Raw genomic sequence first — 112872 nt, forward strand, 5'->3', positions numbered from 1 at the left:
GCACCATCAACCATCTGGCGGTCAGCCTGCGCTATCGCAGCCAGGGCGTCGGCCAGCGGCTGGTGGAAGCGGCGTCGTCTGACATGAAACGGGTCGGTGTATTACGGATGTTTCTGTTCGTCGACGATGCTAACCTCGCGGGCAAGCGATTCTGGACTGCCCAGGGTTTTTGCGAACCCCACGGCGAGCGGACATTTGAGAGGGATCTATGAATGAAACGTCCGGCAGTGCGCCGCTGATGGCCGCCCATCAGCCATCGCGCACGTTCGCCGAAGCCAGCCCGGTGGTGGCCGGTTATTTCACGGTGTCATTCGTGTTCGGGCTGATGGCGGTCAACGCCGGGCTGCCCATGTGGCTGCCAGTGGCGATGTGCTTGTTCGTCTACGCCGGCGCTTCGCAATTCGCCGCGCTGGCGCTGATCTCAAGTGGCGCTTCGCTGACCACCATCGTACTGACCACGTTCCTGATCAACGCGCGGCACATGCTGATGTCGGTGTACATGGCCAAGGCCCTGCGCGCACTGGGGCTCAGCCGCATGGAGCGCTGGGCTTACGCCGGTGGACTGACCGACGAATCCTTTGCATTTCACAGCGTGAAATTGGGCACCGGTGCACCGGTCAACATTCGTTACCTGATCGGCTTCAACCTGTTCTGCCACACCTCATGGGTGCTGGGCGGGTTGCTGGGCGCTGTCTGTGCGCAATACGCTTCGCACCTGATCAAATATCAGCTCGACTACGCCTTGACCGCGATGATGCTCTACGTGCTGGTGTCGCTGTGCAACACCCGCAACAAGCTCATCGCGGCTGCCGCCGCCGTCGCCTGCATGGGTGCGCTGAGCCTGGTTGGCACCTCGCCATTCAACGTATTCATCGCCACGTTTGTGGGCTGCGGAGTGGGTGTATGCCTGACCAAACGTTCCTGATCCTGGTGGTCGCGCTGATGATGGCCGTGACCTTTCTGCCACGCGCACTGCCACTGCAAGTCAACACCGAGCACTGGCCGCCGTTTATCGCGCGGGCGCTGGAATACCTGCCGGTGGCGATCGTCGCTGCGATCAGCCTGACACCCTTGTTGATCAAGGATCAGCACATACAGCTCGATCGCCCGGAATTCTATGCAGCGATTCCGACGTTGTTATGTGCGTATTTCAGCAAAAACCTCTTTCTCAGTGTGGCGGTTGGGACGGCTGCGTACATTGCGCTCGGTTCGTTCATGTAGCGGCAGATCGACCACATCGTTCAAGGCCTGGCCCGACAGGTTCGGGTTGTTCACCGCCAGACGCACTTCGAGGAAATCCTCGAAACCGGGGAAAATCGTCAGGCCGTTCTTTTGCGCGGCCTCACGCGACACCATGCCGACCGCATCCATCTGGGTGATCAACGACAGCGTCAGGGTCTCGCTGCAGGAATAGACCATGCGCTGACCGTTCTCGTGATTGCCCAGACCGGCGTCGAGAAAACGCAGAAAGCTGTGGGAATACGGACAATCTTCCGCAGGACGCACCTGAAACTTGTTGCCCAGCAACGTCAGCGGATCGTTTTCCTGCCCGCAATGCGCGCCGACCACCTGCACCTGCACATCCGGCAGGACGATACTCGGCAGACCCGGACGTTGCGGCCCGATCAGCACCGCGAGGTCAAAGTCCTCATTCTTCAGCTTGCTGAGGTTTTCCATCGACTCGGCGTAGCTGAATTCCATCTGATAATCAGGAAACACCTCGATCAGGCGTCCGATCATTCGTCGGTTGAAGTCAGACGACAACGTGTTGTTCAACGCAACCTTCAATGTGCGCTGGCCCGGCACCTTGAGCGCCTCGACCTTTTCTTCCATCTGTCGCGTGGCAATCAGCACTTTGTCCATGTAGGGCGTCAGCTCAGTGCCTTGCGGCGTCAACGTCAGCCCTTTGTTGGAACGTCGAAACAAGCGGAAACCGAACTGCTCTTCGACCTTGTTCAACTGCGCGGCCAAGGCCTGCACAGTCAGGCACGAATGCTCGGCTGCGGCCGACAACGAGCCGGTCTGCACGATGCGCATGAGGTTGCGTAAGGTTCTGCTATCCATGGGTAATGCCCTCTGAAGTGGGCTGGGTATTGTTGTTTACGAGACTGCCGATCCGGCGTCATATGCCGGCTATATTCCAGCACCTGAGCATAGTTGTCGCGGATTTAGTAGCGAATTGATGCCCCTGCCGATGGCTGGAAGCTGACACAGGATCGGGATTTTTGATGACGTGGGGGTGATGAAGGTCAAAAAATACTGACTTGGAATAACAATTCTTGGCTTTTCCCGGGATGTGATCAAAGGAACGAATTGATTCATTTACGGATTAAAAGAAAACAAACATCCGTATCTGTACTAGGCTTGAAGGCATGTCACTCAGCAATGGAGGCGGCCGTGCCTACCTCATCCCCAGCCCTTACCCCGCGTGAACAACTCGACGTCCCCGAAGCCGGGCGCGTCGCGCTGAAGTTCTTCTTCAACCTCATGGAGCGCTGGGGCTGCAACGCCGAGCAGCAGCGAACGCTGTTGGGCGGCGTCGGCAACACCACGTTCTACAAGTACAAACACCTGCCGTCGAACATACGCTTGCCGCATGACACGCTGGAGCGCATCTCGTACCTGATGGGCATTCACAAGGCGTTGAGCATCATCTTCAGCAACAGCCGCGAGCGCGCCTACACATGGGTCAGCAGCCCCAACACGGCTGCGCCATTCAATGGCCGAACAGCGCTGGATTACATGCTGGCGGGGAGGGTGGTCGACATCGCTGATGTGCGTCGCTACCTCGACGGGGTGCGCGGTTGAAGGCTCTACCGTTGGTCGAGCCGCAATGGCCCAAGGCCTATCGGATCGTCAACAGCAGCTTCCCGCCGATTGCGCTGTTTGAAGACGTGCTCGACCCCGAAGACCTGGAAATCGCCTACGCGCTGGAAGCGCTGACCAACGATCGCCTGATCGAGCAGGCCGGCGTCCTCGCCCGCGTGCGTCCCGAAGACCGACTCTCCGGCCCCGGTTCAACGCCGGTGATGGCGGCGTTTACCCACATCGGCAAAAGCAGCCGCTTCACCGATGGCACCTTCGGCGTCTATTACGCCGCCAGCAGCCAGGCCGCCGCCATCGCCGAAACCTGCTATCACCAGGAACGTTTCCTCGCGGCCACCAACGAAGCGGATCTTGAGCTGACCATGCGTACTTACGTCAATCGCGTGGTTAAACCGCTGCACGACGTTCGTCATGACTTTCCCGATTTACATCAACCCGATCCAGACGCCTATGGCCCGTCACAGGCGTTTGCCCGACAACTGCGCGAGTCTGAATCCTGGGGCCTGCTCTACAACAGCGTCCGCCTGCCGGGCCATGAATGTGTCGCCGCGTTTCGGCCGCCGGCGGTGTCGATTCCGAAACAGGGCAAGCACCTGCGTTATGTGTGGAGTGCGAGCCAGCGCAGGATTTCGTTTGTGTTTGAGATCAATCAGGTTTGAAACGCAAAAAGCCCTCGCAATAGCGAGGGCCTTACACCAGTGTTTACATCAACGGCTTGTCCGGCGGCGCATCCATTACTTTCACGACATCATCGATCAGCGCCTTGCTTAACTCCTGCAAATACTGTGAGGCATAAGCGTGAAGATCAGGATCGCGCGAGACTGTGGAATCTGCGGTCAGTAGCTTGGAGATGTGAAGCAAATGTGAGGCGTGCGAGAGAGCGGCGATTACTGGAACGCCACGATTGGTGAGGAACAGCGCTTGATTGGCCTGGAAGGAAAAGTGCGTGAGGCCTGGGGTTTTCAATTCGAGGTAGTCGGTCATTTCGCTTCACCTGCCGTAAGGAAGTGTCGTGAGGTGACCGTTTCTGCAGCTCTGTGAATTGCTGATGGATCAATGGCATTCATTTGTGAACTCCCTGTATCAAATGAGAGCCGCCATTTTCGTTCTCAGGCGAAAGGGTGGCAGCTATGCGCAGGCTGAGAAACCGGAGATACAGGAACCCGGCAGACCCGAAGGTCTCCCACGCACAGCCGCCATTACACTTTGATGCGGGCACAAAAAAGCGCCGGCAATCGTGATTTGGGGCGCTGGTGCGCCTGCATCTTACGCGGGTTCTCAGGCCCGGTCGCTGAATTGGCAGCAACGGGTTTGACGGTAGCTTGCGGAGGACGGATGCGCAATCGTGGCCAGGTGGTGGCTGTTGGTGTTTTTTTATGGTGCAACACTTATGTTGCATGCGTAGCAAATATGTTGCACATTCGCTTTACCGAAACGGCGAGTGATGCACATGAAGTACAGCGAGTTTCGGCGATGGTTGAAAGCCCAAGGCGTTGAGTTTCAAACCGGCAAGGGCAGCCACTTCAAGGTTTCCTTGAATGGCAAATCAACTGTGTTTCCCGACCATGGAGCCAAGGAAATGGGCGAAGGGTTGAGAAAATCGATAATCAAACAGCTGGGCCTCAAGGATTGAGGCTCAGCTGTACCCCATGAGAGGAATCGTGATGTTCGAATATGCGTTGGAAGTTCACGAAGAGCCGGACAGTGTCTGGTTGTCCTGCGCAGAAATTCCTGAGATGCACGCCGTTGGCGACACCCTCGAGCAAGCGTTGGACACCGCCATTGATGCAATCGAGACGGCGCTCTCGATATACGTTGATGATCGCCGGTTGATTCCGACCGGTCAGGCAGGAGAACAGAAGAGTGACGTCGTACTGCGTTTACCTGCGCTGACTGCTGCGAAGGTTGCGCTGTGGAATACGCTTCTGGAGTCTGGTGTGAGCAAGGCAGAGCTGGCACGGCGTCTCGGCGTGCAACGGCCTCAGGTAGATCGCCTGGTTGATTTCCTGCATCACTCCAAGATCGAGAACGTTGAGCGTGCGTTGCAACAGCTTGGACGGCGGATTTCGCTTTCGGTGGAAGCTGCATAAGTTCAGCAAGCGAGCGTTGGAGAAAGTAGCTGAAGGCGAAGAAAGGCATAGCAGATGAACTAGAGCGATTTCAGACGGACTTGCTGGAATCTGTACGTCATATGAAGGCTGGAAAGGCCGCGCGCGTAACGCAAGTGCCGCTCTCGGCGGCTACTGAAGAACAAAGGAAGGCCGGTGTTTCTCAACGCGTTTCGCCTACGTAAGCTCCGTAGAAACACGAGAAAAATAGGGTGGTGGAAAAATAGGGCCAGACCACTGATTCAGTTGAAAACGTGGTCTGGCCCTTATTTCCCATAGATCACGGTCGCGTATCGCTCACCCATTCTGGTCGAATTACGGCTAGCGGAGGATTTTGGGCAAGCACTTCAAAGATGAATTGTTGATCTTGTTTATGAGTGTCGTCGACGGACTTTGAATGCAATCGGAACCGGACTTCGATCCTGTTCAAGCGATACCGGCCCTCGCGCACAGCGCTTATGCCGTTCTGATTAATGTGGCCGACTGGGAAAGTGTAAGCCGCACCGCTTTGTCCAATTAGCGACCACCCTTTGTGGCTTGGTGTCTCGTAAACCTCGTCACCGATCTGAAGCTGGACTGCAGTCATCATCACAAAGCATGGGTGTGGTCCCACGTTGAAAGGGCGGACAGAAACTACATAGACTATCTCACCTTCGCCGCGATCAAGCGGTTCGACGTTTACCACTGGAACAACGTATGGCCGATATTTCGCTCGGTACTCACGCCGAAGGTAATAAAGGGTGACTGCGGTGATTACGAGTGCGATTAGCGCTATAGCCGCAGTAACTGCGTTGGCATAGTCAGTGGAGAATGTTTTGAGCCATTCCATAGCGTGCCTCCAAGGCGAACCGCACGTCGTTATTACGTCGCTTATTACGTCTTACGCAAACAACAAAGCCCCTGCATTTCTGCAGGGGCTTTGTTTTGTATGGTGCCGGCACCAGGAGTCGAACCCGGGACCTACTGATTACAAGTCAGTTGCTCTACCAACTGAGCTATACCGGCGTGTGGGCGACGATTATAGCGATTGGGTTGGTTCTGTAAACCCCTGAATTCAGACTATTTTTACGCAAGCGCTGGATCAGGCGTGGTGTGGGCTGTGTCGTTGGGGTTTCAGCCGCAGAATTGGGCTTCCTGGCGGTCAATCCAGCCTGAGAGTGATGGCAGGATTTCGGCACCGGTCAAGCACCCATTTTCCTCGTTTATGTCCTTTTGATTGGAAGCTTATGCACAACGGATCGGCGCGATGTTGGTGTTGCAGGGGATTTTGTGGACACGTTCTCATTTTGTGCGCAAAGCCCTGTTTTACAGGTTTTTTATCCATGTGAACAAAAAATGACCAATGCTGTTTCTGTCACGTAAAGGCCGTGGATATTGGATCCACGGGAAAACCATCAACAGAGTTATCCACAGGCTGTAAAGGTTTTAGCTGCGTTCGGCCAGCAGCAGAAAATTACGCGGGGTCAGCGGGGTGTCGCAGAAGGTGCCGAGGCGTACGCGGTATCCCTGTTCGCTGAGGAAAATGGCTCGATCAAGGTTCAGCCAAAGCTCCAGCGGTCGTCGGAAAAGTCCGCGCAGCAATTCCAGGTTGCGAACTTCGGCCAACCGCTGCCAACCGGCCGCTTCCAGCGTTCGCCAATCTGGCGTGCCGATTGTGGATAACTCTTTCAATGTAGCCAGATCCCTGCAGTAATCGGCGAAGGATTTGTCCAGCCAAGCGCTGGGCAGCGACGGGGTTGGCAGGTATTCGTCGACGCCGCGCGCTTGCCGTTGCAGCAGGTCGAAGGCCAGGCGTCGGGCCATGGAGGTGTCGCGCTGACGTCGGACGCGTGCACCGGCGGTGACGGTTTCGCTCATGGGCAGTGCCAGATCTTCGAGTGAGAGCTGTAGGGCCGATCGCAAGCCCGCGCAGGACAATGCCTGGTACTCGCTGCGATTGATCCGGTTGTAGCAGCACGGGGCAATGGCCATCTGCTGACATCCGGCAGCGCTCGCCAGTTGCATCAGTCGCACGTGCAGATCACCGCAGGCGTGCAGGGCGACGGGGGTGTGCTGAGCGCTCAAAACGGTTGCTGCGTCTGCTGCCAGCACATCTTGTTCGACATGCAGCGCGTGCAAATGGTGACGCTGACTTAGCGCCTCACCGCTGGCGACCAACGCCGGATCGTATTCAACGCAAGTCAGCTGTTGACCGGCGCCCAGCAGGCGCCGGCCCAAATGCCCCTTGCCGGAACACCAGTCCAGCCAATGCGTCGGCTGAGAGGCGAAAGACAAACGGCTGGCGAACGCTTCGATCTGCTGCCACTTGCGCCCCGGCACATCGACATTCAAGCGATGGCCTGCAGCATCCAGCGCATGCCCCGGCAACTCACCGACCGCGCTTAGCTCAGCCGACAACGCCGCCAATGAAGCGAACGGCTCCGGGGCATCGATGAGATCGGCGGGATGGTTATGTGCACGCTCTGCATCTTCCAGCGTTCGTCCGCGTAGCCACGAAGACAACTCGGGGTAGGCGGTTTCCCACGGTAGCGAAAGATGGGTGAACGGACGAGGTTTCCACAGCGCCTGATGCTCAATCAAAAAAGCATCCAGCGCGGTGAAGCGGGCGAGTAGGTCCTCGCCCGTCAGCACGTGGGAAGCATCAACGCCCTTGGCAGGCATCGACGCGCAGCCAGCGCTCCAGCAGCTTGAAGCCGCGCACCAGCACGTAGGACATCAGCAGATAGAACACGCCGGCGGCAAAGAAGATTTCCACCGGCAGGTAGGTGCGCGCGATGATCGTGCGGGCCATGCCGGTCAGTTCCAGCAGGGTCACGGTGCTCGCCAGCGCACTGGCCTTGAGCATCAGGATCACTTCGTTGCTGTACGCCGGCAGGCCGATACGCGCCGCACGCGGCAGCATGATGTAGAACATGGCCTTGGGTTTGGACATGCCCAGCGCCCGCGCTGCTTCGATCTCGCCGGGCGGAATCGCCTGGATTGCGCCGCGCAGGATCTCGGCGATGTACGCCGCGGTGTGCAGGGTCATGGTCGCGGTGGTGCACCAGAACGGATCGCGCAGGTACGGCCACAGCGCGCTGCTACGCACGGCATCGAACTGCGCCAGGCCGTAATAGACGAGGAACAGTTGCACCAGCAACGGCGTACCACGGAAAAAGAAGATGTAGGCGTAGGGCAAGGCGCGCACGTACCACAGCTTCGAAGAGCGGGCGATGCCCAGTGGAATCGCCAGTAGCAGACCGGCAATCACGGCAATCGCCACCAACTCCAGGGTCAGGGTCGCGCCCTGTGCCAGTTTCGGCAGCCACTTGATGATCACTTCCCAGTTCATGAAGCGCTCCTCGCGAAGCCGCGAGCGGCGCGTTTTTCCAGGAAGTGCATGCCGGTCATCGCCAGCACCGTGAGGCCCAGATACATGACCGCCGCCACCAGATAGAAGGTGAACGGCTGTTTCGAGACGGTCACGCCGATCTGCGCGTGACGCATGATTTCTTCCAGGCCGATCACCGAGACCAGCGCGGTATCCTTCATCAGGATCATGAACAGGTTGCCCAGGCCAGGCAGGGCGATGCGCCACATCTGCGGCATGATCAGTTTGGTGAAGATCCGCCATTTCGACAGGCCCAACGCCACACCAGCTTCACGGTGGCCCTTGGGAATGGCGAGGATCGCGCCGCGGAACACTTCCGTGGCATAGGCGCCGAAGCACAGACCCAGCGCAATGACGCCGGCGGCGAAGGCGCTGAGTTGCAGGTCGGGGTTGCCGAAGAACTCGCCTAGGCTGCGCATCAGGTTGACCGTACCGAAGTAGATCAACAGCACCCAGAGCAATTCCGGGACGCCACGCACCAGGGTCGAATAAGTGCCGCCAAGCCATTGCAGCGGCTTGTACGGGGAAGTCTTGGCCAAGGCGCCGAGCAGACCGAGCACCAGTCCCAGGCACAGGGCCGTCAGCGCCAGTTTGACGGTCATCAGCGCACCGGCAGCGAGGGCCGGGCCGAATCCGTAGAGGTCGATAATCATGGATTTCTTTTCAAATCGCGGCAGGCAAGGCCGGGAGCCGGCACCGTCAAATCCCGGCGCCGGTCCCGCAGGTCAGATCAATAGATGCTGAACGGGAAGTACTTGTCGTTGATCTTCTTGTAGGTACCGTCGGCGACGATTTCCTTTAGGGCGGCGTTCAACTTCTCACGCAGTGGGTCGCCTTTGCGCACAGCGATGCCGATCTTGTCGCTTTCCACAACCGGGTCGCCTTTGAACTCGTAGGCTTTGCCCGCGTCGGTTTTCAACCAATCGTAGTTGGCGTACTTGTCGGCGAGGATGGCGTCGACACGACCGGAAGTCAGGTCCAGGTAGGCGTTTTCCTGGGTGTCATAGAGTTTGACCTCGATATCGCTACCGTAGGTGTCCTCAAGCCAGGTACCGGCGAGCGTGGCGCGCTGCGTACCGATGATCTTGCCTTTGAGCGAATCCTTGTCGGTTTTGAAATCGACATTTTTCGGTGCGATGAACTGCAGCTTGTTCGAGTAGTACGGGTCGGTGAAGTCCACCGCGCCCTTGCGCTCTTCGGTGATCGACAGCGAGGACACCAGGAAGTCGAACTTCTTGGCATTCAGCGCAGGGATGATGCCGTCCCAGTCGGAAGTGACCACGGAGCATTCGACTTTCATCTTGGCGCACAGGGCGTCGCCGATGTCTTTGTCGAAGCCGACCACGTTGCCGCTGGCGTCTTTATTGTTGAACGGCGGGTAAGCCGCTTCGATGCCCATCTTCAGGGTCTCGGCCATGGCACCGGCGCTGAACGCGAGGGTGACGGCGGCGGCCAGGAAGACCTTTTTAAAATTCTGCATGCATGTTGCTCCGTTAGCGGTTGCTGGACATGAATTGTTTGCAGCGCGCCGAAAGCGGGTTTTCGAACACCTGCTGAGGCGATCCTTGCTCTTCCACCAGGCCTTGGTGAAGGAACACCACTTCGCTGGAGACCTGACGGGCGAAGCCCATTTCGTGGGTCACCAAAAGCATGGTGCGGCCTTCTTCGGCCAGTGCGCGGATGACACTAAGTACTTCCTGAACCATTTCCGGGTCAAGCGCGGAGGTGGGTTCGTCGAACAGAATCACCTTCGGCTGCATCGCCAACGTGCGGGCGATGGCCGCGCGTTGCTGCTGGCCGCCGGACAGCTGCGACGGATACGCGTGGCGCTTGTCAGCGATGCCGACCTTGGCCAGCAGTGCTTCAGCGACTTCGATCGCTTCGGCTTTGCTCTGGCCGAGTACGCGGCGGGGGGCTTCGATGATGTTGTCGAGCACGCTCATGTGCGGCCACAGGTTAAAGTTTTGAAACACAAAACCAATCTCGGAGCGCAGGCGATTGATCTGCTTGCCGTCGGCGGCAACCAGCTCGCCATTCTTGGCGGGCTTGAGCTTGAGTTCTTCACCGGCCACCAGAATCTGGCCCTGGTGCGGGTTTTCCAACAGGTTGATGCAACGCAGGAACGTGGACTTGCCGGAACCGGAGGAACCGAGGATCGAGATCACATCGCCGTCGCGGGCGGTCAGCGAGATGCCTTTGAGCACCTCAAGCTGTCCGTAGCGTTTGTGCAAGTTGCGGATTTCAAGCGCGGGCGTGGCCTCAGCCATGTGCGTTCCTCATATATGTTGCGCTCCTGCTGTTGGCTGGCCTTCCTGGCGAGGCGGCCAAGCTAGCATAGCGTTTCAATGGCAGCCAACAGCGCTACGAGCGGTAAGCGGATGGCGTGTGGCAGGTTGTCGCATCGGCACAGCAGACTGTCGCCCCATCAACAACCGAACGGGTGTTTGATCGTGCAAACCCGTAGGCGTCGCGTAAAAAAAGGCGCGATGGTGCCAGCTTTGGCGGGGTGTTGGAAGCGCTATCCGGCCGAACGTTCCCGAATCGCCCTTTTATTGTGCGTCCCGTACTTTTTCAGTGTGTTTCTGGTGCGCACATTCGTTTGAAAAGTGAGTCGCAGGGTAACGCTCTGGCGAATTGCCATTAATTCCAAGGACTTGCGATGTCTGTCCGGTCGCGCGCAAAACCGCAGCCCAGAAGAGTTTGAAACATTTTGGCGCATTTATTGCGTGCAGAATCTGGAACGCCCTGTTGGTTTCTTTTTACGAAAAGGAAATTCAGACGGGACGGACGCAATCGCTTTCCTCGCAAAGGTAGTTCCGATGAGCAGTACCCCAAGCTCCAATGGCCTCGAACAGGGGCTCAAACCGCGTCACGTGACCATGTTGTCGATCGCCGGTGTGATCGGCGCCGGTCTGTTCGTTGGCTCCGGCCACGCTATCGCTGCCGCCGGCCCTGCCGTGCTGTTGGCTTACGCCGCCGCCGGTACCCTGGTGGTGCTGGTGATGCGCATGCTCGGTGAGATGGCTGTCGCTTCGCCAGACACCGGCTCGTTCTCGACTTACGCCGACCGTGCCATCGGGCACTGGGCCGGTTTTACCATCGGCTGGCTGTACTGGTGGTTCTGGGTGCTGGTCATTCCACTGGAAGCCAACGCCGCCGCAACCATCCTCCATGCGTGGTTCCCGGGCGTAGATATCTGGGCGTTCGCTTTGGTCATCACTATGCTGCTCACCGTGACCAACCTGTTCAGCGTGAAAAACTACGGTGAATTCGAATTCTGGTTTGCCCTGATCAAAGTGCTGGCGATCATCGGCTTCATCATCCTCGGTCTGGCGGCCATCTTCGGCTTCCTGCCGAACAGCCAGGTCAGCGGCGTTTCGCACCTGTTCGACTCCGGTGGCTTCCTGCCCAACGGCATGGGTGCAGTCCTGGGCGCGATCCTGACCACCATGTTCTCGTTCATGGGTACCGAAATCGTGACTATCGCGGCCGCGGAATCGAAGAACCCGGGCAAGCAGATCTCCAAGGCCACCAACTCCGTTATCTGGCGGATCGGCCTGTTTTATCTCGTCTCGATCTTCATCGTCGTGGCCCTGGTGCCGTGGAACGATCCTACGCTGGCCAACCTGGGTTCCTACCAGACTGTGCTGGAGCGCATGGGCATCCCGAACGCCAAGATGATCGTCGACATCGTGGTGCTGGTTGCCGTAACCAGCTGCCTGAACTCGGCGCTGTACACCTCGTCGCGCATGCTGTTCTCTCTGGGCAAGCGCGGTGATGCACCGGCCATGTCGACCCGCACCAACAAAAGCGGCACGCCTTACTGGGCAGTGATGCTGTCCACCGGTGCGGCGTTCCTCTGCACATTCGCCAACTATGTGGCCCCGGCCGCCGTGTTCGAGTTCCTGCTGGCCAGCTCTGGTGCCATCGCGCTGCTGGTGTACCTGGTGATCGCGTTCTCGCAACTGCGCATGCGCAAACAGCGCATGGCCCGTGGCGAGAAAATCGTCTTCAGCATGTGGCTGTTCCCGGGCCTGACCTACGCGGTGATCATCTTCATCGTCGCGGCCCTGACCATCATGCTGTTCCAGGAAGCGCACCGCGTGGAAATCCTCGCGACCGGCCTGCTGAGCCTGCTGGTGGTCGCTGCCGGCCTGCTGGTAGCACGTCGTCGCAAGCTGGAAAAGCGTGGTGCGGTGGTCTTGAACTGATCCGCAACGCGTAATGCAAAACGGCCGCTGTCAGTGATGACGAGCGGCCGTTTTGTTTGTGGGCGGTAGATTAGTCAGGGTGCACCCAATCTTCTATGCGCAATCCGGGAACACGTTCAAATTCCCGCACATTGTTCGTCACCACAATAAGTCCTTGTGAGCGCGCATGACCTGCGATCATTTGGTCATAGGGGCCAATAGGCGTTCCTGCTTTCGCCAGTTCAGATCGAATCATTCCGGCTTGTGCTGCTGCATCACCGTCAAAAGGTAATACTTCCAGTCGTGCGACGAATCCTTCGACAACTGAAAGATTTTTTTCGGGAACTGCCGACTTTTCAGCGCCGTAGATAAGCTCCATGAGCGTGATAGCGCTGATGCACAACTGTCCGGAATGGCGATTGAACGCTTCGCGACAAATCTGTGGTTTGTTTTTGATTGTGAAAATGCAGATGTTGGTATCCAGCATGTATTTGATCATCAGAACGACTCACGCTCCTGATCATTCGGTTGCTCACGGTCAACCATGAAATCAGCGGAAACGTCATCGCCATCGAACCAGCTATCCCAGCTTTCTCCAGCCGGTGTGATCACGCGTGTTCTACCGATAGCGATCACTTCTACTCGTTTGACATCTCCGGGCATTGCGACTGCCTTTGGCAATCGGACGGCCTGGCTCCTATTGCTCATGAAAATTGTGGTTTGCTCCATATTCGGCCTCCAAGGTCTGCGCCTGCAATGAACCAAGAATAGGTTGTGGCTTGGATATGTCAATGGGATATACGTTGCTCTCGGACAAAGAGTTTTCAGGTCACCCAATCAAAAACGGCCGCTGTCAGTGATGACGAGCGGCCGTTTTTGTTGGTGGGCGGGGTTTATTCGCTCTTTTCTTCCGGCGTATCCACCGACTTGCCGTAAGCATCCAGCGCAACCCCGAAATCGGTGATGAACTGCGGCTCGCTCAGCCAGGCCTGGGCGGTTTCGATGTCCATGCCGTCGGCCCACATGCGGTAGTCGATCAACATGTCGGCGGCCAGGTGGGTGGCGGCCATGCCTTCGTTCTCGGCGTTTTCCATGTCCAGCAGCTCTGGATGATCAACGATGATGAACGCCAGTTCGCGCAGCAGCGTCAGCAGCATCTCGTTGCGGCTGACGGCTTCGGCGTCGCGCATTTTGCTGAACATCGCCAGGGTGTATTCCGGGATCGGCTCGGCCAGATGGCCGAGGTCATCGTCCTGTTCGAGCGGCTTACGGCCGACCATGCGGATGTGCTTGGCTTTGGCCTTGGCGCGTTTGGCGCGTTTCTGTTGCTTGTTCAGGGATGCCATGGGAACTCAGTTCTTCTGTTGGGATTGTGCGGCGATCGCGTCGGACGCCGCTACATAGTCGGCTTGAAAGGCCGGGGATTCGATCCATGCCAGCGCGCCGGCTTCGTCGGTTTCTTTCGACCACTGACGGTACTCGATCAGCGCGGCGAGGATGAAATCCATCGCGCCTTCTTCGCCTTCCTGGTCAAAGACCAACTCCAGCAGCGGGTCTTCGAGGAACGCGGTGCACATGGCTTGCTGGCTGATCTTCTCGGCGTCGATCATTTTCTTGAACAGCTCGGTCAGGTCCACCGACTCGAAATCGATGCGGTCATCGTTCGGGTCCAGCTCGACTGGCGCCTCGGCGCGTTTGGTGCGGTTCTGCTTGGCCTTGGTCTTGGCCCGGGCGGCGCGTTTTTGCTGCTTGTTGGCGGAGGCCATGGTGTGTTCCGTCGTGCGTTGATAGGGCTCAGCTGCGTGGCACTGTCCGCCCGGGTGAATCGGGGGCCAGTTCGCCGGTTTGCAGCCAGGTCAGAGCGATGGGCCATAGTGTGGCTTGGTATGCGCTGCGAAAAAAGGCGAAATGTCCCACTTGTTGCTCGCCGATGTCCTGCGGCTCGATGCGCAGGTGGGTTTTGCGCGCATGGCTGAAGTAGTCGAGCAAGCGTTCGATGGCCGCAACGGTGCCATAGGGGTCGTCGCTGATGCTGATCGCCAGGGTCTGGGCGCGGACGTTGGTGAAGGGCATTCGACCGGCAGCCTTCAGCAGTCTGCGGCCGCTCGGGCGCTGCTCGTAACGTCCGGTGGGCGTGCTCCAGTCACGTACGACGCCGGCGGGCGTGTCCTCCAGCCAGCCGAGGCGCTTGCCGGGGAAGTAGCCACAGAACCGCGTCAGCAGCGGCATCAGCAGATGCCATTTGCCGAACATGCGCCAGCGCTGTTCCGGCGCATAGTCGCGCCAGTAAGCGAACTGCGCGCCCACCGTCACCAGCCGACGAATGACCTGTCCGGACGCACCGAGCCCTGCCGCGCAACCGCCGAAACTGTGGCCGACCACATCGATTGGCTGACCGGGGAATTCCCGTTGCGCGCGTTTGAGCATCGCTTCGAAATCCATCGCGCCCCAATCGGTCCATGAGGCCTTAAGGTCTTTCATGATTGCCGGGCGTGATTCGCCGATGCCTCGGTAATCGTAAGTGATCACGTCGAAGCCGTTGGCGAACAGATAATCAGCGAAGCGCGCGTAATGTCGGCAGCGTACCGAGGTGGCGGCGTTGATGATGACTACCGGGCGCTGGATGTCGGGCAGGGCGTGTCGCCAGGTGAAACCGCCGAGCACAAAACCATCGGCGGCGACTTCCTTGAAGCCCTCACTTTGTTTCTCAGTCAAAAGCGGTGACTTTGACTGCATGTCTTCCATTGCTGGCGTACCCTGACAGCTCATCGCGCTTAACCTTTTCGGGGAGCTGTCAACGATAGTCTTCGCGCCACCCGGGAACAACAATCGGCAGTTTCTATTCAGTGGATTGAAGGCGCTGGCGTTCTTCGATCAAGGCCTGTTCCCGATTGAGTTCGGCGCGCAGTTCTTCCTCGCTCGGCAATATCGTCTTGTAACTGCTGGCGAACAATTGCTCATTGCCCTTGAGCATTGAATAGCGTGCCACCGAGTCGTTGCTCTCTGCGCACAGAATGATTCCGACTGTCGGCTTGTCGCCCTCGCTGCGCTTGAGCTCGTCGTACATGCGCACGTACATGTCCATTTGCCCGACGTCGCGGGCGCTGAGCCGGCCGCGTTTGAGATCAATGATCACGAAGCATTTGAGCAGGTAGTTGTAGAACACCAGATCGATGTACAGATCCACATCATGGGTGCTGATACGTTGTTGCCGAGCGACAAAGGAAAAGCCTTTGCCCAGTTCAAGAAGAAAACCCTGCAGGTGGTCGATGAGCGCCTGTTCAAGACAACTCTCCCTGACCTTGCCGGCTGACGGTAGCCCGAGAAATTCGAGCATGACAGGGTCGCGAATGAACTCGCGCGGATGGGATTTCATGGCTGCAATGTTGGTGGTGGCTTCTTCAATCACATCGGCTTTATCTCGACTCATCAGCAGTCGCTCGTAGTAAAGCGTATTGATCTGGCGATCAAGGGCGCGGCTGGACCAGTTCAGATTGGCAGATTCTTCCATGTACCAATGGCGAGCCTTGTCACTGGTGACGCCCAAAAGCCGCCGATAGTGGGTCCAACTCAATTCGGAACGCACTGCGTTCCAAATCGGAAACAACTGATAAAAACTCCGCATATACCGCAGATTTCGATCATCAAACCCCTTCCCGAACTGCGCCGTCAGATCCTTCGCCAACAAGGCTAGCAACTGCTTGCCATACCCCGCACGTTGGGCGCCTTTCTGTTCAAACTCGACAATATGCCGGCCAATCTGCCAGCAGGTCTGCACCTGAATCGTATCAACCGCACGCAGCACTTTTTGCCGCGCCTGGCGAATCACTTCGCCCTGCTCCCCCAGCAACGAGTCGATTTTCGGATCTTGCACATCAGTCGGTTTTATCTGGCTCATCGAGTCATTCGCATCAGTGGAAACAGGCGCAAAAGCATGCCAAGAGTCGCCGCTTGGCGATGTCGGGCGAGCCTGCTTAGGTGGCAGGAAGAGGGGATGGGTGTTGCAGGACGTTGCCGACAAAAGGTGTGTCAGTGAGTAATGGTCTGTAGTCCATTTCGTACACAGCCCAAGTTCCAATCAATCTAAAACCCGGCCCCCTGCACAAAATCTAAAAGGAGTAACGGTTGGGCTCTACAGGAGCCCGGGAGTCGTCATCATGAAACGCGTTTTTTCATTCATGCTGCCAATCGCGGCGGTTGCTGCATTGGTTTTTCCGGTGATGCCGCAGGCCGCCAACCTGGAACCGGTCGACAGCGCCGGTGTGCAAGTCCAGCAACAACAGCAAAACGGCATCAACTACCTGTCCGGCGGGATTGGCGTTGATGAAGCAAAAGCCATTCAGCAGACTACCGGTTACAACCTGCACATGACGTTCGCAGTGGGGGCGCAAGACGAGTACACCGCTGATGTCGATGTGATGATTCAAAAGTCGCCAGGGCAAACCGTGCTGACCCTCACCCAAGCGGGCCCGCTGGTGTACGTACAATTGCCACCCGGTAAGTACACGGTGGTCGCCACTCGCAATGGCGAAACACGGCACGACGTGACAGACATTGGCAGTGGCACAGCACGCAATCTGGTTTTCCACTGGAATGACGCTGGATAAGGTTGGGTGTAATTGAGCGTCGAGGCGCGGGTACAATCCCGCGCCTTATAGTTTGTGGCGAAGGAAGTACTGGTTTGAAAGGGATTTTGCGTATTGGCTCAGCAGTGAGCCTGGCTTTGCTGTTGGCCGGTTGTGGAACGATGATGGGGCGTATGAACGGTGATTCAGAAGAGCCGTACTACAAGGGCGTCGATGGCAACCTGCACTTGCTTGGCGTGAGAGGGGGAGACGGCATGCCATCCGCCGTCATCTGTTACATGATGATCGTTTGCCCGCTGATTACCGTCGTATCTCTACCGGTCGACGCTGCGCTCGACACGGTTTTGTTGCCAGTCGACTACGTCAACACCCTCTGAGGGCAACCTCCATTTACCGCTGCGTGCGCTTGGCCTTTGCCTTGTCGGTGGGCTCGTGCGCCACGCGGTAAAGCCATAATCCGATCCAGCCGACGGCCACCAGGAATACGGTGCCAATGCACTGCGACACGATTTCGAACCAATACATTCGGGGTTGTAGCGCAAGGGTGTAGGTATGACGTGGGCCAGATCGGTTCCCTGTAGTGATGGAGCCGCTGATCAAGCTGTGGACGATCAGATAAATCGAGGCGCCGATGACGAAGGCGGTCAGTACGCCGACGAGAACCGTCAGCCAGAATGAAGCTCTGCTCTGGCGATAGGGTGGCGGATGGGGCAGGGGTACGCGGGTTCTTTTCTGGTTCATCGAGTGGATGACCCTCTTCCTTAAGGTGCGGCCAAAGTAGCGTGGATCGTCGTTGGCCGAAACCCGTCGACGTTGAAAACTCATCGCGCAATGATTGATATGCGTTGAGAACTGGTCGATGACCTACTGACCATCTGAAACGACAAAACCCGCGACGCCAGTAAAGGGGTCGCGGGTTTTTTCTGGGCTGCGCAAAAGGCTGGATTGAGCCGCCATCAAATCGCAGGCATAAAAAAACCCTGAATCTTGCGATTCAGGGTTTTCGGTATTTGGTGCCCAGAGACGGAATCGAACCGCCGACACGGGGATTTTCAATCCCCTGCTCTACCGACTGAGCTATCTGGGCAACGGGGCGCATTAAAAGGGTTTTTCGGATTTACGTCAACGACTTTTTTAAAATTTCTTAAATTAATTCCGTCGCTTACGATCCACCCCCCGAATTTCGGGGTTTACTCGGCAGGTGGAACGTAGCCTTCAGCTTTGGCGTAATCCTCGCCGGAGAAGAACTTGTCCATTTCACCCTGAAGATATTTGCGATCTTCAGCGTTCATCATGTTCAGACGCTTTTCGTTGATCAGCAGGGTCTGGTGTTTCTGCCAGTCAGCCCAGGCCTTGGCCGAGACGTGGTCATAAATGTCCTGCCCTTTGGCACCCGGGTACGGTGGGCGCTCCAGGCCTTCGAGTTGTTCTTTGTACTTACGGCACATGATGGTGCGGGTCATGGTGACTCTCCTGCATTCAATACGGCGGCCGCGCGTTCGAGCAAGGTTTTGACCGGGGCTGCAAGGCCCAGGCGCGGCGGGGTGGCGAGGTTATACCAGAGCCAGTCGGCCTCGGCCACGTGATGGCTGGCCTCCTGCACCTGAACCAGCCAGGGTTCGATGGACAGCTGGAAATGGCTGAAGGTGTGGACGAGGTCTGGCAGCGCCTGCTGCTCGCCCATCGTCAGCGAGTGCTGATCGGCCAGATGTTGCAGGTCGTCGAGGTCGTCGAGCTCCGGCAGGCTCCACAAGCCGCCCCACAGACCGCTGGACGGGCGGCGATAGAGCAGAATCGCGCCGTCGCCATTGGCCAGCATCGGCATCAGCGTACGTTTTTGCGGGATCGCCTTGCGCGGCTTGGGGATCGGGTAGCGTGTCTCCAGGCCGAGCATGTGCGCCTCGCAGCCCTTTTCCAGCGGACACAGCAGGCAGCTCGGTTTGCTGCGGGTGCACAGCGTGGCGCCGAGATCCATCATCGCCTGGGTGTAGGCGTTGACCCGATCGTGCGGCGTGAAACGCTCTGCGTTGGCCCACAGTTGCTTGGCGACCTTCGGTTCGCCCGGGTAACCCTCTTGCGCGGTAAAACGCGCCAGAACGCGTTTTACGTTGCCGTCGAGAATCGGCGCACGCAGGCCCATGCTGATGCTGGCGATGGCCCCGGCGGTGGACAGGCCGATGCCCGGCAGATCCGTAAGCTTTTCCACATCCCGCGGAAACTCGCCGCCGTACTGGCTGACGACGATCTTCGCGGTCTTCTGCAAATTGCGCGCGCGGGTGTAGTAACCCAGCCCGGTCCACAGGTGCAGCACTTCGTCCTCCGGCGCTTCGGCCAGCGCTTGAACCGTCGGTAGCGCGGCCATGAAGCGGTCGAAGTAATTGAGCACGGTGCTGACCTGGGTCTGCTGCAACATGATCTCCGACACCCACACCCGATACGGGTTGATGTCCTGCTGCCAAGGCAAATCGTGGCGGCCGTGGCGGTCGAACCATTCCAGCACCGCCGTGGAAAACTGCTCCGCTCTCATCGCTTGAACAGCCCCTTCAATGCGTTTTTCAGTTCCGGGCTGACTTTGTCGCCCAGTTTTTCGTCGATCTTCTCGCTGAGCTTGTCGCCGGCCATTTTGGTCGCGACCTGGCCCAGACGTTCGTTGTCCAGGCGGCAGGCCTTGGCGCCCAGTTCCAGCGGGCCACGGCAGCGCAGCGGCCACTGGATACCGACAAATTTTTCGCCAACCTGACAGGCCGGGTCCGGCATGGCGCTGGTGTCACCTTCGACGATGATGCCGACGCGATAATCCATGCCCAGCACCCGCAGGTCGATGTCGCCGTCACCGTTGACGGTCATGCCGGGGATGCGCACTTTCAGGTCCGGGTTGCTGGCGACGCCGTTGCGCAAGGTCAGGTTGCCCTTGAGTTCCTGGAACGGCGTGTCCTTGCCCCGTGGCTCGCCGCTGAGGGTTTTGCGGTTGAGGGTGGCGATACCCTTGCACAGTTGCTGTTCCAGGTTGGCGTTGAGCAGCACGCCGTCGTTGATCACGAAACTGGCGTTGCCGTTGAGGGTTTCGATCAGCGCCTGCTGGCTGTTGCCGCTGCCGGTGACGTTACTGGTCAGCGTGACCAGACCTTTGACCGGCGGATTCTTGCCCTGGCTTTCGAGGATTTTCTCTACCGGAACGCGGTTGATCCGGGTCTGCAGATTCAACACTGGTGCACTCGGGCGCACGTCGAGGGTGCCTTTGGCTTCGAAGTCGCCGTTGTACAGGCCGCCGCGCAGGTTCTCCAGAGTCAGCAGGCCGCCCTGGCCCGTGGCTTTGAGTGCGGCGTTCTGGATCGGCAGTTTGTCGAGGGTCAGTTGGCCGAAGCTCAGGTCGGCATCGACATCGAGTTTGGCCAGGCGCTCGACCGGCAGCAGGCGCTCGGTGCTCCAGGCGCTTTTGCTTGGTTTGTCCGGCAGCGGTGTGCTGCCGGCACCGGCCATGGCATCGGCTTCGGTGCTGGCGACTTCAGCCTGGCGCACTTGCGTGGCAGTCTTGGCCTTGTCCGATTTCGGCGGCAGGTAACGGTCGACGTCGAAGGTGTCAGCCTTGAGGATCGCCCGCAGCGACTGTTTGGCGAAATCTTCCACGGCAATGCGCCCGCTGAAGCTGCTGTCGTCGAGTTTCAGGTTGATGTTGTCGAGGGCGACGCTGGTTGGTGTGGCGGCCACGCGGCTGACCAGTTCGACCTTGCTCAGACTGCCGGGCGCCATCGCCGGCAGCGTCTGGCCGATGCTGTCGACGAATTTCGCCAGATCGAACTGGGCGATCGAGATGCCGCCAGTGATCTGCGGGGTCTTGTCGAGGTCGTTGGCTTTCAGCTCACCGAGCGCGCGCAACTGGTTGGCAGAGATCTTGATCCCGGTCCATTCGGCGACGTTCGCGGCTTTGTCCAGCAGCATCTGGCCTTGGGCGGAGAAGGTCATGGTCTTGCCTTGCAGCGGATCGCCAGTCAGTTCGCCGGACAGCTTCATGTCTTCGAACTTGTAGCGTTGCAGGGCGCGCTCGATGCGCAGCTCGCCGTTGAGCTCGGTACGCACCCGCAGCACCGGCTGATTGGTGCTGAGGAACGCCGTGGCTTTCAGCGGAATATTGGTCGAGTCGTGTACCGCGCCGGTGCTCAGCTGGATGCTTTCGGCGCTGTACTGCTTGCCGGTCTGCTCGTCGTTGTACTCAACGCGGGCGTTGTTGACGGTCAGGCTGTCGATGTCGAGCCGGATCGGCTGCGGCGGTTTTTCCGGCTGGGCGGGGGCCTCTGCAGCAGATGTGCTGGCAGGCGTCGGGCTGCCGGCAGGTGCGGCGGGTGTCGGCAACTTGCCGATGTCTTCCCAGTTGCCGTGGCCGTTCTTGTCGCGTTTCAGGCGCAGGTTCAGGCCCTCGACACGCACATCGCTCATCTGCACTTCGCGGCGCAACAGCGGCAGCACGCGCACGGACAGGCCGAGCATCTGCAGATCGGCATACGGTTCGGTTGGATTGATCAGGGTGGCGACGCTGGCCTCGTGCAGTTCCAGGCCGAGCCACGGGAACAGGCTCCAGCCGATATCGCCATTGAGCATCAGCTCGATGTGGGCCTTGTCGCGGGCTATCTGGCGGATCTCGTCTTTATAGTCGTTGGGATCAAAGAGGTGGGTCAGGGCGAAGCCCGCCGCCACAATGATCAGCAACAGCCCGAGAAGTACCAGACCCAGGATTTTGCCGAACGCTTTCATGGGCGAGTCCTTGTAGTTAGTCGAATTCGTAATTTAGCCGGGGAGTATAGCGCTGCATCCGCCCGGTTCGGGGCGCCGTCATGTAGCGATTGTTTCCAGCGGCACTTGCAGTTTGGCGGCCAGCGCCTGCGCTTCAAGGTGTCCGGCAGGCGCCAGCAGACGCAACTGCGCACCCGCTTGCGACGCCAATTTCTGCGCTTGGTTCACCAGCCGCTCGGCCACCCCACGGCGTCGGGTAACTTTTCGCACACATAAATGGGACAAGTACCAAACCGTGTCGTGCCTTGTCAGACGCGCCGCACCGAGCAGGCGATCATTGAAACGTCCTGCAATCAAAGTCCCGTCAGCCAGGCAGTTTTCGATCAGTTGAGCGTCATCGGAATACGGTGCGAACAGCCATTGCGGGGCATCACGATAAATCTTCTGCAGATCCTGCTGATCCTGGTAACTGGCGTCTTCAAGCGTTTGAACGATGACAGGCATTGATGCTCCTCAAGAGTGTCTCCCTGTAGGAGCTGCCGCAGGCTGCGATCTTTTGAGTTTCGCCTTTCAGAACAAGGTCAAAAGATCGCAGCGTTGCGCAGCGCCTACAGGAGATGAGATCAGGTGACACGAAAAAGGTGATATCAGTTTGGTTTTTCTGTCACGTGCTAATGGTAACCTTCGCCAGTTCGTCCGTCCTTCTGCGACTTAACGTCGCGCCTTCAAGGAGCTTCACCTAAAAAACGGTCATGCCTGCGTGCATCAAGGCCGAGGGTGAACAGTGGCTGGCGAACCATACTAATAATTGGGGGATACACAATGAGCACGAGCATCACGGCGGACGGCCTTCGCGCCGACCAGCCTGCGTTCCTGTCCAAGGAACGCATCATCGCCAAGCCCGGTTTCAACCGTTGGCTGGTTCCACCGGCCGCTCTGGCCATCCACCTGTGCATCGGCATGGCCTACGGTTTCTCGGTGTTCTGGTTGCCGCTGTCCAAGGCGCTGGGCATCACCGCTCCGGTGGCTTGCGCGCCGGACATGAGCTTCATCGCCCAGGTGTTCTCTTCGCAATGCGACTGGCCGATTTCGATGCTCGGCTGGATCTACACCCTGTTCTTCATTTTCCTCGGTTGCTCCGCAGCGATCTGGGGTGGCTGGCTGGAACACGCAGGGCCACGCAAGGCCGGTGTGGTATCGGCACTGTGCTGGTGCGGCGGTCTGCTGATTTCGGCGCTGGGTATCTATACCCACCAGATCTGGCTGATGTGGATCGGCTCCGGGGTGATCGGTGGTATCGGTCTGGGCCTGGGCTACATCTCGCCGGTATCGACCTTGATCAAATGGTTTCCGGACAAGCGCGGCATGGCGACCGGCATGGCGATCATGGGTTTTGGTGGCGGCGCGATGGTCGGTGCACCGTTGGCGACTGCGCTGATGAGCCACTTCGCTTCGCCGGCCGGTGTTGGCGTCTGGCAGAGCTTCGTGGCCATGGCTGCAATCTATTTCGTGTTCATGATCGGTGGCGCTCTGGCCTACCGCGTGCCGCCAACCGGCTGGAAGCCTGAAGGTTGGACCGCCCCGGCGAAAAAAGCCTCGAACTCGATGATCACCCACCGTCACGTACACGTGAATGTGGCGTGGAAAACCCCGCAATTCCGTCTGGTGTGGCTGGTGCTGTGCCTGAACGTGTCCGCCGGCATCGGCATTCTGGGCATGGCCTCGCCACTGTTGCAGGAAGTGTTCGGCGGCAAGCTGCTGGGTGTTGACGTGCCGTTCGGTCAACTGGATGCCGGGCAACTGGCGTCGATTGCCGCAATCGCTGCCGGTTTTACCGGTCTGCTGAGCCTGTTCAACATCGGTGGCCGGTTCTTCTGGGCTTCGTTCTCGGACTACCTGGGTCGCAAAAACACCTACTTCGTGTTCTTTGCCCTCGGTTTTGCCCTGTACGCGTTGATCCCGAACATGGGTCACCTGGGCAACGTTGCGCTGTTCGTGGCGGCGTTCTGCATCATCCTGTCGATGTACGGCGGTGGTTTTGCGACCGTTCCGGCGTATCTGGCCGACCTGTTCGGTACGCAAATGGTTGGCGCGATCCACGGTCGTCTGCTGACTGCCTGGGCGGCGGCTGGCGTGCTCGGTCCGGTGCTGGTCAACTACCTGCGTGAGTATCAGTTGAGTATCGGCGTTGAACGCGCTGCCGCTTACGACATCACCCTGTACATCCTCGCGGGCCTGCTGGTGCTGGGTTTCCTGTGCAACCTGCTGGTGCGTCCGGTGGCTGACAAGTACTTCATGACCGACGCCGAACTGGCTGCCGAACAGGCGCTGGGTCATGACAAAGGTGCCGACAGTAGCACTGTGCTGGAGTGGAAAGCCGCGCCGGGCACCAAGCCGCTGGCGATCGCCGCGTGGCTGGTGGTGGGTATTCCGTTGGCGTGGGGTGTGTGGGTGACCCTGCAGAAGACGGCGGTACTGTTTCACTAAGTAAAACGTAGTACCCCTGTAGGAGTGAGCCTGCTTGCGGTAGCGGTCTGACAGTCGACAGAAATGTTGAATGTGAGGGCCCTATCGCGAGCAGGCTCCCTCCTACAGTTGTTTTGGGGTGCCTGTAATGGCTTGTATGGACATGTCTACCCGCGACAGCCGGGGCTTCTGTCCGTCAGGCATATCACGTCTCGTGTTTCTGTTTCGGCCCCGCGTGCCTATAATGGCTGCCTTTTTCGCCCAATGATTTTGCGGAGCTGGTGATGGCCGAACGTAAGGCGTCTGTCGAGCGCGACACTCTGGAAACCCAGATCAAAGCCTCGATCAACCTTGATGGCACCGGAAAGGCCCGATTCGATATCGGTGTTCCTTTTCTTGAGCACATGCTGGATCAGATCGCCCGTCACGGGTTGATCGACCTGGATATTGAATGCAAGGGCGATCTGCATATCGACGACCACCATACCGTGGAAGACGTCGGTATCACCCTCGGCCAGGCGTTCGCCAAAGCCATTGGCGACAAGAAAGGCATCCGTCGCTACGGCCACGCCTATGTGCCGCTCGATGAAGCGCTGTCACGCGTGGTGATCGACTTCTCCGGTCGCCCAGGCCTGCAGATGCACGTGCCGTACACCCGCGCCACCGTGGGCGGTTTCGACGTTGATCTGTTCCAGGAATTCTTCCAGGGTTTCGTCAACCACGCGCTGGTCAGCCTGCACATCGACAACCTGCGTGGCACCAATACCCACCACCAGATCGAAACCGTGTTCAAGGCTTTCGGCCGCGCCCTGCGCATGGCCGTCGAGCTGGATGAGCGCATGGCCGGGCAAATGCCATCGACCAAAGGCGTTCTGTAATGCAGACGGTTGCAGTTATCGACTACGGCATGGGCAACCTGCACTCGGTGGCCAAGGCCCTCGAGCACGTCGGTGCCGGCAAGGTGCTGATCACCAGCGACGCGGACGTGATCCGCGAAGCCGATCGCGTGGTATTCCCCGGTGTTGGCGCGATTCGCGACTGCATGGCGGAGATCCGTCGTCTCGGTTTCGACTCGCTGGTGCGTGAAGTCAGCCAGGACCGTCCGTTTCTCGGCATCTGCGTGGGCATGCAGGCCCTGCTCGACACCAGCGAAGAGAACGACGGCGTCGATTGCATCGGCCTGTTCCCGGGCGCAGTGAAGTTCTTCGGCAAAGACCTGCACGAAGACGGCGAGCATCTGAAAGTCCCGCACATGGGCTGGAACGAGGTGAAGCAGAAGGTCAGCCACCCGCTGTGGCACGACATTCCGGACCTGGCGCGTTTCTACTTCGTGCACAGCTACTACATCGCCGCCGCCAACGCGCGGCAGGTGGTCGGCAGCGGTCATTACGGGGTCGATTTCGCCGCAGCGCTGGCCGATGGCTCGCGTTTCGCCGTGCAGTTCCATCCGGAGAAGAGCCATACCCATGGCCTGCAATTGCTGCAGAACTTCGCGGCGTGGGACGGTCGCTGGTAAATGGCTGCCAAGAAGTCCAAGCCGCCGATCCTGACCCTCGCTCCCGAACAGGAGAGCGAGGCCTATCGCAAGATCCAGCGGTTCATGGAAGACCGTTTCGAACTGGACCTGGGTTCGTTCGAAGCGGCGGAAATTCTTGAGCTGTTTACCCGCGAAATTGCTCCGCACTTTTACAACAGGGCGATTTTCGATGTGCAGACCCACCTCAAAGAGCGGTTTGAAAGCATCGAAAGCGACCTGTGGGCGCTCGAAAAAAACTGATTTCCGAGCCAAGCTGAACATTCAAATTTGAAGGTTTGCCAGATGCTGATTATCCCCGCTATCGATCTTAAAGACGGTGCCTGCGTACGTCTGCGCCAGGGCCGCATGGAAGATTCCACAGTGTTCTCCGATGACCCGGTGAGCATGGCTGCCAAGTGGGTGGAGGGCGGTTGCCGCCGTCTGCATCTAGTCGATCTGAACGGCGCGTTCGAAGGCCAGCCGGTCAACGGCGAAGTGGTCACCGCGATCGCCAAGCGCTACCCGAACCTGCCGATCCAGATCGGCGGTGGCATCCGTTCGCTGGAAACCATCGAGCACTACGTCAAAGCGGGCGTGAGCTACGTGATCATCGGCACCAAAGCGGTGAAAGAGCCAGCGTTCGTCGCTGAAGCTTGCCGCGCGTTCCCGGGCAAAGTGATCGTTGGTCTCGACGCCAAGGACGGTTTCGTCGCCACCGACGGCTGGGCTGAAATCAGCAAGGTCCAGGTCATTGATCTGGCCAAGCAGTTCGAAGCCGACGGCGTGTCCGCCATCGTTTACACCGACATCGCCAAAGACGGCATGATGCAGGGCTGCAACGTACCGTTCACCGCTGCGCTGGCTGCGGCGACGAAGATTCCGGTAATCGCTTCCGGCGGTATCCACAATCTGGGTGACATCAAGTCGCTGCTCGACGCCAAGGCCCCGGGCATCATCGGCGCAATCACCGGCCGGGCGATCTACGAAGGCACCCTCGACGTCGCCGAAGCGCAAGCTTTCTGCGACTCGTACAAAGGCTGAGGACTGACCATGGCGCTGGCCAAACGCATCATCCCTTGCCTGGACGTGGACAACGGCCGGGTCGTCAAAGGTGTGAAGTTCGAGAACATTCGCGATGCCGGTGACCCGGTAGAAATCGCCCGTCGCTATGACGAACAGGGTGCCGACGAGATTACCTTCCTCGACATCACGGCCAGCGTCGATGGCCGCGACACCACGCTGCATACCGTCGAGCGCATGGCCAGCCAGGTGTTCATCCCGCTGACTGTGGGCGGTGGCGTGCGCACCGTGCAGGACATTCGCAACCTGCTCAATGCCGGTGCGGACAAGGTCTCGATCAACACCGCCGCGGTGTTCAACCCTGAGTTTGTCGGCGAAGCTGCGCAGCATTTCGGCTCGCAGTGCATCGTCGTCGCCATCGACGCGAAGAAGGTTTCCGGCCCGGGTGAAACCCCGCGCTGGGAAATCTTCACCCATGGCGGGCGCAAGCCGACCGGTCTCGACGCAGTCGAGTGGGCGAAGAAGATGGAAGGCCTGGGTGCCGGCGAGATCCTGCTGACCAGCATGGATCAGGACGGCATGAAAAACGGCTTCGACCTCGGCGTAACCCGCGCCATCAGCGATGCGCTGGGCATTCCGGTGATCGCCTCCGGCGGCGTCGGCAACCTGCAGCACCTGGCTGACGGCATCCTCGAAGGCCACGCCAGCGCAGTGCTCGCCGCGAGTATTTTCCACTTCGGCGAATACACCGTGCAGGAGGCCAAGGCCTATATGGCGCATCGCGGGATTGTCATGCGCTAAACCGTACAGGCCAGTGGACAGCATGGCGTACCCAAGGCACTCTTGGGCACGCCATGGATTCCGGTAGCCCGACATGATCAAACGCCTGCTTCTTGTTATCGCCAGTGCTTCTGTGTTGTTGCTCAACACTGCTCGGGCCGAAAACAGTCCCGACACCGATCTGGTGCTTCTCACCGAAAACTTCCCGCCCTACAACATGGCGAAAGATGGCAAGAACTTCGCCAAGGGCGAGAACATCGATGGCATCGCCACCGATATCGTGCGCGAAATGTTCAAGCGTGCCGGCCTTACCTACAGCCTGACGTTGCGCTTCCCATGGGAGCGGGTCTACAAACTGGCGCTGGAGAATCCCGGTTACGGTGCCTTCGTAATGGCGCGCCTGCCGGATCGCGAAAACCTGTTCAAATGGGTCGGCCCGATCGGTCCGGACGACTGGATCATGTTGGCCAGGGCTGACAGCAAGATCACCCTCGAAACCCTCAACGATGCGCGCAAATACAAGATCGGTGCCTACAAGGGCGACGCGATTGCCGAGACGCTGACCAAGCAAGGCTTGAAGCCCCTGGTGGTGCTGCGCGATCAGGACAACGCGAAAAAACTGGTCAACGGTCAGATCGATCTGTGGGCCACCGGTGACCCGGCCGGGCGCTATCTGGCAAAACAGGACGGCGTGACCGGGCTCAAAACCGTGCTGCGCTTCAACAGCGCCGAGCTGTACCTGGCGCTGAACAAGGATGTGCCGGACGAAACGGTGAAGAAGCTGCAGGCGGCGCTGGATCAGATGCGCAAGGACGGTGTGGTGGACGAGATCATGGGGCGGTATCTCTAGCGCCTGTCTGAAGATCGCAGCCTTCGGCAGCTCCTACAGGAGGATGCATGGCAAATGTAGGGGCTGCCGAAGGCTGCGATCTTTTTAGCGGTACACGCCATCCTTGCCGTGAGCAGCCGTCGCGCGATTGCTGCGCACGCTGATCATCTGTTTGATGTCGATCCATTCGATCCCCTGGGACTTGAGCTTGGGTAATTCCCGCTCCAGCACCGCCAGCGTCTGCGGGTACGGATGGCCGATCATTACTGCCGAGCCCTGTTTGCGTGCCAGGCTGATCGCCGTCTGCAACTGGGTGAAGATGGCGGCCTCGGTTCGCTCGTCATCGAGGAACACATCCCGCGAGACGCTCGCCAGATCGATCTTCTGAGCCTGTTGCGCAGCCACGGTTTGCGCGCTGGTGCGGCTGTCGACGAAGAACTTGTGACGACGCTGCAACTCACCCATCAGCCATGCCATCGCTACGGGTTGTGCGGTCATGCGGCTGCCCATGTGGTTATTGATGCCGGCGGTATACGGGACCATTTTGAAGGCGGCGTCGAGGCGTTTTTCCAGTTCTTCGAGCTGCAGCTCGGGATGCCAGGCGTAGGGGCCGGTGGCCGGGTCCATGGGCATGTGCAGGATCACGATCTTGCCGGCGCGATGGGCTTCGCGGGCAAACTCGGTGGCGTGCGGGGTGTCGGGCATGATCGCCGTGGTCACCGGGCCGGGCAGGGCCAGCACGCGGCGATCCCGGGGCAGGTTTTGCCCCAGGTCGTCGATGATCAGCGTCAGGTAGGCTTTTTGTGCTGTGACTCTGGCGGGCTCTGCGTGAGCAGCACCCGCCAGACAGCACAGCAGGACGACGAGGAAACGCAAAGACATCCTCAACGGCCGGAGGTGATGCTCAGGCCTTTGAGCAGGCTCAGGGCCTGGGCCAACTGGTAATCGTCATCCTGCGGCATGGCTTTGGCCTTGGCGCTGGAACCGGTCGGCTTGTCCGCGCCGCCATTGCCGTTGCCCAGGTGACCTTGCAGGTCGGCTTCCTTGAAGTAGTCGCCGTCCGCTTCGTTGGTGATCTTGGCCTTGCGCACTTCGATGTCCGGAACGATGCCTTGGGCCTGGATCGAACGGCCATTCGGCGTGAAGTACAGCGCCGTGGTGATCTTCAGCGCACGGTCGTTGTTCAGCGGCAGCACGGTCTGCACCGAGCCTTTACCGAAACTGGTGGTGCCCATGACCACGGCGCGTTTCTGATCCTGCAGGGCACCGGCGACGATTTCCGAGGCCGAGGCGCTGCCACCGTTGATCAGCACCACCATCGGCACCGCTTCGCTTTCGTCTTTGCCGGTAGCGGAGAAGCGCAGCTCGGAGTTGGCGATCCGGCCTTTGGTGTAGACGATCAGGCCTTTCTTGATGAAGTGGTCGACCACTTCCACTGCGGCCTGCAACACGCCGCCCGGGTTGTTGCGCAGGTCGAGGATGATGCCGTTGAGCTTCTTGCCGTTGTCCTTGCGCAGCTTGGCCAGGGCCTTGGAGACCTCTTCGCCGGTCTTGACCTGGAACTGGGTGATGCGGATGTAGCCGTAGCCCGATTCCAGCAGCTGTGCCTTGACGCTCTTCACTTGAATCACGGCGCGGGCCAGGGTCACGTCAAACGGCGTGCCGCCGTCACGGACCAGGGTCAGGGTGATTTTCTGGCCGATCTTGCCGCGCATCTTGTCCACGGCTTCGGTCATGGTCTGGCCGCGAGTCGGCTGACCGTTGATCTTGACGATGAAATCACCGGCCTGGATGCCGGCCTTCGATGCCGGGGTGTCGTCGATCGGCGAGACGACTTTGATGAAGCCGTCTTCGGAACCGACTTCGATGCCCAGGCCGCCGAATTCGCCGCTGGTGCTTTCCTGCAGCTCGGTGAAGTCTTCAGGGCCCAGGTACGCGGAGTGTGGATCGAGGTTGCTGAGCATGCCCTTGATCGCGTTTTCCAGCAGGGTCTTGTCGTCCACCGGCTCGACATAGGCGGCCTTGATCCGATCCATTACCTCGGCAAAGGTGCGCAACTCTTCCAGCGGCAACGGTGCCTTGGCGGTCGCGGCAGTGCCTGCCGGAGCGACGGCCGGGGCCGGTTGAGCAGCGAACGCCAGAGGCGCGCCGATCACCAGGGCGATCGTCAGGGCCAGCGAGGTAAGGCGGGACAAATGCAGCATGTCGAACGAACTCCTGAATTAGGCGACGCGCTTATCCTTGCGCGTGACACCATTGCGCCGGATCACTCGGGTGACCCTGCTGACGAATTGCGAAATACAGCGCTGGCGTGTCCTGACCACCACTGTTACCCACAGTGGAGATCGACTCACCGGCTTTTACCACGTCACCGGCCGACTTGAGCAGCGTCTGGTTGTGACCGTAAAGACTCAGATAACCATTGCCGTGATCGAGGATCACCAGCAGCCCGGCACCGCGCAACCAGTCGGCGAACACCACGCGTCCGCCGTGCACGGCATGCACCTGGCTGCCGGCGGCGGCGCTGATCATCACGCCATCCCACTTGGTGCGCGCATCGTCGCCACGGCTTTCGCCGAAACGTGCCAGCAATCGACCATCAACCGGCCACGGAAGTTTTCCCCGGGTTGCAGCAAAAGGGCCACCGAAGGTCTCGCCGCTACTGGAAACCAGCGCGCCTGGCGTTGATCTGACGGGTTTTCGTGGGGCGTCGCTGTTATCAGCCTGCGCCTCACGCAAACGCTTTTTTTCCGCTTCCTGCTGGGCGATCAGCGCTTTCTGCCGCGCTTCTTCTGCCTCACGGGCCTGGCGGGCCAGGGTTTCTTCAATGGTTTTAAGGACTTTAGACAGGTCTGCCTGATCCTGCTCGCGGGCGGCCAGCTTCTGGTCGCGGGCTTTCACGTCATCGTTGAGCTTGGCGAGGACTTGCTGGCGTTCCTTGCGTACTTTTTCCAGTTCGTCGCGCTGGGTGTCGAGGCTGCTTTTCTGGACCAGCAATTGCGCTTGCTGCATGGCGATGTCTTTTTCGACATTGGCCAGTTGGCGCAGGGTTTCGTTGAAGTTCTTCAACTGTTCCAGACGGGCCTGGCTCAGGTAATCGTAATAGGTGAGGGTGCGGGCGAATTTCTCGGGATTCTGCTGGTTGAGCAGCAGCTTGAGATATTCCTGACGGCCGTTCTGATAGGCCGCGCGGGCCTGCATGGCGATCAGTCGCTGTTGTTCAGTGCGCGCGCTCTGGAGTTTTTTTTTCTCCGCATCGAGCCGCTGCAGCTCGGATTCGCTTTTCTTCAGCTCTTTTTGCAGGGCATCGACCTGCTTCTCGAGCTTGCCCATCTCGGTTTCGGTGCCCTTGAGCTCTTTCTGCACGCCGGATTTTTCTTCCTGCAGCTTGCCCAGCAGCTTTTTCAGCTCGGCAATGTCCTGACGCGTGGCATCCAACTGCTGTTGGGTTTGCGCGCGCTCGTCAGCGAAGGCCGGTTGGAGCAGGCAGGTCAGAGCGAGGGCGATCAGGACGCGGAGCATAGAGGCGGGCGGCACCAGGGTAATGGACGGCCTAGTATGCCCGCCCGACGCTGCAAAAAAAACGCCCAATTGGGCTTGTGTGATAACTGGCTGGAGATACAGCTGAAAATAATCTTTGAAACCTCCACAAACCAATGTAGGAGTGAGCCTGCTCGCGATGGCGTTCTCACATTCAACAGAGTAGTTGACTGTCAGATTGCTATCGCGAGCAGGCTCACTCCTACGGGGTTTACGGGGTTTCCTGGATCCGGGTCAGACCAGAATCGACGTCCCGGTCATTTCCGCCGGTTTCTCCAGGCCCAGCAGCATCAGCATGGTCGGTGCCACGTCCGCCAGTACGCCGCCCTCGCGGACCTTGAGGTCACGCTTGCCGACATAAATGAACGGCACTGGCTCGGTGGTGTGCGCGGTGTGCGCCTGGCCGGTGGACGCGTCGGACATCTGCTCGACGTTACCGTGATCGGCGGTGATCAGCGCTTCGCCGCCGACTTTTTCCAGTGCCTCGACGATGCGGCCGACGCAGGTGTCCAGGCATTCCACGGCTTTCACCGCAGCGTCAAACACGCCGCTGTGGCCGACCATATCGCCGTTGGCGTAGTTGACCACGATCACGTCGTAGCGCTGGTGTTCGATCGCATCGACGATGCGGTCGGTGACTTCCGGTGCGCTCATTTCCGGTTGCAGGTCGTAGGTGGCGACTTTCGGCGACGGGATCAGGATGCGCTCTTCGCCCGGGAACGGTTCTTCACGGCCACCGGAGAAGAAGAAGGTCACGTGCGCGTATTTTTCGGTTTCAGCGATACGCAGCTGGGTCTTGCCGTTCTTCGCCAGATAGTCGCCGAGCACGTTTTCCAGGCTGCCGGCGGCGAAGGCCGATGGCGCAGGGATGCTGGCGGCGTATTGGGTCAGCATGACGAAGCCGGCCAGTTTCGGCTGGCGCGCGCGCTCGAACTCCTTGAAATCGTCTTCGACGAACACACGGGTCAGCTCGCGGGCACGGTCGGCGCGGAAGTTCATGAACACCACGGCGTCGCCGTCTTCAACCTTGACCGGCTCGCCGATGGTGGTGGCTTTGACGAATTCGTCGCTTTCGCCACGGGCATAGGCGGCATCGAGGCCTGCCTGGGCGGTGGCCGCGTTGAATTCGGCGTTGCCGTCGACAATCAGGTTGTAGGCCTGGGATACGCGGTCCCAACGGTTGTCACGGTCCATCGCGTAGTAGCGACCGACGATGCTGGCGATGCGACCCTTGCCCAGCGCCTGGAAGGTCGCGTCGAGCAGTTCGATCGACGAAGTGGCGCTTTTCGGCGGGGTGTCGCGGCCGTCGAGGAAGGCGTGCAGGTAGATTTTTTCGGCGCCACGCTTGAAGGCCAGTTCGGCCATGGCGATCAGGTGATCCTGGTGGCTGTGCACGCCGCCATCGGACAGCAGGCCCATGAAATGCACGGCCTTGCCGGCAGCCACGGCTTTATCCACGGCGGCGCAGATGGTCGGGTTTTCGAAGAACTCGCCGTCGCGGATCGCTTTGGTCACACGGGTGAAGTCCTGATACACCACGCGACCGGCGCCGAGGTTCATGTGGCCGACTTCGGAGTTGCCCATTTGACCGTCCGGCAGGCCGACGTCCATGCCGCTGCCCGAGATCAAACCGTTCGGCACGCTGGCCCACAGGCGATCAAGTACCGGCTTCTTCGCCGCATACACGGCATTGGATTCGTGGCTGTCACTGTGACCGAAGCCGTCGAGAATCATCAGGACCAAAGGTTTAGGCGTGGTAGTCATGGAATCCACTCGTGGCTAATAAAGAAGAGGGCGATGGAAAAGGGAGTAGGAGTTTAAAGCGAAGTTCCTGCGGCGTCACCGCCGGACGGGGTTTGGCCCACCATAGCGGCTGTGTATACTGGCCGACATTTTAACGCCCTGGAACCTCCTTCGATGGTTGCTCACCTGATTGAATTTGCCACTAACCACTACATTCTTGTCGGTATCTTCGTCGTACTGCTGGCTCTGTTGCTCGCCCACACCATGCAGGGCGGCGGTAAAAGCCTGAGCACCGGCGAGCTGACCGCACTGGTCAACAAAGAAGCAGGCGTGGTGGTGGACATCCGTCCGACGAAGGATTTCGCTGCCGGCCACATCGTTGGCGCGGTGAACATTCCCCAGGACAAACTGGCTGCGCGCATCGGCGAGCTGGAAAAACACAAGGCCAAGACCATCATTCTGGTCGACGCCCTGGGCCAGACCGCCGGTACCCACGCCCGCGAACTGATGAAATCCGGCTTCACCGCCGCCAAGCTGTCCGGCGGGATCTCCAGCTGGAAAGGCGACAACCTGCCGCTGGTGAAGTGATATGAGCGAAGTCATCGTCTACTCCAGCGATTACTGCCCTTATTGCATGCGAGCCAAGCAATTGCTCGCGAACAAAGGTGTGGCCTTCAAAGAGATCAAGGTCGATGGCAAGCCGCAGATTCGTGCTGCCATGAGCCAGAAGGCCGGACGCACGTCCGTGCCGCAGATCTGGATCGGTGAAAAGCACATCGGCGGTTGTGATGATTTGTATGCCCTGGAGCGCGCCGGCAAGCTCGACGCGCTGCTCAAGGCCTGAACGGCTGCACCCACGTACAGCACTCCCTAAAAGACCCAAGATCGATAAGGATCTGAGATGACTGACCAACAGAACACTGCAGCCAGCGAAGAAGAAACCGCACCGCAATTCTCCTTGCAGCGCATCTACGTACGCGACCTGTCCTTCGAAGCTCCGAAAAGCCCGGCGATCTTCCGCCAGCAGTGGGATCCGACCGTCGGTCTGGATCTGAACACCCGTCAGAAAGAACTGGAAAACGATTTCTACGAAGTCGTGCTGACCCTGTCCGTCACCGTGAAAAACGGCGACGAAGTGGCCTTCATCGCTGAAGTGCAACAGGCCGGTATCTTCCTGATCAAAAACCTGGACGCGGCTTCGATGAGCCACACCCTGGGTGCGTTCTGCCCGAACATCCTGTTCCCGTACGCTCGCGAAACCCTGGACAGCCTGGTGACCCGTGGTTCGTTCCCGGCCCTGATGCTGGCTCCGGTGAACTTCGACGCCCTGTACGCGCAAGAGCTGCAGCGCATGCAGGAAAGCGGCGAGACGCCAACCGTTCAATAAAAGCTTCGTTTGCCCCATGAAAAAAGCGCCTTCAAACGGCGCTTTTTTCATGGGGTAAACGAAACCTTCGTGTAGGAGCTGCCGAAGGCTGCGATCTTTTGATCTTGATCCCCGAAAAACAAGATCAAAAGATCGCAGCCTTCGGCAGCTCCTACAGAGGGTTGTAGGTCCGCTGCGGTGTTACTTGAAACCGTTCTGCCGCCACGCTTCGTACACGGCCACCGCCACGGTGTTGGACAGGTTCAGGCTGCGGCAGCCTTCACGCATCGGCAGGCGCAGGCGCTGTTCGGCGGGCAGGGCGTCCAGCACCTCTGGCGGCAGGCCACGGCTTTCCGGGCCGAAGATGAACGCATCGCCAGGGACGAACGCGGCGTCGTGAAACGGCCGCGAGCCCTTGGTGGTGAAGGCGAACAATCGTGGGTTGCCCAGGCTTTCAAGGCAGCTGGCGAGGTCGGCATGGCGCTGCAGCGTGGCATATTCGTGGTAGTCGAGGCCGGCCCGGCGCAAGCGCTTGTCGTCCATCTCGAAACCCAGCGGTTCGATCAAATGCAGGTGGCAGCCGCTGTTGGCGCACAGCCTGATAACGTTGCCGGTATTCGGCGGAATTTCTGGTTGAAAAAGGATGACGTGAAACATGCACGGCTCCGAAGGTAAAGATGACGCGCATTCTACGCCGCAAGCCGACCCGCGTTCGAAACTATTCCCGCGGGTGATCGGTTCGCTGGCGATTTTCGGCCTGATGGTCGGTTTGATGATCGGTCGCCTGACCACGCCAGATCCGAGCGTGCTGCAGCAGGTCGACGTGACGGATGACGGCCTGGTGGTCTGGTTCAACAACGAGCCCAAACTGCACGGCGAGATCATCGACGGCACCGTGGCCCTGCTGTTTCAGGCTGAAGGTAATGCGCAGAAGGGTCAGCTCAGGCTCAACGGCAAGGACGTGAATTGGCGGACGCGAGTGAGTGATGGTGGTTTGTTGTTGACGGTGCTGGCGGCGCGGCCGCTGCAGGGGGGCTGGGCCGGCAGTCAGGTCGATGACCGCTGGCGGCTGGAGATCCATCTCCGGGAGCAATAAAAGCGGGAATCCCTGACCTGCCTGTATCAGGGTTCCCAAAACGGGGTGGACTTCGCTGAGAGCGTCGGTCCGGTGTAAAGAGGGAACCCCCGGCCTGCCTGTACCAAGGATCCCAAAAGGGTGGGCGCATCGCGTTGCGGTGTGCGTCCGGTGTAAAGAGGGGAATCCCCGGCCTGCCTGTACCAAGGTCCCCGAAACGGGTGGTGAATCGAATCACCTGTGAGGGTTATTGCAGGGGGCGTGCCAGTTTTAGTATTTGGAAACAGAAAAATCTCTCAGAAACGCGAAAGCCCCGTCATTCGGGGCTTTCGCGTTTCTGTGGCTTGGGTTTTTCAGTTTTTACTGGATGTTTTTTGAACAGGTTGCGATGCCCGATCACGGGTCATCGTGCATTGATGCGGTGCACGCAGGCCTAAAAGCATCGCGAGCAGGCTCACTCTTACCGTTGCAATGCGTTCCCCTGTAGGAGTGAGCCTGCTCGCGAATGGATGTAACGGGCAGCGATGAACTCAGGGCTTAACCCTCATCCCCCTCATCATCATCCCCGCCATCCACTTTCATCCCCAGTTCCTTGATCTTGCGCGTCAGGGTATTGCGACCCCAACCGAGCAATACCGCCGCATCACGACGGCGACCGGCCGTGTGCTTCAGCGCGGTCTCGATCATGATCCGCTCAAATGCCGGCACTGCGCTGTCGAGCAAGCTCGACTGGCCACGGGCCAATGCCTGATCGGCCCACTGGCGCAGTGCCTGTTCCCAGTTGGTCACTGGCGCCGAATCCTGCGGCAGGCTCAGCAATTCCGGCGGCAGGTCGCTGATGTGCACCTCGCGCCCGGACGCCATCACGGTGATCCAGCGGCAAGTGTTTTCCAGCTGCCGTACGTTGCCCGGCCATGGCAGGTTCTTCAGGTATTCCTCGGTCTCGGTTTTCAGCAGCTTCGGCTCCACTGCCAGTTCTTGCGCGGCGCGGCTGAGGAAGTGCTTGGCCAGGGTCGGAATGTCTTCGCGACGATCCGACAGGCGTGGAATGTGAATGCGGATCACGTTGAGGCGGTGGAACAAGTCCTCACGGAATTTCCCGGCGTGCACCAGGGTTTCCAGATTCTGGTGCGTCGCGGCGATGATCCGTACGTCGACTTTGACCGGCACGTGCCCGCCAACGCGATAGAACTCGCCGTCAGCCAGCACCCGCAGCAAGCGGGTCTGGGTGTCGGCCGGCATGTCGCCGATTTCATCGAGGAACAGCGTGCCGCCGTCAGCCTGTTCGAAACGTCCGCGCCGCAGGTTTGCCGCGCCGGTAAACGCGCCTTTCTCGTGACCGAACAGCTCGGACTCCATCAGATCCTTCGGGATCGCCGCCATGTTCAGCGCGATGAACGGCGAGGCCGCCCGCGGGCTGTGGCGGTGCAGGGCGTGGGCCACCAGCTCTTTACCGGTGCCGGATTCGCCGTTGATCAGCACAGTGATGTTGGAGTGGCTCAAGCGGCCGATGGCGCGAAACACTTCCTGCATCGCCGGCGCTTCGCCGATGATTTCCGGGGTGCGGGTCAGTGCCGGCACCACTTCCAGGCCTTGCTGTTCCTGCGCATGCTGATTGGCGCGCTTGACCAGCGATACCGCCTCATCCACGTCGAACGGCTTGGGCAGGTATTCGAAGGCGCCGCCCTGATACGAGGCTACCGCGCTGTCCAGGTCGGAGTGAGCGGTCATGATGATCACTGGCAACCGTGGGTGCTGCTCGCGAATCCGCGCCAGCAGGTCCAGGCCACTGGCGCCCGGCATGCGGATATCGGAAATGATCACATCAGGCTGCTGACGGGCCAGACGACTCATCACGCCATCGGCGCTGTCGAAGCTCTGGGTGGTCATGCCTTCTTGCTGCAAGGCCTTTTCCAGAACCCAACGGATAGAACGGTCGTCATCGACGATCCACACGGTTTCACTACGGCTCATGTCGATGTGGCTCCTTGTTCCAGTGGCAGAAAGATCGAGAACGTGGTGTGGCCGGGGTGGCTGTCACACTCGATCAGGCCCTGGTGCTGGCTGATGATGTTCTGGGTGATGGACAGGCCCAGCCCGGTACCGTCCGGGCGGCCGCTGACCATGGGAAAGAAGATGGTTTCCTGGAGTTCCGCCGGGATCCCGGGGCCGTTGTCGATAATCTCGATCTTGGTCACCAGGCGATGGCGGACATGCCCAATGGTGAACTGGCGCATGGTCCGGGAGCGCAGGCTGATGCGGCCCAGGCGCAGCTCGTTCTGGCTGCTGATCGCCTGCATCGCGTTGCGTACGATGTTCAGTACGGCCTGAATCATTTGTTCGCGGTCGATCAACACGTCGGGAATGCTCGGGTCGTAATCGCGCACCAAGGTGATGCAGCCCTGACTTTCCGCTTCGACCAGTTGGCAGACGCGTTCGAGCACTTCGTGGACGTTGCACAGGGCCAGCGACGGCAGCTTGTTCGAGCCGAGCATGCGGTCGACCAGATTGCGCAGGCGGTCGGCCTCTTCAATGATCACGTTGGTGTAGTCGCGCAGGTTGTCTTCCGGCAGTTCGCGGGCCAGCAACTGCGCGGCGCCACGGATGCCACCCAGCGGATTCTTGATCTCGTGGGCGAGGCCGCGCACCAGCATCTTGCTGGTTTCCTGCTTGGACAATTGCGCCTCTTCCTTGGTGATCCGCAGCAGGCGATCACGCGGGTGTACCTCCAGCAGAAGCATGGTCTCGCCGTTGCTGAGGATCGGCGTCACCGCGTAGTCCACGGTCAGGGTCTGGCCGGTGAGGGCGGTGAGCATCGCTTCGCGCTTGGTGAACGGGTGTGCCTGTTCCACCGCCTGACGCAGCGAGTTGAGCGCCTCGGTGGATTCGGTGAACAGCTCGCTGATGAACTGTCCATGACTGCGCTGACCGCTGATGGCCAGCAGCATTTCCGCCGCCGGGTTCATGTACTCAAGGCGCAGTTCGGCGTCGAGCAGAATGGTGGCGGTGGTCAGGTTGTCGAGCAGCAAACGGTGGATTGCGTCGCTTATGGTCATCTGGACCCCTTTTGGAGCAAGGCGTGCGCGAGAACTAAGCGCTGATGCGAGGAAAATGCAAAAACCAAACCAAGGCTCCGAAAAGAAGCGCTCAACCCCTGAAACAGGCGTTTGACGCTCGTTTGCGTGGCGTCCTGCCGGGGCTGGCGGGTACTTTCGAACCAAAATGGGTTGGAATGTGGGTACGGTGCAGCTTGTTGCACCAATATAGTGCGCAAAGCTGAACGGCGTTAGAAGAAACGCAGGAAGGGATTTTTCGGCTCGGGCGGTTTGTCCTTCAGCGGGCATTCCGGGCGCACGCCGTAGTCCTCGCCGACGCAGGGTTTGACCTGGCGTTTCTGCGCAAGCGAGATGCGCAGCATGTGGAACGGCTGGTTGGCAGTACGTTCGACGGTGCGGCCTTGCTCATCGAGGATTTCCACCGACAGGTTGTGGCTGCCCCGGTCGATGTTGCTCAACGCAAATACCGGGCTCAAGCCCGGTTCGCCTGTGGCCTGGCCGTCCAGCAGCAGGCGATAGCGATGACCGTGTTGCAGGCCCGGTTCGCTGGTGACGCTGACGATCAATTCGCCGGCGCTACTGCGGATGGTCGCGTCCGGCTCGGGAATCAGAATGCGCAGCATGTCGTAGTGGAACAGCGGTTGCTCCAGGGATTTTTTTGCAGTGCTGATCGGCATGGCGGCCGTGGGGTTGGCCGACATGCGATTGCTGGTCGCGATGGGTACGCGCTTGGCGTTGCCACGCGGCTGGTCGGTGTAGACGCGATTGCCCTGCGCATCGACATAGGTGAAGACCTCCGCCGAAACGGGCAGGGCCAGCAGGCACAGAATCAGCCAGACGCCTCTCATGGCTTGTGCACCCGCTGCACCGTAAGCACCACGACCGGGCTCTGCTGGATGATCGCCTGACCATCAATCACCTGCACCGCCAGGCGATGCTCACCACGATCGATATTCACCAGTTGCAGGATCGGCACGTTGCTCGGCTGGCCGTACGGCTCGTCGTCCAGGACCAGCCTTAATTGGTGCGGCGCCTGCAGACGCGGTGTGATCAGCACATTGACGGTGAACGTACCGTTGTTGGCGCGCAGGGCTTCTTCGCTGGGCAGGCCCGTCAGTTCCAGCACTTCATAAGCGTTGCGTGCCGCTGGGCGTTTGTCCGTGCTGGAAGGCGCCGGTGCGCTCGGTGCCTGAGGTTCGACGCTGTTGAGCGGCGGCAACTCCACTGGCTGCGCCTGTACGCCGTCCGGCGAATGATCGCTGTAGACCGTGTTGCCGTTGGCGTCGGTGTACTTGTAGATCTGCGCGGCGGCGGGCAGGGCGATCACCAGCAGGAGGAATAGAAGACCACGACCCATGGACTCGACCGATCAACAATGAGATTGGCTTGCAGCATAGGCCAGGGACGGCGGTAAGCCCAACCGGGACAACATCCGCTCACACAAAGCGTCCGGATCTTTATCGTGAAACGCCCGCCTCAAGCACGCTTTCGCGGGCGCCAGACAGGACACCAGCCTCGTAATGCTCGATGTAAGTCAAAGCGCCATTGGCGTCGGTATCGCGCAGCTCGCCGTCTTTTTTGCCGGCGACGAAGTTCACGGTCTGGGTGTGGCCGTTGTCGGCCTTGAGTGTCCATGGGCCACTTTGCAGGTTGTCGGTGTAGTTGCCGGTACCTGCTTTGGTTGTCCACAGGCCTTGGCGCTTGTCGTCGACATAACTGCCGCGCTCGGTGGTGCCGGCGGTGGTCAGTTCGCTCGGGCCATTGAGTTGTCCGTGGGCATAGGTCTGGAACCCGCTGGCAACCCACTCCATGTCGTCGTAGTTGTGAAGTTGCCAGCGGCCCTCACGCAAATCATTGTGGTACTCGCCGTCCAGCGTTTGCCCGTCCTGATAAATGGACCACTGCCCCTCCCGTTTACCCTCGGCAAAATGACCGGACTCCGAATATTTCTCGTCTTTGGAAATAGACCACGGACCGGTACGCACGCCCTGCTTGTAGGCCCCTTGGGCTGAGATCGATCCGGAATCATAAGACACCGATTGGCCATCTTCACCGCCGGTGAATTTCATCGGGTCGGTTTCCCAGGCGATACGTCTGACCCGATAGTTGTACAGCGTGCGGTTGCCCTCGACGAGGGTTTTGTCGAGCCAGCGCCAGAAGGTGACGGTCAGAAAGCGTCCGTCTTTTTCCTGATAGGTCTTCTTGAAAAAGTACGGTTCGTCGTCCGGTGTCGGGTCGGGGAGTGGGTCGTAGTACTGGCTGTAATAGCTAACCAGCGTTCCTTGGCTGAGATCGAGCTGGTCGAACTCGGGCACGCCGGACGCTTCGTAGAAGAAACGGTAGTTGAGCGGGGTGATACGGCTAAGGGCTTTCTTGACGGTCAGCGCATCCAGGCGTTTCTGGCCTTCGGTGATACGATCCAGCGCCGGCTGCAGGAGCGTGACGCGGCTGTAGAGCTGATCATTGGCGTCGTATTTGTAGGCGTAGACCTTGTAGCGATCGTTTTGTCGGAATAGCACGAAGCGCGTCGGATCCTCGCTGTCGAGTGACTTGAGAAATACCGAATCGATGGTGGCCTGACCGAAGTCATCCAGCAGTTGCGGGTTTGCCTCAGGCGTGTCGCAGACGCAGTAATAACCTTTGACGCCGTCCGCTTCTTTGATAAATGCCAGTGTGGCCGAGCTTTCCTGCAATCCCTGGATCAGCGGATGAGCCAGTGGTTTGTTTTCATAAAACTCAGCTGCGTTCACAGCCTGGCAGGCGAGGCCGGTCATCAGGGGCAGAGCCCATAACCACTTCATGCGAATCCCTTCGTCAAGGCGCCAGTCGTGGCGCAGAGGCGGCGGATTATCCATGGATGAGCGCGCACAAAAAAGGCCTCCCGAAGGAGGCCTCTTTTTGTCACGCCGCGTAGCGCGGCGCTACCGGATCAGCAGCTGTAGTACAGCTCATATTCCAGTGGGTGCACGAAGGTGCGAACCTTGATTTCTTCTTCGGATTTCAGCGCGATGTAAGCGTCGATGAAGTCGTCGGAGAACACGCCGCCCTTGGTCAGGAACGCACGGCCCTTGTCCAGCTCTTCCAGGGCTTCTTTCAGGCTGCCGCAAACTTGTGGGATTTCTTTCGCCTCTTCAGGCGGCAGGTCGTACAGGTTTTTGTCAGCGGCATCGCCTGGGTGGATCTTGTTCTGGATACCGTCCAGGCCGGCCATCAGCAGTGCTGCGAAAGCCAGGTACGGGTTGGCAGCCGGATCCGGGAAGCGCGCTTCGATACGACGGCCACGTGGGCTGTTGACGTAAGGAATGCGGATCGAGGCGGAACGGTTGCGCGCCGAGTAGGCCAGCATTACCGGAGCTTCGAAACCTGGCACCAGACGCTTGTAGGAGTTGGTGGCCGGGTTGGTGAAGCCGTTCAGGGCCTTACCGTGCTTGATGATACCGCCGATGAAGTACAGGGCGGTTTCGGACAGGCCGGCATAGCCTTCGCCAGCGAAGGTGTTCTTGCCGTCTTTGGCGATGGACATGTGGACGTGCATGCCCGAGCCGTTGTCGCCGTACAGTGGCTTCGGCATGAAGGTCGCGGTGCGGCCGTAAGCGTCGGCAACGTTGTGTACAACGTATTTCAGAGTCTGAACTTCGTCAGCTTTCTTCACCAGGGTGTTGAACTTGACACCAATTTCGTTCTGACCGGCAGTCGCCACTTCGTGGTGGTGAACTTCAACGGTCTGGCCCATTTCTTCCAGTGCGTTGCACATGGCAGTACGGATTTCGTGGTCGTGGTCGAACGGCGGAACCGGGAAGTAGCCGCCTTTGATACCAGGACGGTGGCCTTTGTTGCCGCCTTCGATGTCCTGGTCGGACATCCACGAACCCTGTTCGGAGTAGATCTTGAACATCGAGCCGGAGATGTCCGACTTGAACTTCACTTCGTCGAAGATGAAGAACTCTGGCTCTGGACCGGCGAAGACGGTGTCACCGATACCGGTGGTCTTCAGGTATTCCTCGGCGCGGTGAGCGATGGCGCGCGGGTCGCGATCGTAACCTTGCATGGTCGAAGGTTCGATGATGTCGCACACCAGGATCAGGGTTGGATCTTCGGTGAACGGATCGAGAACGGCAGTATCGTCGTCCGGCAGCAGGATCATGTCGGAGGCTTCGATGCCTTTCCAGCCAGCGATGGAGGAACCGTCGAACATCTTGCCGACTTCGAAGAAGTCGTCTTCCAGCGCATCGCGAGCCGGCATGGTCACGTGGTGCTGAGTGCCTTTGGTGTCCGTGAAGCGCAGATCAATCCACTTGACGTCATGATCTTTGATGAGTTGAACCGACTTCGACATAGTGTCCTCCGGGTGGCTTAGGGCTTGGTAGTGGATGCCCTTAATATGGGTGATGCCGGCGCAGATACTCTGCCAAGGCAACCTGCCTCACAAGGGAGCAAATTGCATGCCAGTGCCCCACCATGGGTTTTTTGCCCCAAATTCACGCTTCCCGCGGTGCGAAGCGCAATAAAGGGGAAAATCTCGCCCCTTAATGTAGCGTGCAAATTTGAAAGTGACCCGTTTTGGTGCATGAAAAACCTTCTGCATATTAACTGGTTAAACCTTGAGCAATTTCCGCTATAATCCGCGCCCCCCTTTTTCGGCTGGCCCTGCGCGCGCTGTTTTCATGAAACTAATCGTAAAAGTCTTCCCCGAGATCACCATCAAGAGCCGCCCTGTCCGGATGCGTTTCATCCGCCAGCTGGCCAAGAACATCCGCGCCGTGCTCCGCGATCTGGACCCGGCCGTGGTGGTGAACGGTGTGTGGGACAATCTCGAGCTGGAAACCCGCGTTACCGACCCCAAAGCCTTGAAAGAGATGGGTGAGCGCCTGGTCTGCACGCCGGGCGTTGCGCATTTTCTGCAGATCGACGAGTACCCGCTGGGCGACTTCGACGACATCACCGAGAAGTGCAAACAGCACTACGGCGATGTGCTGGCCGGGAAGATTTTCTCGGTGCGCTGCAAGCGTGCAGGCAAGCACCCGTTCAGTTCGATGGACGTCGAGAAGTATGTCGGCAGCAAGCTGCGTCGTGAGTGCGGCGCGGCCGGAATCGACCTCAAAGCACCGGAAATCGAAGTTCGCATCGAAGTTCGCGACCAACGGTTGTTTGTCATCCACAGCCAGCACAACGGCATCGGCGGCTACCCGCTCGGCGCCCTGGAGCAGACGCTGGTATTGATGTCCGGTGGCTTTGACTCGACGGTTGCCGCTTACCAGATCATGCGCCGCGGCCTGATGGCGCATTTCTGCTTCTTCAATCTGGGCGGTCGTGCCCACGAATTGGGCGTGATGGAAGTCGCGCACTTCATCTGGAAGAAGTACGGCAGCTCGCAACGCGTGCTATTTGTCAGTGTTCCGTTCGAAGAAGTGTTGGGCGAAATTCTCGGCAAAGTCGATAACAGTCATATGGGCGTCGTATTGAAGCGTATGATGTTGCGCGCGTCCTCCGCCATTGCCGACCGCCTGCACATCGATGCACTGGTGACCGGCGAAGCGATCTCCCAGGTGTCGAGCCAGACCTTGCCGAACCTGTCGGTGATCGACTGCGTGACCGACAAGCTGGTCCTGCGCCCACTGATCGTTGCGCACAAGCAGGACATCATCGACACGGCCAACGAGATCGGCACCGCCGATTTTGCCCGGCACATGCCGGAATATTGCGGGGTCATTTCGGTCAATCCGAAGACCGCCGCCAAACGCTACCGCGTCGAGCACGAAGAGAAAGAATTCGACATGGCGGTCCTCGAGCGTGCGCTCGAAAACGCCAAACTGGTGCCAATCGATCGGGTGATCGACGAATTGGGCCAGGACTTGCAGATCGAAGAAGTCGGCGAAGCGCTGGCCGGTCAGATCGTCATCGACATCCGTCACCCGGATGCGGCCGAGGATGACCCGCTGGAACTCACCGGCATAGAAGTACAGACGATGCCGTTCTACGCAGTGAACGCTCGTTTCAAGGAGCTGGATCCGACTCGCCAGTACCTGCTGTATTGCGACAAAGGCGTGATGAGTCGCCTGCATGCTCACCATTTGCTCAGTGAGGGGCATGCCAATGTGCGCGTTTATCGACCGAGCTAAGTGCCCGGGGCTGTTTGCCTGTGGCCTGCGTCACCGGCCCCCCGACACCGCCGTCAAGCTGTAACGGCCATGCCGGACACTACTGTTAATCGCTGCCAAGACTTGTCAGCAAACCGAATCCTCTGATCGAGATACACAAGTGATCGAAAATCTACGTAACATCGCCATCATTGCCCACGTTGACCATGGTAAGACCACCCTGGTAGACAAACTCCTGCGTCAATCCGGCACCCTGGAGCGCAACGAGCTCAACGACGAGCGCGTGATGGACTCCAACGACCAGGAAAAAGAGCGCGGTATTACCATTCTGGCGAAAAACACCGCCATCAACTGGAACGGCTACCACATCAACATCGTGGACACCCCGGGCCACGCCGACTTCGGCGGCGAAGTAGAACGCGTAATGTCGATGGTTGACTCCGTTCTGCTGCTGGTTGACGCTCAAGACGGCCCTATGCCGCAAACCCGTTTCGTGACCAAGAAGGCGTTCGAAGCCGGCCTGCGTCCAATCGTGGTCATCAACAAGGTTGACCGTCCAGGCGCGCGTCCGGACTGGGTTCTGGATCAGATCTTCGACCTGTTCGACAACCTCGGTGCGACCGAAGAACAACTGGACTTCCAGGTTGTTTACGCTTCGGCCCTGAACGGCATCGCCGGTCTGGACCACACCGCCATGGGCGAAGACATGACTGCTCTGTACCAGGCAGTTGTTGACCACGTTCCGCCTCCGGCCGTTGACCGTGACGGTCCGTTCCAGATGCAGATTTCCGCTCTGGACTACAACAGCTTCCTGGGTGTTATCGGTGTTGGCCGTATCGCTCGTGGTCGCGTCAAGCCGAACACCCCGGTTGTCGCTATCAGCGCCGACGGCAAGCGCCGCAACGGTCGTATCCTGAAGCTGATGGGTCACCACGGTCTGCACCGCGTTGACGTTGAAGAAGCAGCGGCCGGCGACATCGTCTGCATCAGCGGCTTCGACGAGCTGTTCATCTCCGACACTCTGTGCGATATCAACACCGTCGAGGCGATGAAGCCGCTGACCGTTGACGAGCCAACCGTTTCCATGACCTTCCAGGTAAACGACTCGCCATTCTGCGGTAAAGAAGGCAAGTTCGTGACCTCCCGTAACATCAAGGATCGTCTGGACAAAGAGCTGCTGTACAACGTTGCACTGCGCGTTGAAGAAGGCGACTCGGCTGACAAGTTCAAGGTTTCCGGCCGTGGTGAGCTGCACCTCTCGGTACTGATCGAAACCATGCGTCGCGAAGGCTTCGAGCTGGCCCTGGGCCGTCCTGAAGTGATCATCCGTGAAGTTGACGGCGTGAAGCAGGAACCGTTCGAAAACGTAACCATCGACATCCCTGAAGAATCGCAGGGCAAGGTCATGGAAGAGATGGGTCTGCGTAAGGGCGACCTGAGCAACATGGTGCCGGATGGCAAGGGCCGTGTTCGTCTGGAATACAACATCCCTGCTCGCGGTCTGATCGGTTTCCGTAACCAGTTCCTGACCCTGACCAACGGTGCTGGCATCCTGACCTCGATCTTCGACCGTTACGCTCCAGTGAAGTCGGGCCACATGTCCGGCCGTCAGAACGGCGTTCTGGTTTCGGTTGAAACCGGCAAGGCACTGACCTACTCGCTGGAAACCCTGCAGGCTCGTGGCAAGCTGTTCGTAGAACACGGCCAGGAGATCTACAACGGTCAGATCGTTGGTCAGAACAGCCGCGACAACGACCTGGGTGTGAACCCAACCAAAGGCAAGAAGCTCGACAACATGCGTGCTTCGGGTAAAGACGAAACCATCGCTCTGGTACCACCTGTTCGCTTCACCCTGGAACAGGCTCTGGAATACATCCAGGAAGACGAGCTGTGCGAAGTCACTCCTAAGTCCATCCGTCTTCGCAAGAAGATCCTGGACGAAAGCGAGCGTACCCGCGCTGCCAAGAAAGCCAAGGCATAAGATTTAGCCCAGGCTGAAAAAAACGCCCCCGGTCGCGAGACCGGGGGCGTTTTTGTTTGTCTGCGATTCAAGGCAAAAAAAGATCGCAGCCTTCGGCAGCTCCTACAGGGATACGCATTCCCCTGTAGGAGCTGCCGAAGGCTGCGATCTTTTGATCTTCAGAACTTCTCGATCGACCGGGAATTCTGCACGCGCTCGACTTCTTTCGGCTTGTACGCGCAGTATCCCGGACGCGGCCCGATCTTCGGGTGGTTACGGCAGGTGTCCGGGCGCTTGTCATAAATGGTGCACAGGCGGCTCTTACGATCCAGGTAGTAGCAATCGTTGTTGCTCATGCGCTGCAGGGTGAAGATCCCCGACTTCTGGTTGAAGCGCTCGACCAGCCCTTCCTTTTGCAGGCGCTTGGCGATGTTCTTCGGCGGGTCGCCCAGCTCGAACTCGTCGACCACGCCGATGCGCACCAGGTCCTTGATCTTGACCTCGACCGGCAGGGTGCAGCAGCTGGAGACACAAGAGCCGCACATCGGGGCCGAATATTTGGCCCACGTATCGAGACGGTCGATCTCGGCGGCGGCAATCAGGTTGGGCTTCATCATCGGGAATTACCAGGCGTGTGCATCAGGGCGCGCGATCATACCGGGACTGGTGGATTTTTGAACAACCTTTCGCCAGATTTTTCCAAATGCCACTCAATTGGCCGTCAGTACGGCACGGCCCCTGCATTCAATAGCCCACTCGCCAAGGTAATGCCGGGCTATCTCACCGTCTTCGGAAAAACTGCAGAACCTGCGCCTCTACCGTCGGTCAGACCGTCTAGGCTCAGACAATTCCCCGCTCGCTCGAGGTCCTATCGATGACTCAAGAACCACTAGTTCGCGAAGCAGAGGTGGCCGCATTCCGCGACGCCGTCCTGACCAAACTCACCTACGCGGTGGGCAAAGACCCGGATCACGCCTTCGACCATGACTGGTTCGAGGCCATTGCCCTGGCGGCGCGCGACCACATGGTCGAGCACTGGATGGACCACACCCGGCAGATCTACCGCAAAGGCCAGAAGCGGGTGTATTACCTCTCGCTGGAGTTTCTCATTGGTCGCTTGCTCTACGACAGCTTGAGCAACCTCGGTCTGCTCGATGTCGCCCGTGAAGCGCTGACTGAACTGGGCGTCGATCTGGAGCGCATCCGTCTGCTGGAACCGGATGCGGCACTCGGCAACGGCGGCCTCGGGCGTCTGGCGGCGTGCTTCATGGAAAGCATGTCGACCCTCGGCATCGCCGGGCATGGCTACGGCATTCGCTACGAACACGGCTTGTTCCGTCAGGCCATCGTCGATGGCTGGCAGCAGGAACAGACCGAACACTGGCTGGATTTCGGCAACCCGTGGGAGTTCGAACGTCCGGAAGTGGTGTACACCATCGGTTTCGGCGGCAGTGTCGAAACCGTCACCGATGCCAGCGGCAAATCCAGGCAGGTCTGGTCGCCAGCCGAAACCGTGCGGGGGATTGCCTACGACACACCGGTGGTCGGTTGGCGCGGGGCGAGCGTCAACACCTTGCGCCTGTGGCGCGCGCGGGCCATGGAAGATCTGCATCTGGAGCGCTTCAACGCCGGTGACCACTTGGGCGCCGTGGCTGAAGTGGCCCGAGCTGAAAGTATCTCCCGCGTGCTCTATCCGGCGGACAGCACCGAAGCCGGGCAGGAGCTGCGCCTGCGCCAGGAATACTTCTTCGTTGCCGCGTCGCTGCAAGACTTGCTGCGTCGTCATCGCAACATGCACACCTCGGTACTGACCCTGGGCGATCACGCGGCGATCCAGCTCAACGACACCCACCCCTCGATTGCCGTTGCCGAACTGATGCGGCAACTGGTCGATGTCTACGACGTGGCCTGGGATGCGGCGTGGCAAGTCACCGTCGACACGCTGTCGTACACCAACCACACGCTGCTGCCCGAAGCGCTGGAAACCTGGCCGGTCGGCCTGATGGAGCGCATGTTGCCGCGGCACATGCAGATCATCTACCTGATCAATGCCCAGCACATCGATTCGCTGCGGGCCAAGGGCATCCATGACTTCGACGTGCTGCGTGCGGTGTCGCTGATCGAAGAGGACAACGGCCGCCGGGTGCGCATGGGTAACCTCGCGTTCCTCGGTTCGCACAGCGTCAACGGCGTGTCCGGGCTGCATACGCAGTTGATGCGCAAGACCGTGTTTGCCGAATTGCACAAGCTCTATCCGGAGCGGATCAACAACAAAACCAACGGCATCACCTTCCGCCGCTGGCTGTTTCAGGCCAACTCCGAACTGACCTCGATGCTGGTCGATGCCCTCGGTCCGCAAGTGCTGGATAATCCCGAAGAACGCTTGCTCGACCTCGAACCGTTCGCCGAGAAAACCGCGTTCCGCAAGGCCTTCGCCGAGCAGCGCCTGCATAGCAAAAAGGCCTTGGCCTATCTGATTCACGAGCGGCTGGGGATCGCAGTCAATCCGGCGGCGATGTTCGACGTGCAGGTCAAACGGATCCACGAATACAAGCGTCAGTTGCTCAACCTGATGCACACCGTGGCGCTGTATCAGGCGATTCGCGCCGAGCCTGAAGTCGACTGGGTGCCACGGGTGAAGATCTTTGCCGGCAAGGCGGCGGCCAGTTATCACCAGGCCAAACTGATCATCAAACTGACCAACGACATCGCCCGGGTGGTGAACAACGATCCGACCGTGCGCGGTCTGCTGAAAGTGGTGTTTTTGCCCAACTACAACGTCAGCCTGGCCGAGAGCATCATTCCGGCGGCGGATTTGTCCGAGCAGATTTCCACCGCCGGTTTCGAAGCCTCGGGCACCAGCAACATGAAATTCGGCCTCAACGGCGCACTGACCATCGGCACCCTCGACGGCGCCAACGTGGAAATGTGCGAGCGCATCGGTGCCGAGCACATGTTCATCTTCGGTCTCAGCGCGCAGCAGGTCGAAGCGCGCAAACAGAACCACGAGTTCAGTGCCGCGCCGGACATCGCCGCGTCTCACCGCCTGAGCGACGTGCTGCAAGCGATCCGCAGCGGCGTGTTCTCGCCGGATGACACGTCGCGCTACACCGGGCTGATCGATTCGCTGGTGGACTACGACCGCTTCCTGGTCTGCGCCGACTTCGATTCCTACTGGGAAGCGCAAAAACGCGTCGATGCGCACTGGCTCGATTCCAACAACTGGTGGCGTTCGGCAGTGCTCAACACGGCGCGGATGGGCTGGTTCTCCTCCGACCGGACTATCCGCGAGTACGCCACCGATATCTGGAAAGCGCTGGAGTAACTTTTCGCTCGGCTCGATATAATCGGCGCGCCGGAAAAGATCGCAGCCTTCGGCAGCTCCTACAGGGTTATGTGAACACCTGTGTAGGCGCTGCCGAAGGCTGCGATCTTTTTGGATCAGGCTGCGCTAATCTTCCCGGATTGGCCTTTGCGCTTAGGGATATCGACCATGCAATGGATGTTCATGTTGATCGGGCTGGTGCTCGGCTGGCTGCTCGATGAGTCGTTCAGTGCCGCGCTGCTCGGTGCACTGCTCGGGCTTGCGATTGGGCAAACGCTGCGCATCGCCCGGCTTGGCTCGCAGGCGGCGGAGCAACAGCGCCAACTTGAACAGACGAAGGTAGCCTTGCAAGGCGTCGCGCAGCGCCTGTATCTGCTGGAAGGCTCCCCCTCTCACGCGGTGCTACCGGCAGGCGCGGAACCGTTCAGCGAGCCGGTCGTCGAGCCCGTTGACACCGCTGAGGATGCCTCAGCGCCAGAATTGGTCTGGGAACTGCCGCCCGAACTCGAACCGATCAGCGCCGTCGCCAGCGAAACCAGTCAGCCGCTACCGGCCGATGTCTGGCATCTGGACGCCATCACTGACGAACCCGCAAAACCCGCACAACCCGCCGAACCTCGTGGTCCGAACCTCATCGAACGTGGCATCAGCGCTGCGCGCAACTGGCTGTTCGGCGGCAACACCGTGCTGCGGGTCGGTGTGGTGCTGTTGTTCTTCGGTCTGGCCTTCCTGTTGCGCTACGCCACCGAAGGCATGGTGGTGCCGATCGAAGTGCGTTACGCCGGTGTCGCGGCGGCGGCCTTGGCCCTGCTGGCGCTGGGCTGGTGGCTGCGTCGGCGCAACAGCAGTTATGCGCTGATTTTGCAGGGCACCGGGATCGCCGTGCTGTACCTGACGGTGTTTGCGGCGATGCGCCTGCACCCGTTGCTCGACCCGTCCGCCGCGCTGGGGCTGTTGGTGGCCGTGACGGTGTTCTCGGCGATTCTCGCCATCACCCAGGATGCGCTGGGGCTGGCCGCCGCGGCGGCATTGGGCGGTTTCGCCGCGCCGATCCTGACCTCGACCGGCGCCGGCAACCATGTCGCGCTGTTCAGCTATTTCGCGTTGCTCAACGCCGGCATTCTCGCCATCGCCTGGTTCAAGGCCTGGCGCCTGCTCAACCTGATCGGTTTTGTCGGCACCTTCGGTATCGGTTTCGCCTGGGGACTGCGTTCGTATGCGCCTGAGTTGCTGTGGAGCACCGAGCCGTTCCTGATCCTGTTCTTCCTGATGTATCTGGCCATCGGTCTGCTGTTTGCCCGGCGCAAGTTGCTCGACATGCCCGATGCGCCGGCGGACGGCGACCGCGAGGCGCTGCTGCACTGGTCGGCCCGCAAGGGCGATTACGTCGATGGCACGATGCTGTTCGGGCCGCCGATCGTGGGCTTCGGTCTGCAGTTTGCGCTGGTGCAGCATCTGGAGTTCGCCGCCGCGTTCAGCGCGCTGGCGTTGGGCGTGATCTACATGGGGCTGGCCCGGGTATTGATGGGCGGACGCGCCTTGTTGCTGGGCGAAACCTGTCTGGCGCTGGGGGTGATTTTCGCCAGTCTGGCGATCCCGCTCGGCCTCGATGCGCGCTGGACCTCGGCAGCCTGGGCGGTGGAGGGCGCGGGTATTTTCTGGCTCGGCTTGCGTCAGCAGCGACCGTTCGCCCGGGCGTTTGCCCTGCTGCTGCAACTGGGTTCGGCGCTGGCCTTTCTCAGTCAGTTGCGGGTCGGTGAAAGCAGCCTGCTCGACGGTGCACCGTTGGGCGCGCTGATGCTCGGCATCGCGCTGCTGTTCAGTTTCTATCAACTGCGCAAGGCCTCGCCGGAACAGGCTTCGCCGTGGGAGCGCCAAGGCCTGCCGGTGCTGGCGGCCCTGGGCCTGACCTTCCTGTATCTGTTGGCGCCGCTGTTCTTCTTTGTTCAGGCCACGGCGATCAGTTGGGCGCTGGCCGGGTTGGCGACATTGTTCGCCGGCCTGCGCCTGCAGTCGCGCACGTTCCTGTTCACCGCGTTTGCCGTGCAGTTGCTCGGTGGTGCGTTGTTCCTGCTGCGCCTGCAAGGCGCGGGTGAGGATTCGGCGGCGGTGTTCAGCGCTGGCTGGAGCGGTTTGCTCAGTGCGTCGCTGATTGGCCTGGCATTGATCGCTGGCATGCTGCTGGCGGCGCGCGACGAGATGGTGCGCGGCGATGTGCGTCTGCTGCGCGGCTTATCGGTGGTGCTGTTGGCGGGGTTGGTGCTGATCAATCTGGCGGTGCTGTTCGTGTTGCCATGGCAAACCGCGAGCGCGGTATGGGCCGCCAGCGGATTGCTGATCATCTGGCTGAGCCTGTACCTCCAGCAACGCGTGAGTTTCGTTTTCGGCCTGTTGTTGCAGTTGATCGGCGGCGCGGCGTTTTTGCTGGCCGGTCCCGAGTTGCTCGGACCGCTGTCCAGCGAAGGTCTGCGACCGCTGGCTCATGGCGGTTTCTGGACGCCGCTGGTGTTGGGGCTGGCCGCCATGATCGGTGCCTGGCGCCTGCAACTGGGCAATCACGCTTCGGCGTTCGATGCACTGAGTTTGCAGCGCCTGTCTGAGGTGCTGCTGGTGTGGGGCGCCGGATGGTGGGCGTTGGCGTGGGTCAGCGAAGTGCTGCGATTTGCGCCGCTGAACCTGCAGGCAACCCTGTTGCTGCTGGTCGCCGCACTGAGCGTGGCGCTGTGGACATTGCTGTCGCTGCGTTTGAAATGGCCGGCGCTGGGCCTGCTGTGCACCTTGCTGATTCCGGCGGCGGGACTGGTGCTGCTGGCAGCGTGGCATTCGCGTTATCACCCGGCGGCGAACATCGGCTGGCTGGCGTGGGCACTGGTGTTCGTCGTGCACTTTTTCAGCTTGCGGCGTCTGGCGCCAATGCTGCCGGCAAGGGCCCTGAGCACGGCGCATGTGCTCGGCTGCTGGCTGCTGATCGGCGTGCTGGCGCTGGAATTGCGCTACGGCCTGCTGCTGTTGTCCGAGCAATACAACGCCTGGCGCTGGCTGGGCTGGGCGATCCTGCCGAGCCTGTATTTGTTGCTGGCGGCGGCTGCGCGCAACTGGCCGTGGCCGGTGGCAGCGTTCCCCCGCGAATATCGCTTGTACGCCGCTGCGCCACTGGCGGTGCTGATGCTGGCGTGGTTCTGGCTGGCCAACGGCGTCAGCGACGGCAACGCCGAACCACTGCCGTACGTGCCGCTGCTCAACCCGCTGGAATTGGGCCTGCTGTTCGCCCTGTTCGGGGTGTACGTGTGGTCGCGCTATGCCGTGGCACAGTTTGCGATCCGTAAGGATTACGCCGAGTACGCCACGCAACTGATCGCCGGGGTTTCGCTGTTCGCCTTGTGCACCGCGCTGGTCACCCGTGCTGCGCACCATTGGGCGGGGATTCCGTTCGAACTGGATCTGCTGCTCGAATCGATGCTGGTGCAGGCCGGGTTGTCGATCGTCTGGACGCTGATGGCGCTGGGTCTGATGATCGGCGGGCATCTGCGTCATCGGCGCGAGGTGTGGCTGATCGGCGCGGCGCTGATTGCGCTGGTGGTGGCGAAACTGGTTTTTGTCGAATTGAGCAACCGTGGCGGACTGGCACGGATCGTCTCGTTTATCGGCGTCGGGGTGTTGCTGCTGGTGGTGGGCTACTTTGCGCCGCTGCCGCCCAAACGCGTCGAAGCCGAACCGGCGGCGGACAAACCCGTCGCAGACACCGAAGGAGTTTCATCTTGAGTCGCATGCTGAATCTGGGGTGGTTGGCGCTGGGCGTGGTGATGGCTGCCGGCGCCCAGGAAAAACCGGCGGACTTCGCCACGCAGGTGCCGCTGGTGGTGAGTGGCAACGGCCCCTGGTATCGCCTCGAGCTGCCATTGAGCGCGCAATTGCAGGCACGCCAGACCGACCTGAGCGACCTGCGGGTGTTCAATGCCGCCGGCGAACCGCAAGCCTATGCCCTGGCTCGCGAGTCGGCGCAGACCCGCGACGACGGGCAGTTGCATGAGGTGAAGTGGTTCCCGTTGTACAACGCCGCCGACGCCAGTGAGCGCGCGCCGAATGTGCGGGTGCAATCGACCACCACCGGCACGCTGGTGGAAGTGCAACCGTCCAGCCAACTGGAGGCCGGCGAAGAAGTGCTGCGTGGCTGGCTGCTCGACGCCAGCGCGATCAAGGCACCGTTGCAGCAGTTGATCCTCGACTGGACCAGCGAACGCGACGGCTTCCAGCGCTTCAGCATCGAGGCCAGTGATGATTTGCAGCATTGGCAGGCGTGGGGGGATGGGCAGGTCGCACGGCTGACCTTTTCCGACGAGCGCATCGAACAGCATGAAGTGGCGCTGCCGGGACAATCGGCGCGTTATCTGCGACTGCTGTGGGACGCGTCGACGTCGGCGCCGACCCTGACCTCGGCGCAGCTGAAAAGCAGCGATCCGCGTAACGTGCCGTTGCCGTTGGTCTGGTCGCAAGCGCTGACCGGCAGCAGCACCAAGGCCGGCGAATACACTTGGCAGTTGCCGATGGGGCTGAACGTCGAGCGGGTGCAGGTTGAACTCAAGCAACCGAACAGCCTGGCGCCGGTGACGCTCGCCGGCCGGCGCGAGAGCAGCCTGCCGTGGCAGACCGTAAGCAGCGGTTTGCTGTACCGCCTGACCCAGAACAGTCAGGACGTGGTGCAGAACGAATTGCAGCTGTATGGGCAGACCGTGCAGCAATTGAAGCTGACGGTGGATGAGCGCGGCGGTGGCCTTGGTGAGCAGGCGCCGAGCCTGAAGTACGCGGTGCGGGCGACGCAGGTGATTTTCCTCGCGCGCGGCGAAGGGCCTTACAGTCTGGCATTGGGTAACCCGAGTGTGAAAACGGCGAACCTGCCGCTGGCCACGCTGATTCCGGATTTCAAACCGGAGAAACTCGTGACGCTGGGCAAGGCAACGGTGCAGGGCGAAGCGCTTGCTACGCAGGCTACGCCGGCCACCACCGCGGCGGTGGCCGAGACCAACTGGAAGAAAATCGGTTTGTGGGCGGTGTTGCTGGTGAGCGTGGTATTTCTGGGGGCGATGGCGGCGAGTCTGTTGCGCAAGCCTCCGACCAACTCCTGAGTCGGCGGGTGCTGTGCACCCGATCGCGAGCAGGCTCACGCCTACAATTGGAATGCGTACCCCTGTAGGGGTGAGTCTGCTCGCGAAAGCGATCGCTCAATCGACAAAGGTCTTGAACTGCCATCCGTCTCGATTCGAACTACGCTGATTGCGGTGCCTGAACTCTCTCGACCCGATCACGTCTGATACAAGCAATTGCGCCCCAATGCACGTTACCGGGCGTCATCGCTCGCTACGTTTTCAGACTCCCTGTAAACTGCGCGGGTTTTTAGCCCCCCCCAATCCACCGGAGCCGTCCATGTCCCGCGTTACCCTGAGTCGCTATTTGATTGAGCAGACCCGCAGCAATAACACTCCTGCCGATCTGCGCTTCCTGATCGAAGTGGTGGCGCGTGCCTGCAAAGAGATCAGCCACGCCGTGTCCAAAGGTGCCCTGGGTGGTGTTCTGGGCAGCATGGGCACTGAAAACGTCCAAGGCGAAGTACAGAAGAAGCTCGACGTTCTGTCGAACGAGATCCTGCTCGAAGCCAATGAATGGGGTGGTCACCTGGCCGGCATGGCGTCCGAAGAAATGGACAATGCCTACCAGATCCCGGGCAAATACCCGAAAGGCGCGTACCTGCTGGTATTCGACCCACTGGACGGCTCGTCGAACATCGACATCAATGCCCCGGTCGGTACCATCTTCTCGGTACTGCGTTGCCCGCACGAATACCTGAGCCAGAACGAGCCGCTGAACGAAAAAGCGTTCCTGCAGCCAGGCACCCAGCAAGTCGCTGCCGGTTACGCGATCTACGGCCCGCAGACCATGCTGGTGCTGACCCTGGGCGACGGCGTCAAAGGCTTCACCCTGGACCGCGAAATGGGCAGCTTCGTCCTGACCCACGAAGACATCACCATTCCTGAGTCGACCCAGGAATTCGCGATCAACATGTCCAACCAGCGCCACTGGGAAGCCCCGGTACAACGCTACGTCAGCGAACTGCTGGCCGGCGAAGAAGGTCCGCTGAAGAAGAACTACAACATGCGTTGGGTTGCCGCGATGGTCGCCGACGTGCACCGCATCCTGACCCGTGGCGGTCTGTTCATGTACCCACGTGACAGCCGCGAGCCATCGAAGCCGGGCAAACTGCGTCTGATGTACGAAGCCAATCCGATGTCGTTCCTGGTGGAACAGGCCGGTGGCGCATCCACCGACGGTCACCAGCGCATTCTCGACATTCAGCCGGAAGGTCTGCACCAGCGCGTAGCGGTGTTCCTCGGCTCGAAAGAAGAAGTCGCCCGCGCTACGGCCTACCACAAGGAATAAACCATGAACGCGCCCTGGCAGCCGTTGCTCGATTGGTGGTTCGGACATGCCGAATCACCGGACGAGATTGCGGCTGACAAGGGCAAGTTGTGGTTCGGTAAGCGTGACAGCCAAGACCTCGAAGCGCGTGAGCGTTTCGGGGTCTTTGTCGATCAGGCCCTGGCCGGCGAATTAACCGAGTGGACGCAACGTCCCGAAGGTTGGCTGGCCGTGGTGTTGCTGCTCGATCAACTGCCGCGAATGATCTTTCGCGACTCCCCCAAAGCCTATTCCGGTGATCTGCGTGCGCAGAAACTCGTCGCGCAAGGCATTGCTGCGGACTTCGACCGGCAGCTGAAACCGATCCAGCGGGTATTCATTTATCTGGTGTTCGAACACTGCGAAAACCTCGCGGTGCAGAACGAGGCGGTGTCCAGGTTCATGGAACTGGTGGCTGAACAGCCGGAAGCCGAGCGGGCGGTGTTTGCCGACAATCTGGACTACGCCGAGCGGCATCGGAAAGTGATTGCGCGGTTTGGCCGGTTTCCGCATCGCAATGCGGTGTTGGGGCGCGAGTCTACGGCTGAGGAGTTGGCGTTTCTTTCTAAACCGGGTTCCAGATTTTAGATCTCAGTGCGGCTGATGCCGCTTTCGCGGGCAAGCCCGCTCCCACACTGGTTTTGTGATCACCACCGATCCAATGTGGGAGCTAGCCTGCTGGCGATGGGGCCAGTGGCTGCACTTCAGATCCTGAAACTGCCCACCAGCTGCTTCAACCGCGCCGCTTGCTGCTCAAGATCCGAGCATGCGCGCAAGGTCGCCTGCAAGTTCTCCACACCTTCCTGATTCAGTGTGTTGATCTCGTTGATATCAACGTTGATCGACTCGACCACAGCGGTCTGCTCTTCGGTCGCTGTCGCCACCGACTGGTTCATTCCGTCGATCTCGCCGATGCGCTGGGTCACGCTGCCCAGACGTTCGCCTGCCTGGTTGGCGATGCCTACGCTGCTTTCGCTCTCGCGCTGGCTCTCGGTCATGATGCTCACCGCCTGACGCGCGCCGACTTGCAGTTCTTCGATCATCTTTTGCACTTGCTGCGCCGAGTCCTGAGTGCGGTGTGCGAGGTTGCGCACCTCGTCAGCGACCACGGCGAAACCACGGCCAGCTTCACCGGCACGGGCCGCTTCGATGGCGGCGTTGAGCGCCAGCAGGTTGGTTTGCTGGGAGATGCTGGTGATCACTTCCAGAATCTGCCCGATGTTCACCGTATTACTGTTGAGGGTTTCGATGTTGCCGCAGGAGTCGCTGATTTTTGCCGACAACTGCTGCATGGCGTGGATGGTTTTATCCACAACCTGCTGGCCGTCGACCGCCAGGCTGCGTGCATCGCTGGAGTGTTGCGAGGCGAGGGCGGCGTTCTGCGCGATTTCCTGGGCGGCGGCGCCGAGCTGATTGATCGCGGCGGCTACGCTGTTAGTGCGGCTGGCTTGCTGGTCGGAGTTGTACATCGACGAGTTCGATGCCGCGACCACGCGCAAGGCGACCTCGTTGACTTGGCCGGTGGCCGAGGACACTTCGCGGATCGAGGTGTGAATACGTTCGACGAAGCGGTTGAACGACAGGCCCAGTGCGCCGAACTCGTCGTGGCCATGGATCACCAGACGCTTGGTCAGATCGCCTTCACCTTCGGCGATGTCGTGCATGGCGCGGCCCATGGTCAGCAGCGGTTGCATCAGCACGCGGATCAGCATGCCGAGCAGGGCGATGATGATCACCACGGCAATCACCATGGCGATCAGCGCCGAAGTGCGGAATTCGCTGAGCATCGAGAACGCGGTGTCTTTATCCAGCACCAGCGCCACATACCAGTCAGCCGATGGCACGCCGTTGACGCGGGTGAACGAGACGAGTTGGGTCTTGCCGTCGAACTCGACTTCTTTCAGGCCCGGGCTGACTTTCGGCGCGCCGTTCGGGTAGGCCTCGGCGAGGGTCTTGAGCACCAGTTTGCTGTCCGGGTGGATGAGGATCTTGCCGTCGCTGCTGACAATGAACGCGTGGCCGTGGCCACCAAAGTTGAGCGAGTTGATGATCGCGCTGACGCTGGTCAGGTCGATGTCGGCACCGGCCACACCAATCATCTGGCCCTGACGCTGCACCGGGGTGGCGACGGTGATCACCAGTTTGCCCGACGAAGCGGCGATGTAGGGTTCGGTGACGATGGTCTGCTGGGCACTGTTGGCCGCCTTGTACCAGCCACGGGCGCGCGGGTCGTAGTCCGGCGCGCGGTTGCCGGCGGGCACCGAGAACATCACGCCGTCGACACCACCGAAGTAGCTGAGCTGGAAATTGCCGGTGTAGGCGGGCAGGTCGATGATGCGTTTCAGGCTGGCGGGCGCACTGCCGTCCACGGCGACCTGCTGCGACAGCGATTGCAGCAACTGGATGCGGCTCTCCAGCCAGGTCTGGATGTTGCTGGTGGTCAGGCTGCCCAGTTCCTGCATCGTGGCTTCGGTGCTGCTGCTCAGGGCTTCGCGTTGTCGATAGTCGTTGAAGAAAATGAAACAGGCGAACGCAACGGCCACCACGAGGGCGGCAGCCAGCAAGATCTTGTGGCTGAATTTCATGTTTCTGGTCATCGAATGAACTACCGCGAAGGGGCTGGTCGAGAAATGGCGGCAATTTGCCACACCTGGGGGCTTTGCGCTGCTCTTATTTCGACTGCGGCCCGCCAAAGATTAGGCGGTTTCGATGAAATGCGACGAAATGCTCAATAGCTGCAAAAAGTCGCTGATTTGCCGGTAAATGCCAGACGAGCGGAGCAATAAATAGCCATCGTCGTGGGGAACCAGACAGGGGTTTTCTCTTCTAAGCTTCTGGTTGGCGCCATGCCATCCCCCTTCCGCTCCAGGAGTTACTTCATGTCGCTGCGATCTATCGCCCTACTGACTTTTTGCGTGCTGCTGGCCGCGTGCAGCAAGGTCAATCAGGAAAACTATTCCAAGCTTTCGGCCGGCATGGCCAAGGCCGAAGTTGAGACGTTGCTCGGCAAACCGACCGACTGCTCGGGCGCGCTCGGCATGTCCAGTTGCACCTGGGGCGACCAGAAAAGCTTTATCAGCGTGCAATACGCCGGTGACAAAGTGTTGATGTTTTCCGGCCAAGGCCTGAAGTAATCCGGGGCTACGCGCCCACGGGAGAAAAATAATGAAGCGGTTATTGTTTGTTCTTTTTGCCGGCCTGGTACTGGCCGGCTGCGCCACGCATGGTGAAGATCCGCTGGCGCCCAAGACAGTCCACAGCGTCAACCTCAAGCGTTATCAGGGCACCTGGTACGAACTGGCGCGACTGCCGATGTACTTCCAGCGCGATTGCGCGCAATCCGAAGCCCATTATTCGCTCAAGCCGGATGGCAACGTCGATGTGCTCAATCGCTGCCTGACCGCGGACTGGCAATGGGAAGAAGTCAAAGGCACGGCGTACCCACAGGTGCCGGGCAAGACCGACAAATTGTGGGTCGAGTTCGATACCTGGTTCTCGCGCCTGATTCCGGGTGTGGCGAAGGGCGAATACTGGGTGCTGTATGTCAGCGATGACTACAAGACCGCTATCGTCGGCGACCCGAGCCGCAAGTACATGTGGTTGCTGTCACGCACGCCGACCGTCAACGGTGTGGTGCGTGAAGAATTGCTGAGCAAGGCGCGGCAGCAGGGTTATGACACCACGCGACTGATCTGGCGGGCGTCTGATCGGCAGATGGCCAAGACTTCGAACTAAAGGTCACCACAAAACCAATGCAGGAGTGAGCCTGCTCGCGATGGCGGTGTGTCAGTCACATATTTATGTCTGACACACCGCCATCGCGAGCAGGCTCACTCCTACATTTTGTTATGTGTCAGCTCAGAAGGTCACGCAGGACTTGGGTGAACGCGCGGCTGCTTTCCTCTTCGCCAGCATGCCGGCCATCACGCACCACCCACTGGCCGTTGACCAGCACATCACGCACCTGACGATCGCCACCGGCAAACAGCCAGCGATTCAGAATCCCGTCGCCCGTGGCCGTGGCCAGATACGGATCATTGCCATCGAGCACGATCCAGTCCGCACGCTTGCCGACTTCCAGTGCGCCAATCGGTTGCCCCAGCGCTTGGGCGCCGCCGTCCAGCGCCGCGTCATACAGCGTGCGCCCGACCATCGGCTGATCCGCGCCATACAAACGGTTGCGCCGTTGATCGCGCAGACGCTGGCCGTATTCCAGCCAACGCAACTCCTCGACCACGCTGAGCGACACATGGCTGTCGGAACCGATACCCATGCGCCCGCCCTGAGCGAGGAAATCCACTGCCGGGAAGATCCCGTCGCCGAGGTTGGCTTCAGTGGTCAGGCACAGGCCGGCGATGGCGCGGCTCTTGGCCATCAACGTGACTTCTTCCGGGTTGGCGTGGGTCGCGTGGACCAGGCACCAGCGCTGATCGACCTCGGTGTTTTCGTAGAGCCATTGCAACGGACGACGACCGCTCCAGCTCAGGCAGTCATCGACTTCCTTCTGCTGTTCGGCGATGTGAATGTGCACCGGGCACTGCTTGTCGCTGGCCGCCAATACTTCGCTGATCTGCTGCGGGGTGACCGCGCGCAACGAGTGGAAACACAGGCCCAGCGATTGCGCCTTTTGCTGCGCCAGCAATGGCTGCAGGCGCGATTGCAGATTCAGGTAGTTTTCGGTGCTGTTGATGAAGCGGCGCTGGCCGTCGTTCGGCGTCTGCCCGCCGAAGCCCGAGTGGCTGTAGAGCACCGGCAGCAGGGTCAGACCAATGCCACTGTCACTCGCGGCCTGGCTGATGCGCAGCGCCAGTTCGGCCGGGTCGGCGTAAGGCTGGCCGTTATTGTCGTGATGCACGTAATGGAATTCGGCGACCGCGGTGTAACCGGCCTTGAGCATCTCGATGTACAGCTGACGGGCAATCACGCCGAGCTGCTCGGGGGTGATTTTCCCGACCAGCCGGTACATCAGGTCGCGCCAGGTCCAGAAACTGTCATTGGGATTACCGGCCACTTCGGCCAGTCCCGCCATTGCCCGCTGGAAGGCGTGGGAGTGCAGATTGGGCATGCCCGGTAGCAGCGGACCGCTTAGCCGTTCGGCGCCGTCTGCGGTGGAATCGGCCTGAATTTGGGTCAACACGCCATCGGCGCTGACCTCAAGACGTACATGGTTGGCCCATCCGTTAGGCAGCAGCGCGCGTTCGGCAAAGAAAGCGGACATGGTTCAGCACCCCATCGTGTGTTATTTGTATATACATATACAGACGTTTGCCTGCCCGGTAAACTCCGGCAAGCTAGCAACTTTCATCCAATGAACAGGGATCAACCGTGCCGACTCCGCCTCCAGTCTCCCCGTTGGCCGCGAACATGGGCGACAGTCCGGCGCCCTTGTACGCCCGCGTCAAACAGATGATCACCCAGCAGATCGACAGCGGTAACTGGCCGCCGCACTATCGCGTGCCGTCGGAAAGCGAACTGGTCAGCCAGCTCGGCTTCAGCCGCATGACCATCAACCGTGCGCTGCGCGAGATGACCGCCGACGGTCTGCTGGTGCGCATGCAAGGCGTCGGCACGTTCGTCGCCGAACCGAAGAGCCAGTCCGCGCTGTTCGAAGTGCACAACATCGCCGACGAGATTGCCTCCCGTGGCCATCGCCACACCTGCCAGGTGATCACCCTCGAAGAAGAGGCTGCCGGCTCCGAGCGCGCACTGGCGCTGGACATGCGCGAAGGACAGAAGGTCTTCCATTCGCTGATCGTGCATTACGAAAACGACATTCCGGTGCAAATCGAAGACCGTTTCGTCAATGCGCTGGTTGCTCCGGAATACCTCAAGCAGGATTTCACCCTGCAAACCCCTTACGCCTATCTCAACCAGGTGGCGCCGCTGACCGAAGGCGAGCACGTGGTCGAAGCGATTCTCGCCGAGTCCTCCGAGTGCAAGTTGCTGCAAATTGAAAAGGGTGAGCCATGCCTGCTGATTCGCCGTCGAACCTGGTCGGGCCGTCAGCCGGTGACCGCTGCGCGTCTGATCCACCCCGGCTCCCGTCATCGTCTGGAAGGACGCTTTCATAAATGAATGGTTTGAAGGTTTTACGCGCTGAAGGCTACCCGCGCATGCCGTGGAAAAACGGCGGCGGCAGCACCGAAGAAATTACCCGTGACACCGGTGCCGGCCTTGATGGCTTCGGCTGGCGCCTGTCGATTGCCGACATTGCCGAGTCGGGCGGTTTTTCGACCTTCGCCGGTTACCAGCGGGTGATCACGGTGCTGCAGGGTGACGGCATGACCCTATGCGTCGATGGCGATGACACGCGCCCGCTGTTACCGCTCGACCCGTTTGCCTTCAGCGGCGAAAGCCAGGTGTCCTGCACTTTGCTCGGCGGCGCGATCCGCGATTTCAACCTGATCTACGCGCCGCAGCGTTACAGCGCGCGGTTGCAATGGCTGGACGGCGAACAGCGGTTTTTCAGTTCGGCGGGGACGGTGTTGGTGTTCAGTGTCAGTGAGCTGCTGCAAGTGCAGGTGGGTGACAGTGTTGCGCAGTTGGGGCGACATGATTGTCTGCAACTGGACGGTAACAATGGCTTGGTTGAGGTTTCCGTTGATGCGGGTTGCTGTGTCATTGAGCTGACTACGCGCTGATTCAAAAATATTAAAAGATCGCAGCCTTCGGCAGCTCCTACATTGGGATTGATGTACACCCTGTAGGAGCTGCCGAAGGCTGCGATCTTTTGCTTTTGGGGTGTTCCCAACCCACGCACCAACTTGTTACCGAACGCCCCAGCGTGGCGCAAAACCGCGCTCACCCAACCAAGCCCCGACCGCACAAAATCTCTCCGCGAAAAATTTCATCCACGCCTGAACCCTTGATTCAGGCGCCCTCCAGCCGTGTCCGCGTTTTTTCTTGAGCGCCTCTCCAGCAAGTTGGCCGCCTGATTGCATATGCTTGTATGTACAAGTAAAGACGTATGCGTATGAGTCGCTCGAGACTCTCCGCAGCGTCCACTGATTCGCTTGTCGCGCATTGACGCGCACAGGCTGCTTGCCCACTGCCAGGGTTGGTTTGAATTGATCGCTGAGGAGTCTTTTTCGTGACTGACAATACCCAGAAACCTACCAAGGTTCGTAATGTTGAAATCCGTGCCGCCCGCGGCAACAAGCTGACCGCCAAGAGCTGGCTGACCGAAGCGCCGCTGCGCATGCTGATGAACAACCTCGATCCGGAAGTGGCTGAGAACCCGAAAGAGCTGGTGGTCTACGGTGGTATCGGTCGCGCCGCGCGTAACTGGGAGTGCTACGACAAGATCGTCGAAAGCCTGACCAACCTGAATGACGACGAGACCCTGCTGGTGCAATCCGGCAAGCCGGTCGGCGTGTTCAAGACCCACGCCAATGCTCCACGCGTTCTGATCGCCAACTCCAACCTGGTGCCGCACTGGGCGAGTTGGGAACACTTCAACGAACTCGACGCCAAAGGCCTGGCCATGTACGGCCAGATGACCGCCGGCAGCTGGATTTACATCGGTAGCCAGGGCATCGTTCAGGGCACCTACGAAACCTTCGTTGAAGCCGGTCGCCAGCACTACAACGACAACCTCAAGGGCAAGTGGGTCCTCACCGCAGGTCTGGGCGGCATGGGCGGCGCTCAGCCACTGGCTGCAACCCTGGCCGGCGCCTGCTCGCTGAACATCGAATGCCAGCAGGTGAGCATCGATTTCCGTCTGAAAAGCCGGTACGTCGATGAGCAAGCCAAAGACCTCGACGACGCCCTGGCACGCATCGCCAAATACACCGCCGAAGGCAAAGCGATCTCCATCGCGCTGCTGGGCAACGCGGCAGAAATTCTCCCGGAACTGGTCAAGCGCGGCGTACGCCCGGACATGGTCACCGACCAGACCAGCGCCCACGACCCACTCAACGGCTACCTGCCGGCAGGCTGGACCTGGGACGAGTACCGCGCCCGCGCCAAGACCGAGCCGGCTGCTGTGATCAAAGCCGCCAAGCAATCGATGGCCGTGCACGTCAAAGCGATGCTGGACTTCCAGAAGCAAGGCATTCCGACCTTCGACTACGGCAACAACATCCGTCAGATGGCACAGGAAGAAGGCGTCGAAAACGCGTTCGACTTCCCGGGCTTTGTACCGGCCTATATCCGTCCACTGTTCTGCCGCGGCATCGGTCCGTTCCGCTGGGCGGCGCTGTCGGGTGACCCGCAAGACATCTACAAGACCGACGCCAAAGTCAAAGAACTGATCCCGGACGACGCCCACCTGCACAACTGGCTGGACATGGCCCGCGAGCGCATCAGCTTCCAGGGTCTGCCGGCACGTATCTGCTGGGTCGGCCTGGGCCTGCGCGCCAAGCTCGGTCTGGCGTTCAACGAAATGGTGCGTAGCGGCGAGTTGTCGGCACCGATCGTGATCGGTCGCGACCACCTCGACTCCGGCTCGGTGGCCAGCCCGAACCGTGAAACCGAATCGATGCAGGACGGTTCCGACGCCGTGTCGGACTGGCCACTGCTCAACGCGCTGCTGAACACCGCGAGCGGCGCGACCTGGGTCTCCCTGCACCACGGTGGTGGCGTGGGCATGGGCTTCTCGCAGCACTCGGGCATGGTGATTGTCTGCGACGGTACCGATGAAGCGGCCGAGCGTATTGCCCGCGTTCTGCACAACGACCCGGCCACCGGTGTCATGCGCCACGCCGATGCCGGTTACCAGATCGCCATCGACTGCGCCAAGGAGCAGGGGCTGAACCTGCCGATGATTACCGGTAAATAACGCACAACCCCTGTATGAGCTGCCGAAGGCTGCGATCTTTTGATGTTGATTTTTTAAGATCAAGAGATCGCCGCCTCGTTTCACTCGACAGCTCCTACAGGCGTACGAACCAACCCAGAATAACAATCTACAGAGGTTGAATCATGGCTGTAACCCCTGATCGTGCAGGCAACAAACCGTTGATCGAAAGGCGTTCGATCGACTACATCCCGGAAGCGGAAAGACACGGTCGTCTGTTGAGCCAGTTCACCCTGTGGATGGGTGCGAATCTGCAAATCACCGCGATTGTCACCGGGGCGCTGGCCGTGGTGCTGGGCGGTGATGTGTTCTGGTCGTTGATCGGTCTGTTGATCGGCCAACTGCTGGGCGGTGGCGTGATGGCGCTGCATGCGGCACAAGGGCCGAAGCTTGGCCTGCCGCAGATGATTTCCAGCCGGGTGCAGTTCGGCGTCTATGGCGCGGCGATCCCGATCGTCTTGGTGTGCCTGATGTACCTGGGTTTCACCGCGACCGGCACGGTGTTGTCCGGTCAGGCGCTGGGTCAGTTGTTCGGCGTCAGCGACACCGTCGGCATCCTGCTGTTCGCCAGTGTCATCGTGGTGGTCACGGTGCTCGGTTATCGGGTGATCCACTGGATCGGCCGGGTCGCCAGCGTGATCGGGGTGATTGCCTTCGTGTACCTGTTCAGCCGTCTGCTGAGTCAGGTTGACGTGGGCGCACTGTTGCAGATCCGCCACTTCAGCTGGAGCAGCTTCTTGCTGGCGGTGTCGCTCGCGGCGTCCTGGCAGATCGCGTTCGGCCCGTATGTGGCGGACTATTCGCGCTACCTGCCGAGCAAGATTTCCTCAGTGAAAACGTTCTTCGCCGCTGGCGCAGGTTCGGTCATCGGTGCGCAGGTAGCGATGGTCCTCGGCGTGTTCGCCGCGGCTTCGGCCAACGGGCAGTTCGCCGGGCATGAAGTGGCTTACATCGTCGGGCTGGGCGGCACCGGTGCCACCGCTGCGCTGCTTTACTTCAGCATCGCGTTCGGCAAGGTCACCATCTCGACGCTGAACTCCTACGGCAGCTTCATGTGCATCGCCACCATCATCAGTGGCTTCCGTGGGCATCTGACGGTCTCGCGTCTGCAGCGTCTGGTGTTCGTGCTGGTGATCGTCGGCGCGGCAACCCTGATCGCCTTGCTCGGCCAGCACTCGTTCCTGGGTGCGTTCAAGTCGTTCATTCTGTTCCTGCTGGCGTTCTTCACGCCTTGGAGCGCGATCAACCTGGTCGACTACTACTGCATCACCCGCGAGCGCTATGACGTGCCGGCGCTGGCCGACCCGAACGGTCGCTACGGCCGCTGGAACCTGCTCGGGATCAGCATCTATGTGTTCGGTGTGCTGGTGCAGTTGCCGTTCATCTCCACCAAGTTCTACACCGGCCCGCTGGTGGCCGCCCTCGGTGATGTGGATATCTCCTGGATCATCGGTCTGGTGCTGCCTGCGGCGCTGTATTACCTGTGCGCCAAAAAATGGCACGGCTCGGTGCCTGATCAACTGATTCTGCCGGTCGAGCAGAACAGCGTTGTACCACCTGAAAAAAGTGGGCCCGGTCGCGCTGCGGCGCAGGCCTGATTGGACGTGGACAGGGCTGGATGCCTCTTGACTGCCGTAAGCCAATTCATGATTAGGAGCGTCGCAACAATGAAATCGAACAAGACCCTGCTGACTACACTGCTGTCCATGGGCCTGTTGGCCAGTGCCGGCGCCACCCAGGCGGCCGGTTGGTGCGAGTCCGGCAAACCGGTGAAATTCGCTGGCCTGAACTGGGAAAGCGCCATGCTGCTGACCGACGTGCTGCAAGTGGTGCTGGAGAAAGGTTACGACTGCAAGACCGACAGCCTGCCGGGCAACTCCATCACCATGGAGAACGCCCTGAGCAGCAACGATATTCAAGTGTTCGCCGAGGAATGGGTCGGCCGCAGTGAGGTCTGGAACAAGGCCGAGAAGGCCGGCAAGGTCGTCGGTATCGGCGCCCCGATCGTTGGCGCCATCGAAGGTTGGTACGTGCCGCGCTACGTGATCGAAGGCGATGCCAAACGCAAGATCGAGGCGAAAGCCCCGGACCTGAAAAACATCGCTGACCTGGGCAAATACGCAGCCATCTTCAAAGACGCTGAAGAGCCGTCCAAGGGCCGTTTCTACAACTGCCCGGCGGGCTGGACCTGCGAGCTGGACAACAGCGAAATGCTCAAAAGCTACGGCCTGGAAAACACCTACACCAACTTCCGTCCGGGCACCGGGCCTGCGCTGGATGCGGCGGTGCTGTCGAGCTACAAGCGTGGCGAACCGATCCTGTTCTACTACTGGTCGCCAACCCCGCTGATGGGCCAGATCGACGCGGTCAAGCTCGAAGAGAAACCGGGCGTCGACAAGACCGTGAGCATCAAGGTCGGCCTGTCGAAAACCTTCCACGAGCAAGCCCCGGAACTGGTGGCCGTGCTGGAAAAGGTCAACCTGCCGATCGACCTGCTGAACCAGAACCTGGGACGCATGGCGAAGGAACGTATCGAGTCGCCAAAACTGGCGAAAATCTTCCTCAAGGAACATCCTGAGGTCTGGCACGCGTGGGTCAGCGACGACGCAGCCAAGAAAATCGACGCGGCCTTGTAGGTTGAGCTTTCCGACTGCCGGCAACGGCAGTCGGACGCTTGATCGCAACCCCTTGATTGAGAGTCTCTTATGTTTCCCGAAAGCTTTACCTTTTCCATCGCCGACTGGGTCAACGGTTGGGTCGATTCGCTGGTCACCAACTACGGTGATGTGTTCCGCCACATCTCGGACACCCTGCTGTGGGCCATCGTCAACCTAGAAGGCCTGCTGCGTGCGGCGCCGTGGTGGTTGATGCTGGCGATCGTCGGGGTGGTTGCCTGGCATGCCACGCGTAAAGTCGTGACTACCGCTGTCATCGTCGGCCTGCTGTTTCTCGTTGGCGCCGTTGGCCTGTGGGACAAGCTTATGCAAACCCTGGCGCTGATGATGGTCGCGACGATCATTTCGGTGCTGATCGGCATACCGCTGGGGATCCTCTCGGCGCGCAGCAATCGCCTGCGTTCGGTGCTGATGCCGCTGCTCGACATCATGCAAACGATGCCAAGTTTCGTGTACCTGATCCCGGTGCTGATGCTGTTCGGCCTGGGCAAGGTCCCGGCGATTTTCGCCACGGTGATCTACGCCGCGCCGCCGCTGATCCGCCTGACCGATCTGGGCATTCGCCAGGTCGACGGCGAAGTGATGGAAGCGATCAACGCCTTCGGTGCCAACCGCTGGCAGCAACTGTTCGGCGTGCAACTGCCGCTGGCCCTGCCGAGCATCATGGCCGGGATCAACCAGACCACCATGATGGCCCTGTCGATGGTGGTGATCGCCTCGATGATCGGTGCCCGTGGCCTCGGTGAAGATGTGCTGGTGGGGATTCAGACCCTCAACGTTGGACGCGGCCTCGAAGCCGGTCTGGCGATCGTGATTCTCGCAGTGGTCATCGACCGCATTACTCAGGCGTACGGTCGGCCACGGCATGAGGTGAGCAAATGAACAACGCAACCGTGAGCAAGATCGAAGTCAAAAACGTCTTCAAGATTTTCGGCAACCGTGCCAAGGACGCACTGGCGATGGTCGGTCAGGGCAAGACCAAGGATCAGGTGCTGAACGAGACCGGTTGCGTGGTCGGGGTCAACGACTTGTCGCTGAGCATCGGCACCGGCGAGATCTTTGTGATCATGGGCCTGTCCGGTTCCGGCAAATCGACCCTGGTGCGCCACTTCAATCGCCTGATCGACCCGACCAGCGGGGCGATCCTGGTGGACGGCGTGGACATCCTGCAATACGACATGGATGCCCTGCGCGAATTACGCCGGCACAAGATCAGCATGGTGTTCCAGAGCTTCGGCCTGCTGCCGCACAAGACCGTGCAGGAGAACGTCGCCTACGGCCTGAAAGTGCGTGGCGAGAGCAAGCAGATGTGCGCCGAGCGCGCGTTGCACTGGATCAACACCGTGGGCCTCAAGGGTTACGAAAAAAAATACCCGCACCAGCTCTCCGGCGGCATGCGCCAGCGCGTCGGCCTGGCCCGTGCACTGGCGGCGGACACCGACATCATCCTGATGGACGAAGCGTTCAGTGCGCTGGACCCGCTGATCCGCGCCGAGATGCAGGACCAGTTGCTGGAGCTGCAAAAGACCCTGCACAAGACCATTGTCTTCATCACCCACGACCTCGACGAGGCCGTGCGCATCGGCAATCGCATCGCGATCCTCAAGGACGGCCGCCTGATTCAGGTCGGCACTCCGCGAGAGATCCTGCATTCGCCGGCGGATGAGTATGTCGACCGGTTCGTGCAGCGGCGGGCGGCGGTGGTTTGAGATGAGTGCTTGGTGAAAATCCATTGTGGCGAGGGGGGTTGCCCCCGTTGGGGCGCGCAGCGGCTCTGAAAATCTACGACTGCTGCGCAGTCGAACGGGGGCAAGCCGCCTCACCACAGGGTTCATGCATCAACAGAATTGGTATGAGGTTTTAGATGTCCCAGGCTGAAAAAATCGTTATCACCGGCAGCCCCCTGCGTTGGCAGGACGTGGTCGCCGTCGCCCGTCATGGTGCGCAACTGGAACTGTCGAGCGAGACCTGGGCGCGCATCGAAAACGCTCAGGGTATTGTCCAGCGCATCGTCGAAAGCGGCGAACGTGCCTATGGCGTCAACACCGGTCTGGGCGGCTTGTCCAACGTTTCGCTGAAAGACGAGCAACTGAGCCAACTGTCGCGCAACACCTTGCTCAGCCACGCCTGCGGCGTCGGCCCGGTACTGCCCGATGAGCAAACGCGCGCGATCATCTGCGCGGCGATCCACAACTACAGCCACGGCAAATCCGGCATTCATCGCCGCGTGGTCGAAGGCCTGCTGGTGCTGCTCAATCGCGGCATCACCCCGCAGGTTCCATCGCAAGGTTCGGTGGGTTACCTGACCCACATGGCGCACATCGGCATCGCGCTGCTGGGCGTGGGCAATGTCAGTTATCGCGGGCAAATCACCTCGGCGCAACAGGCGCTGGCCGAAGACGGTCTACAACCGGTGCAACTGGGGGCGAAGGACGGTTTGTGCCTGGTCAACGGCACGCCGTGCATGACTGGCCTCAGCTGCCTGGCCATTGCCGATGCGACGCGGCTGGTGCAATGGGCCGATGTGATCGGCGCCATGAGCTTCGAAGCCCAGCGCGGCCAGATCGCCGCGTTCGACGCTGAGATCATCGCGCTCAAGCCGCACCCGGGCATGCAGCAGGTCGGTAGTAATCTGCGCGCGTTGCTCGATGGCAGCGAAGTGATCGCGGCGAGCAAAGGCATTCGCACTCAGGATGCGCTGAGCATCCGTTCGATCCCGCAGGTGCATGGTGCCGCGCGCGATCAACTGGATCACGCAATCAGGCAGGTCGAAGCCGAACTCAACGGCTGCACCGACAACCCGTTACTGCTGGGCACGCCGGAGAATTTCCGGGTGATGTCGCAGGCCAATCCGCACGGCCAGTCAGTGGCGATGGCGGCGGACTTGCTGGCGATTGCCATGGCCGAAATCGGCTCGATCGCCGAGCGTCGGCTGGATCGACTGGTCAACCCGCACGTCAGCGGTTTGCCGGCGTTTCTGGTGGCCAATCCGGGGGTGAACTCCGGGATGATGATCGTGCAATACGTCGCCGCCTCGCTGTGCGCGGAAAACCGTCAACTGGCGCAACCGGCGGTGCTCGACAACTACGTCACCTCGGGGCTGCAGGAAGACCACCTGAGCATGGGCACCACTGCGGCGCTGAAGCTGCACCGCGCCCTGGAAAACTGCACGCAGATCCTCGCCATCGAGTACCTGCTGGCGGCGCAGGCCTTTGAATTCCTCAAGGACCAGCGCTTTGGCGCAGGCACTGACCGGGCGTGGCGACTGCTGCGCGAAACCGTCCCGGCCTACGATCAGGACCGCTGGCTGGCACCGGATATCGCTGCCGCCGCAAGCGTGTTGAAAAACCCGAATTCGCTGCACAACGTATTACCGAATCTGCACTGACAATACCCATACCAGCGTGCCAAGGCGCTAATCGTCCATAAGACGAGAAGCGACGGATAACGGAATGCTCCGGAGCGACTGGTAGTTAATAACAATGCCTAAACAGGAGCATTTTAATGACTGCGCTGAATCTGATTCCCGGCCAACTGAGCCTGGCCCAACTGCGTGACGTCTACCAACACCCGGTCAAGCTGACCCTCGATCACAGCGCCTGCGCGCAGATCGAGGCCAGCGTGGCTTGCGTCGAGCAGATCCTCGCCGAGAATCGTACTGCCTACGGCATCAATACCGGTTTCGGCCTGCTGGCCTCGACCCGCATCGCCAGCGAAGACCTGGAAAACCTGCAGCGTTCGCTGGTGCTGTCCCACGCCGCCGGTGTCGGTCAGCCGATCAGCGATGATCTGGTGCGCCTGATCATGGTGCTCAAAGTGAATAGCCTCAGCCGTGGGTTCTCCGGCATCCGCCGCGTGGTGATCGATGCGCTGATCGCGCTGATCAACGCCGAGGTTTATCCGCACATTCCGTTGAAAGGTTCCGTAGGCGCTTCGGGTGACCTCGCGCCATTGGCGCACATGTCGCTGGTGCTGCTGGGCGAAGGCAAGGCGCGCTACAAGGGCGAGTGGATGGAAGCCACCGAAGCGCTGAAAGTCGCCGGCCTGACCCCGCTGACCCTGGCCGCGAAAGAAGGCCTGGCGCTGCTCAACGGCACTCAGGTGTCCACCGCGTTTGCTCTGCGTGGTCTGTTTGAGGGTGAAGATCTGTTCGCTGGCGCATTGGCGCTGGGCGGTCTGACTGTTGAAGCGGTACTCGGTTCGCGTTCGCCGTTCGACGCACGCATTCATGCTGCTCGTGGCCAGAAAGGCCAGATCGACGCCGCTGCGGCCTACCGCGATCTGCTCGGTGAGCGCAGCGAAGTCTGCGACTCGCACCAGAACTGCGAAAAGGTCCAGGACCCGTACTCGTTGCGTTGCCAGCCACAAGTCATGGGCGCCTGCCTGACCCAGTTCCGTCAGGCTGCTGAAGTACTCGCTGTCGAAGCCAACGCAGTGTCTGATAACCCGCTGGTCTTCGCCGCAGAAGGCGATGTGATTTCCGGCGGTAACTTCCACGCCGAACCGGTGGCGATGGCCGCTGACAACATGGCCCTGGCCATCGCCGAAATCGGCTCGCTGAGCGAACGCCGCATCTCGCTGATGATGGACAAGCACATGTCGCAACTGCCGCCGTTCCTGGTGGCCAATGGCGGCGTCAACTCGGGCTTCATGATCGCCCAGGTGACGGCTGCCGCACTGGCCAGCGAGAACAAGGCGCTGTCCCATCCGCATTCGGTCGACAGCCTGCCGACCTCGGCCAACCAGGAAGACCACGTATCCATGGCCCCGGCCGCCGGCAAGCGTCTGTGGGAAATGGCCGAGAACACCCGCGGGATTCTCGCGGTGGAATGGCTGGCGGCGGTGCAGGGGCTGGACCTGCGCAACGGCCTGAAGACCTCGGCCAAGCTGGAACAGGCGCGGGCGATTCTGCGCAAGGAAGTGCCGTTTTACGAGAAAGACCGCTTCTTTGCGCCGGACATCAATGCGGCAACCGAGCTGTTGGCTTCACGGTGCCTGACCGAACTGGTTCCGGCGAAGTTGCTGCCTAGCCTGTGATGGCTTCTTCGCGAGCAAGCTCGCTCCCACATTGGAATACGTACCCTTGTGGGAGCGAGCCTGCTCGCGAAATCGATTTTGAATACTGTGGAGACTAAGGGATGAAAACCCTCTGGCAACACTGCCACGTCGCAACCATGGCGCAGGGCGTCTACTCGATCATCGAGGATGCGGCCATCGTGACGTCTGGTGCGCACATCGAGTGGATCGGTCCGCGCCATCAATTGCCCTCCGGCGAATACCCGGCGGTCAACGACCTGCAAGGCGCGTGGGTCACCCCCGGCTTGATCGACTGCCACACCCATACGGTGTTCGGCGGCAACCGTAGCGGTGAATTCGAGAAACGCCTGCAAGGCGTCAGCTACGCTGAAATCGCCGCGCAGGGCGGCGGCATCGCCAGCACCGTGCGCGCCACTCGTGAAGCGACCGAGGACGAGTTGTTCGCCAGCGCCGCCAAACGTCTGAAAAGCCTGATGCGCGACGGTGTGACCACGGTCGAGATGAAGTCCGGCTACGGTCTGGACTTGGCCAGCGAACGCAAGATCCTGCGGGTCATCCGTCGTCTGCAGAAAGAGTTGCCGATCAGCGTGCGCAGCACCTGTCTGGCCGCCCACGCGTTGCCGCCGGAGTACAAGGATCGCGCTGACGCTTACATCGATCACATCTGCGCCGAGATGCTGCCGGCTCTGGCCGCCGAAGGGCTGGTCGACGCCGTGGATGCGTTCTGTGAATACCTGGCGTTTTCGCCGGAGCAGGTAGAGCGGGTGTTCATCACCGCACAGAAACTCGGTCTGCCGGTGAAGCTGCACGCCGAACAATTGTCGTCGCTGCATGGCTCCAGTCTGGCCGCGCGGTATCACGCGTTGTCCGCCGATCATCTGGAATTCATGGACGAAGACGACGTCATTGCGATGGCCAAATCCGACACCGTCGCGGTGCTGCTGCCCGGCGCGTTCTACTTCCTGCGCGAAACACAGCTACCGCCGATGGACGCCCTGCGCAAGCACAAGGTGAAAATCGCCATCGCCAGCGACCTCAACCCTGGCACTTCGCCGGCGCTGTCGTTGCGCCTGATGCTGAACATGGCCTGCACCTGCTTCCGCATGACCCCGGAAGAGGCCCTGGCCGGTGCGACCATTCATGCCGCACAAGCGCTGGGCATGGCTGATACGCATGGCTCGCTGGAAGTCGGCAAGGTCGCGGATTTCGTCGCCTGGCACATCGATCGTCCGGCGGATCTGGCCTACTGGCTCGGTGGTGATCTGGACAAACGCGTCGTGCGTCACGGCGTTGAATCAAGTCTGTAGGAGAGCGGTTGTGAAAAAGGTTCTGAGTTTCAAACAAGGTCGTGTGCCGCTGCTGATCAGCATGCCGCATGCCGGTTTGCGTCTGACGCCTGCTGTCGAAGCCGGGCTGATTGCGGACGCGAAAAGCCTGCCGGACACCGACTGGCACATTCCACAGCTCTACGATTTTGCCGAGGCGCTGGGCGCCAGCACGTTGGCCGCCGAGTACTCGCGATTCGTCATTGACCTGAACCGCCCGTCCGACGACAAGCCGTTGTACACCGGCGCGACCACCGGGCTGTACCCGGCGACGCTGTTTGACGGCATCCCGTTGTTCCGCGAAGGGCACGAGCCGTCGAAAGCAGAACGCGCGGCCTATCTGGAACAGATCTGGACGCCGTATCACCGCACCCTGCAGCAAGAGCTGGCGCGGCTGAAGGCTGAATTCGGCTACGCGCTGCTGTTCGACGCGCACTCGATCCGCTCGATCATCCCGCACCTGTTCGACGGCAAACTGCCGGACTTCAACCTCGGCACCTTCAACGGTGCCAGTTGTGATCCGCAGCTTGCGACGCAACTGGAAGCCATCTGCGCGCGCCACGGCAACTACAGCCATGTGCTCAACGGACGCTTCAAGGGCGGCCACATCACCCGCCATTACGGCAACCCGGCCGAGAACATCCACGCCGTGCAACTGGAGCTGTGCCAGAGCACCTACATGGAAGAGTTCGAACCGTTCCGCTACCGCGCCGATCTGGCGGAGCCAACGCGGGTGGTGCTCAAGGAATTGCTGCAAGGTTTCCTCGCCTGGGGCGAGAGCCACTACGCGCGATAACGTCAGGCACATAGACCCCTTGTAGGCGTGAGCCTGCTCGCAATAGCGGTATGTCAGTCGCTGGAGAGTGTTGACTGAACGATTGCCATCGCGAGCAGGCTCACTCCTACAGGTTCCGCGTTCGAGCAGGGTCGCCGCTGTGCAAATGCCGGTCGCCACAGTTCATCTTTCCCTCTCGTCGCCTGCGTAATGTTTCGGCCACGGTGCACCAGACACCGACCTGACAATAATCCGCTGCCGCACGAGATCTCCCGAATGAAAAAACTCTTCACTCGTTGTGCGTTAATCCTCACCGGCAGTGCGCTGCTGAGTGCCGGCGTCATGGCCAATGACGACGCGTCCTGCAAAACCGTGCGCATGGGCGTGGTCAACTGGACCGACGTGATCGCCACCAGCGGCATGGCCGACGTGTTGCTCAACGGCCTCGGCTACGAGAGCAAGCAGACCAGCGCGGTGCAGCAGATCATCTTTGCCGGCATTCGCGACAAGCGCCTGGACATCTTCCTCGGCTACTGGAAACCGGCGATGGACAAGAACATCGCGCCGTTCCTCGCCGCCAATCAAGTCAAAGTCATGGACAGGCCCAGCCTGGCGGATGCGCAGGCGACGCTGGCGGTGCCGGATTACGTGGCGGCCGCCGGGTTGAAAACCTTTGCCGACATCGCGAAGTTCAAGGATCAGTTGGGCGGCAAGATCTACGGCATCGAGCCGGGCAGTGGGGCCAACACCACCATCAAGACCCTGATCGAGACCAACCACTTCGGTCTGAAGGATTTCAAGATCATCGAGTCCGGCGAGGCAGGCATGCTCGCCGCCGTGCAGCGCGCGGTGAATCGCAAGGAGTTCGTGGTGTTCGTCGGCTGGACCCCGCACCCGATGAACATCAACATGAAGATCACCTACCTGACCGGCAGCGAAGATGTCTACGGCCCCAATGAGGGCGCCGCGACCGTGTCCACCGTCACCTCGCCGGATTACGCCGAGCGTTGCCCGAACGTGCATCGGCTGCTGCAAAACCTGACGTTCACCGCCGCTCAGGAAAGCCAGTTGATGGTGCCGATCATGGAGCGCAAGACCCCACAGGAAGTGGCGAAGAACTGGCTGCGAGAACACCCCGAGGATCTGCAGCGCTGGCTGGCGGGGGTCAGCAGCTTCGATGGCAAGGATGGCGTGGGCGCGGTTCAGGCCAGTCTGAAACCCTGAAGATTCTTTGTGCTGAATGAGTTTTTTGTGGCGAGGGAGCTTGCTTCCGCTGGACTGCGAAGCAGGCCCGATACGGTTGCGACCGCTACGCGCTCGAGCGGGAGCAAGCGCCCTCGCCACAGGATGGTGGTTATCCAGGTAAAGCGCGAACCGAGGGCGTATGGCTCACTACCCACTTTCAGCTTCAATGGCAGACTTCGTCGCCAAGACCATGAGCTTTACCAGCGATGACAGCAGCCTTGCCGGCCTGCGCCGCGGCTACGATGAAATGTGTCGTGCCTTCAAGCCGCCCATGCCGGGGGGGCTTGAAATCGTCGATTTTCAGCTCAGCGGCGTACCGGTGCGCTCATACCGTCCGCCGGTTAAACCAGCTGCCAGCGGCTGGCCTTGCGTGCTGTACCTGCATGGCGGTGGTTGGGTCGTCGGCGGCCTCGACTCCCACGACTTCATCTGTTTCGAGCTGGCCATGACATTGGGCGCGATGGTGGTGGCAGTGGATTACCGGTTGGCGCCGGAGCATCCGTACCCGGCCGGGTTCGAGGATTGCCTGAGTGTCTGGCGCGCGTTGCGCAGCGGGCCGTTCTGGTTTGACCCGCAGAAAATGCTGGTGGCTGGGGACAGCGCCGGTGGCAATCTCGCCGCCGCGTTGTGCCAGGCATTGCGCGATGCCGGCGAGTCAATGCCAGCGGCTCAAGTGCTGGTCTACCCGGGACTGGGTGGCAACGAACGTCTGGCTTCACGCAGCGACTGCGCCGATGCGCCCTTGCTCGGCAGCACTGACGTCGACGACTATCACGCGTTATACCTGCGTGGCAGTCCTGAACCTGACGCTTATGCCATGCCGCTGCTCGCAACCGATTTCAGCGGCTTGCCGCCGGCCTGGATCGCCGTGGCGCAATTCGATCCCCTGCGCGACGACGGCGTACGCTACGCCGAGCAACTGGCCGCCGCCGGCACGGATGCCTCGCTGTATTACGGCGAAGGGCTGGTGCACGGTTGTTTGCGCGCGCGTGGCCAGGTCGCCGAGGTCGACCGGCTCTACGAAAACCTGCTGAGGTTCATGGCTGACAAATTGTGACTGCGTGCGGGCATGCTCATTGACGTAAATCGGGTTTATGATGCCAGACGGCAGAATAATAGAAGTCCCCCCAGGGATGACCTCGACCCCTTACGGAGCGCGCAATGCAGACTTTGTTTCCGCAGATCAAACCCCATGCCCGGCACGATCTGGCTGTCGATGACACCCACACGCTGTACGTCGATGAAAGCGGTTCTCCGGAAGGCTTGCCGGTGGTGTTCATCCACGGTGGTCCCGGCGCCGGTTGCGACGCCCAGAGCCGTCGCTATTTCGATCCGAACCTGTATCGCATTGTTACCTTCGACCAGCGCGGCTGCGGACGCTCCACGCCGCACGCCAGCCTGGAAAACAACACCACCTGGGATCTGGTCGCCGACCTCGAACGTATCCGCAAGCACCTGGGCATCGACAAATGGGTGCTGTTCGGTGGCTCCTGGGGTTCAACCCTGGCGCTGGCCTATGCGCAAACCCATCCGGAGCGCGTACACGGTCTGATCCTGCGCGGGATCTTTCTATGCCGCCCGCAGGAAATCGAGTGGTTCTATCAGGCCGGTGCCAGCCGTCTGTTCCCCGACTACTGGCAGGACTACATCGCACCGATCCCGCTGGACGAGCGCGACGATTTGCTCGGCGCGTTTCACAAGCGCCTGGTCGGCAACGACCAGATCGCCCAGATGCACGCGGCCAAAGCCTGGTCGACATGGGAAGGGCGCACCGCGACCCTGCGTCCGAACCCGCTGGTGGTTGATCGTTTCTCCGAACCGCAACGCGCACTGTCGATCGCGCGGATCGAGTGTCACTACTTCACCAACAACGCGTTCCTGGAGCCGAATCAGTTGATCCGCGACATGGGCAAGATCGCTCATCTGCCAGGGGTGATCATTCATGGTCGCTACGACGTGATCTGCCCGTTGGACAACGCCTGGGAATTGCATCAGGCCTGGCCGAACAGCGAGCTGCAGGTGATTCGCGATGCCGGCCACGCCGCCTCCGAGCCGGGCATCACCGACGCGCTGGTACGCGCCGCGAGCAATATGGCCCGACGCCTGCTCGACCTACCGCCCGAAGAAGCATGAAGGGGCTTTTACAGCGTGTGCGCGGTGCACGGGTCGAAGTTGCCGGAGAAATCGTCGGCGCGGTGGATCAGGGGTTGCTGGTGCTGGTGGCCGTCGAACCCGACGATACCCGTACCAGCGCCGACAAACTTCTGCATAAACTGCTTAACTATCGTGTATTCAGTGACGCCGAGGGCAAGATGAATCTGTCCCTGGCGGATGTAGGCGGCGGGTTGCTGCTGGTCTCTCAGTTCACCCTCGCTGCCGACACCAGGAGCGGGTTGCGCCCGAGTTTCTCGACTGCGGCCCCTCCGGCATTGGGCGAGGAATTGTTCGACTATCTATTAAGCAAAGCGAAACAGATGCATGGCACTGTGGCATCAGGTAGATTCGGCGCGGATATGCAGGTGCACCTGGTCAACGATGGCCCGGTAACCTTCCTGTTACAGACATGAAAGCGCTTGAAACATCTTTTCAAGGGCTTTTCGACTGAAAACAGGCGTTTTTCGCGATAAATACTTTGTTACCCCTGATGCGTTGTCACGCGGGCTACTAGATAATCGCGCGCTATGGGGATCAGCGTTCGCTGGTCCATTTTTGACTTAGGTAGAGACTTGTCTGGATCCGATTGGGGAATCATTTTGCCCCAGTGGAGTCGGAACAATGCTCGCCAACCTGGCATCTAGATAGCTGGCCGTTGGTTTTTTGATCTGTTTTCGGCGAGGGTTGCTCGTGATTGTTAGTCCCTGTAATGCAGCAAAAATGTCTGCCAAACGCATGCGAAGTGCCCTGGTAGCGGGTTCGGCGCTCCTGTGCCTGCTCAGCGCCGGCCAGCTTTGGGCGTTCAATCTTGACGATGTATCGGCCAAGGCTAAAGAGCTGGCCGGGCAGAAGTTCGAAGCCCCGCGCAGCAACCTGCCGAACGAATTCCGTGACATGAAGTTCGCGGACTATCAGAAAATCCGCTTCCTCACCGAAAAGGCTGAGTGGGCCGATCAGAAGACTCCGTTCAAGCTGTCCTTCTATCACCAGGGCATGCACTTCGATACGCCGGTGAAAATCAACGAAATCACGGCGAACACCGTCGAAGAGATCAAATACGATCCGACCCGCTTTGATTTCGGCGACCTGAAGTTCGATCCGAAGGCCACTGAGCAACTGGGCTACGCCGGTTTCCGTGTGCTGTACCCGATCAACAAGGCCGACAAGCAAGACGAAATCATGACCATGCTCGGCGCGAGTTACTTCCGCGTCGTTGGCAAGGGTCACACCTACGGTCTGTCGGCCCGTGGCCTGGCGATCGATACCGCGCTGCCGTCGGGTGAAGAATTCCCGCGTTTCCGCGAGTTCTGGATTCAGCAGCCAAAGCCGGGCGACAAGCACCTGGTGATCTTCGCCCTGCTTGATTCGCCGCGTGCCACCGGTGCCTACCGTCTGATCCTGCGCCCGGGCAGCGACACCATTGTCGACGTCAAGGCGCAGATGTTCCTGCGGGACAAGGTCGGCAAACTGGGCATCGCCCCGTTGACCAGCATGTTCCTGTTCGGCGCCAACCAGCCGTCGAAAGTCCTCAACTACCGTCGTGAGCTGCATGACTCCAGCGGTCTGTCGATCCATGCCGGCAACGGCGAGTGGATCTGGCGTCCGCTGAACAACCCGAAACACCTGGCCGTGAGCAACTTCAGCGTCGAGAACCCGCGTGGTTTCGGCCTGCTGCAACGTGGCCGCGACTTCAGCCACTACGAAGACCTCGACGATCGCTACGACAAGCGCCCAAGCGCCTGGATCGAGCCGAAGGGCGAGTGGGGCAAGGGCTCCGTGGATCTGGTAGAGATTCCGACCGCTGACGAAACCAACGACAACATCGTTGCGTTCTGGAGCCCGGAAACCATGCCGGAGCCGGGCAAGCCTCTGGACTTCGCCTACCGCATGCACTGGACCATGGATGAATCGGCGATTCACGCCCCCGACAGCGCTTGGGTCAAGCAGACCCTGCGTTCGACCGGTGACGTCAAACAGTCGAACCTGATCCGTCAGCCAGACGGCAGCGTCGCTTACCTGGTCGACTTCGAAGGTCCATCGCTGGCGGCCCTGGCCCCGGATGCCGACGTACGCAGTCAGGTCAGCGTTGGCGATAACGCCGAGCTGGTCGAGAACAGCGTGCGCTACAACCCGGAAACCAAAGGCTGGCGCCTGACCCTGCGGATGAAGATCAAGGACGCGAGCAAGGCGACCGAGATGCGTGCCGCCCTGGTTCAGCCAGCAGTAACCGCTGATCTGGCCAAGTCTTCGGTGCCGGCGTCCAACTCGTCCGTCGCCAAGGCCGACAAGATTGCCGCCAAGCAACAAGAGAAAATCGACAAGGAAGCGAAGGCCGCCGAAGCCAAACAGGTCGACGCCAAGCCAGTTGCAGATGCCAAGGACAAGGCGACCAAAGACGCCAAGCAGCCAGTCGCTGCGAACGCGGCCCCAGCCACACCGGAATCGGCACCGACTGAAGAAGTCCTGACCGAGACCTGGAGCTATCAGTTGCCTGCCGATGAGTAACTCTCAAGTACAGCCAGAGACTCTGTCCGAGTATCTGGCGCATTTGCCGATGACTGACGAGCAGCGCGCGGAACTCGCGGGCTGCCAGTCCTTCAGCGAACTGCACCAACGCCTGTCGTCGTCGACGTTCGACGCCCCTGCCGAAGCCGCCCAGGCTTCGGTGGGCAAGCGCCTGGCCCTGAGCACCGCCGAAGAGCTGGAAGACGCCGAAATGCTGGTGCTCGACGCCAGCGGCCGGGTCAGCATGAAGGCGACGCCGCCGATCCATCGGACCAAAGTCGTGCCGGAGCCGTGGCGCACCAATATTCTGGTGCGTGGCTGGCGCCGCCTGACCGGTCGTACCAACCCGCCACAGCCGCCGAAGGACGAGAACGTGCTGCCCGCCGCGCGCTGGCGCACCGTCGGCTCGATCCGTCGCTACATTCTGTTGCTGCTGATGCTCGGCCAGACCATCGTCGCCGGCTGGTACATGAAGGGCATCATGCCGTACCAGGGCTGGTCGTTCGTCGATCTGGAAGAAGTCCTGCACCAGCCGCTGCTGCAAACCGCCACGCAAGTGCTGCCGTATGCGCTGCAAACCAGCATCCTGATCCTGTTCGGGATTCTGTTCTGCTGGGTCTCGGCCGGTTTCTGGACGGCGCTGATGGGCTTCCTTGAGTTGCTCACCGGTCACGACAAATACCGCATCTCCGGCAAAAGCGCCGGCAACGAACCGATTCCCAAAGACGCGCGCACCGCACTGGTGATGCCGATCTGCAACGAAGACGTGCCTCGGGTATTTGCCGGTCTGCGCGCCACGTTCGAATCGGTTGCGGCGACCGGTGATCTGGATCGCTTCGACTTTTTCGTCCTCAGCGACAGTAACGACACCGATATCTGCGTCGCCGAGCAACAGGCCTGGCTGGACGTCTGCCGTGAAGCCAAGGGCTTCGGCAAGATCTTCTATCGCCGCCGTCGCCGCCGCGTGAAACGCAAGAGCGGCAACCTCGACGACTTCTGCCGTCGTTGGGGCGGTGACTACAAGTACATGGTCGTGCTCGACGCCGACTCGGTGATGAGCGGCGAGTGCCTGACCAGTCTGGTGCGCCTGATGGAAGCCACGCCGGACGCCGGGATCATCCAGACCGCGCCGCGTGCGTCGGGCATGGACACCCTGTATGCGCGCATGCAGCAGTTCGCCACCCGCGTGTACGGTCCGCTGTTCACTGCCGGTCTGCACTTCTGGCAGCTGGGTGAATCCCACTACTGGGGTCACAACGCGATCATCCGCATGAAGCCGTTCATCGACCACTGCGCCCTGGCGCCGTTGCCGGGCAAGGGGGCGTTCTCCGGGGCGATCCTGTCTCACGACTTCGTCGAAGCCGCGCTGATGCGCCGTGCCGGTTGGGGCGTGTGGATTGCCTACGACCTGCCGGGCAGCTACGAAGAACTGCCGCCGAACCTGCTCGACGAACTCAAGCGTGACCGTCGCTGGTGCCACGGCAACCTGATGAACTTCCGCCTGTTCCTGGTAAAAGGCATGCACCCGGTGCACCGTGCGGTGTTCCTGACGGGCGTGATGTCGTACCTGTCGGCGCCGTTGTGGTTCTTCTTCCTGGTGCTGTCGACCGCGCTGCTGGCGGTGAACACGCTGATGGAGCCGCAGTACTTCCTTGAACCGCGTCAGCTCTATCCGCTGTGGCCACAATGGCACCCGGACAAGGCGATCGCGCTGTTCTCGACCACCATCGTGCTGCTGTTCCTGCCGAAACTGCTGAGCATCATCCTGATCTGGGCCAAGGGTGCGAAAGAGTTCGGCGGCAAGTTCAAGGTGACCTTGTCGATGCTGCTGGAGATGCTGTTCTCCATGCTGCTGGCGCCGGTGCGGATGATTTTCCACACCCGTTTCGTACTGGCCGCGTTCCTCGGCTGGGCGGCGACCTGGAATTCGCCACAGCGTGACGACGACTCCACACCATGGAGCGAGGCGGTCAAACGCCACGGTCCGCAGACGCTGCTGGGCTTCTTCTGGGCGCTGCTGGTGATCTGGCTGAACCCGAGCTTCCTGTGGTGGCTGGTGCCGATCGTCGGTTCCCTGATGCTGTCGATCCCGGTGTCGGTGATTTCCAGTCGTGTCGGTCTGGGCCTCAAGTCCCGTGACGAGAGCCTGTTCCTCATCCCTGAGGAATACAATCCGCCGCAGGCGCTGCTGGCGACCGACCAGTACACCCACGAGAACCGTTGGCACGCGCTGAACGACGGCTTCATCCGCGCCGTGGTCGATCCACAGCAGAACGCCCTGGCGTGCTCGCTGGCGACGGCTCGTCACGGTCAGGCCGAGCCGATCGAGTGGCTGCGTCAGGAACGTGTACGTCACGCCCTGAAGGCTGGCCCGGCGGCGCTGAGCAACCACGATCGCTTGCAACTGCTGAGCGATCCGGTGGCGCTGGCGCGTCTGCACGAGCTGGTCTGGGCCGAAGGCCACGCCGAGTGGCTGGACGCCTGGCGCGCTTCGGTGAAAGCCGATCCGCATGCGCCGTTGCTGCCGCTGCGACCGGTGAGCATGCAGGCTCAGCCGGCCTGATAAAAAAGATCGCAGCCTTCGGCAGCTCCTACGGGGTTATGTGTACACCTGTAGGAGCTGCCGGAGGCTGCGATCTTTTGCGTTTAAAACCCTCCCCGTAACAACAAATCCCGGCAAAAAACCTTGTGCAAACGAACGAGTGCGTTAGCATCCGTCCCCGAATTGGCGCACCCGGGCATTTTTGCCCGTCACTGCTGGTTTTCGCGCCGCAATTGCAATGGTTTTGGGGACTTGAAGATGAAGAAGTATCTGTCGATGCTGCTGGTCGGCGTCACGGCACTGGTTGCAGTCAATGCGGCGCAGGCCGGCGCCATCGATGACGCGGTCAAGCGCGGCACGTTGAAAGTCGGTATGGATCCGACCTACATGCCGTTCGAAATGACCAACAAGCGCGGCGAGATCATCGGCTTCGAAGTCGACATCCTCAAAGCCATGTCCAAGGCCATGGGCGTCAAGCTGGAGCTGGTCTCCACCGGTTACGACGGCATCATCCCGGCCTTGATGACCGACAAGTTCGACATGATCGGCAGCGGCATGACCCTGACCCAGGAGCGCAACCTGCGCCTGAACTTCAGCGAACCGTTCATCGTCGTCGGCCAGACTCTGCTGATCCGCAAGGAGCTGGAAGGCACCATCAAGTCCTATAAAGACCTGAACACCGCCGACTACCGCATCACCTCCAAACTCGGCACCACCGGTGAGATGGTCGCCAAGAAGCTGATCGCCAAAGCCAAGTACCACGGCTACGACAACGAACAGGAAGCCGTGCTCGACGTGGTCAACGGCAAGGCCGACGCCTTCATCTATGACGCGCCGTACAACGTGGTGGCGGTGAACAAGGTCGGCGCCGGCAAGCTGGTGTTCCTCGACAAGCCGTTCACCTACGAGCCACTGGCCTTCGGCCTGAAGAAAGGCGACTACGACAGCCTCAACTTCATCAACAACTTCCTGCACCAGATCCACGAAGACGGCACCTACGATCGCATCCATGACAAGTGGTTCAAGAGTACCGAGTGGCTCAAGGACATGGAATAACGCCGGTCACCTAGACCGCGTCGCCTCAATCGCGAGCAGGCTCACTCCTACAGGGGAACGCATTCCAATGTAGGAGTGAGCCTGCTCGCGATGAGGGCCTCAAAGGCAATACAAAATCCGGAACCTGCAATGAAACAGAAAAAAGCCCAATGGCCCTGGCACGTCCTGACCGTGCTGGTGCTGGTCGGCCTGGCGGGCGCGTTGTATTACGCCACGTCGCTGATGTCCTACGAATGGCGCTGGAATCGCGTGCCGCAGTACTTCGCCTATCAGGCCGAAGAAACCCAGCGCGCGACCGACATTTCCACCGTCACCGAATTGGTGCGCAAGGGCAGCAGCGCGCAAGTCACCCTGCGCAACGACGCCGGTGACGAGCAGCACCTGACCGTCGACGAGAACAGCCTGCAATTCGCTCAGGGCGACGATGTGGCGGAAGGCGACGTCGTGGGTGTGACCCGGCATTGGGCGGCAGGGCCGCTGTTGTGGGGACTATGGACCACGCTGTGGCTGTCGGTGGTGTCCGGCGTACTCGGTCTGTTGATCGGTCTGGTCACCGGGCTGTGCCGCCTGTCGAACAACCCGACCCTGCGCGACTTGTCGAGCATCTACGTCGAACTGGTGCGGGGCACGCCGCTGCTGGTGCAGATTTTCATTTTCTACTTCTTCATCGGTACGGTGATGAACCTGTCCCGGGAGTTCGCCGGGATCGCCGCGCTGTCGCTGTTCACCGGTGCTTACGTGGCCGAAATCATCCGTTCCGGCGTGCAGTCGATTGCCCGCGGGCAGAACGAAGCGGCGCGCTCGCTCGGCCTGAGCGCCGGCCAGTCGATGCGCCACGTGGTGCTGCCGCAGGCGTTCAAACGCGTGCTGCCACCGCTGGCCGGACAGTTCATCAGTCTGGTCAAGGACACCTCGCTGGTGTCGGTGATTGCCATTACCGAGTTGCTGAAAAGCGGTCGCGAAGTCATCACCACCTCGTTCTCGCCGTTCGAAATCCTGTTCTGCGTCGCCGGCCTGTACCTGTTGATCAACCTGCCGCTGTCGAAAATCGCCAGCCGGCTTGAGCGGAGGCTCGCGCAAAGTGATTGAAGTCCGCGATCTGGTAAAAGTCTTCGACACCCGTGGCCAGGTAGTCCGGGCTGTGGATAACGTCACCACCACCGTGGCCAAGGGCGAAGTGCTGGTGGTGATCGGCCCGTCGGGTTCCGGTAAGTCGACCTTCCTGCGTTGCCTCAATGGCCTGGAAGAGTTCGACTCGGGCTCGGTGAGCATCGACGGCCTGCAACTGGCCGACCCGAAAACCGACGTCAACGCCTACCGCCGCGAAGTCGGCATGGTGTTCCAGCATTTCAACCTGTTCCCGCACATGACCGTGCTGGAAAACCTCTGTCTGGCGCAGAAAGTCGTGCGCAAGCGCGGGCAGAAGGAAAGCGAGGCCAAGGCTCTGGCGTTGCTGGAGAAGGTCGGCATTGCGCAGAAGGCCCGGGAATATCCGTCACGCCTGTCCGGCGGTCAGCAACAGCGCGTGGCGATTGCCCGGGCGTTGGCGATGGACCCGAAAGTGATGCTGTTCGACGAGCCGACTTCGGCCCTCGACCCGGAAATGGTCGGTGAAGTACTGGATGTGATGAAGAACCTGGCCGTGGAAGGCATGACCATGGTCTGCGTCACCCACGAAATGGGCTTCGCCCGGGAAGTGGCGGACCGGGTGCTGTTCTTCGATCACGGCAAACTGCTGGAAGATGCTTCGCCGGCCGAGTTCTTCGATGCACCGAAGGATCCTCGGGCGCAGGCGTTCTTGCGTCAGGTCTTGTAAAGCAAAAAAGATCGCAGCCTTCGGCAGCTCCTACAGAGTTATGTGTACACCTGCAGGAGCTGCCGAAAGCTGCGATCTTTTGCTGTGATGCTTAGACCTTGAACCGCCCCACCAGCATCTGCAGATGCGTCCCCAAGCGCGCCAGTTCAACACTCGATGCCGCGGTCTCTTCACTCGCTGCCGATGTCTGATCTGACACATCCCGCACATTCAGCACGCTACGGTTGATCTCCTCGGCCACGGCACTCTGCTGCTCGGCCGCTGCGGCGATCTGCTGGTTCATCGCCTGAATCGCCGACACGGTGCGGGTGATGCTTTCCAGTGAGCCACCGGCACGGCGTGTCAGTTCGACGCTGCTGTCGGTCAGGCTACGGCTGTTGTCCATGATCGTTGCCACTTGCTGGGTGCCGTTCTGCAGGCCGACGATCAGCTCTTCGATCTCTTCGGTGGACTTCTGGGTGCGCTGGGCGAGGCTGCGCACTTCATCGGCGACCACCGCAAAACCACGCCCGGCTTCACCGGCACGCGCGGCTTCGATCGCCGCGTTGAGCGCCAGCAGGTTGGTTTGCTGGGCCACGGACTTGATCACGTCGAGCACGCTGCCGATCTTGTCGCTTTCGCGCTTGAGCTCGCCCATGGCCTCGGTGGAGTGGCCGACTTCGACCGCCAGACGCTCGATCTGCGCGATGGCTTCACCGACCACCTTGTCGCCTTCACGGGCCTGCTGATCGGCGGCCACGGCGGCTTCGGAAGCCTCTTCGGCGTTGCGCGCGACTTCCTGCACGGTGGCGGCCATTTCGTTCATGGCGGTGGCGACCTGATCGGTCTCGATCTTTTGATTGTTGACCCCGGCGCTGGTCTGCTCGGTGACCGCCGACAGCTCTTCGGCGGCGCTGGCAATCTGTGTGACGCCGTCGCTGATGCCGCCGATCAGGTCGCGCAGGCCTTGGGTCATGCTCTGCATTGAACGCTGCAACTGGCCCAGTTCGTCGCGGCGCTGCGACACCAGGTTGTGGGTCAGGTCGCCGGCAGCCACGCGCTCGGCGACTTTCAGGGTCTGGTTCAGCGGAATGATGATCTGCCGGGTGATCGCCCACGCTGCCAGCAGGCCGAAGGCCACGGCCAGCAGGGTAGCGATGATCAACATGTTTTTGGCGTGCGCGGCATCGGTATCGCGCACCACGGTCTGCGATTCGGTGAGTTGCTTGCTGACGTCGAGCAGGATGTCGCCCTGGGCCGACATGCGTGCCAGAGCCTTGGCACTGGCGACCTGCGAGTCGCGGAACTGGCTGACCGCTGCACGATAGGCCTTGAGCGATTCGGTGGCCTGTTGCAGGTTGGCGATGTGCTGCTCAGGTAGTTTGGCCGGCAGGGTTTCGAGGTTTTTCAGGGCATTGTCGATGGCATCGAGCGCCGGTTGCTCGGCTTCGGTTTTGCCACTGTAGGTGTAGCCACGCACCTGGAAGCGCGCTTGCTGGATCAGTTTGCTCAGGTCGATCACGGCGTTGAACTGGGCGACGCTGTCGCCCTGCAGCATGGATTTCTCCACTTCGGCGACCTTGGCCACGGCGTTGTCGGCGGTGGCGCCGAGTTTGCTGCGGGCGTCTTCACGACTGGCCCCGGCCTGCACCATGTCGGCGAAGGCGCGTTTGTATTCGGCGACGGCGGCCAGCTGTTGGTCGACCTTGGCGGCGTCGGCCGGTTGTTCGATCAGGCCGCGCGCGGTTTGCAGGCCGCTGTCGAGCTTGGTCAGCAGCTCGTTGACCAAGCCCGGGCCTTGTTCGCCGCGACGCATTTCGTAGTCCAGGCGTGCCAGACGCAGGTCCTTGGTCAGCTCGTTGAGGCTGGAGATGAAACCCAGCTTGTCACCGCGGCTGATGATGCCCCCCATGCCGGTCCACCCGGTGAAAGTGATCAGCAGGGTGAGCAACAGCACCAGGCCGAAACCGATCCCCAGCTTGCGTTTGACGCTGACGTTTCCAAGATTCTCGGCTAACCAACGGTACATGCGACGACTCCCCTCGGACCACTAATTGGACTTATGAGGACTGTATCGGCTGGATGATGGCAATCTGTAACCCGAATTGTCCTGAACCGCCGATCCTGGATACCCGTAGGAGCTGACGAGTGGAACGAGGCTGCGATCTTTTGATTTTGTTTTTAAAGCAAGATCAAAGGATCGCAGCCTTCGGCAGCTCCTACAGGGGAGGCCTTGTTGGGGTTAGAACAGGCGGGCGAGCAGGGCGGTGACGGCGGTTTCGACGCGCAGGATGCGCTCGCCCAATTGCACCGGTTGCAGGCCGGACTTGCCCAGCAGGTCGATTTCGTAGGGGATCCAGCCGCCTTCGGGGCCGATCGCCAGGGTCACCGGTTCGCTCAGCGCCCGTGGGCACGGGGGGTAATTGCCAGGATGGCCGACCAGGCCGAGGGTGCCTTCGGTGATCGCCGGCAGGCGGTCTTCGACGAACGGCTTGAAGCGCTTCTCGATGATGATTTCCGGCAGCACGGTATCGCGAGCCTGTTCGAGGCCGAGGATCAGATTCTCGCGAATCGCTTCCGGCTCCAGGAATGGCGTCTGCCAGAAGCTCTTCTCGACGCGGTAGCTATTGACCAGAATCACCTTCGACACGCCCATGGTCGCCACGGTCTGGAACACCCGGCGCAGCATCTTCGGACGCGGCAGGGCCAGCACCAGAGTCAGCGGCAGCTTGGCGGGCGGTGGCTGATCGAGAGTGACGCGCAGTTCGGCTTCGCCGGCCTCAAGGCGCAGCAGCTCAGCCGAACCCATCAGCCCGTTGATGCGCCCGACCCGCAGGCTGTCACCGACTTCCGAGCGATGAACTTCCTGCATGTGGGTCAGGCGTCGATCACGCAGCACGACGCGGTCGGCCGCGATGAAGTCGGCCTCTTCGAGCAACAACAGGTTCATGCCTGGGTCGCTGGCGGCTGGTCGTTGTGATCGTCGGCCGAATTCTCGTCCGGACGTTCGCGCTTGCTGATCAAACCGCCAAACAGAATGCCGATTTCAAACAGCATCCACATCGGTACGGCCAGCAGGGTCTGGGAGAAAATGTCCGGCGGCGTGAGGATCATGCCAACCACGAAGCAGCCGATGATCACGTACGGGCGAATCTTCTTCAGGTATTTGACGTCGACCACGCCGATCCATACCAGCAGCACCACGGCCACCGGGATTTCGAACGCGACGCCGAAGGCGAAGAACAGCGTCATCACGAAATCGAGGTAACTGGCGATATCGGTCATCATTTCCACGCCGGCCGGGGTGGCCGCAGCGAAGAATTTGAAGATCAGCGGGAACACGAAGTAATAGGCGAACGCCATGCCGGTGTAGAACAACAGGATGCTGGATACCAGCAACGGCACCGCAATGCGCTTTTCATGCTTGTACAGGCCCGGCGCGATGAAGCCCCAGATCTGATGCAGGATCACCGGGATCGCGAGGAACAGCGAAACCATCATCGTCAGCTTCAGCGGCGTCAGGAACGGTGACGACACGTCGGTGGCGATCATCGTCGCGCCGACCGGCAGGTACTGGCGCAGCGGCGTCGAGACGAAGGTGTAGATCTGCTGGGTGAAGGCGAACAACCCGGCGAAGATGATGAAGATCGCCGCCACGCAACGCAGCAGGCGGGTGCGCAACTCGGTGAGGTGCGAAACCAGCGGCATGTGCTGGTCGTTTTCGGGGAGATCGCTCATGGGGCTCGCGGCGGCAGTGTTGGGTCGTGAGGGGCCGGCGCAACAGGCGCGGCGGCAGGAGCAGCGGATTCAACCGGGGGCGTCGCAACAACTGGTGCAGTTTCGTTCGGTACTACAGCAGGTGCAGGGATCGTCGCAGCGGCAGGGCTGTGAATCGTCTGCTCACCCACATGCTCAACCGGCGTCGGCTCCTGCTGAACCGGCGTGAAAATCTTCCGCGCCTCCTGCTCCAGCGACAGGATGTGCTCGTTGTGCAGTTGCCGACGGATCTCGTCGGCACCGATTTCACGTTCAACTTCCTGTTTGATCGCGTTGAAGCTGCGCTTCAGCCGCCCAACCCACAGGCCGGCGGTGCGCGCAGCGCCCGGCAGACGCTCGGGGCCCAGCACCAGCAGGGCGACGAGGCCGACGAGCAGCAGTTCAGAGAAGCTGATACCAAACATTAGTCAGTGCTCACACGTCTTTGCGGATCGGCTCTTCGACTTTCTGCGCCTGCACGTCGATGGTGTGCGGCGGGTTGGCCTGAGCGGTGGCTTGCGGCTGCACCGGTGGCACCGGTTGCGCAGGCGTCACGGTCGGATCGGCGGCCGGTTTCTCTTCGTCGTTCATGGCTTTGCGGAAGCCCTTGATCGACTCGCCAACGTCGGTGCCGAGGTTTTTCAGTTTCTTGGTGCCGAACACCAGCACCACGACTACCAGAATGACGATCCAGTGTTTCCAGTCAAAAATGCCCATGTTGCTGTTCCTCTCTAAAAATTATTCAGGCGGACGGACGCGAGGCTTTCTCGACGTGTCCGGACAGGCCGAAGCGACGATCCAGTTCATCCAGCACGGCCTGCGGATGCTGCCCCAGTTGGGCAAGCATGACCATGCTGTGGAACCACAGGTCGGCGGTCTCGTAGATCACGTCGCTGCAGTCGCCGCTGATGGCGGCGTCCTTGGCGGCAATAATGGTTTCGACCGACTCTTCGCCGACTTTCTCCAGAATCTTGTTCAGGCCTTTGTGATACAGACTAGCTACATAAGAGCTGTCGGCCGCTGCGCCTTTGCGCTCTTCAAGCACTTGGGCCAGACGAGTCAGGGTGTCACTCATGGGAGGATGTGTCATCAGTCATTTCCTGAGCTGCGCCGGAGCCTGATTTTGTGCAGGGCAAGGCGCGAGGAGTGTGGTTTGGCATTTCAAATAAACGACGAGTAACGCAGCCCTGCACAAAATCAGGCCCGGCCCTTCGGGTTGTCGGCTGAAAGCGCGCCATGGTGCGTTGCAGTCCTTGGGAAGGAAAAGACATTCCCGGCGGCCTGCGCCTTGCCTGGCGCGCTTTCAGCCGGCAACGCAGCTCAGTAAATGACTGATGACACATCCTATTGTCCTGCGGAATAGATAGCGTGCGGGTCTTTGAGTACCGGGTCGACGGTCTTCCAGTCGCCGTTTTCGAAGACACGATAAAAGCAGCTTTGACGGCCGGTATGGCAAGCGATGTCGCCGATCTGTTCAACCATCAGGATGATCACGTCGGCATCACAGTCCAGACGCATTTCATGCAGCGTCTGCACATGGCCGGACTCTTCGCCCTTGCGCCACAGCTTGCCACGGGAACGTGACCAGTAGATTGCACGGTTTTCCGCAGCGGTCAGTTCGAGCGCTTCGCGGTTCATCCAGGCCATCATCAGCACGCGTCCGGTCTTGTGATCCTGGGCAATCGCCGGCACCAGGCCATCCGCGTCCCACTTGATCTCGTCCAGCCAGTTTTTCATCTTCAATTCCCGAAACGCAGCTACAAGCGTTGAGCTTCAAGCTGCAAGTAAAAGCAGGTTGCGGTGTTCCTGTGTCGTCAGGCTTGCAGCTCGCAGCTTATAACTTGCAGCTGATTCGTGCTATCGGCGAACGACCAGATACAAGCCGACTGCCACCATGATACCGGCCGGCCAATGCCCCAGTTCGTTCAACGGGCCACCGGCGGCGAGAATGGTGCCGCCCGCCAGATGAGCGCAGCCAAGCAGGCGCAGGAACCAGTCGTCCTTGCGTTTGTGCCACGGTGGCGGCGGGTCGTTGGCATGTGGCTGGGACATGCGTTCGAGCAGGTCGCGGGCCATATTCGCCAGGTGCGGAAGCTGCTCGAACTGGCTCTGCACGTTGCCGATCAAGGCTTTCGGGCTGACGCGCTCGCGCATCCAGCGTTCGAGGAACGGCTGCGCGGTGTTCCACAAGTCCAGATCCGGGTACAGCTGACGGCCCAGGCCTTCGATGTTCAGCAGGGTCTTTTGCAGCAGCACCAACTGCGGCTGGACTTCCATGTTGAAGCGTCGCGCGGTCTGGAACAGGCGCATCAGCACCTGGCCAAATGAAATATCTTTTAACGGTTTTTCGAAGATCGGTTCGCACACGGTGCGGATCGCCGCTTCGAATTCGTTGAGTTTGGTTTCCGCCGGCACCCAGCCCGAGTCAATATGCAACTGCGCCACGCGGCGGTAGTCGCGCTTGAAGAAGGCGAACAGGTTACGCGCCAGATAGTCCTGGTCTTCTGGAGTCAGGCTGCCGACGATACCGCAGTCGATCGCAATGTACTGCGGGCTCCACGGATTGACGGTGCTGACGAAGATGTTGCCCGGGTGCATGTCGGCGTGGAAGAAACTGTCGCGGAACACCTGAGTGAAGAAGATCTCCACGCCGCGCTCGGCGAGCATCTTCATGTCGGTGCGCTGGTCGGCGAGGGTCGCCAGATCCGTTACCTGAATCCCGTAGATACGCTCCATCACCAGCACTTTCGGCCGGCACCAGTCCCAGTAGACCTGCGGCACGTACAGCAGCGGCGAGCCTTCGAAGTTGCGCTTGAGCTGACTGGCGTTGGCCGCCTCGCGCAGCAGGTCGAGCTCGTCGTAGATGGTCTTTTCGTAGTCCTGCACCACGTCTACCGGGTGCAGCAGGCGGGCATCGGCGGAGACTTTTTCGGCGGCGCGGGCGAGGATGAACAGCCACGCCAGATCCTGAGCGATCACCGGTTTCAGGCCCGGGCGGATCACCTTGACCACCACTTCTTCGCCGGTTTTCAGCTGCGCAGCATGCACCTGCGCCACCGAGGCCGAGGCCAGCGGTTCGACGTCAAAGCGGCTGAACACTTCGCTGATTTTCTTGCCCAGTTGCTCTTCGATCAGCTTGATCGACAGCTGCGAATCGAACGGCGGCACGCGGTCCTGCAGCAGCATCAGCTCATCGGCGATGTCTTCCGGCAGCAGGTCGCGGCGGGTCGAGAGAATCTGCCCGAACTTGATGAAGATCGGCCCCAGGTCCTGCAACGCCAGACGCAGGCGCGCACCACGGCTCAGCTCCAGCGGTTTGCGCGGGAACCAGCGCCACGGCAGCACATAGCGCAGTGCCAGGAGAAACCAGGGCAGTGGCAGATCGAACAGCAGGTCATCGAGGCGGTAGCGGATCACGACGCGCTGGATGCGCAACAAACGGCGGACGGCAAGCAGCTTCATGCGTTATCGCTTGGGTCGAGGGATCGGGAAAGGCGCTCGAAACGCGCCTCGAGACGTTCCAGATCAAGTTTGATCCGGTCCAGTTCGCTGAATCGTGCTTCGGCTTCGCGCTGCCCGACGAGGGTGCGCGATTCTTCGGCGAGGTATTCGGCGAGGTTCTGGTTGAGGCTGGCAAATCCTTGTTGATACCAGCGTGCTCGGCTGCGCAGATGACCGCCAACCAGTTGCGTGGCGACCGGACCCAGCCAGCGCGAGAGTTCGTACTCCCAGTCCAGCTCCAGGTCCTGTAGCACACCGGCCAGCTCCAGCAGCACGCCGCTGTCACCGTCGAGCTCGACTTCCGGGGCGTGCAGCACCGCGGTCTTGTCTTTGCTCACGGCCAGTTTCACCAGGCTCGACGCGGGCGCGCGCAGGGTGCAGTCGACACCGGTTTCCCAGTGCGAGGCCAGCATCAGGCCCTCATCGCTGGGCAGGATGAACAGTTGCAGCGCCGGGCTGCGGCAATCGACGGCAATCACCTTGCCGGTCAGATGCGCCAGCCGCGGCAGTGCCGTGCTGTCGAGACGCAGCACCCGGTTCAGACCGAGTTCGACGCTGGCGAGCAGCCCGGTAAGCAACATCAGGGCTTGATGCCGCGGTGCAGGGCGACGATGCCTGCGGTCATGTTGTGATAGGTCACGCGGTCGAAACCGGCGTCGACCATCATCGACTTCAGGGTTTCCTGATTCGGGTGCATGCGGATCGATTCGGCCAGGTAGCGATAGCTTTCCGAGTCATTGGTGATGAGCTTGCCCATCAGCGGCATGAAGGCGAACGAGTAGGCGTCGTAAGCCTTGGACATCAGCGCGTTGGTCGGCTTGGAGAACTCCAGCACCAGCAGGCGACCGCCAGGCTTGAGCACGCGCAGCATCGAGCGCAGGGCGTCTTCTTTATGCGTCACGTTGCGCAGGCCGAAGGCGATGGTCACACAATCGAAGTGGTTGTCCGGGAACGGCAGCTTTTCGGCGTCCGCCTGAACGAACTCGACGTTGCCCGACACACCCAGGTCCAGCAGGCGGTCACGACCGACCTTGAGCATGGATTCGTTGATGTCGGCCAGCACCACCTGGCCGGTCGGGCCCACCAGATGGGAGAACTTCTTGGTCAGGTCGCCAGTGCCACCAGCGATGTCCAGCACACGGTTGCCGCTGCGCACGCCCGACAGTTCGATCGCGAAACGCTTCCACAGACGGTGCATGCCGCCCGACAGAAGGTCGTTCATCAGGTCGTATTTCGCGGCTACCGAGTGGAAAACCTCAGCGACTTTTTCCGCTTTCTGGCTTTCCGGAACGTTTTTGAAGCCGAAGTGTGTGGTGGGTTCGGCATCGCTGCCTTTGCGCTGATCAGTCATATCGCTGTCACCAAAAGAGAATGCGCGACATTCTAATCCCCAAGCCATGCTTTGTCTTGGAATGGCTAAAGGTAAGATGGGCAACCTTCGGGACGATTTGCCGCAGACGCGGTCAAGATTTACCGACGCATATTTATTATTCAGGAGTCATTCAATGGCCAAAATCAGTGTTGAGCGTGCCCACAACCTGGGCAAGGAAGCCGCCCGCGAGAAGGCCGACAAGCTGGCGCAAAAACTCTCCGACCAATACGGTCTGGAGCCGCAGTGGTCGGGCGATACCCTGAACCTCAAACGCTCGGGCGTGAAAGGCGCAGTGCATGTGGCGGACGATTCGATCCGCGTCGATGTGGAGCTGGGCATCATGATGTCGGCCATGAGCGGCATGATCAAAGCCGAGATCGAAAAAGCCCTCGATAAAGCTCTGGTCTGATTTCTGCCTGAAATACGATCCCCTGTAGGAGTGAGCCTGCTCGCGATAGCGGTCTGTCAGTCACCGCAATGTTGACTGACAGACCGCTATCGCGAGCAGGCTCACTCCTACATTTTTTTGCGCTGCACCCGAGCTTTCATGTCAGTTGTTAGGGTGCCGTTTCTAATTTTTCTCCCTACTTTGTGCCTGAGCCCGACACATCTGCGGGCAGTTCCTCAAACCTTCTGCGCGTGAGGTGCACCATGGCCAAAGTCATTTTGAAGAAAAAAATCGACGCTTCGACTTCTGCTCTGAGCGACGTCAAATCCTATGCCCGCAAGATCTGGCTGGCAGGCCTGGGTGCCTACGCCAAGGTCGGCCAAGAAGGTAGCGACTACTTTCAGGAGTTGATCAAGGCTGGTCAAACTGTTGAAAAGAAAGGCAAAAAAGTCGTCACCGAAAAACTCGAAGCGGCCAACGCCGAGATCGATGAAGCCAAGGGCGAAGTCAGCTCGTTCAAAGGCCGCGTCGAGGTCCAGCTCGACAAGGTCGAGAAGGCGTTCGACTCCCGTGTAGCAAGCGCCTTGAATCGTATCGGCATTCCGTCTAAACATGACGTTGAGACACTCTCTGCTAAGCTCGATGAGCTGACGGCATTGCTCGAACGCGTCGCGCGTAAATCTTAAGGAGAACGGGATGGCTGGTAAAAAGAACACCGATAAAGAAGGCAGCTCGTGGATTGGGAAAGTCGAAGACTACTCCCGCAAAATCTGGCTGGCTGGTTTAGGCGTGTACTCGAAGATCGACACTGACGGCAGCAAGCTCTTCGAGTCACTGGTCAAAGACGGCGAGAAAGCCGAGAAGCTCACCAAGTCGGCAGTCGGCAAAAAAGTCGATGCCGCCAAGGACTCGGCTTCTTCGGCCAAGTCGCGCATCAGCGGCGTGAAAGATCGCGCACTGGGCAAGTGGGACGAGCTGGAAGGGGCTTTCGACAAGCGCCTGAACAGCGCGATTTCGCGCCTGGGTGTGCCAAGCCGCAATGAGGTGAAAGCGCTGCACAGCAAGGTTGAAACCCTGACCAAGCAGATCGAGAAACTCACCGGTCTGAAAACCCAACCGGTCGCGGCGAAAACCGCTGCGGCCAAACCGGCGGCAAAAACCGCAGCGGCTAAACCCGCCGCAAAAACGGCAGCCAAGCCACTGGCTAAAGCGCCTGCCAAACCGGCTGCGAAAGCTGCGGCCAAGCCTGCTGCCAAAACCGCAGCAGCAAAACCTGCCGCGAAAACCGCCGCCGCCAAGCCAGCAGCAAAAGCTGCAGCCAAACCGGTAGCCGCCAAAGCCGCCGCGAAACCGGCAGCAAAACCAGCCGCCAAGCCAGCCGCGAAAACCGCAGCCGCCAAACCGGCTGCCAAGCCTGCAGCCAAACCGGCTGCGGCGAAAAAACCGGCAGTGAAAAAACCGGCCGCGCCGAAAGCCGCTGCGCCGAAGCCGGCAGCGCCTGCTGCAGCCAAACCTGCCACGCCCGCAACCCCGGTCAGCGCGTCGAACTCCGCCGCTGCACCGACTCCGGTGGCAACCCCGACTGTTGCATCGACCCCGTCGACGCCAACCAGTCAGTCCTGATTCCTCAGGGCAAAACAAAACGCCCGGCCTGTGAAGGTCGGGCGTTTTTGTTTGAAGATCAAAAGATCGCCGCCTGCGGCAGCTCCTACAGGATCGTTGCCAAACCGAAAAATGGGCGGCGAACATGACCAATGTAGGAGCTTCCGCAGGCTGCGATCTTTTGACGTTAATGGTCTTCGAGGTATTGCAAAGCCATCCGCTCCGTCGCCACCTTCACTGGCGGCAGCAGGTGCGGCGCCACCAGCATCATGATCTGGTACACCACCAGCCTGACCTCACCCTCGCGATCGAGAATCCGTTGATAGTCCAGCGAGAACAGCAGGGTCATGGTGATCTGCTCCACCAGTTGCCCCAGCGCTTGAGTGTCACTGACCAACTGCCCCGAGGCTTTCAAGCGCGCCAGCAATGACGCCAACGTGCGCTTGAGGGCGTTGAGCAGATTGCGAATGCCCTTGGCCAGTTTCGGCAGGCGCCCGGCGAGGTTCGACAGGTCCTGGAACAGAAAGCGGTACTGCGCCAGCCGCTCGACGATCAGATGCAGAAACAGCCAGTAATCCTCCGGCGCCAGCTCGACATCCGACGGTGGGTCGAGCAGCGGCGCCAGTTCATTCTGGAAGCGGTCAAACAGGCCGAGTATCAACGGCTCCTTGCCGTGGAAGTGGTAGTAGAGGTTGCCGGGGCTGATCCCCATTTCGTTGGCAACTTCCATGGTGGAGACGTTGGGCTCACCCTTTTCGTTGAACAGTTGCAGGGCACATTCGAGAATCCGGTCGCGGGTTTTCATCCAGTCTTCTTAGAAAAGTTCGGTTACGCGTCAGCGCACATGCACGTAGGTGCCGGGTGCTGCTTCCATCGGTGGATAGTTCGGGTTGCCGAGGGTCATCAGGGTCTCGCGCTGGGCACCGGAGCGCTGCTGAATCCACTCCAGCCACTGCGGCCACCAACTGCCGTCGACGCGTTTGGCGTCGTAGTACCAGGCGCGCGGGTCGCTGCTCAGTTTGCCGTTTTCGACGTAATTGGCTTTCGGGTTGCTTGGCGGGTTGAGGATGCTCTGCACGTGGCCGCTGTTGGACAGCACAAAACGCCGCTCACCACCGAGCAACAGGGTCGAGCGGTACACCGCGTCCCACGGTGTGATGTGGTCGTTCATGCCGGCCACGCTGAAGCTGTCGACAGTGACTTTCTGCAGGTCGATCGGTGTGCCGCAGACTTCCAGCCCGCCCGGGTGGGTCAGCGGGTTGTGCTTGAAGAAGTCCAGCAGGTCGCCGTGAAACGCAGCGGGCAGGCGGGTGTTGTCGTTGTTCCAGTAGAGGATGTCGAAGGCCGGCGGTTCTTTGCCCAACAGGTAGTTGTTGACGAAATAGCTCCAGATCAGATCGTTGGGCCGCATCCAGGCGAACACCTTGGCCATGTCACGACCGTCGAGCACGCCTTTCTGATAGGAGCGGCGCTTGGCCGCTTCGATGGTCTGTTCATCGGCGAACAGGGTGGTCGGGGTTTCGATCTGGCTGTCGAGCAGGCTGACCAGATAGGTCGCACTGGAGATCCGCCGCAGCTGCCGTTTGGCTTGCAGATGTCCCTGCAACGCGGCGATGGTCAGGCCCCCGGCGCAGGCGCCCATCAGGTTGACGTCGCGGGCGCCGGTGATCGCCCGGCAGACGTTCATCGCTTCTTCCACGGCCTCGACGTAGGTCGACAAGCCCCATTCGCGGTGGCGCACATCCGGGTTGCGCCAACTGATCATGAAGGTCTGCAGGCCGTTCTTCAGCGCGTACTGGACGAAGCTGTTGTGCGGACTGAGGTCGAAAATGTAGTACTTGTTGATTTGCGGCGGCACCACCAGCAGCGGCTTGGCGTACTGCTTTTCGCTCATCGGCTTGTACTGGATCAGCTCGAGCATCTCGTTGCGAAACACCACGGCGCCGGTGGTGGTGGCGACCGTCTTGCCGACCTCGAAAGCCTGCTTGGTGACCTGACGCGGCAGGCCGTCGTTGTGCAGCAAATCATCGAGCAGATGGCTCAGGCCGCGCACCAGGCTGTGACCGCCGGAGTTGAACAGCTCCTTGATCGCCAGCGGGTTGAGCAGGGTGTTGGAGGGCGCGACGGCGTCGTTGAGCAGCGTGAAAGCGAAGTGCGCGCGGGCGCGGTCGTCCTCGCTCATGCTGCTTTCGTCGATCCAGCTCTTGACCTGTTTCTGCCAGGCCAGATACGCCTGCAGGCTGCGCCGGTAGAACGGGTTGAGGCTCCACGTCGGGTCGGCGAACCGCGCATCCTGCGGGTTGGTCGGGTGCAAGGTTTCACCGAGCAGCACGCGACCGAGCTGGCCGCCGAGTTTCAAGGCGTGTCTGGCACTGTGGAGAGGGTTGCGCAGGCCGTGGGCCGCAACACTGCGCAACGTCGAGATCAAGTCCCGGCCACGCAAGCCGGTCATTGCACTTTGTGCATTGATGAACACGGCGGGACTGGGCACTACGCCCGTCGCAGGTTTGTCGCGCATGACTCAACACTCCTTCGTCTTCAGGTCAAAAACAAACTCACCGAACCAGAACACCATAGTCGCTGTTACGGGTTGCTGCCTGCGCGGCGTCCTGCCGCGCACTTTGTATCAAGCCCTGCATAAAACCTGCCGCTGCGGTTTATCCGCCCAAAGGTGTCGGGTGCGGGTGCATCACGGCGCGCTGCCGCTCCTCCTCCAGGAATTTCATGATGATCGGCGCCACGGCTTCGGCGCGGGTAATCAGGAACAAGTGGCCATCGTCGATGATGTGCAGCTGGGCGTTGGGAATCCGCCAGGCGAGCATGCGCATGTTGATCAACGGGATCAGCGGATCGTCGTCGCCGGCCAGCACCAGGGTCGGCTGATGGATCTTGTGCAGCCAGTGAATGCTGGTCCAGCCCAGCCCGGCGAACAGTTGCCAGTAGTAACCGAGCTTGCCCGCCGAACGCACCTTGGCCGCATGGCTGGCGGCCAGCGTCGGGTCACGGCGGAACGAGCCGCCATAGATCAGCGGCGCGATCCGGATCACGTGCGATGGCTGGATGTAGCGCCGGGGACTGGCCATCATCCACAGCACTTTCGGCTTGCCCGGCACCATGAAGGCACCGGCCGCGGTCGCTGCCAGCACCAGTTTCTTGCAGCGTTCGGGGTAGTCGTGGGCGAACTGCTGCGCCAGCGCCCCGCCCCAGGACACGCCAATCACGTTGACCTGACCGTAGTCGAGGTAATCGAGCATTCGTGCGGTCAGCTTCGCCAGTCCGGGAAAGCGATACGGCCGGCGCGGCGTCGACGAACCGCCGACACCGGGCACGTCGAAGGCGATCACTTCCAGATCCGGGTCCAGCGCCGCGACGAACGGAAACACCAGCTCCAGGTTGGCGCCGATGCCGTTGAATATCAGCAAGGGCGTCAAGTGAGGCTTGCCGGGGCGTACCGCGGTGCGGAGGGTTTGCCCATCCAGATCGACGGTACGGAAAATGAACGGTTGCGGCATGCTTCAGGCCCTGTGGATTTTAAGTACCCCCAATCTCCTGTGGGAATGAGCCATGTGGCGAGGGGGCTTGCCCCCGTTCGGCTGCGAAGCAGTCGTGAATCGAGTAATCGCGATGTGTCTGATAAACCGCGGTTACAGGTTTCGGGGCCGCTTCGCAGCCCAACGGGGGCAAGCCCCCTCGCCACAGGCCCGCTCCTACAGTGAGAGCGGGTGGTGTCAGTTACCGCTCATGTACATAAGTGCCCGGCGATGCTTCACCTGGCGCATACGCCTTGTTGCCCAGTTTGGTCGGCGCCTTTTTCAGATTGCCCGAGCGTTCGGCCTGCCACGTCTGCCAGTGCAGCCACCAGGAGTCGGTGTGCTTGGTGGAGTTCTCTTGCCACTCATCGGCATTGGCGGCCATGCCTTCGCTGGTCATGTAACGCGATTTCGGGTTGCCCGGCGGATTCAGAATGCTCTGGATATGCCCGCTGCTCGACAGCACGAACTCGACCTTGCCGCCAAACAGCTGCGCCGACTTGTAGCAGGACTTCCACGGGGTGATGTGGTCGTTGGTGCCGGCGAGCGAATAGATGTCGGCAGTGACCTGCTTGAGGTCGATCGGCGTGCCGCACACTTCCAGTGCATTGGGGCGGATCAGTGGGTTGTTTTTGAACATCTCGATCAGGTCGCCGTGGAACGCCGCCGGCAACCGGGTGGTGTCGTTGTTCCAGAACAGGATGTCGAACACCGGCGGTTCGTTGCCGAGCAGGTAGTTGTTGACCCAGTAGTTCCAGATCAGATCGTTCGGACGCATCCACGCGAAGATCTTGGCCATGTCCTTGCCTTCGAGCACGCCGGCCTGATACGAGTGGCGCTTGGCGGTCTCCAGGGTCTGCTCGTCGACGAACAGGGCGACGTCGCTGTCCAGGGTGGTGTCGAGCACGCTGACCAGCAGGGTCAAGGCGTTGACCTTCTTCTCGCCGAGGGCGGCGTAGTGGCCGAGCAGGGCGGTGCAGGTGATGCCGCCGGAGCAGGCGCCCAGCATGTTCACGTCTTTGCTGCCGGTGATCGCCGTGACCACGTCGACCGCTTCCTTGAGCGCATCGATGTAGGTCGACAGGCCCCACTCGCGCTGGGCCTTGGTCGGGTTGCGCCAGCTGACGATGAAGGTCTGCACATTATTGCGCAGGCAGAAGCGCGCCAGGCTCTTGTCCGGGCTCAGATCGAATACGTAGAACTTGTTGATCTGCGGTGGCACCACGAGCAGTGGACGCTCGTGAACTTGCTCGGTGATCGGCTTGTACTGGATCAGCTCCAGCACGTCGTTGCGAAACACCACCGCGCCTTCGGTCACGCCCAGGCTCTTGCCGACCTCGAACGCGCCCATGTTGACCTGGCTCGGCATGCCGCCGTTGTGCACCAGATCCTTGGCCAGATGCGAGAGACCGTCGAGCAGGCTTTTGCCGCCGGTCTCGAAGAAGCGTTTAACTGCTGCGGGGTTGGCCGCCGTGTTGGTCGGGGCCATGGCTTCGGTCATCAGGTTGATCACGAAGTGGCCGCGCGCGATGTCTTTGGGTGACAGGCTGCTGTCGTCGATCCAGGAATGGAGCTCCTTGCGCCACGCCAGGTAGGTTTGCAGATAACGTTTGTAGAGCGGGTTCTGGCTCCAGGCCGGATCGGCGAAGCGACGGTCATCGCTGGCCGGTTGCAGTTCGGATTTGCCGAACAGCACGTTCTTCAGTTCGAGGCCGAAATGGGTCACGTGCCTGACGCTATGGATCGGTTGTTTGATGGCCTGGGTCAGCACCATACGAGCAGAGGCCAGCAGATCCTTTCCGCGCAGCCCAACGACGGGATTAAGCCCCAGGGTGTTTTCCGAGGCTTGGTACTTCAGGTCATCGTTATTCTTGTTACTCATCTACGACGCTCCATTGTCCTGAGACGAGTACCCGGTTTTCTGCTGTGCAGTTCCACAGCCAGATGCCAGGTACTACTGCTCGGGTGACCGTTAATTCTGCATAGCTGCTTTACAGTTCATAGAGCACTGCAGGGAACTTGCCAGCTCCATTGGTTACCCGAGTTTAATTTTTTTCGCAAGCAGCCGATCCTCGGCCACACAGCAGAGCATTCAAACAGATGAATTTAGAAAATGCCCTCTAAAGAGCAAGAGTCTCGGACTAGAGCATCAGCTTGACGATCGATTCGTCCGGATCGCGGGTTTTCCCGGCCGCCTTGAGCTCGGCCAGATAATCGGCCCAGAGTGCGTCATAACGTCGCCCCAGCTCGTAGAGGTAATCCCAGGTGAACAGGCCGCTGTCGTGACCGTCGTCGAAGGTCAGTTTCAGTGCGTACTGACCGGCCGGTTCCAGGCCGCTGAGGCCGACATTGAGCTTGCCGAATTGCAGGATCGGTTTGCCGTGGCCCTGGACCTCGGCGGAGGGGGAATGCACGCGCAGGAATTCTGCGGGCAGGGTGTACTCCTCGCCGGACGCGTATTTGAGCGTCAGGGTTTTCGAGGCTTTGTGCAGTTTGATGTCGGTGGGAATATTGGTCATTACAGGTCATCCGACTAGATGGAACACCTCTGTAGGAGCTGCCGAAGGCTGCGATCTTTTGATCTTGTCTTTTAAATCAAAATCAAAAGATCGCAGCCTTCGGCAGCTCCTACAGAGAAGGTGACCTACAGGATATAACGGGACAGGTCCTCGTTCTGCGCCAATTCGCCCAAGTGGCTGTTGACGTACTCGGCGTCGATCAGGATCGGCTTGTCGTCATGGGCGCTGGCGAGGTCGCCGGCACTGAACGACACTTCTTCCAGCAGCCGCTCAAGCAGCGTGTGCAGGCGGCGGGCACCGATGTTCTCGGTCTTCTCGTTGACCTGCCAGGCGATCTCGGCCAGACGCTTGATGCCTTCCGGCTGGAACTGGATGTTCAGGCCTTCGGTTTTCAGCAGCGCGCAGTATTGCTCGGTGAGCGAAGCGTGCGGCTCGCTGAGGATGCGTTCGAAGTCTTCCGGGCTCAGCGCCTTGAGTTCGACACGGATCGGCAGACGACCCTGCAGCTCAGGCACCAGGTCGCTCGGCTTGCTCAGGTGGAACGCACCGGACGCGATGAACAGGATGTGGTCGGTCTTGACCATGCCCAGCTTGGTGTTGACGGTGCAGCCTTCGATCAGCGGCAGCAGGTCGCGCTGCACGCCTTCACGGGACACATCGGCGCCGCCGACATTGCCGCGCTTGGCGACCTTGTCGATCTCGTCGATGAACACGATACCGTGCTGCTCGACCGCTTCCAGCGCCTTGGCTTTCAGCTCTTCTTCGTTGACCAGACGCCCGGCCTCTTCGTCGCGCACCAGCTTCAGCGCTTCCTTGACCTTGAGCTTGCGGGCCTTTTTCTTGCCCTTGCCCATGTTAGCGAACAGGTTCTGCAACTGGCTGGTCATCTCTTCCATGCCTGGCGGCGTGGCGATCTCGATGCCGGACACTTCGGCAACTTCGATCTCGATTTCCTTGTCGTCCAGCTGACCTTCGCGCAGGCGCTTGCGGAACAGCTGGCGGGTGTTGGAATCGGTGCTCGGGGTTTCTTCATTGCTGAAGCCCATGCGCGCCGGCGGCAGCAACGCGTCGAGGATGCGGTCCTCGGCGGCGTCTTCGGCACGGTGACGCACGCGGGTCATTTCCTGCTCGCGGAGCATCTTGATCGCGGCGTCGGCCAGATCACGGATGATCGATTCGACGTCACGGCCAACGTAGCCGACTTCGGTGAACTTGGTCGCTTCGACCTTGATGAACGGCGCGTTGGCCAGTTTCGCCAGACGACGGGCGATCTCGGTTTTACCGACACCGGTCGGGCCGATCATCAGGATGTTCTTCGGGGTCACTTCAACACGCAGCTCTTCAGGCAGCTGCATGCGGCGCCAGCGGTTGCGCAAGGCAATCGCGACGGCGCGCTTGGCATCGTCCTGGCCGATGATATGGCGGTTGAGTTCGTGGACGATTTCGCGGGGAGTCATGGACATAATAATTGACGGTCCTCAAGCAGAAACAAGCCGTGGCGCAAGGCCGACTCAGGCTTCTTCAGCGAGATCCTGCTCCTCAATGGTCTGAGTGTGGTTGGTGAATACACAGATGTCGGCAGCGATGCCGAGGGCGGTTTCGACGATCTCACGGGCCGACAGGTCAGTCTTTTTCAGCAGCGCGCTGGCCGCAGCCTGCGCGTAACCGCCACCGGAACCCATGGCGATCAGGCCGTTTTCCGGTTCGACCACGTCACCGTTGCCGGTGATGATCAGGGAAGCGTCCTTGTTGGCGACCGCGAGCATGGCTTCGAGGCGGCTCAGGGAACGGTCGGTGCGCCATTCTTTGGCGAGTTCGACAGCGGCGCGGATCAGGTGGCCCTGATGTTTCTCGAGCTGGCCTTCGAAACGTTCGAACAGGGTGAAGGCGTCGGCGGTGGCACCGGCGAAACCGGCGATGACCTGACCGTGGTACAGGCGGCGAACTTTCTTCGCGTTGCCTTTCATGACGGTGTTGCCGAGAGAAACCTGGCCGTCGCCGCCCATGACGACTTTGCCGTGGCGGCGGACTGAAACGATGGTGGTCAAGGGAAGAGTCTCCACGCAGCGGGGCGAAAATGCCTTATGCCCATTCATATGGGGGTGCTGGAGAGGATTTCAACCATAGCGCGGGAGAGGGGACGAGCGGTGATCAACTGTAGGGGCTGCCGCAGGCTGCGATCTTTTGATCTTGCTCTTGAAACAAAATCAAAAGATCGCAGCCTGCGGCAGCCCCTACAGGGGATTGGTGTTGCCTGCGGGCGCTAAATCAGCGGCTCTGGCGTTGTTGTAACAACAGATTGCTGAAGCCGCTGCCCGCCAGTTGTTTCTGCGCGGTGGTCAGTTGTTCGCGGTTACTGAAAGGACCGACCAATACGCGGTACCAGGTTTCATCCTTGACCGTGCCCGACTCAACCGAAACGGCCTGACCGAGCAGAATGATCTGCGCCCGCACCTTGTCCGCATCCGCCTCTTTGCGGAACGAACCGGCCTGGAGGAAGAACTTGGTCACTGGCGCTGCCTTGCTCACCGGAGGCGCTGGCGGCGGGGTGATCCCGGCCAGAGCCGCCTGAGCGCGCGCGGTGTCGATCTTCGCCGCTTCCGCCGGGGTTACCGGAGTGGTCGGGATGTTCGGCACTTGCGGCGTCGGCAGGGTTTTCTCCGGCACGGCGTCCGGTGGCACGATCACTTCCGATTCCGGCAGCAGGGTGTAGAAGTCGTACTTCGGCTTCACCGGTTGCGTCGGGCTCGGCGGGGTCTTGTTGGCCTCGGCGATCTTGGCTTTCTGCTGTTGCGCTTGCTCGACTTTCTCGCGCTTGACCGTGTCGCTGCCCTTGCCCGGCTCCAGTTTCATCAGGAACACGATGAATGCACCGACCGTCAGGCCGATGGCCATCCACAGCCAACCCGGGATCGGTTGCTTTGCAGGAGCTTGGTAACGGCTGGCGCCACGCTTGGGTGCAGGTTTTTTCTTGGCAGCCAACTTACATGCGCTCCAGAGTTTCCAGGCCCAACAGTTCCAGGCCTTGCTTGAGAGTACGACCGGTCAGCGCGGCCAGACGCAGACGGCTCTGCATCTGGGCCGGCGTTTCGGCGGCGAGGATCGGGCAGTTCTCGTAGAAGCTGGAGAACAGACCGGCGACGTCATACAGATAGGTGCAGAGGATGTGCGGGGTGCCTTTTTCGGCGACGTTGTTCAGCACTTCGCCGAACTGCGCCAGCTTCGCTGCCAGCTCTTGCTCGTGCGCCGCTTCAAGGACGATCTGGCCATCGACTTCGCTGAAGTCCTTGCCCAGTTTGCGGAACACACCGGCGACACGGGTGTAGGCGTACAGCAGGTACGGCGCGGTGTTGCCTTCGAAGTTGAGCATCAGGTCGAAGTTGAAGCTGTAGTCGCTGGTGCGGTGCTTGGACAGGTCGGCGTATTTCACCGCACCGATGCCGACGACCTTGGCGATGTTGCGCAGTTCGTCTTCGGCAAGCTCCGGGTTCTTCTCTTTGACCAGGTTGTAGGCGCGTTCCTGGGCTTCGGTCAGCAGGTCGATCAGCTTCACGGTGCCGCCGTCACGGGTCTTGAACGGACGGCCGTCGGCGCCGTTCATGGTGCCGAAGCCCATGTGCTCCATCTCCATCGGATGGGTCACGAAACCGGCTTTGCGCGCCACGGCGAACACTTGCTGGAAGTGCAGGGCCTGACGTTGGTCGACGAAGTACAGCGCGCGATCGGCTTTCAGTTTGCCGCTGCGGTAGCGCACGGCCGCCAGGTCAGTGGTGGCGTACAGGTAGCCGCCGTCAGCCTTGACGATGATCACCGGCAGCGGATCGCCGTCGGCATTCTTGAACTCGTCGAGGAACACGCACTGGGCGCCGTTGCTTTCGACCAGCATGCCGGCGGCTTTCAGGTCGTTGACCACGTTGATCAGGTCGTCGTTGTAGGCGCTTTCGCCCATCACGTCGGCCATGGTCAGTTTGACGTTGAGCAGTTCGTAGATCTTCTGGCAGTGCGACAGCGAGATGTCCTTGAACCGGGTCCACAGCGCCAGGCACTCGGCGTCGCCGGCCTGCAGCTTGACCACCAGGCCACGAGCGCGGTCGGCGAACTCTGCGGATTCGTCGAAACGCTGCTTGGCGGCGCGGTAGAAGTTTTCCAGATCGGACAGCTCGTCGCTGGTGATCGGGTTTTCCTGCAGGTACGCCATCAACATGCCGAACTGGGTACCCCAGTCGCCGACGTGGTTCTGACGGATCACTTCGTCGCCGAGGAACTCAAGTACGCGCGCCACGCCGTCGCCGATGATGGTCGAGCGCAAGTGGCCGACGTGCATCTCTTTGGCCAGGTTCGGCGCCGACAGGTCGACCACGGTGCGCTGCGCCGGGCCGGCCTTGCGTACGCCAACGTGAGCATCGGCCAGCGCGGCGTCGAGGCGCGAGGCCAGGGCCTGGGTGTTCTGGAAGAAATTGATAAAGCCTGGGCCGGCGATTTCGGCCTTGGTGACATTTTCGTCAGCCGGCAGCGCGGCGATGATTTTCTCCGCCAGATCACGCGGCTTCATGCCTGCAGGCTTGGCCAGCATCATGGCGATGTTGCTGGCGAAGTCGCCGTGGGTCTTGTCACGGGCGTTCTCCACCTGAATCGCCGGCGACAGGCCTTCAGGCAACACACCTTCGTTGACGAGTTGGGTGAGGGCTTGTTGGATCAGCTGGCGAATGGTGTCTTTCATGGTCTTCTCTTTCGACCGCAAGCGCGGCGGCGCATCGATGCGCGGGTGGAAAAACTGGGCATTATCCGTTGCGAAGACGGGCTTGCCAACCTTAGCAGGCAGGATGTGGATATGTGGTGACATTAAAAGCAAAAGATCGCAGCCTTCGGCAGCTCCTACAGTAAAACGCGAAGAATTCTGTAGGCGCTGCCGAAGGCTGCGATCTTTTGATCTGCTAATACAAATCGACCGGATCCACATCCAGCGACCAGCGCACCGCGCGTCCGCTCGGCATTTGTTCCAGCTCAAGCAACCAACTGGCGAGCAACCGATGCAGCGGTGCCCGCGCCGCCGCCTGCACCAATAACTGTGCACGATAGCGTCCGGCGCGGCGTTCCATTGGTGCTGGCACCGGCCCGAGCAACTCGATGCCGGTCAGATTCTGCTCGGCGAGCAAACGTTCGGCCGCGCTGCACGCTTCATCGAGAAAGCCTTCGGCCTGCCCCGGCTTGTGCGCTTCGGCGCGCAACAATGCCAGATGTGAGAACGGCGGCAGCCCCGCGGCGCGGCGCTCGCTCAAGGCTTGCTCGGCAAAGGCGAAATAACCCTGCTCGGTCAACTGCACCAATAAAGGATGGTCGGCCAGGTGCGTCTGGATGATCACCTTGCCCGGCTCTTCGGCCCGGCCGGCGCGTCCGGCGACCTGCACAATCAATTGCGCCATGCGCTCGCTGGCGCGGAAGTCGCCGGAGAACAGTCCGCCGTCGGCATCCAGAATCGACACCAGCGTGACCCGGGGGAAGTGGTGCCCCTTCGCCAACATCTGAGTGCCGACCAGAATGCATGGCTGGCCCTTCTGAATCGTCGCGAACAACTGATTCATCGCGTCCTTGCGCGAAGTGCTGTCACGATCGACGCGCAGCACCGGGTAGTCCGGGAACAGAATCGCCAGCCGCTCCTCGGCGCGCTCGGTACCGGCACCCACCGGTCGCAGGTCGACCTTGTTGCACTTGGGGCACTGACGCGGGACGCGTTCGACGTAGCCACAGTGGTGGCAGCGCAGCTCGCCATAACGCTGGTGCACGGTCATCCGCGCATCGCAGCGCGAGCACTCGGACATCCAGCCGCAATCGTGGCACAGCAGGGTCGGCGCAAAGCCGCGACGGTTGAGGAACACCAGCACCTGCTGGCCGGCCGCAAGGGTCTGGCCGATGGCTTGCTGCATCGGCCCGGAAATGCCGCTGTCCAGCGGACGGCTTTTCACATCCAGACGCAGGAAGCGTGGTTGTTTGGCGCCGCCGGCCCGCTCGTTGAGGCGCAACAGGCCATAACGGCCGGTGTAAGCGTTGTGCAGGCTTTCCAGCGAGGGTGTGGCGGAGCCGAGGACGATCGGGATGTTTTCCTGGCGGGCACGTACCAACGCCAGATCGCGGGCGTGGTAGCGCAGGCCTTCCTGCTGTTTATAGGAGCCGTCGTGCTCTTCGTCGATGATGATCAGCCCCGGGTTCTTCATCGGGGTGAACAGCGCCGAGCGGGTGCCGATAATAATGTCGGCTTCGCCGTCACGGGCGGCGAGCCAGGCGTCGAGGCGCTCGCGGTCGTTGACCGCCGAATGCAGCAGGGCGATGCGCGCATTGAAACGCTGCTCGAAACGCGCCAGGGTCTGCGGGCCGAGGTTGATCTCGGGGATCAGCACCAGCGCCTGTTTGCCGGCTTCGAGGGTTTCGCGGATCAGTTGCAAATAGACTTCGGTCTTGCCGCTGCCGGTCACCCCGGCCAGCAGAAACGCGTGATAACTGTCGAAGCCGGCGCGGATCGCTTCGTAAGCGGCGCGTTGTTCGGTGTTCAGCGGCAGTTCCGGTTGCGCCAGCCAGTGTTCATGGCGCACGCCCGGGGCGTGCCGGCGGATTTCCACCTGTACCAGCCCCTTGGCCAGCAGCAGGTCGAGACTGTCCTTGCTCAGCATCAGCTTGCTCAACAACTGATGGGCGACGCCGTGCGGGTGCTGCGCCAGCGTCGCCAGCGCTTCACGTTGCCGTGGGGCGCGGGCGATGCGCGGATCATCGAGGCTGGCGCCGGGCGCTACCGACCAGAATCGCTCCTGGCGAGCCTCGGCCAGTTCGCCCTGACGCAGCAGTACCGGCAGTGCCCAGCTCAACGTGTCGCCAAGGCTGTGCTGATAGTACTGCGATGTCCACAGGCACAGCTTGAACAGCGCTGGCGGCAGCGGCGGCTCGGCATCGAGCAGGGCCAGCGCCGGTTTGAGCTTTTCCAGCGGCACTTCGCTGGTGTCCGTGACCTCGACCAGGATCCCGATCATCTCCCGCCGACCGAACGGCACACGCAGGCGCATCCCCGGCTGCAACTGGGTGCGCAGCACGCCGGCCGGCGCTCGATAGTCGAACAGGCGGCGCAAGGGCGAAGGCAGGGCGAGGCGCAGAATGGCGTCGGGCACGCGGGGGGATCTCGATCAACAGACGATAAAAAGGGCTAGGCACATAACCTTGTAGGAGTGAGCCTGCTCGCGATAGCGGTGTATCAGACGACAAAAATGTCGAATGACAGACCGCTATCGCGAGCAGGCTCACTCCTACAGGGAATCGCGTATTGGGCCGGGAGCCTAGCAGACGGTCGGTCTCAGGGACAGCTTGCGCGATTGACATTGTCTGGTAGAATCCGCGGCCTAATTACGTGCGGTATTCAACAATAGTGTTGGGTGGCGGCACGCTAGCTGAGGAAGACATCATGAAAGCTGATATCCACCCGAATTACCCAGTAGTTGCTGTTACCTGCAGCTGCGGCAACAAGTTCGAAACCCGTTCGACCTTCGGCAAAGCCCTGGCGATCGACGTTTGCAACGAGTGCCACCCGTTCTACACCGGTAAGCAGAAGACTCTGGACACCGGTGGTCGCGTTCAGAAGTTCGCCGACCGTTTCGGTGCTTTCGGCAAAAAGGCCTAAGGTCGATCATTCTGGAAAATCTCGACGGTTTCTCCAGGCTGATGAAAAAGGCGTCCCTTGTGGGCGCCTTTTTTGTGTCCGCGATTTGGCTGGCCGGTGCCCAGGCGTACTGCCCGACACCTGCCGGCCTGACCAGCGTCAGTGTCCAGCGTGTGGTCGACGGCGACACCCTGCGCCTGAGTGACGGGCGCAGTGTGCGCATGATCGGCCTCAACACGCCGGAACTGGGCAAGCAGGGCCGCAGCGACGAGCCATTCGCCGTGGCGGCGCGCAAACGCCTTGAAGCTCTGGTGGCGGACAGCGGCGGCCGGGTCGGTTTACAGCTCGGCCAGCAAGCGAAAGACCATTACGGTCGCACCCTCGCGCATGTCTACAGTGCCAGCGGCGTCAGTCTTGAAGCGCAAATGCTCGCCGACGGTCTTGGTTTTCAGGTCGCGGTGGCGCCGAACGTCGATCTTGTTGCCTGTCAGCAGGCTGCCGAACGCAGTGCCAGGCAGGCCGGTCGAGGTCTGTGGCGCCAGTCGCCTGTACTGAAAGCAGAGCAGATCACTGATTCGGGTTTCGCCGTGGTCAGTGGACGTGTGAGCAAGGTTCAGCGCAATCGTGGCGGAATCTGGATCGAGTTGCAGGGCTTGCTTGTATTGCGCGTTGCGCCCAATCTTGTCGGACAATTTGACAGTGCCCGATTGCAGGCGCTGAAGGGCAAGCAAATCGAGGCTCGCGGGTGGATCGTCGATCGCTCGCGACGTGGCGGCCTGAAACCGGGTCAACCGCGTTGGTTACTACCACTGACCGATCCATCGATGCTGCAAAGCGCTCGCTGATTAAAAATTGTAGACATTTTTTCTATCGATTGTGAACAGTCCAGCCCTTGTGCGCCGTGGCTCTTGGCCCAAAGTCGTAGGACAGGGCGCTTGACAGGGGTGACTGCTCAGTCTTGTGGGGACTTTGCGAGGCGCGTATCCTCGCTGACCAGTCTGTCCAACAGTAAAAAGCGGAATGCCAAAATGTCTGATCTGAAAACTGCCGCTCTCGAATATCATGCCAATCCTCGTCCAGGGAAGCTGAGTGTCGAGCTCACCAAGGCCACTGCTACCGCCCGCGACCTGTCGCTGGCCTACAGCCCCGGCGTAGCTGAACCAGTGCGTGAGATCGCCCGCGATCCTGAACTGGCCTACAAATACACCGGCAAGGGCAACCTGGTTGCAGTCATTTCCGATGGCACCGCGATTCTGGGTCTGGGTAACCTCGGCCCATTGGCTTCCAAGCCAGTGATGGAAGGTAAGGGCGTGCTGTTCAAGCGCTTCGCCGGCATCGACGTGTTCGACATCGAAGTCGATTCCGAAAGCCCGCAAGCCTTCATCGACACCGTAAAACGCATCTCCATCACTTTCGGTGGCATCAACCTGGAAGACATCAAGGCACCTGAGTGCTTTGAGATCGAGCGCGCTCTGATCGAACAGTGCGACATCCCGGTATTCCACGATGACCAGCACGGCACCGCGATCGTGACCGCTGCCGGCATGATCAACGCCCTGGAAATCGCCGGCAAAACCCTGCCGGAAGCCAAGATCGTCTGCCTCGGCGCTGGCGCAGCGGCCATCTC

Annotated in this window: 109 protein-coding genes, 2 tRNA genes and 3 pseudogenes (2 of these 114 cut by a window edge); 57 read left to right on the forward strand and 57 right to left on the reverse strand. The window is 60.4% G+C overall.

The window, feature by feature from the left end; genetic code table 11:
- The 3 genes in view from NN484_RS13740 to NN484_RS13750 are tightly spaced (each overlapping or abutting the next) and all read left to right on the forward strand, a layout consistent with a single transcriptional unit that may run on beyond the window.
- On the forward strand, window positions 1-212 hold the 3' portion of the coding sequence (locus tag NN484_RS13740; RefSeq protein ID WP_127648694.1) for a GNAT family N-acetyltransferase. Its footprint begins 166 nt before the window's first position; 212 of the gene's 378 nt are visible here — the last part of the coding sequence; the start codon falls outside the window, past its left edge; its stop codon occupies window positions 210-212.
- The gene (locus NN484_RS13745; protein WP_003220701.1) at window positions 209-925 is read left to right on the forward strand and encodes an AzlC family ABC transporter permease; all 717 of its coding nucleotides are present in this window, start codon (window positions 209-211) and stop codon (window positions 923-925) included. Before NN484_RS13740 ends, NN484_RS13745 begins: the two co-directional genes overlap by 4 nt.
- Entirely contained in the window at window positions 904-1221 is a 318-nt protein-coding gene (locus tag NN484_RS13750) for an AzlD domain-containing protein (RefSeq protein WP_007909127.1), read from the forward strand. Before NN484_RS13745 ends, NN484_RS13750 begins: the two co-directional genes overlap by 22 nt.
- Here the strand turns inward: NN484_RS13750 and NN484_RS13755 are convergent.
- A complete protein-coding gene (locus tag NN484_RS13755) occupies window positions 1138-2064 on the reverse strand; it encodes a LysR family transcriptional regulator (RefSeq protein WP_274657329.1) in 927 nt (308 codons plus the stop codon). The genes NN484_RS13750 and NN484_RS13755 overlap by 84 nt on opposite strands.
- A gap of 333 nt (window positions 2065-2397) precedes the next feature.
- Here NN484_RS13755 and NN484_RS13760 point away from each other — a divergent pair, with 333 nt between their 5' ends.
- Window positions 2398-2808: an MbcA/ParS/Xre antitoxin family protein gene (locus tag NN484_RS13760; protein WP_274657330.1), complete on the forward strand. Its 411-nt coding sequence runs from the start codon at window positions 2398-2400 to the stop codon at window positions 2806-2808.
- Entirely contained in the window at window positions 2805-3485 is a 681-nt protein-coding gene (locus NN484_RS13765; protein WP_215501201.1) for an RES family NAD+ phosphorylase, read from the forward strand. Before NN484_RS13760 ends, NN484_RS13765 begins: the two co-directional genes overlap by 4 nt.
- A gap of 43 nt (window positions 3486-3528) precedes the next feature.
- On the opposite strand, the gene NN484_RS13770 is transcribed toward NN484_RS13765, so the two are convergent.
- Complete coding sequence (locus NN484_RS13770; RefSeq protein WP_274657332.1) at window positions 3529-3810, reverse strand: DUF3077 domain-containing protein; 282 nt, start codon at window positions 3808-3810, stop codon at window positions 3529-3531.
- Between the two features lie 466 nt (window positions 3811-4276).
- Between NN484_RS13770 and NN484_RS13775 the strand changes: the two genes are divergently transcribed.
- The 3 genes and pseudogenes from NN484_RS13775 to NN484_RS13785 all read left to right on the forward strand — a co-directional run.
- On the forward strand, window positions 4277-4459 hold the full coding sequence (locus NN484_RS13775) for a type II toxin-antitoxin system HicA family toxin (RefSeq protein WP_041071532.1): 183 nt from the start codon (window positions 4277-4279) through the stop codon (window positions 4457-4459).
- A 31-nt stretch (window positions 4460-4490) separates the two neighbouring features.
- Entirely contained in the window at window positions 4491-4916 is a 426-nt protein-coding gene (locus NN484_RS13780) for a type II toxin-antitoxin system HicB family antitoxin (protein ID WP_127648550.1), read from the forward strand.
- 47 nt (window positions 4917-4963) lie between these two features.
- A pseudogene (locus NN484_RS13785) lies at window positions 4964-5101 on the forward strand (helix-turn-helix domain-containing protein); the annotation flags it as partial.
- Between the two features lie 113 nt (window positions 5102-5214).
- Here NN484_RS13785 and NN484_RS13790 read toward each other — a convergent pair.
- From NN484_RS13790 to NN484_RS13820, 7 genes are all read right to left on the reverse strand, one after another.
- Window positions 5215-5763 (reverse strand): hypothetical protein, encoded by a 549-nt coding sequence (locus NN484_RS13790; RefSeq protein WP_215501203.1) that lies wholly within the window; start codon window positions 5761-5763, stop codon window positions 5215-5217.
- Window positions 5764-5863: 100 nt separating this feature from the next.
- Window positions 5864-5939, reverse strand: a tRNA-Thr gene (locus NN484_RS13795).
- A gap of 420 nt (window positions 5940-6359) precedes the next feature.
- Entirely contained in the window at window positions 6360-7595 is a 1236-nt protein-coding gene (locus tag NN484_RS13800) for a methyltransferase (protein ID WP_274657334.1), read from the reverse strand.
- Complete coding sequence (locus NN484_RS13805) at window positions 7576-8265, reverse strand: ABC transporter permease (protein WP_003220713.1); 690 nt, start codon at window positions 8263-8265, stop codon at window positions 7576-7578. The genes NN484_RS13800 and NN484_RS13805 overlap by 20 nt, the downstream gene beginning before the upstream one ends.
- A complete protein-coding gene (locus tag NN484_RS13810) occupies window positions 8262-8957 on the reverse strand; it encodes an ABC transporter permease (RefSeq protein ID WP_007961693.1) in 696 nt (231 codons plus the stop codon). The genes NN484_RS13805 and NN484_RS13810 overlap by 4 nt, the downstream gene beginning before the upstream one ends.
- 77 nt (window positions 8958-9034) lie before the next feature.
- On the reverse strand, window positions 9035-9784 hold the full coding sequence (locus tag NN484_RS13815; RefSeq protein WP_127648553.1) for an ABC transporter substrate-binding protein: 750 nt from the start codon (window positions 9782-9784) through the stop codon (window positions 9035-9037).
- Between the two features lie 13 nt (window positions 9785-9797).
- Window positions 9798-10571 (reverse strand): ABC transporter ATP-binding protein, encoded by a 774-nt coding sequence (locus NN484_RS13820; RefSeq protein WP_041071351.1) that lies wholly within the window; start codon window positions 10569-10571, stop codon window positions 9798-9800.
- Between the two features lie 552 nt (window positions 10572-11123).
- Between NN484_RS13820 and gabP the strand changes: the two genes are divergently transcribed.
- The gene (gene gabP, locus NN484_RS13825; protein ID WP_127648555.1) at window positions 11124-12515 is read left to right on the forward strand and encodes a GABA permease; all 1392 of its coding nucleotides are present in this window, start codon (window positions 11124-11126) and stop codon (window positions 12513-12515) included.
- A 70-nt stretch (window positions 12516-12585) separates the two neighbouring features.
- Here the strand turns inward: gabP and vapC are convergent, their stop codons facing one another.
- The 6 genes from vapC to NN484_RS13855 form a co-directional block, all read right to left on the reverse strand.
- Window positions 12586-12993 (reverse strand): type II toxin-antitoxin system tRNA(fMet)-specific endonuclease VapC, encoded by a 408-nt coding sequence (vapC, locus tag NN484_RS13830; RefSeq protein ID WP_127648556.1) that lies wholly within the window; start codon window positions 12991-12993, stop codon window positions 12586-12588.
- Window positions 12993-13223: a type II toxin-antitoxin system VapB family antitoxin gene (vapB, locus tag NN484_RS13835; protein WP_127648557.1), complete on the reverse strand. Its 231-nt coding sequence runs from the start codon at window positions 13221-13223 to the stop codon at window positions 12993-12995. The genes vapC and vapB overlap by 1 nt, the downstream gene beginning before the upstream one ends.
- 164 nt (window positions 13224-13387) lie before the next feature.
- Window positions 13388-13840, reverse strand: coding sequence for a hypothetical protein (locus NN484_RS13840; protein ID WP_215501206.1), 453 nt, complete (start codon window positions 13838-13840; stop codon window positions 13388-13390).
- A gap of 6 nt (window positions 13841-13846) precedes the next feature.
- Window positions 13847-14260: a hypothetical protein gene (locus NN484_RS13845; RefSeq protein WP_274657335.1), complete on the reverse strand. Its 414-nt coding sequence runs from the start codon at window positions 14258-14260 to the stop codon at window positions 13847-13849.
- Between the two features lie 28 nt (window positions 14261-14288).
- Window positions 14289-15239: an alpha/beta hydrolase family protein gene (locus NN484_RS13850; RefSeq protein WP_425518787.1), complete on the reverse strand. Its 951-nt coding sequence runs from the start codon at window positions 15237-15239 to the stop codon at window positions 14289-14291.
- A 94-nt stretch (window positions 15240-15333) separates the two neighbouring features.
- Window positions 15334-16392, reverse strand: coding sequence for a PDDEXK nuclease domain-containing protein (locus NN484_RS13855; protein ID WP_274657337.1), 1059 nt, complete (start codon window positions 16390-16392; stop codon window positions 15334-15336).
- Between the two features lie 259 nt (window positions 16393-16651).
- On the opposite strand from NN484_RS13855, the gene NN484_RS13860 reads away from it, so the two are divergent.
- Both NN484_RS13860 and NN484_RS13865 read left to right on the forward strand, forming a co-directional pair.
- Entirely contained in the window at window positions 16652-17101 is a 450-nt protein-coding gene (locus NN484_RS13860; RefSeq protein WP_127648561.1) for a carboxypeptidase regulatory-like domain-containing protein, read from the forward strand.
- Between the two features lie 74 nt (window positions 17102-17175).
- On the forward strand, window positions 17176-17457 hold the full coding sequence (locus NN484_RS13865) for a YceK/YidQ family lipoprotein (protein WP_252191581.1): 282 nt from the start codon (window positions 17176-17178) through the stop codon (window positions 17455-17457).
- A gap of 13 nt (window positions 17458-17470) precedes the next feature.
- Here the strand turns inward: NN484_RS13865 and NN484_RS13870 are convergent, their stop codons facing one another.
- From NN484_RS13870 to NN484_RS13895, 6 genes are all read right to left on the reverse strand, one after another.
- On the reverse strand, window positions 17471-17905 hold the full coding sequence (locus NN484_RS13870; protein WP_252191582.1) for a hypothetical protein: 435 nt from the start codon (window positions 17903-17905) through the stop codon (window positions 17471-17473).
- 186 nt (window positions 17906-18091) lie between these two features.
- A tRNA-Phe gene (locus NN484_RS13875) sits at window positions 18092-18167 on the reverse strand.
- A gap of 103 nt (window positions 18168-18270) precedes the next feature.
- Window positions 18271-18543, reverse strand: coding sequence for an oxidative damage protection protein (locus tag NN484_RS13880; RefSeq protein WP_274657338.1), 273 nt, complete (start codon window positions 18541-18543; stop codon window positions 18271-18273).
- Complete coding sequence (gene mutY, locus NN484_RS13885; RefSeq protein ID WP_215501210.1) at window positions 18540-19607, reverse strand: A/G-specific adenine glycosylase; 1068 nt, start codon at window positions 19605-19607, stop codon at window positions 18540-18542. The genes NN484_RS13880 and mutY overlap by 4 nt, the downstream gene beginning before the upstream one ends.
- Window positions 19604-21829, reverse strand: coding sequence for an AsmA family protein (locus tag NN484_RS13890; protein WP_274657339.1), 2226 nt, complete (start codon window positions 21827-21829; stop codon window positions 19604-19606). Before NN484_RS13890 ends, mutY begins: the two co-directional genes overlap by 4 nt.
- 78 nt (window positions 21830-21907) lie before the next feature.
- Window positions 21908-22312: an acetyl-CoA sensor PanZ family protein gene (locus NN484_RS13895; RefSeq protein ID WP_274657340.1), complete on the reverse strand. Its 405-nt coding sequence runs from the start codon at window positions 22310-22312 to the stop codon at window positions 21908-21910.
- 318 nt (window positions 22313-22630) lie between these two features.
- On the opposite strand from NN484_RS13895, the gene NN484_RS13900 reads away from it, so the two are divergent.
- From NN484_RS13900 to NN484_RS13930, 7 genes are all read left to right on the forward strand, one after another.
- Window positions 22631-24295, forward strand: a complete 1665-nt coding sequence (locus tag NN484_RS13900; protein WP_215501213.1) for an OFA family MFS transporter — start codon at window positions 22631-22633, stop codon at window positions 24293-24295.
- A 263-nt stretch (window positions 24296-24558) separates the two neighbouring features.
- Window positions 24559-25152 carry an imidazoleglycerol-phosphate dehydratase HisB gene (gene hisB / locus NN484_RS13905; RefSeq protein ID WP_007909204.1) on the forward strand — a complete coding sequence of 198 codons (594 nt, stop codon included), beginning with the start codon at window positions 24559-24561 and terminating at the stop codon, window positions 25150-25152.
- A complete protein-coding gene (gene hisH / locus NN484_RS13910) occupies window positions 25152-25790 on the forward strand; it encodes an imidazole glycerol phosphate synthase subunit HisH (RefSeq protein WP_127648569.1) in 639 nt (212 codons plus the stop codon). The genes hisB and hisH overlap by 1 nt, the downstream gene beginning before the upstream one ends.
- The gene (locus NN484_RS13915; protein WP_127648570.1) at window positions 25791-26051 is read left to right on the forward strand and encodes a DUF2164 domain-containing protein; all 261 of its coding nucleotides are present in this window, start codon (window positions 25791-25793) and stop codon (window positions 26049-26051) included. It abuts the gene before it with no gap.
- A gap of 42 nt (window positions 26052-26093) precedes the next feature.
- The gene (hisA, locus tag NN484_RS13920; RefSeq protein WP_127648571.1) at window positions 26094-26831 is read left to right on the forward strand and encodes a 1-(5-phosphoribosyl)-5-[(5-phosphoribosylamino)methylideneamino]imidazole-4-carboxamide isomerase; all 738 of its coding nucleotides are present in this window, start codon (window positions 26094-26096) and stop codon (window positions 26829-26831) included.
- 9 nt (window positions 26832-26840) lie between these two features.
- Window positions 26841-27611: an imidazole glycerol phosphate synthase subunit HisF gene (gene hisF / locus NN484_RS13925; RefSeq protein WP_007897430.1), complete on the forward strand. Its 771-nt coding sequence runs from the start codon at window positions 26841-26843 to the stop codon at window positions 27609-27611.
- A 73-nt stretch (window positions 27612-27684) separates the two neighbouring features.
- On the forward strand, window positions 27685-28440 hold the full coding sequence (locus tag NN484_RS13930) for a substrate-binding periplasmic protein (RefSeq protein ID WP_215501214.1): 756 nt from the start codon (window positions 27685-27687) through the stop codon (window positions 28438-28440).
- Between the two features lie 84 nt (window positions 28441-28524).
- Here the strand turns inward: NN484_RS13930 and NN484_RS13935 are convergent, their stop codons facing one another.
- The 4 genes from NN484_RS13935 to gpmI all read right to left on the reverse strand — a co-directional run bounded on the left by NN484_RS13935 (window position 28525) and on the right by gpmI (window position 33723).
- Window positions 28525-29301: a divergent polysaccharide deacetylase family protein gene (locus tag NN484_RS13935; RefSeq protein WP_274657341.1), complete on the reverse strand. Its 777-nt coding sequence runs from the start codon at window positions 29299-29301 to the stop codon at window positions 28525-28527.
- Between the two features lie 2 nt (window positions 29302-29303).
- Window positions 29304-30623: a S41 family peptidase gene (locus NN484_RS13940; RefSeq protein ID WP_127648574.1), complete on the reverse strand. Its 1320-nt coding sequence runs from the start codon at window positions 30621-30623 to the stop codon at window positions 29304-29306.
- 31 nt (window positions 30624-30654) lie between these two features.
- Window positions 30655-31941: a murein hydrolase activator EnvC family protein gene (locus NN484_RS13945; RefSeq protein ID WP_215501216.1), complete on the reverse strand. Its 1287-nt coding sequence runs from the start codon at window positions 31939-31941 to the stop codon at window positions 30655-30657.
- A gap of 252 nt (window positions 31942-32193) precedes the next feature.
- Complete coding sequence (gene gpmI, locus NN484_RS13950; protein WP_274657342.1) at window positions 32194-33723, reverse strand: 2,3-bisphosphoglycerate-independent phosphoglycerate mutase; 1530 nt, start codon at window positions 33721-33723, stop codon at window positions 32194-32196.
- 153 nt (window positions 33724-33876) lie between these two features.
- Between gpmI and NN484_RS13955 the strand changes: the two genes are divergently transcribed.
- The 3 genes from NN484_RS13955 to secB are packed head-to-tail and all read left to right on the forward strand — an operon-like array spanning window position 33877 to window position 35089.
- A complete protein-coding gene (locus NN484_RS13955) occupies window positions 33877-34290 on the forward strand; it encodes a rhodanese-like domain-containing protein (RefSeq protein ID WP_025110926.1) in 414 nt (137 codons plus the stop codon).
- A gap of 1 nt (window position 34291) precedes the next feature.
- On the forward strand, window positions 34292-34546 hold the full coding sequence (grxC, locus tag NN484_RS13960) for a glutaredoxin 3 (RefSeq protein WP_274657343.1): 255 nt from the start codon (window positions 34292-34294) through the stop codon (window positions 34544-34546).
- Window positions 34547-34603: 57 nt separating this feature from the next.
- The gene (secB, locus tag NN484_RS13965) at window positions 34604-35089 is read left to right on the forward strand and encodes a protein-export chaperone SecB (RefSeq protein ID WP_215501218.1); all 486 of its coding nucleotides are present in this window, start codon (window positions 34604-34606) and stop codon (window positions 35087-35089) included.
- A gap of 180 nt (window positions 35090-35269) precedes the next feature.
- Here the strand turns inward: secB and NN484_RS13970 are convergent, their stop codons facing one another.
- Complete coding sequence (locus NN484_RS13970; protein WP_083367278.1) at window positions 35270-35725, reverse strand: tRNA (cytidine(34)-2'-O)-methyltransferase; 456 nt, start codon at window positions 35723-35725, stop codon at window positions 35270-35272.
- On the opposite strand from NN484_RS13970, the gene NN484_RS13975 reads away from it, so the two are divergent.
- On the forward strand, window positions 35724-36164 hold the full coding sequence (locus tag NN484_RS13975; RefSeq protein ID WP_274657344.1) for a hypothetical protein: 441 nt from the start codon (window positions 35724-35726) through the stop codon (window positions 36162-36164). The genes NN484_RS13970 and NN484_RS13975 overlap by 2 nt on opposite strands.
- 516 nt (window positions 36165-36680) lie before the next feature.
- Here the strand turns inward: NN484_RS13975 and ntrC are convergent.
- From ntrC to glnA, 6 genes are all read right to left on the reverse strand, one after another.
- Window positions 36681-38117, reverse strand: a complete 1437-nt coding sequence (gene ntrC / locus NN484_RS13980) for a nitrogen regulation protein NR(I) (protein WP_127648580.1) — start codon at window positions 38115-38117, stop codon at window positions 36681-36683.
- Entirely contained in the window at window positions 38114-39199 is a 1086-nt protein-coding gene (gene glnL / locus NN484_RS13985; protein ID WP_127648581.1) for a nitrogen regulation protein NR(II), read from the reverse strand. Before glnL ends, ntrC begins: the two co-directional genes overlap by 4 nt.
- 230 nt (window positions 39200-39429) lie before the next feature.
- Window positions 39430-40047: a DUF4124 domain-containing protein gene (locus tag NN484_RS13990; protein WP_274657345.1), complete on the reverse strand. Its 618-nt coding sequence runs from the start codon at window positions 40045-40047 to the stop codon at window positions 39430-39432.
- Entirely contained in the window at window positions 40044-40556 is a 513-nt protein-coding gene (locus tag NN484_RS13995; protein WP_274657346.1) for a DUF4124 domain-containing protein, read from the reverse strand. Before NN484_RS13995 ends, NN484_RS13990 begins: the two co-directional genes overlap by 4 nt.
- A gap of 100 nt (window positions 40557-40656) precedes the next feature.
- Entirely contained in the window at window positions 40657-42000 is a 1344-nt protein-coding gene (locus NN484_RS14000) for a toxin-antitoxin system YwqK family antitoxin (protein WP_274657347.1), read from the reverse strand.
- Between the two features lie 128 nt (window positions 42001-42128).
- A complete protein-coding gene (gene glnA / locus NN484_RS14005) occupies window positions 42129-43535 on the reverse strand; it encodes a glutamate--ammonia ligase (protein ID WP_127648584.1) in 1407 nt (468 codons plus the stop codon).
- A gap of 328 nt (window positions 43536-43863) precedes the next feature.
- Between glnA and thiI the strand changes: the two genes are divergently transcribed.
- Both thiI and typA read left to right on the forward strand, forming a co-directional pair.
- Complete coding sequence (thiI, locus tag NN484_RS14010) at window positions 43864-45318, forward strand: tRNA uracil 4-sulfurtransferase ThiI (protein ID WP_274657348.1); 1455 nt, start codon at window positions 43864-43866, stop codon at window positions 45316-45318.
- A gap of 139 nt (window positions 45319-45457) precedes the next feature.
- Entirely contained in the window at window positions 45458-47278 is a 1821-nt protein-coding gene (gene typA / locus NN484_RS14015; RefSeq protein WP_127648587.1) for a translational GTPase TypA, read from the forward strand.
- Window positions 47279-47436: 158 nt separating this feature from the next.
- On the opposite strand, the gene NN484_RS14020 is transcribed toward typA, so the two are convergent.
- On the reverse strand, window positions 47437-47874 hold the full coding sequence (locus NN484_RS14020; protein ID WP_007961740.1) for a YkgJ family cysteine cluster protein: 438 nt from the start codon (window positions 47872-47874) through the stop codon (window positions 47437-47439).
- Window positions 47875-48131: 257 nt separating this feature from the next.
- On the opposite strand from NN484_RS14020, the gene NN484_RS14025 reads away from it, so the two are divergent.
- The 5 genes from NN484_RS14025 to NN484_RS14045 all read left to right on the forward strand — a co-directional run bounded on the left by NN484_RS14025 (window position 48132) and on the right by NN484_RS14045 (window position 57620).
- Complete coding sequence (locus tag NN484_RS14025; protein ID WP_215501224.1) at window positions 48132-50582, forward strand: glycogen/starch/alpha-glucan phosphorylase; 2451 nt, start codon at window positions 48132-48134, stop codon at window positions 50580-50582.
- A gap of 168 nt (window positions 50583-50750) precedes the next feature.
- Window positions 50751-54344, forward strand: coding sequence for a DUF2339 domain-containing protein (locus NN484_RS14030; RefSeq protein ID WP_274657349.1), 3594 nt, complete (start codon window positions 50751-50753; stop codon window positions 54342-54344).
- Window positions 54341-55705 carry a DUF3999 domain-containing protein gene (locus NN484_RS14035; RefSeq protein WP_274657350.1) on the forward strand — a complete coding sequence of 455 codons (1365 nt, stop codon included), beginning with the start codon at window positions 54341-54343 and terminating at the stop codon, window positions 55703-55705. Before NN484_RS14030 ends, NN484_RS14035 begins: the two co-directional genes overlap by 4 nt.
- A 298-nt stretch (window positions 55706-56003) precedes the next feature.
- Window positions 56004-57014 carry a class 1 fructose-bisphosphatase gene (locus tag NN484_RS14040; protein ID WP_127648591.1) on the forward strand — a complete coding sequence of 337 codons (1011 nt, stop codon included), beginning with the start codon at window positions 56004-56006 and terminating at the stop codon, window positions 57012-57014.
- Window positions 57015-57017: 3 nt separating this feature from the next.
- On the forward strand, window positions 57018-57620 hold the full coding sequence (locus tag NN484_RS14045; RefSeq protein WP_274657351.1) for a DUF924 family protein: 603 nt from the start codon (window positions 57018-57020) through the stop codon (window positions 57618-57620).
- Window positions 57621-57736: 116 nt separating this feature from the next.
- Here the strand turns inward: NN484_RS14045 and NN484_RS27320 are convergent, their stop codons facing one another.
- Complete coding sequence (locus NN484_RS27320) at window positions 57737-58501, reverse strand: methyl-accepting chemotaxis protein (RefSeq protein ID WP_371260421.1); 765 nt, start codon at window positions 58499-58501, stop codon at window positions 57737-57739.
- Window positions 58502-58594: 93 nt separating this feature from the next.
- A pseudogene (locus tag NN484_RS27325) lies at window positions 58595-59629 on the reverse strand (cache domain-containing sensor histidine kinase); the annotation flags it as partial.
- Between the two features lie 282 nt (window positions 59630-59911).
- Here NN484_RS27325 and NN484_RS14055 point away from each other — a divergent pair.
- Complete coding sequence (locus NN484_RS14055) at window positions 59912-60166, forward strand: hypothetical protein (RefSeq protein WP_007961748.1); 255 nt, start codon at window positions 59912-59914, stop codon at window positions 60164-60166.
- Between the two features lie 31 nt (window positions 60167-60197).
- Entirely contained in the window at window positions 60198-60767 is a 570-nt protein-coding gene (locus NN484_RS14060; protein ID WP_007961749.1) for a lipocalin family protein, read from the forward strand.
- A gap of 118 nt (window positions 60768-60885) precedes the next feature.
- Here the strand turns inward: NN484_RS14060 and NN484_RS14065 are convergent, their stop codons facing one another.
- Window positions 60886-62250 (reverse strand): formimidoylglutamate deiminase, encoded by a 1365-nt coding sequence (locus NN484_RS14065; RefSeq protein ID WP_127648594.1) that lies wholly within the window; start codon window positions 62248-62250, stop codon window positions 60886-60888.
- Window positions 62251-62396: 146 nt separating this feature from the next.
- Here NN484_RS14065 and hutC point away from each other — a divergent pair, with 146 nt between their 5' ends.
- From hutC to NN484_RS14165, 20 genes are all read left to right on the forward strand, one after another.
- Complete coding sequence (hutC, locus tag NN484_RS14070; RefSeq protein WP_007961751.1) at window positions 62397-63107, forward strand: histidine utilization transcriptional repressor HutC; 711 nt, start codon at window positions 62397-62399, stop codon at window positions 63105-63107.
- On the forward strand, window positions 63104-63673 hold the full coding sequence (locus NN484_RS14075; protein ID WP_274657352.1) for a HutD/Ves family protein: 570 nt from the start codon (window positions 63104-63106) through the stop codon (window positions 63671-63673). The genes hutC and NN484_RS14075 overlap by 4 nt, the downstream gene beginning before the upstream one ends.
- 449 nt (window positions 63674-64122) lie before the next feature.
- Window positions 64123-65811, forward strand: coding sequence for a urocanate hydratase (gene hutU, locus NN484_RS14080; RefSeq protein WP_274657353.1), 1689 nt, complete (start codon window positions 64123-64125; stop codon window positions 65809-65811).
- A 143-nt stretch (window positions 65812-65954) separates the two neighbouring features.
- Window positions 65955-67427, forward strand: coding sequence for a purine-cytosine permease family protein (locus NN484_RS14085; protein ID WP_127648596.1), 1473 nt, complete (start codon window positions 65955-65957; stop codon window positions 67425-67427).
- A gap of 69 nt (window positions 67428-67496) precedes the next feature.
- On the forward strand, window positions 67497-68465 hold the full coding sequence (locus NN484_RS14090; protein ID WP_127648597.1) for an ABC transporter substrate-binding protein: 969 nt from the start codon (window positions 67497-67499) through the stop codon (window positions 68463-68465).
- Window positions 68466-68534: 69 nt separating this feature from the next.
- On the forward strand, window positions 68535-69386 hold the full coding sequence (locus NN484_RS14095) for an ABC transporter permease (protein ID WP_007949591.1): 852 nt from the start codon (window positions 68535-68537) through the stop codon (window positions 69384-69386).
- The gene (locus NN484_RS14100) at window positions 69383-70213 is read left to right on the forward strand and encodes a quaternary amine ABC transporter ATP-binding protein (protein WP_274657355.1); all 831 of its coding nucleotides are present in this window, start codon (window positions 69383-69385) and stop codon (window positions 70211-70213) included. Before NN484_RS14095 ends, NN484_RS14100 begins: the two co-directional genes overlap by 4 nt.
- A gap of 155 nt (window positions 70214-70368) precedes the next feature.
- Window positions 70369-71892 carry a histidine ammonia-lyase gene (gene hutH, locus NN484_RS14105; protein WP_274657356.1) on the forward strand — a complete coding sequence of 508 codons (1524 nt, stop codon included), beginning with the start codon at window positions 70369-70371 and terminating at the stop codon, window positions 71890-71892.
- 116 nt (window positions 71893-72008) lie between these two features.
- Window positions 72009-73541, forward strand: coding sequence for a histidine ammonia-lyase (hutH, locus tag NN484_RS14110; RefSeq protein ID WP_274657357.1), 1533 nt, complete (start codon window positions 72009-72011; stop codon window positions 73539-73541).
- Window positions 73542-73642: 101 nt separating this feature from the next.
- Window positions 73643-74848, forward strand: coding sequence for an imidazolonepropionase (gene hutI, locus NN484_RS14115; RefSeq protein ID WP_274657358.1), 1206 nt, complete (start codon window positions 73643-73645; stop codon window positions 74846-74848).
- A gap of 10 nt (window positions 74849-74858) precedes the next feature.
- Window positions 74859-75662 (forward strand): N-formylglutamate deformylase, encoded by an 804-nt coding sequence (gene hutG, locus NN484_RS14120; protein WP_274657359.1) that lies wholly within the window; start codon window positions 74859-74861, stop codon window positions 75660-75662.
- A 255-nt stretch (window positions 75663-75917) separates the two neighbouring features.
- Window positions 75918-76865 carry a choline ABC transporter substrate-binding protein gene (locus NN484_RS14125; RefSeq protein WP_215501235.1) on the forward strand — a complete coding sequence of 316 codons (948 nt, stop codon included), beginning with the start codon at window positions 75918-75920 and terminating at the stop codon, window positions 76863-76865.
- A gap of 160 nt (window positions 76866-77025) precedes the next feature.
- A complete protein-coding gene (locus tag NN484_RS14130; protein WP_274657360.1) occupies window positions 77026-77943 on the forward strand; it encodes an alpha/beta hydrolase in 918 nt (305 codons plus the stop codon).
- Window positions 77944-78047: 104 nt separating this feature from the next.
- Window positions 78048-79019, forward strand: a complete 972-nt coding sequence (gene pip, locus NN484_RS14135) for a prolyl aminopeptidase (RefSeq protein ID WP_121183273.1) — start codon at window positions 78048-78050, stop codon at window positions 79017-79019.
- Window positions 79016-79453 carry a D-aminoacyl-tRNA deacylase gene (dtd, locus tag NN484_RS14140; protein WP_215501237.1) on the forward strand — a complete coding sequence of 146 codons (438 nt, stop codon included), beginning with the start codon at window positions 79016-79018 and terminating at the stop codon, window positions 79451-79453. The genes pip and dtd overlap by 4 nt, the downstream gene beginning before the upstream one ends.
- 307 nt (window positions 79454-79760) lie before the next feature.
- Complete coding sequence (locus NN484_RS14145; RefSeq protein WP_274657361.1) at window positions 79761-81545, forward strand: glucan biosynthesis protein; 1785 nt, start codon at window positions 79761-79763, stop codon at window positions 81543-81545.
- Entirely contained in the window at window positions 81538-84108 is a 2571-nt protein-coding gene (mdoH, locus tag NN484_RS14150; protein ID WP_127648607.1) for a glucans biosynthesis glucosyltransferase MdoH, read from the forward strand. The genes NN484_RS14145 and mdoH overlap by 8 nt, the downstream gene beginning before the upstream one ends.
- A gap of 237 nt (window positions 84109-84345) precedes the next feature.
- Window positions 84346-85143, forward strand: a complete 798-nt coding sequence (locus NN484_RS14155; RefSeq protein WP_065260936.1) for a transporter substrate-binding domain-containing protein — start codon at window positions 84346-84348, stop codon at window positions 85141-85143.
- A 129-nt stretch (window positions 85144-85272) separates the two neighbouring features.
- Window positions 85273-86232 carry an amino acid ABC transporter permease gene (locus tag NN484_RS14160; RefSeq protein ID WP_215501238.1) on the forward strand — a complete coding sequence of 320 codons (960 nt, stop codon included), beginning with the start codon at window positions 85273-85275 and terminating at the stop codon, window positions 86230-86232.
- Window positions 86225-86959 (forward strand): amino acid ABC transporter ATP-binding protein, encoded by a 735-nt coding sequence (locus NN484_RS14165; RefSeq protein ID WP_095137988.1) that lies wholly within the window; start codon window positions 86225-86227, stop codon window positions 86957-86959. Before NN484_RS14160 ends, NN484_RS14165 begins: the two co-directional genes overlap by 8 nt.
- A gap of 91 nt (window positions 86960-87050) precedes the next feature.
- Here the strand turns inward: NN484_RS14165 and NN484_RS27330 are convergent, their stop codons facing one another.
- The 11 genes and pseudogenes from NN484_RS27330 to ubiE form a co-directional block, all read right to left on the reverse strand.
- Entirely contained in the window at window positions 87051-87923 is an 873-nt protein-coding gene (locus NN484_RS27330; RefSeq protein ID WP_418323032.1) for a methyl-accepting chemotaxis protein, read from the reverse strand.
- A pseudogene (locus tag NN484_RS27335) lies at window positions 87906-88967 on the reverse strand (methyl-accepting chemotaxis protein); the annotation flags it as partial. The gene NN484_RS27330 and the pseudogene NN484_RS27335, both read right to left, overlap by 18 nt.
- Before the next feature lie 213 nt (window positions 88968-89180).
- The gene (locus NN484_RS14175) at window positions 89181-89888 is read right to left on the reverse strand and encodes a 16S rRNA (uracil(1498)-N(3))-methyltransferase (RefSeq protein ID WP_008080621.1); all 708 of its coding nucleotides are present in this window, start codon (window positions 89886-89888) and stop codon (window positions 89181-89183) included.
- The gene (gene tatC, locus NN484_RS14180) at window positions 89885-90676 is read right to left on the reverse strand and encodes a twin-arginine translocase subunit TatC (RefSeq protein WP_215501240.1); all 792 of its coding nucleotides are present in this window, start codon (window positions 90674-90676) and stop codon (window positions 89885-89887) included. The genes NN484_RS14175 and tatC overlap by 4 nt, the downstream gene beginning before the upstream one ends.
- On the reverse strand, window positions 90673-91119 hold the full coding sequence (gene tatB / locus NN484_RS14185) for a Sec-independent protein translocase protein TatB (RefSeq protein WP_274657364.1): 447 nt from the start codon (window positions 91117-91119) through the stop codon (window positions 90673-90675). Before tatB ends, tatC begins: the two co-directional genes overlap by 4 nt.
- Before the next feature lie 10 nt (window positions 91120-91129).
- Window positions 91130-91411, reverse strand: a complete 282-nt coding sequence (locus NN484_RS14190; RefSeq protein ID WP_127648614.1) for a twin-arginine translocase TatA/TatE family subunit — start codon at window positions 91409-91411, stop codon at window positions 91130-91132.
- Window positions 91412-91436: 25 nt separating this feature from the next.
- On the reverse strand, window positions 91437-91769 hold the full coding sequence (locus tag NN484_RS14195) for a phosphoribosyl-ATP diphosphatase (protein ID WP_003220849.1): 333 nt from the start codon (window positions 91767-91769) through the stop codon (window positions 91437-91439).
- 269 nt (window positions 91770-92038) lie between these two features.
- Window positions 92039-92431 (reverse strand): phosphoribosyl-AMP cyclohydrolase, encoded by a 393-nt coding sequence (gene hisI, locus NN484_RS14200; RefSeq protein ID WP_095667753.1) that lies wholly within the window; start codon window positions 92429-92431, stop codon window positions 92039-92041.
- Window positions 92432-92551: 120 nt separating this feature from the next.
- Complete coding sequence (gene ubiB / locus NN484_RS14205) at window positions 92552-94156, reverse strand: ubiquinone biosynthesis regulatory protein kinase UbiB (RefSeq protein ID WP_127648615.1); 1605 nt, start codon at window positions 94154-94156, stop codon at window positions 92552-92554.
- Complete coding sequence (locus NN484_RS14210) at window positions 94153-94776, reverse strand: ubiquinone biosynthesis accessory factor UbiJ (RefSeq protein WP_086793910.1); 624 nt, start codon at window positions 94774-94776, stop codon at window positions 94153-94155. Before NN484_RS14210 ends, ubiB begins: the two co-directional genes overlap by 4 nt.
- Window positions 94776-95546 carry a bifunctional demethylmenaquinone methyltransferase/2-methoxy-6-polyprenyl-1,4-benzoquinol methylase UbiE gene (gene ubiE / locus NN484_RS14215; protein ID WP_003220857.1) on the reverse strand — a complete coding sequence of 257 codons (771 nt, stop codon included), beginning with the start codon at window positions 95544-95546 and terminating at the stop codon, window positions 94776-94778. The genes NN484_RS14210 and ubiE overlap by 1 nt, the downstream gene beginning before the upstream one ends.
- A gap of 154 nt (window positions 95547-95700) precedes the next feature.
- On the opposite strand from ubiE, the gene NN484_RS14220 reads away from it, so the two are divergent.
- The 3 genes from NN484_RS14220 to NN484_RS14230 all read left to right on the forward strand — a co-directional run bounded on the left by NN484_RS14220 (window position 95701) and on the right by NN484_RS14230 (window position 97578).
- A complete protein-coding gene (locus tag NN484_RS14220; RefSeq protein WP_274657365.1) occupies window positions 95701-95976 on the forward strand; it encodes a polyhydroxyalkanoic acid system family protein in 276 nt (91 codons plus the stop codon).
- A gap of 242 nt (window positions 95977-96218) precedes the next feature.
- Window positions 96219-96641 carry a phasin family protein gene (locus tag NN484_RS14225; protein WP_127648618.1) on the forward strand — a complete coding sequence of 141 codons (423 nt, stop codon included), beginning with the start codon at window positions 96219-96221 and terminating at the stop codon, window positions 96639-96641.
- A 10-nt stretch (window positions 96642-96651) separates the two neighbouring features.
- A complete protein-coding gene (locus tag NN484_RS14230) occupies window positions 96652-97578 on the forward strand; it encodes a phasin family protein (RefSeq protein ID WP_215501244.1) in 927 nt (308 codons plus the stop codon).
- A 166-nt stretch (window positions 97579-97744) separates the two neighbouring features.
- On the opposite strand, the gene NN484_RS14235 is transcribed toward NN484_RS14230, so the two are convergent.
- From NN484_RS14235 to NN484_RS14280, 10 genes are all read right to left on the reverse strand, one after another.
- Window positions 97745-98362: a TetR/AcrR family transcriptional regulator gene (locus tag NN484_RS14235; RefSeq protein WP_127648620.1), complete on the reverse strand. Its 618-nt coding sequence runs from the start codon at window positions 98360-98362 to the stop codon at window positions 97745-97747.
- A gap of 30 nt (window positions 98363-98392) precedes the next feature.
- Window positions 98393-100075, reverse strand: coding sequence for a class II poly(R)-hydroxyalkanoic acid synthase (gene phaC / locus NN484_RS14240; protein ID WP_127648621.1), 1683 nt, complete (start codon window positions 100073-100075; stop codon window positions 98393-98395).
- Window positions 100076-100214: 139 nt separating this feature from the next.
- Window positions 100215-101069: a poly(3-hydroxyalkanoate) depolymerase gene (gene phaZ / locus NN484_RS14245; RefSeq protein ID WP_127648622.1), complete on the reverse strand. Its 855-nt coding sequence runs from the start codon at window positions 101067-101069 to the stop codon at window positions 100215-100217.
- Between the two features lie 220 nt (window positions 101070-101289).
- Window positions 101290-102969 carry a class II poly(R)-hydroxyalkanoic acid synthase gene (phaC, locus tag NN484_RS14250; protein WP_274657366.1) on the reverse strand — a complete coding sequence of 560 codons (1680 nt, stop codon included), beginning with the start codon at window positions 102967-102969 and terminating at the stop codon, window positions 101290-101292.
- Between the two features lie 259 nt (window positions 102970-103228).
- A complete protein-coding gene (locus NN484_RS14255; protein WP_127648624.1) occupies window positions 103229-103606 on the reverse strand; it encodes a gamma-butyrobetaine hydroxylase family protein in 378 nt (125 codons plus the stop codon).
- Between the two features lie 125 nt (window positions 103607-103731).
- Complete coding sequence (gene hslU, locus NN484_RS14260; protein WP_215501246.1) at window positions 103732-105069, reverse strand: ATP-dependent protease ATPase subunit HslU; 1338 nt, start codon at window positions 105067-105069, stop codon at window positions 103732-103734.
- Window positions 105070-105117: 48 nt separating this feature from the next.
- Window positions 105118-105654, reverse strand: coding sequence for an ATP-dependent protease subunit HslV (hslV, locus tag NN484_RS14265; RefSeq protein ID WP_003220875.1), 537 nt, complete (start codon window positions 105652-105654; stop codon window positions 105118-105120).
- A gap of 220 nt (window positions 105655-105874) precedes the next feature.
- Entirely contained in the window at window positions 105875-106588 is a 714-nt protein-coding gene (locus NN484_RS14270; protein ID WP_215501247.1) for an SPOR domain-containing protein, read from the reverse strand.
- Between the two features lies 1 nt (window position 106589).
- Window positions 106590-108326, reverse strand: coding sequence for an arginine--tRNA ligase (gene argS / locus NN484_RS14275; protein ID WP_127648627.1), 1737 nt, complete (start codon window positions 108324-108326; stop codon window positions 106590-106592).
- 214 nt (window positions 108327-108540) lie between these two features.
- Window positions 108541-110760: a primosomal protein N' gene (locus NN484_RS14280; RefSeq protein WP_215501248.1), complete on the reverse strand. Its 2220-nt coding sequence runs from the start codon at window positions 110758-110760 to the stop codon at window positions 108541-108543.
- 290 nt (window positions 110761-111050) lie between these two features.
- Between NN484_RS14280 and rpmE the strand changes: the two genes are divergently transcribed.
- The 3 genes from rpmE to NN484_RS14295 form a co-directional block, all read left to right on the forward strand.
- Window positions 111051-111266: a 50S ribosomal protein L31 gene (rpmE, locus tag NN484_RS14285; RefSeq protein WP_127648629.1), complete on the forward strand. Its 216-nt coding sequence runs from the start codon at window positions 111051-111053 to the stop codon at window positions 111264-111266.
- 41 nt (window positions 111267-111307) lie between these two features.
- Entirely contained in the window at window positions 111308-112090 is a 783-nt protein-coding gene (locus NN484_RS14290; RefSeq protein WP_274657367.1) for a thermonuclease family protein, read from the forward strand.
- 183 nt (window positions 112091-112273) lie between these two features.
- A protein-coding gene (locus tag NN484_RS14295) for a malic enzyme-like NAD(P)-binding protein (protein ID WP_127648631.1) crosses the window boundary here: on the forward strand, window positions 112274-112872 show its 5' portion. Its footprint extends 670 nt past the window's final position; 599 of the gene's 1269 nt are visible here — the first part of the coding sequence; it begins with the start codon at window positions 112274-112276; its stop codon lies off the right edge, out of view.

Origin of the sequence: Pseudomonas serboccidentalis (assembly GCF_028830055.1) — a bacterium.
GTDB lineage: Bacteria > Pseudomonadota > Gammaproteobacteria > Pseudomonadales > Pseudomonadaceae > Aquipseudomonas > Aquipseudomonas serboccidentalis.

Bases quoted from the DNA above. Each gene is read 5' to 3' on its own strand.
- NN484_RS13745 (WP_003220701.1), top strand. From the start codon at position 209: ATGAATGAAACGTCCGGCAGTGCGCCGCTGATGGCCGCCCATCAGCCA.
- NN484_RS13750 (WP_007909127.1), top strand. From the start codon at position 904: ATGCCTGACCAAACGTTCCTGATCCTGGTGGTCGCGCTGATGATGGCC.
- NN484_RS13755 (WP_274657329.1), bottom strand. From the start codon at position 2,064: ATGGATAGCAGAACCTTACGCAACCTCATGCGCATCGTGCAGACCGGC.
- NN484_RS13770 (WP_274657332.1), bottom strand. From the start codon at position 3,810: ATGACCGACTACCTCGAATTGAAAACCCCAGGCCTCACGCACTTTTCC.
- NN484_RS13775 (WP_041071532.1), top strand. From the start codon at position 4,277: ATGAAGTACAGCGAGTTTCGGCGATGGTTGAAAGCCCAAGGCGTTGAG.
- NN484_RS13780 (WP_127648550.1), top strand. From the start codon at position 4,491: ATGTTCGAATATGCGTTGGAAGTTCACGAAGAGCCGGACAGTGTCTGG.
- NN484_RS13790 (WP_215501203.1), bottom strand. From the start codon at position 5,763: ATGGAATGGCTCAAAACATTCTCCACTGACTATGCCAACGCAGTTACT.
- NN484_RS13800 (WP_274657334.1), bottom strand. From the start codon at position 7,595: ATGCCTGCCAAGGGCGTTGATGCTTCCCACGTGCTGACGGGCGAGGAC.
- NN484_RS13805 (WP_003220713.1), bottom strand. From the start codon at position 8,265: ATGAACTGGGAAGTGATCATCAAGTGGCTGCCGAAACTGGCACAGGGC.
- NN484_RS13810 (WP_007961693.1), bottom strand. From the start codon at position 8,957: ATGATTATCGACCTCTACGGATTCGGCCCGGCCCTCGCTGCCGGTGCG.
- NN484_RS13815 (WP_127648553.1), bottom strand. From the start codon at position 9,784: ATGCAGAATTTTAAAAAGGTCTTCCTGGCCGCCGCCGTCACCCTCGCG.
- NN484_RS13820 (WP_041071351.1), bottom strand. From the start codon at position 10,571: ATGGCTGAGGCCACGCCCGCGCTTGAAATCCGCAACTTGCACAAACGC.
- gabP (WP_127648555.1), top strand. From the start codon at position 11,124: ATGAGCAGTACCCCAAGCTCCAATGGCCTCGAACAGGGGCTCAAACCG.
- vapC (WP_127648556.1), bottom strand. From the start codon at position 12,993: ATGATCAAATACATGCTGGATACCAACATCTGCATTTTCACAATCAAA.
- vapB (WP_127648557.1), bottom strand. From the start codon at position 13,223: ATGGAGCAAACCACAATTTTCATGAGCAATAGGAGCCAGGCCGTCCGA.
- NN484_RS13840 (WP_215501206.1), bottom strand. From the start codon at position 13,840: ATGGCATCCCTGAACAAGCAACAGAAACGCGCCAAACGCGCCAAGGCC.
- NN484_RS13845 (WP_274657335.1), bottom strand. From the start codon at position 14,260: ATGGCCTCCGCCAACAAGCAGCAAAAACGCGCCGCCCGGGCCAAGACC.
- NN484_RS13850 (WP_425518787.1), bottom strand. From the start codon at position 15,239: ATGGAAGACATGCAGTCAAAGTCACCGCTTTTGACTGAGAAACAAAGT.
- NN484_RS13855 (WP_274657337.1), bottom strand. From the start codon at position 16,392: ATGAGCCAGATAAAACCGACTGATGTGCAAGATCCGAAAATCGACTCG.
- NN484_RS13860 (WP_127648561.1), top strand. From the start codon at position 16,652: ATGAAACGCGTTTTTTCATTCATGCTGCCAATCGCGGCGGTTGCTGCA.
- NN484_RS13870 (WP_252191582.1), bottom strand. From the start codon at position 17,905: ATGAGTTTTCAACGTCGACGGGTTTCGGCCAACGACGATCCACGCTAC.
- NN484_RS13880 (WP_274657338.1), bottom strand. From the start codon at position 18,543: ATGACCCGCACCATCATGTGCCGTAAGTACAAAGAACAACTCGAAGGC.
- mutY (WP_215501210.1), bottom strand. From the start codon at position 19,607: ATGAGAGCGGAGCAGTTTTCCACGGCGGTGCTGGAATGGTTCGACCGC.
- NN484_RS13890 (WP_274657339.1), bottom strand. From the start codon at position 21,829: ATGAAAGCGTTCGGCAAAATCCTGGGTCTGGTACTTCTCGGGCTGTTG.
- NN484_RS13895 (WP_274657340.1), bottom strand. From the start codon at position 22,312: ATGCCTGTCATCGTTCAAACGCTTGAAGACGCCAGTTACCAGGATCAG.
- NN484_RS13900 (WP_215501213.1), top strand. From the start codon at position 22,631: ATGAGCACGAGCATCACGGCGGACGGCCTTCGCGCCGACCAGCCTGCG.
- hisB (WP_007909204.1), top strand. From the start codon at position 24,559: ATGGCCGAACGTAAGGCGTCTGTCGAGCGCGACACTCTGGAAACCCAG.
- hisH (WP_127648569.1), top strand. From the start codon at position 25,152: ATGCAGACGGTTGCAGTTATCGACTACGGCATGGGCAACCTGCACTCG.
- NN484_RS13915 (WP_127648570.1), top strand. From the start codon at position 25,791: ATGGCTGCCAAGAAGTCCAAGCCGCCGATCCTGACCCTCGCTCCCGAA.
- hisA (WP_127648571.1), top strand. From the start codon at position 26,094: ATGCTGATTATCCCCGCTATCGATCTTAAAGACGGTGCCTGCGTACGT.
- hisF (WP_007897430.1), top strand. From the start codon at position 26,841: ATGGCGCTGGCCAAACGCATCATCCCTTGCCTGGACGTGGACAACGGC.
- NN484_RS13930 (WP_215501214.1), top strand. From the start codon at position 27,685: ATGATCAAACGCCTGCTTCTTGTTATCGCCAGTGCTTCTGTGTTGTTG.
- NN484_RS13935 (WP_274657341.1), bottom strand. From the start codon at position 29,301: ATGTCTTTGCGTTTCCTCGTCGTCCTGCTGTGCTGTCTGGCGGGTGCT.
- NN484_RS13940 (WP_127648574.1), bottom strand. From the start codon at position 30,623: ATGCTGCATTTGTCCCGCCTTACCTCGCTGGCCCTGACGATCGCCCTG.
- NN484_RS13945 (WP_215501216.1), bottom strand. From the start codon at position 31,941: ATGCTCCGCGTCCTGATCGCCCTCGCTCTGACCTGCCTGCTCCAACCG.
- gpmI (WP_274657342.1), bottom strand. From the start codon at position 33,723: ATGACTACCACGCCTAAACCTTTGGTCCTGATGATTCTCGACGGCTTC.
- NN484_RS13955 (WP_025110926.1), top strand. From the start codon at position 33,877: ATGGTTGCTCACCTGATTGAATTTGCCACTAACCACTACATTCTTGTC.
- grxC (WP_274657343.1), top strand. From the start codon at position 34,292: ATGAGCGAAGTCATCGTCTACTCCAGCGATTACTGCCCTTATTGCATG.
- secB (WP_215501218.1), top strand. From the start codon at position 34,604: ATGACTGACCAACAGAACACTGCAGCCAGCGAAGAAGAAACCGCACCG.
- NN484_RS13975 (WP_274657344.1), top strand. From the start codon at position 35,724: ATGCACGGCTCCGAAGGTAAAGATGACGCGCATTCTACGCCGCAAGCC.
- NN484_RS13970 (WP_083367278.1), bottom strand. From the start codon at position 35,725: ATGTTTCACGTCATCCTTTTTCAACCAGAAATTCCGCCGAATACCGGC.
- ntrC (WP_127648580.1), bottom strand. From the start codon at position 38,117: ATGAGCCGTAGTGAAACCGTGTGGATCGTCGATGACGACCGTTCTATC.
- glnL (WP_127648581.1), bottom strand. From the start codon at position 39,199: ATGACCATAAGCGACGCAATCCACCGTTTGCTGCTCGACAACCTGACC.
- NN484_RS13990 (WP_274657345.1), bottom strand. From the start codon at position 40,047: ATGAGAGGCGTCTGGCTGATTCTGTGCCTGCTGGCCCTGCCCGTTTCG.
- NN484_RS13995 (WP_274657346.1), bottom strand. From the start codon at position 40,556: ATGGGTCGTGGTCTTCTATTCCTCCTGCTGGTGATCGCCCTGCCCGCC.
- NN484_RS14000 (WP_274657347.1), bottom strand. From the start codon at position 42,000: ATGAAGTGGTTATGGGCTCTGCCCCTGATGACCGGCCTCGCCTGCCAG.
- glnA (WP_127648584.1), bottom strand. From the start codon at position 43,535: ATGTCGAAGTCGGTTCAACTCATCAAAGATCATGACGTCAAGTGGATT.
- thiI (WP_274657348.1), top strand. From the start codon at position 43,864: ATGAAACTAATCGTAAAAGTCTTCCCCGAGATCACCATCAAGAGCCGC.
- NN484_RS14020 (WP_007961740.1), bottom strand. From the start codon at position 47,874: ATGATGAAGCCCAACCTGATTGCCGCCGCCGAGATCGACCGTCTCGAT.
- NN484_RS14025 (WP_215501224.1), top strand. From the start codon at position 48,132: ATGACTCAAGAACCACTAGTTCGCGAAGCAGAGGTGGCCGCATTCCGC.
- NN484_RS14030 (WP_274657349.1), top strand. From the start codon at position 50,751: ATGCAATGGATGTTCATGTTGATCGGGCTGGTGCTCGGCTGGCTGCTC.
- NN484_RS14040 (WP_127648591.1), top strand. From the start codon at position 56,004: ATGTCCCGCGTTACCCTGAGTCGCTATTTGATTGAGCAGACCCGCAGC.
- NN484_RS14045 (WP_274657351.1), top strand. From the start codon at position 57,018: ATGAACGCGCCCTGGCAGCCGTTGCTCGATTGGTGGTTCGGACATGCC.
- NN484_RS27320 (WP_371260421.1), bottom strand. From the start codon at position 58,501: ATGTACAACTCCGACCAGCAAGCCAGCCGCACTAACAGCGTAGCCGCC.
- NN484_RS14055 (WP_007961748.1), top strand. From the start codon at position 59,912: ATGTCGCTGCGATCTATCGCCCTACTGACTTTTTGCGTGCTGCTGGCC.
- NN484_RS14060 (WP_007961749.1), top strand. From the start codon at position 60,198: ATGAAGCGGTTATTGTTTGTTCTTTTTGCCGGCCTGGTACTGGCCGGC.
- NN484_RS14065 (WP_127648594.1), bottom strand. From the start codon at position 62,250: ATGTCCGCTTTCTTTGCCGAACGCGCGCTGCTGCCTAACGGATGGGCC.
- hutC (WP_007961751.1), top strand. From the start codon at position 62,397: ATGGGCGACAGTCCGGCGCCCTTGTACGCCCGCGTCAAACAGATGATC.
- NN484_RS14075 (WP_274657352.1), top strand. From the start codon at position 63,104: ATGAATGGTTTGAAGGTTTTACGCGCTGAAGGCTACCCGCGCATGCCG.
- NN484_RS14085 (WP_127648596.1), top strand. From the start codon at position 65,955: ATGGCTGTAACCCCTGATCGTGCAGGCAACAAACCGTTGATCGAAAGG.
- NN484_RS14090 (WP_127648597.1), top strand. From the start codon at position 67,497: ATGAAATCGAACAAGACCCTGCTGACTACACTGCTGTCCATGGGCCTG.
- NN484_RS14095 (WP_007949591.1), top strand. From the start codon at position 68,535: ATGTTTCCCGAAAGCTTTACCTTTTCCATCGCCGACTGGGTCAACGGT.
- NN484_RS14100 (WP_274657355.1), top strand. From the start codon at position 69,383: ATGAACAACGCAACCGTGAGCAAGATCGAAGTCAAAAACGTCTTCAAG.
- hutH (WP_274657356.1), top strand. From the start codon at position 70,369: ATGTCCCAGGCTGAAAAAATCGTTATCACCGGCAGCCCCCTGCGTTGG.
- hutH (WP_274657357.1), top strand. From the start codon at position 72,009: ATGACTGCGCTGAATCTGATTCCCGGCCAACTGAGCCTGGCCCAACTG.
- hutI (WP_274657358.1), top strand. From the start codon at position 73,643: ATGAAAACCCTCTGGCAACACTGCCACGTCGCAACCATGGCGCAGGGC.
- NN484_RS14125 (WP_215501235.1), top strand. From the start codon at position 75,918: ATGAAAAAACTCTTCACTCGTTGTGCGTTAATCCTCACCGGCAGTGCG.
- NN484_RS14130 (WP_274657360.1), top strand. From the start codon at position 77,026: ATGGCTCACTACCCACTTTCAGCTTCAATGGCAGACTTCGTCGCCAAG.
- pip (WP_121183273.1), top strand. From the start codon at position 78,048: ATGCAGACTTTGTTTCCGCAGATCAAACCCCATGCCCGGCACGATCTG.
- dtd (WP_215501237.1), top strand. From the start codon at position 79,016: ATGAAGGGGCTTTTACAGCGTGTGCGCGGTGCACGGGTCGAAGTTGCC.
- NN484_RS14145 (WP_274657361.1), top strand. From the start codon at position 79,761: ATGTCTGCCAAACGCATGCGAAGTGCCCTGGTAGCGGGTTCGGCGCTC.
- mdoH (WP_127648607.1), top strand. From the start codon at position 81,538: ATGAGTAACTCTCAAGTACAGCCAGAGACTCTGTCCGAGTATCTGGCG.
- NN484_RS14155 (WP_065260936.1), top strand. From the start codon at position 84,346: ATGAAGAAGTATCTGTCGATGCTGCTGGTCGGCGTCACGGCACTGGTT.
- NN484_RS14160 (WP_215501238.1), top strand. From the start codon at position 85,273: ATGAAACAGAAAAAAGCCCAATGGCCCTGGCACGTCCTGACCGTGCTG.
- NN484_RS27330 (WP_418323032.1), bottom strand. From the start codon at position 87,923: ATGCAGAGCATGACCCAAGGCCTGCGCGACCTGATCGGCGGCATCAGC.
- NN484_RS14175 (WP_008080621.1), bottom strand. From the start codon at position 89,888: ATGAACCTGTTGTTGCTCGAAGAGGCCGACTTCATCGCGGCCGACCGC.
- tatC (WP_215501240.1), bottom strand. From the start codon at position 90,676: ATGAGCGATCTCCCCGAAAACGACCAGCACATGCCGCTGGTTTCGCAC.
- tatB (WP_274657364.1), bottom strand. From the start codon at position 91,119: ATGTTTGGTATCAGCTTCTCTGAACTGCTGCTCGTCGGCCTCGTCGCC.
- NN484_RS14190 (WP_127648614.1), bottom strand. From the start codon at position 91,411: ATGGGCATTTTTGACTGGAAACACTGGATCGTCATTCTGGTAGTCGTG.
- NN484_RS14195 (WP_003220849.1), bottom strand. From the start codon at position 91,769: ATGAGTGACACCCTGACTCGTCTGGCCCAAGTGCTTGAAGAGCGCAAA.
- hisI (WP_095667753.1), bottom strand. From the start codon at position 92,431: ATGAAAAACTGGCTGGACGAGATCAAGTGGGACGCGGATGGCCTGGTG.
- ubiB (WP_127648615.1), bottom strand. From the start codon at position 94,156: ATGAAGCTGCTTGCCGTCCGCCGTTTGTTGCGCATCCAGCGCGTCGTG.
- NN484_RS14210 (WP_086793910.1), bottom strand. From the start codon at position 94,776: ATGTTGCTTACCGGGCTGCTCGCCAGCGTCGAACTCGGTCTGAACCGG.
- ubiE (WP_003220857.1), bottom strand. From the start codon at position 95,546: ATGACTGATCAGCGCAAAGGCAGCGATGCCGAACCCACCACACACTTC.
- NN484_RS14220 (WP_274657365.1), top strand. From the start codon at position 95,701: ATGGCCAAAATCAGTGTTGAGCGTGCCCACAACCTGGGCAAGGAAGCC.
- NN484_RS14225 (WP_127648618.1), top strand. From the start codon at position 96,219: ATGGCCAAAGTCATTTTGAAGAAAAAAATCGACGCTTCGACTTCTGCT.
- NN484_RS14230 (WP_215501244.1), top strand. From the start codon at position 96,652: ATGGCTGGTAAAAAGAACACCGATAAAGAAGGCAGCTCGTGGATTGGG.
- NN484_RS14235 (WP_127648620.1), bottom strand. From the start codon at position 98,362: ATGAAAACCCGCGACCGGATTCTCGAATGTGCCCTGCAACTGTTCAAC.
- phaC (WP_127648621.1), bottom strand. From the start codon at position 100,075: ATGCGCGACAAACCTGCGACGGGCGTAGTGCCCAGTCCCGCCGTGTTC.
- phaZ (WP_127648622.1), bottom strand. From the start codon at position 101,069: ATGCCGCAACCGTTCATTTTCCGTACCGTCGATCTGGATGGGCAAACC.
- phaC (WP_274657366.1), bottom strand. From the start codon at position 102,969: ATGAGTAACAAGAATAACGATGACCTGAAGTACCAAGCCTCGGAAAAC.
- NN484_RS14255 (WP_127648624.1), bottom strand. From the start codon at position 103,606: ATGACCAATATTCCCACCGACATCAAACTGCACAAAGCCTCGAAAACC.
- hslU (WP_215501246.1), bottom strand. From the start codon at position 105,069: ATGTCCATGACTCCCCGCGAAATCGTCCACGAACTCAACCGCCATATC.
- argS (WP_127648627.1), bottom strand. From the start codon at position 108,326: ATGAAAGACACCATTCGCCAGCTGATCCAACAAGCCCTCACCCAACTC.
- rpmE (WP_127648629.1), top strand. From the start codon at position 111,051: ATGAAAGCTGATATCCACCCGAATTACCCAGTAGTTGCTGTTACCTGC.
- NN484_RS14290 (WP_274657367.1), top strand. From the start codon at position 111,308: ATGAAAAAGGCGTCCCTTGTGGGCGCCTTTTTTGTGTCCGCGATTTGG.